Origin of the sequence: Collinsella sp. CLA-SR-H006 (assembly GCF_040097075.1) — a bacterium.
Classification (GTDB): domain Bacteria; phylum Actinomycetota; class Coriobacteriia; order Coriobacteriales; family Coriobacteriaceae; genus Collinsella.
In genome coordinates, this window is record NZ_JBBNPD010000010.1 from 1 (window position 1) to 105,378 (window position 105,378).

At 60.7% G+C, this 105,378-nt stretch carries 98 protein-coding genes, 2 tRNA genes and 1 pseudogene; 75 read left to right on the forward strand and 26 right to left on the reverse strand.

All coding sequences use genetic code 11. The annotated features are described in order from the left end of the window. The 11 genes and pseudogenes from AAA069_RS06625 to hisE all read left to right on the forward strand — a co-directional run. Positions 1–288, forward strand: a pseudogene (locus tag AAA069_RS06625) (SIS domain-containing protein); the annotation flags it as partial. 73 nt (positions 289–361) lie between these two features. Next, the gene (locus tag AAA069_RS06630) at positions 362–1,198 is read left to right on the forward strand and encodes a sugar phosphate isomerase/epimerase (RefSeq protein WP_349115311.1); all 837 of its coding nucleotides are present in this window, start codon (positions 362–364) and stop codon (positions 1,196–1,198) included. 170 nt (positions 1,199–1,368) lie between these two features. Continuing rightward, the gene (gene hisG / locus AAA069_RS06635; protein WP_349127892.1) at positions 1,369–3,084 is read left to right on the forward strand and encodes an ATP phosphoribosyltransferase; all 1,716 of its coding nucleotides are present in this window, start codon (positions 1,369–1,371) and stop codon (positions 3,082–3,084) included. A gap of 105 nt (positions 3,085–3,189) precedes the next feature. Further along, complete coding sequence (hisD, locus tag AAA069_RS06640; protein ID WP_349127893.1) at positions 3,190–4,626, forward strand: histidinol dehydrogenase; 1,437 nt, start codon at positions 3,190–3,192, stop codon at positions 4,624–4,626. A 1-nt stretch (position 4,627) separates the two neighbouring features. Further along, positions 4,628–5,743: a histidinol-phosphate transaminase gene (gene hisC / locus AAA069_RS06645; RefSeq protein WP_349127894.1), complete on the forward strand. Its 1,116-nt coding sequence runs from the start codon at positions 4,628–4,630 to the stop codon at positions 5,741–5,743. Further along, complete coding sequence (hisB, locus tag AAA069_RS06650) at positions 5,744–6,331, forward strand: imidazoleglycerol-phosphate dehydratase HisB (protein WP_349127895.1); 588 nt, start codon at positions 5,744–5,746, stop codon at positions 6,329–6,331. Positions 6,332–6,410: 79 nt separating this feature from the next. Next, positions 6,411–7,112, forward strand: coding sequence for an imidazole glycerol phosphate synthase subunit HisH (hisH, locus tag AAA069_RS06655; RefSeq protein WP_349127896.1), 702 nt, complete (start codon positions 6,411–6,413; stop codon positions 7,110–7,112). Then, on the forward strand, positions 7,109–7,852 hold the full coding sequence (locus AAA069_RS06660; RefSeq protein WP_349127897.1) for a HisA/HisF-related TIM barrel protein: 744 nt from the start codon (positions 7,109–7,111) through the stop codon (positions 7,850–7,852). Before hisH ends, AAA069_RS06660 begins: the two co-directional genes overlap by 4 nt. Before the next feature lie 3 nt (positions 7,853–7,855). Next, complete coding sequence (hisF, locus tag AAA069_RS06665) at positions 7,856–8,638, forward strand: imidazole glycerol phosphate synthase subunit HisF (protein ID WP_099432268.1); 783 nt, start codon at positions 7,856–7,858, stop codon at positions 8,636–8,638. 142 nt (positions 8,639–8,780) lie between these two features. Next, entirely contained in the window at positions 8,781–9,110 is a 330-nt protein-coding gene (gene hisI / locus AAA069_RS06670; RefSeq protein ID WP_195544821.1) for a phosphoribosyl-AMP cyclohydrolase, read from the forward strand. A gap of 46 nt (positions 9,111–9,156) precedes the next feature. After that, on the forward strand, positions 9,157–9,474 hold the full coding sequence (gene hisE / locus AAA069_RS06675) for a phosphoribosyl-ATP diphosphatase (RefSeq protein ID WP_343007406.1): 318 nt from the start codon (positions 9,157–9,159) through the stop codon (positions 9,472–9,474). Positions 9,475–9,594: 120 nt separating this feature from the next. On the opposite strand, the gene AAA069_RS06680 is transcribed toward hisE, so the two are convergent. Next, positions 9,595–10,506, reverse strand: coding sequence for a PHP domain-containing protein (locus tag AAA069_RS06680; protein ID WP_349110708.1), 912 nt, complete (start codon positions 10,504–10,506; stop codon positions 9,595–9,597). Between the two features lie 329 nt (positions 10,507–10,835). On the opposite strand from AAA069_RS06680, the gene larC reads away from it, so the two are divergent. From larC to AAA069_RS06710, 6 genes are all read left to right on the forward strand, one after another. Further along, positions 10,836–11,321 (forward strand): nickel insertion protein, encoded by a 486-nt coding sequence (larC, locus tag AAA069_RS06685; RefSeq protein WP_117769946.1) that lies wholly within the window; start codon positions 10,836–10,838, stop codon positions 11,319–11,321. A gap of 73 nt (positions 11,322–11,394) precedes the next feature. Then, entirely contained in the window at positions 11,395–11,943 is a 549-nt protein-coding gene (yfcE, locus tag AAA069_RS06690; protein ID WP_349127898.1) for a phosphodiesterase, read from the forward strand. Between the two features lie 2 nt (positions 11,944–11,945). Beyond that, complete coding sequence (gene mazG, locus AAA069_RS06695; protein ID WP_349127899.1) at positions 11,946–12,806, forward strand: nucleoside triphosphate pyrophosphohydrolase; 861 nt, start codon at positions 11,946–11,948, stop codon at positions 12,804–12,806. 189 nt (positions 12,807–12,995) lie between these two features. Further along, a complete protein-coding gene (eno, locus tag AAA069_RS06700) occupies positions 12,996–14,285 on the forward strand; it encodes a phosphopyruvate hydratase (RefSeq protein ID WP_349127900.1) in 1,290 nt (429 codons plus the stop codon). 196 nt (positions 14,286–14,481) lie between these two features. Next, positions 14,482–15,243: a hypothetical protein gene (locus AAA069_RS06705; RefSeq protein ID WP_349127901.1), complete on the forward strand. Its 762-nt coding sequence runs from the start codon at positions 14,482–14,484 to the stop codon at positions 15,241–15,243. Positions 15,244–15,263: 20 nt separating this feature from the next. Next, positions 15,264–16,265 (forward strand): hypothetical protein, encoded by a 1,002-nt coding sequence (locus tag AAA069_RS06710; RefSeq protein WP_349127902.1) that lies wholly within the window; start codon positions 15,264–15,266, stop codon positions 16,263–16,265. Between the two features lie 321 nt (positions 16,266–16,586). Here the strand turns inward: AAA069_RS06710 and AAA069_RS06715 are convergent. Further along, positions 16,587–16,671, reverse strand: a tRNA-Leu gene (locus tag AAA069_RS06715). 31 nt (positions 16,672–16,702) lie between these two features. Then, positions 16,703–17,326 (reverse strand): hypothetical protein, encoded by a 624-nt coding sequence (locus tag AAA069_RS06720; protein WP_349127903.1) that lies wholly within the window; start codon positions 17,324–17,326, stop codon positions 16,703–16,705. Positions 17,327–17,489: 163 nt separating this feature from the next. Here AAA069_RS06720 and AAA069_RS06725 point away from each other — a divergent pair, with 163 nt between their 5' ends. Continuing rightward, positions 17,490–17,777 carry a PTS sugar transporter subunit IIB gene (locus AAA069_RS06725; protein ID WP_006235903.1) on the forward strand — a complete coding sequence of 96 codons (288 nt, stop codon included), beginning with the start codon at positions 17,490–17,492 and terminating at the stop codon, positions 17,775–17,777. A gap of 11 nt (positions 17,778–17,788) precedes the next feature. After that, entirely contained in the window at positions 17,789–18,163 is a 375-nt protein-coding gene (locus AAA069_RS06730; RefSeq protein WP_055310391.1) for a VOC family protein, read from the forward strand. A gap of 75 nt (positions 18,164–18,238) precedes the next feature. On the opposite strand, the gene AAA069_RS06735 is transcribed toward AAA069_RS06730, so the two are convergent. Genes AAA069_RS06735 through AAA069_RS06745 form a run of 3 tightly spaced genes read right to left on the reverse strand, consistent with a single transcriptional unit; the run spans position 18,239 to position 20,858 of the window. Continuing rightward, positions 18,239–19,534 carry a HAMP domain-containing sensor histidine kinase gene (locus AAA069_RS06735; protein WP_349127904.1) on the reverse strand — a complete coding sequence of 432 codons (1,296 nt, stop codon included), beginning with the start codon at positions 19,532–19,534 and terminating at the stop codon, positions 18,239–18,241. Continuing rightward, complete coding sequence (locus AAA069_RS06740) at positions 19,518–20,297, reverse strand: response regulator transcription factor (RefSeq protein ID WP_227790558.1); 780 nt, start codon at positions 20,295–20,297, stop codon at positions 19,518–19,520. The genes AAA069_RS06735 and AAA069_RS06740 overlap by 17 nt, the downstream gene beginning before the upstream one ends. An 18-nt stretch (positions 20,298–20,315) precedes the next feature. Next, the gene (locus AAA069_RS06745) at positions 20,316–20,858 is read right to left on the reverse strand and encodes a DUF4342 domain-containing protein (RefSeq protein ID WP_349127905.1); all 543 of its coding nucleotides are present in this window, start codon (positions 20,856–20,858) and stop codon (positions 20,316–20,318) included. A gap of 334 nt (positions 20,859–21,192) precedes the next feature. Here AAA069_RS06745 and AAA069_RS06750 point away from each other — a divergent pair, with 334 nt between their 5' ends. Continuing rightward, positions 21,193–21,432, forward strand: a complete 240-nt coding sequence (locus tag AAA069_RS06750) for a hypothetical protein (RefSeq protein WP_349127906.1) — start codon at positions 21,193–21,195, stop codon at positions 21,430–21,432. 85 nt (positions 21,433–21,517) lie between these two features. Then, positions 21,518–22,243, forward strand: coding sequence for a metallophosphoesterase (locus tag AAA069_RS06755; protein ID WP_349127907.1), 726 nt, complete (start codon positions 21,518–21,520; stop codon positions 22,241–22,243). A gap of 15 nt (positions 22,244–22,258) precedes the next feature. Here the strand turns inward: AAA069_RS06755 and gluQRS are convergent, their stop codons facing one another. Beyond that, positions 22,259–23,269 carry a tRNA glutamyl-Q(34) synthetase GluQRS gene (gene gluQRS / locus AAA069_RS06760; RefSeq protein WP_349127908.1) on the reverse strand — a complete coding sequence of 337 codons (1,011 nt, stop codon included), beginning with the start codon at positions 23,267–23,269 and terminating at the stop codon, positions 22,259–22,261. Positions 23,270–23,777: 508 nt separating this feature from the next. Here gluQRS and AAA069_RS06765 point away from each other — a divergent pair. Next, positions 23,778–25,721 (forward strand): DUF2207 domain-containing protein, encoded by a 1,944-nt coding sequence (locus AAA069_RS06765; protein WP_349127909.1) that lies wholly within the window; start codon positions 23,778–23,780, stop codon positions 25,719–25,721. 138 nt (positions 25,722–25,859) lie between these two features. Here AAA069_RS06765 and AAA069_RS06770 read toward each other — a convergent pair whose 3' ends face one another. After that, positions 25,860–26,501 carry a GNAT family N-acetyltransferase gene (locus AAA069_RS06770; protein WP_349127910.1) on the reverse strand — a complete coding sequence of 214 codons (642 nt, stop codon included), beginning with the start codon at positions 26,499–26,501 and terminating at the stop codon, positions 25,860–25,862. Between the two features lie 277 nt (positions 26,502–26,778). On the opposite strand from AAA069_RS06770, the gene purH reads away from it, so the two are divergent. Both purH and AAA069_RS06780 read left to right on the forward strand, forming a co-directional pair. Beyond that, a complete protein-coding gene (purH, locus tag AAA069_RS06775) occupies positions 26,779–28,386 on the forward strand; it encodes a bifunctional phosphoribosylaminoimidazolecarboxamide formyltransferase/IMP cyclohydrolase (RefSeq protein ID WP_349127911.1) in 1,608 nt (535 codons plus the stop codon). A gap of 81 nt (positions 28,387–28,467) precedes the next feature. Next, complete coding sequence (locus tag AAA069_RS06780; protein WP_349127912.1) at positions 28,468–29,202, forward strand: hypothetical protein; 735 nt, start codon at positions 28,468–28,470, stop codon at positions 29,200–29,202. 18 nt (positions 29,203–29,220) lie between these two features. On the opposite strand, the gene AAA069_RS06785 is transcribed toward AAA069_RS06780, so the two are convergent. Further along, on the reverse strand, positions 29,221–30,402 hold the full coding sequence (locus tag AAA069_RS06785; RefSeq protein ID WP_349127913.1) for a PucR family transcriptional regulator: 1,182 nt from the start codon (positions 30,400–30,402) through the stop codon (positions 29,221–29,223). Positions 30,403–30,619: 217 nt separating this feature from the next. Between AAA069_RS06785 and AAA069_RS06790 the strand changes: the two genes are divergently transcribed. The 4 genes from AAA069_RS06790 (at position 30,620) to AAA069_RS06805 (ending at position 34,701) form a co-directional block, all read left to right on the forward strand. Continuing rightward, positions 30,620–31,651 (forward strand): ornithine cyclodeaminase family protein, encoded by a 1,032-nt coding sequence (locus AAA069_RS06790; protein ID WP_349127914.1) that lies wholly within the window; start codon positions 30,620–30,622, stop codon positions 31,649–31,651. A 24-nt stretch (positions 31,652–31,675) separates the two neighbouring features. Beyond that, positions 31,676–32,806, forward strand: a complete 1,131-nt coding sequence (locus AAA069_RS06795; RefSeq protein ID WP_349127915.1) for an aminotransferase — start codon at positions 31,676–31,678, stop codon at positions 32,804–32,806. Between the two features lie 170 nt (positions 32,807–32,976). After that, positions 32,977–33,648 (forward strand): response regulator transcription factor, encoded by a 672-nt coding sequence (locus AAA069_RS06800; protein ID WP_349127916.1) that lies wholly within the window; start codon positions 32,977–32,979, stop codon positions 33,646–33,648. Positions 33,649–33,657: 9 nt separating this feature from the next. Further along, positions 33,658–34,701 (forward strand): sensor histidine kinase, encoded by a 1,044-nt coding sequence (locus tag AAA069_RS06805; RefSeq protein ID WP_022094940.1) that lies wholly within the window; start codon positions 33,658–33,660, stop codon positions 34,699–34,701. A gap of 292 nt (positions 34,702–34,993) precedes the next feature. On the opposite strand, the gene AAA069_RS06810 is transcribed toward AAA069_RS06805, so the two are convergent. Further along, positions 34,994–35,431, reverse strand: coding sequence for a universal stress protein (locus AAA069_RS06810; protein WP_006235921.1), 438 nt, complete (start codon positions 35,429–35,431; stop codon positions 34,994–34,996). A 247-nt stretch (positions 35,432–35,678) separates the two neighbouring features. On the opposite strand from AAA069_RS06810, the gene AAA069_RS06815 reads away from it, so the two are divergent. Both AAA069_RS06815 and AAA069_RS06820 read left to right on the forward strand, forming a co-directional pair. Next, entirely contained in the window at positions 35,679–36,659 is a 981-nt protein-coding gene (locus AAA069_RS06815) for an undecaprenyl-diphosphate phosphatase (protein WP_117790819.1), read from the forward strand. 333 nt (positions 36,660–36,992) lie between these two features. Then, a complete protein-coding gene (locus AAA069_RS06820) occupies positions 36,993–39,893 on the forward strand; it encodes a UvrD-helicase domain-containing protein (RefSeq protein ID WP_349127917.1) in 2,901 nt (966 codons plus the stop codon). A gap of 278 nt (positions 39,894–40,171) precedes the next feature. Here AAA069_RS06820 and AAA069_RS06825 read toward each other — a convergent pair whose 3' ends face one another. Together AAA069_RS06825 and AAA069_RS06830 are read right to left on the reverse strand one after the other, a co-directional pair. Continuing rightward, positions 40,172–41,110 carry a type I phosphomannose isomerase catalytic subunit gene (locus AAA069_RS06825; RefSeq protein ID WP_349127918.1) on the reverse strand — a complete coding sequence of 313 codons (939 nt, stop codon included), beginning with the start codon at positions 41,108–41,110 and terminating at the stop codon, positions 40,172–40,174. Positions 41,111–41,178: 68 nt separating this feature from the next. Continuing rightward, positions 41,179–41,898 carry a GntR family transcriptional regulator gene (locus AAA069_RS06830; RefSeq protein WP_260700014.1) on the reverse strand — a complete coding sequence of 240 codons (720 nt, stop codon included), beginning with the start codon at positions 41,896–41,898 and terminating at the stop codon, positions 41,179–41,181. A gap of 336 nt (positions 41,899–42,234) precedes the next feature. On the opposite strand from AAA069_RS06830, the gene AAA069_RS06835 reads away from it, so the two are divergent. The 3 genes from AAA069_RS06835 to nhaA all read left to right on the forward strand — a co-directional run bounded on the left by AAA069_RS06835 (position 42,235) and on the right by nhaA (position 45,906). Then, entirely contained in the window at positions 42,235–43,188 is a 954-nt protein-coding gene (locus AAA069_RS06835) for an ROK family protein (protein ID WP_349127919.1), read from the forward strand. Positions 43,189–43,356: 168 nt separating this feature from the next. After that, positions 43,357–44,280 (forward strand): manganese-dependent inorganic pyrophosphatase, encoded by a 924-nt coding sequence (locus AAA069_RS06840; protein ID WP_118226883.1) that lies wholly within the window; start codon positions 43,357–43,359, stop codon positions 44,278–44,280. Positions 44,281–44,547: 267 nt separating this feature from the next. Then, positions 44,548–45,906 carry a Na+/H+ antiporter NhaA gene (nhaA, locus tag AAA069_RS06845; RefSeq protein WP_349127920.1) on the forward strand — a complete coding sequence of 453 codons (1,359 nt, stop codon included), beginning with the start codon at positions 44,548–44,550 and terminating at the stop codon, positions 45,904–45,906. A gap of 86 nt (positions 45,907–45,992) precedes the next feature. On the opposite strand, the gene AAA069_RS06850 is transcribed toward nhaA, so the two are convergent. Continuing rightward, entirely contained in the window at positions 45,993–46,247 is a 255-nt protein-coding gene (locus tag AAA069_RS06850) for a hypothetical protein (protein WP_040359778.1), read from the reverse strand. 149 nt (positions 46,248–46,396) lie between these two features. Between AAA069_RS06850 and AAA069_RS06855 the strand changes: the two genes are divergently transcribed. The 7 genes from AAA069_RS06855 (at position 46,397) to AAA069_RS06885 (ending at position 53,353) form a co-directional block, all read left to right on the forward strand. Next, positions 46,397–47,701: an aminotransferase class I/II-fold pyridoxal phosphate-dependent enzyme gene (locus AAA069_RS06855; RefSeq protein WP_349127921.1), complete on the forward strand. Its 1,305-nt coding sequence runs from the start codon at positions 46,397–46,399 to the stop codon at positions 47,699–47,701. Positions 47,702–47,752: 51 nt separating this feature from the next. Continuing rightward, positions 47,753–48,067 (forward strand): STAS domain-containing protein, encoded by a 315-nt coding sequence (locus AAA069_RS06860; protein WP_349127922.1) that lies wholly within the window; start codon positions 47,753–47,755, stop codon positions 48,065–48,067. Positions 48,068–48,220: 153 nt separating this feature from the next. Beyond that, positions 48,221–48,811: a twin-arginine translocase TatA/TatE family subunit gene (locus AAA069_RS06865; RefSeq protein WP_349127923.1), complete on the forward strand. Its 591-nt coding sequence runs from the start codon at positions 48,221–48,223 to the stop codon at positions 48,809–48,811. Beyond that, positions 48,811–49,602: a twin-arginine translocase subunit TatC gene (tatC, locus tag AAA069_RS06870; RefSeq protein ID WP_022093860.1), complete on the forward strand. Its 792-nt coding sequence runs from the start codon at positions 48,811–48,813 to the stop codon at positions 49,600–49,602. The genes AAA069_RS06865 and tatC overlap by 1 nt, the downstream gene beginning before the upstream one ends. 6 nt (positions 49,603–49,608) lie before the next feature. After that, positions 49,609–49,965, forward strand: coding sequence for a hydrogenase maturation nickel metallochaperone HypA (gene hypA, locus AAA069_RS06875; protein WP_349127924.1), 357 nt, complete (start codon positions 49,609–49,611; stop codon positions 49,963–49,965). A 55-nt stretch (positions 49,966–50,020) separates the two neighbouring features. Next, positions 50,021–50,704, forward strand: a complete 684-nt coding sequence (hypB, locus tag AAA069_RS06880; protein WP_349127925.1) for a hydrogenase nickel incorporation protein HypB — start codon at positions 50,021–50,023, stop codon at positions 50,702–50,704. 54 nt (positions 50,705–50,758) lie between these two features. Beyond that, a complete protein-coding gene (locus AAA069_RS06885) occupies positions 50,759–53,353 on the forward strand; it encodes a DNA topoisomerase I (RefSeq protein ID WP_349127926.1) in 2,595 nt (864 codons plus the stop codon). Positions 53,354–53,499: 146 nt separating this feature from the next. Here the strand turns inward: AAA069_RS06885 and AAA069_RS06890 are convergent, their stop codons facing one another. Beyond that, on the reverse strand, positions 53,500–54,483 hold the full coding sequence (locus AAA069_RS06890) for a zinc-ribbon domain-containing protein (protein ID WP_349127927.1): 984 nt from the start codon (positions 54,481–54,483) through the stop codon (positions 53,500–53,502). A 240-nt stretch (positions 54,484–54,723) separates the two neighbouring features. On the opposite strand from AAA069_RS06890, the gene tmk reads away from it, so the two are divergent. The 13 genes from tmk (at position 54,724) to AAA069_RS06955 (ending at position 68,579) form a co-directional block, all read left to right on the forward strand. Further along, the gene (tmk, locus tag AAA069_RS06895) at positions 54,724–55,407 is read left to right on the forward strand and encodes a dTMP kinase (protein WP_349127928.1); all 684 of its coding nucleotides are present in this window, start codon (positions 54,724–54,726) and stop codon (positions 55,405–55,407) included. A gap of 1 nt (position 55,408) precedes the next feature. Further along, on the forward strand, positions 55,409–56,536 hold the full coding sequence (locus AAA069_RS06900) for a DNA polymerase III subunit (RefSeq protein ID WP_349127929.1): 1,128 nt from the start codon (positions 55,409–55,411) through the stop codon (positions 56,534–56,536). Beyond that, a complete protein-coding gene (gene ricT, locus AAA069_RS06905; RefSeq protein WP_349127930.1) occupies positions 56,527–58,227 on the forward strand; it encodes a regulatory iron-sulfur-containing complex subunit RicT in 1,701 nt (566 codons plus the stop codon). Before AAA069_RS06900 ends, ricT begins: the two co-directional genes overlap by 10 nt. 102 nt (positions 58,228–58,329) lie before the next feature. Continuing rightward, positions 58,330–59,136: a double zinc ribbon domain-containing protein gene (locus tag AAA069_RS06910; protein WP_349127931.1), complete on the forward strand. Its 807-nt coding sequence runs from the start codon at positions 58,330–58,332 to the stop codon at positions 59,134–59,136. A gap of 10 nt (positions 59,137–59,146) precedes the next feature. After that, on the forward strand, positions 59,147–60,256 hold the full coding sequence (locus AAA069_RS06915; protein ID WP_349127932.1) for a hypothetical protein: 1,110 nt from the start codon (positions 59,147–59,149) through the stop codon (positions 60,254–60,256). Positions 60,257–60,988: 732 nt separating this feature from the next. Further along, positions 60,989–62,014 carry a transporter substrate-binding domain-containing protein gene (locus AAA069_RS06920; RefSeq protein ID WP_349127955.1) on the forward strand — a complete coding sequence of 342 codons (1,026 nt, stop codon included), beginning with the start codon at positions 60,989–60,991 and terminating at the stop codon, positions 62,012–62,014. A gap of 317 nt (positions 62,015–62,331) precedes the next feature. Next, a complete protein-coding gene (gene raiA, locus AAA069_RS06925) occupies positions 62,332–62,916 on the forward strand; it encodes a ribosome-associated translation inhibitor RaiA (RefSeq protein WP_349127933.1) in 585 nt (194 codons plus the stop codon). 79 nt (positions 62,917–62,995) lie between these two features. Beyond that, a complete protein-coding gene (locus tag AAA069_RS06930; RefSeq protein WP_349127934.1) occupies positions 62,996–63,949 on the forward strand; it encodes a DegV family protein in 954 nt (317 codons plus the stop codon). 98 nt (positions 63,950–64,047) lie between these two features. Further along, complete coding sequence (locus tag AAA069_RS06935; RefSeq protein WP_349127935.1) at positions 64,048–65,127, forward strand: NAD(P)-binding domain-containing protein; 1,080 nt, start codon at positions 64,048–64,050, stop codon at positions 65,125–65,127. A gap of 5 nt (positions 65,128–65,132) precedes the next feature. Further along, positions 65,133–65,561, forward strand: coding sequence for a hypothetical protein (locus tag AAA069_RS06940; RefSeq protein WP_161159269.1), 429 nt, complete (start codon positions 65,133–65,135; stop codon positions 65,559–65,561). A 15-nt stretch (positions 65,562–65,576) separates the two neighbouring features. Next, the gene (locus AAA069_RS06945; protein WP_117820896.1) at positions 65,577–66,275 is read left to right on the forward strand and encodes a hypothetical protein; all 699 of its coding nucleotides are present in this window, start codon (positions 65,577–65,579) and stop codon (positions 66,273–66,275) included. Positions 66,276–66,281: 6 nt separating this feature from the next. After that, entirely contained in the window at positions 66,282–67,367 is a 1,086-nt protein-coding gene (locus AAA069_RS06950; RefSeq protein ID WP_349127936.1) for an isocitrate/isopropylmalate family dehydrogenase, read from the forward strand. Between the two features lie 126 nt (positions 67,368–67,493). Further along, positions 67,494–68,579 carry a hypothetical protein gene (locus AAA069_RS06955; protein WP_349127937.1) on the forward strand — a complete coding sequence of 362 codons (1,086 nt, stop codon included), beginning with the start codon at positions 67,494–67,496 and terminating at the stop codon, positions 68,577–68,579. A 114-nt stretch (positions 68,580–68,693) separates the two neighbouring features. Here AAA069_RS06955 and AAA069_RS06960 read toward each other — a convergent pair whose 3' ends face one another. Together AAA069_RS06960 and AAA069_RS06965 are read right to left on the reverse strand one after the other, a co-directional pair. After that, a complete protein-coding gene (locus AAA069_RS06960) occupies positions 68,694–68,909 on the reverse strand; it encodes a helix-turn-helix transcriptional regulator (protein WP_254179377.1) in 216 nt (71 codons plus the stop codon). 33 nt (positions 68,910–68,942) lie between these two features. Then, positions 68,943–69,581: a DUF2975 domain-containing protein gene (locus AAA069_RS06965; RefSeq protein ID WP_217108222.1), complete on the reverse strand. Its 639-nt coding sequence runs from the start codon at positions 69,579–69,581 to the stop codon at positions 68,943–68,945. A gap of 702 nt (positions 69,582–70,283) precedes the next feature. Here AAA069_RS06965 and AAA069_RS06970 point away from each other — a divergent pair. The 8 genes from AAA069_RS06970 (at position 70,284) to nagA (ending at position 76,974) form a co-directional block, all read left to right on the forward strand. Next, positions 70,284–70,727 carry a PTS sugar transporter subunit IIA gene (locus tag AAA069_RS06970; protein ID WP_195621885.1) on the forward strand — a complete coding sequence of 148 codons (444 nt, stop codon included), beginning with the start codon at positions 70,284–70,286 and terminating at the stop codon, positions 70,725–70,727. Continuing rightward, complete coding sequence (yajC, locus tag AAA069_RS06975) at positions 70,727–71,008, forward strand: preprotein translocase subunit YajC (protein ID WP_022094612.1); 282 nt, start codon at positions 70,727–70,729, stop codon at positions 71,006–71,008. Before AAA069_RS06970 ends, yajC begins: the two co-directional genes overlap by 1 nt. Positions 71,009–71,044: 36 nt before the next feature. Next, positions 71,045–71,527, forward strand: a complete 483-nt coding sequence (gene agaV / locus AAA069_RS06980; RefSeq protein WP_022094611.1) for a PTS N-acetylgalactosamine transporter subunit IIB — start codon at positions 71,045–71,047, stop codon at positions 71,525–71,527. A gap of 90 nt (positions 71,528–71,617) precedes the next feature. Next, on the forward strand, positions 71,618–72,418 hold the full coding sequence (locus tag AAA069_RS06985) for a PTS sugar transporter subunit IIC (protein WP_022094610.1): 801 nt from the start codon (positions 71,618–71,620) through the stop codon (positions 72,416–72,418). After that, positions 72,408–73,490: a PTS system mannose/fructose/sorbose family transporter subunit IID gene (locus AAA069_RS06990; RefSeq protein WP_138374505.1), complete on the forward strand. Its 1,083-nt coding sequence runs from the start codon at positions 72,408–72,410 to the stop codon at positions 73,488–73,490. Before AAA069_RS06985 ends, AAA069_RS06990 begins: the two co-directional genes overlap by 11 nt. A 184-nt stretch (positions 73,491–73,674) precedes the next feature. Then, positions 73,675–74,406 (forward strand): GntR family transcriptional regulator, encoded by a 732-nt coding sequence (locus tag AAA069_RS06995; protein WP_117806791.1) that lies wholly within the window; start codon positions 73,675–73,677, stop codon positions 74,404–74,406. 114 nt (positions 74,407–74,520) lie between these two features. Further along, positions 74,521–75,687, forward strand: coding sequence for an SIS domain-containing protein (locus AAA069_RS07000; protein ID WP_316365479.1), 1,167 nt, complete (start codon positions 74,521–74,523; stop codon positions 75,685–75,687). A 117-nt stretch (positions 75,688–75,804) separates the two neighbouring features. Then, positions 75,805–76,974, forward strand: a complete 1,170-nt coding sequence (gene nagA / locus AAA069_RS07005) for an N-acetylglucosamine-6-phosphate deacetylase (RefSeq protein ID WP_022094606.1) — start codon at positions 75,805–75,807, stop codon at positions 76,972–76,974. A gap of 75 nt (positions 76,975–77,049) precedes the next feature. On the opposite strand, the gene AAA069_RS07010 is transcribed toward nagA, so the two are convergent. Continuing rightward, entirely contained in the window at positions 77,050–77,634 is a 585-nt protein-coding gene (locus AAA069_RS07010) for a flavodoxin domain-containing protein (RefSeq protein ID WP_233543636.1), read from the reverse strand. A gap of 157 nt (positions 77,635–77,791) precedes the next feature. Between AAA069_RS07010 and AAA069_RS07015 the strand changes: the two genes are divergently transcribed. From AAA069_RS07015 to AAA069_RS07025, 3 genes are all read left to right on the forward strand, one after another. Beyond that, the gene (locus AAA069_RS07015) at positions 77,792–78,673 is read left to right on the forward strand and encodes an aldose 1-epimerase family protein (protein ID WP_349127938.1); all 882 of its coding nucleotides are present in this window, start codon (positions 77,792–77,794) and stop codon (positions 78,671–78,673) included. 59 nt (positions 78,674–78,732) lie between these two features. Beyond that, positions 78,733–79,668: a hexose kinase gene (locus AAA069_RS07020; protein WP_035137670.1), complete on the forward strand. Its 936-nt coding sequence runs from the start codon at positions 78,733–78,735 to the stop codon at positions 79,666–79,668. A 197-nt stretch (positions 79,669–79,865) separates the two neighbouring features. After that, a complete protein-coding gene (locus AAA069_RS07025) occupies positions 79,866–80,339 on the forward strand; it encodes a YhcH/YjgK/YiaL family protein (RefSeq protein WP_349127939.1) in 474 nt (157 codons plus the stop codon). Positions 80,340–80,548: 209 nt separating this feature from the next. On the opposite strand, the gene AAA069_RS07030 is transcribed toward AAA069_RS07025, so the two are convergent. After that, positions 80,549–80,624 (reverse strand) — tRNA-Thr (locus AAA069_RS07030). A gap of 157 nt (positions 80,625–80,781) precedes the next feature. Between AAA069_RS07030 and AAA069_RS07035 the strand changes: the two genes are divergently transcribed. Beyond that, entirely contained in the window at positions 80,782–81,261 is a 480-nt protein-coding gene (locus AAA069_RS07035) for a PTS sugar transporter subunit IIB (RefSeq protein ID WP_349127940.1), read from the forward strand. Between the two features lie 84 nt (positions 81,262–81,345). Here the strand turns inward: AAA069_RS07035 and AAA069_RS07040 are convergent, their stop codons facing one another. After that, a complete protein-coding gene (locus AAA069_RS07040) occupies positions 81,346–82,398 on the reverse strand; it encodes an aldose epimerase family protein (RefSeq protein WP_349127941.1) in 1,053 nt (350 codons plus the stop codon). A gap of 205 nt (positions 82,399–82,603) precedes the next feature. Here AAA069_RS07040 and AAA069_RS07045 point away from each other — a divergent pair, with 205 nt between their 5' ends. After that, entirely contained in the window at positions 82,604–83,368 is a 765-nt protein-coding gene (locus tag AAA069_RS07045) for a DeoR/GlpR family DNA-binding transcription regulator (protein ID WP_349127942.1), read from the forward strand. A 107-nt stretch (positions 83,369–83,475) separates the two neighbouring features. Here AAA069_RS07045 and AAA069_RS07050 read toward each other — a convergent pair whose 3' ends face one another. The 3 genes from AAA069_RS07050 to AAA069_RS07060 form a co-directional block, all read right to left on the reverse strand. Then, positions 83,476–84,708, reverse strand: coding sequence for a Fic family protein (locus AAA069_RS07050; protein WP_349127943.1), 1,233 nt, complete (start codon positions 84,706–84,708; stop codon positions 83,476–83,478). A gap of 288 nt (positions 84,709–84,996) precedes the next feature. After that, positions 84,997–86,418: a 6-phospho-beta-galactosidase gene (gene lacG / locus AAA069_RS07055; protein ID WP_349127944.1), complete on the reverse strand. Its 1,422-nt coding sequence runs from the start codon at positions 86,416–86,418 to the stop codon at positions 84,997–84,999. A 75-nt stretch (positions 86,419–86,493) separates the two neighbouring features. Next, positions 86,494–88,272, reverse strand: coding sequence for a PTS lactose transporter subunit IIBC (locus tag AAA069_RS07060; RefSeq protein WP_349127945.1), 1,779 nt, complete (start codon positions 88,270–88,272; stop codon positions 86,494–86,496). Positions 88,273–88,557: 285 nt separating this feature from the next. Between AAA069_RS07060 and AAA069_RS07065 the strand changes: the two genes are divergently transcribed. Both AAA069_RS07065 and AAA069_RS07070 read left to right on the forward strand, forming a co-directional pair. Continuing rightward, a complete protein-coding gene (locus AAA069_RS07065; protein WP_349127946.1) occupies positions 88,558–89,559 on the forward strand; it encodes a LacI family DNA-binding transcriptional regulator in 1,002 nt (333 codons plus the stop codon). A 511-nt stretch (positions 89,560–90,070) separates the two neighbouring features. After that, on the forward strand, positions 90,071–91,189 hold the full coding sequence (locus tag AAA069_RS07070) for an IS1249 family transposase (protein ID WP_349127947.1): 1,119 nt from the start codon (positions 90,071–90,073) through the stop codon (positions 91,187–91,189). 144 nt (positions 91,190–91,333) lie between these two features. Here the strand turns inward: AAA069_RS07070 and AAA069_RS07075 are convergent, their stop codons facing one another. Together AAA069_RS07075 and lacG (AAA069_RS07080) are read right to left on the reverse strand one after the other, a co-directional pair. After that, positions 91,334–93,094: a PTS lactose transporter subunit IIBC gene (locus AAA069_RS07075; protein ID WP_022094682.1), complete on the reverse strand. Its 1,761-nt coding sequence runs from the start codon at positions 93,092–93,094 to the stop codon at positions 91,334–91,336. A gap of 176 nt (positions 93,095–93,270) precedes the next feature. After that, positions 93,271–94,713, reverse strand: a complete 1,443-nt coding sequence (lacG, locus tag AAA069_RS07080) for a 6-phospho-beta-galactosidase (RefSeq protein ID WP_022094683.1) — start codon at positions 94,711–94,713, stop codon at positions 93,271–93,273. A 350-nt stretch (positions 94,714–95,063) separates the two neighbouring features. Between lacG (AAA069_RS07080) and AAA069_RS07085 the strand changes: the two genes are divergently transcribed. Beyond that, positions 95,064–96,092 (forward strand): substrate-binding domain-containing protein, encoded by a 1,029-nt coding sequence (locus tag AAA069_RS07085; protein WP_055310566.1) that lies wholly within the window; start codon positions 95,064–95,066, stop codon positions 96,090–96,092. Between the two features lie 276 nt (positions 96,093–96,368). On the opposite strand, the gene lacG (AAA069_RS07090) is transcribed toward AAA069_RS07085, so the two are convergent. Both lacG (AAA069_RS07090) and AAA069_RS07095 read right to left on the reverse strand, forming a co-directional pair. Continuing rightward, entirely contained in the window at positions 96,369–97,808 is a 1,440-nt protein-coding gene (lacG, locus tag AAA069_RS07090; RefSeq protein WP_349127948.1) for a 6-phospho-beta-galactosidase, read from the reverse strand. Positions 97,809–97,878: 70 nt separating this feature from the next. Then, on the reverse strand, positions 97,879–99,654 hold the full coding sequence (locus AAA069_RS07095; protein ID WP_349127949.1) for a PTS transporter subunit EIIC: 1,776 nt from the start codon (positions 99,652–99,654) through the stop codon (positions 97,879–97,881). A 357-nt stretch (positions 99,655–100,011) separates the two neighbouring features. Between AAA069_RS07095 and AAA069_RS07100 the strand changes: the two genes are divergently transcribed. The 6 genes from AAA069_RS07100 (at position 100,012) to AAA069_RS07125 (ending at position 105,170) form a co-directional block, all read left to right on the forward strand. Then, positions 100,012–101,016, forward strand: a complete 1,005-nt coding sequence (locus AAA069_RS07100) for a LacI family DNA-binding transcriptional regulator (protein ID WP_349127950.1) — start codon at positions 100,012–100,014, stop codon at positions 101,014–101,016. Positions 101,017–101,230: 214 nt separating this feature from the next. Then, positions 101,231–101,569, forward strand: coding sequence for a PTS lactose/cellobiose transporter subunit IIA (locus AAA069_RS07105; protein WP_349127951.1), 339 nt, complete (start codon positions 101,231–101,233; stop codon positions 101,567–101,569). Positions 101,570–101,843: 274 nt separating this feature from the next. Next, positions 101,844–102,824: a hypothetical protein gene (locus tag AAA069_RS07110; protein WP_349127952.1), complete on the forward strand. Its 981-nt coding sequence runs from the start codon at positions 101,844–101,846 to the stop codon at positions 102,822–102,824. Positions 102,825–103,131: 307 nt separating this feature from the next. Then, the gene (gene lacA, locus AAA069_RS07115) at positions 103,132–103,560 is read left to right on the forward strand and encodes a galactose-6-phosphate isomerase subunit LacA (RefSeq protein ID WP_006234830.1); all 429 of its coding nucleotides are present in this window, start codon (positions 103,132–103,134) and stop codon (positions 103,558–103,560) included. Positions 103,561–103,623: 63 nt separating this feature from the next. Next, positions 103,624–104,148, forward strand: a complete 525-nt coding sequence (gene lacB, locus AAA069_RS07120; protein WP_349127953.1) for a galactose-6-phosphate isomerase subunit LacB — start codon at positions 103,624–103,626, stop codon at positions 104,146–104,148. A gap of 86 nt (positions 104,149–104,234) precedes the next feature. Next, the gene (locus tag AAA069_RS07125; protein ID WP_349127954.1) at positions 104,235–105,170 is read left to right on the forward strand and encodes a hexose kinase; all 936 of its coding nucleotides are present in this window, start codon (positions 104,235–104,237) and stop codon (positions 105,168–105,170) included. The last annotated feature ends 208 nt before the right edge of the window (positions 105,171–105,378 follow it).

Sequence of the window (105,378 nt, forward strand, 5' to 3'; positions counted from 1 at the left end):
CTCGTGGAGCCCGGCGTCCCCGTGTTCCTGTTCATGGGCGAGGACGAGAACCGCAAGCTCGACGAGCGCGTCCGCGCCTTCCTGACCCGCGGCGTGACCGGCGACACTGACATCAACATCATCGACACCGCCGAGTTCGCGATCCCCGGCCTTGACGACGAGTTCCGCGTCATCGTGTCTCCGTGGATCCTCTCCTCGCTGATTACCGATCGCCTTGCCGCTTACTACGAGACGGTCACCAAGCACAACCTCAACTACCGTCGTTACTATCACCAGTTCGACTACTAAGAGCAAATAACGTTTATGTAATTGGGCCCCGCTCCTATATGGAACGGGGCCTCGTTTAGGTTGGAGAGTAATTATGAGCTACCCCCTGCTTGCCGTCATGAATATCAGCCATCGTTATTTTGACCTTGAGGAATTCTTTTCTTCGGCAGCAGCCTCGGGCTACACGTGTTGCGAGCTTTGGACCGGGGCGATGCATCTGTATGTTGATTGCCATGGATACGATTCGCTCGAGCAGGTGCGGGAGCTGTCACAGCGGTATGGCGTTCGGATTGTGGGGCTTTGTCCCGAACAGAACAACCCCAAGCCGTGGAATATTGCGGCGCGTGGGAATGAGGCGCGCGCCCGCACGCTCGCGTACTTTAAGAACGTTGTGGATATCGCGGCGGAACTTGGAGCCGAGCAGGTCATGGTCTCGAGCGGCTGGGCATTTTTGAACGAGCCGATCGAGGACGCGTGGGGTCGCAGCGCCTCGATGCTGCGTGCGATTGCCGAGCATGCGGGAGAACGCGGCGTGCGACTGGTGCTCGAGGCCCTACAGCCGGTTGAGTCGATGATCGTGAACTCGGCGGCCGATACGAAGCGCATGATCGAGGCAGTTGATCATCCGGCACTTAAGGCGTGTCTGGATTTGGGCGCTATGGCGGTGGCGGGGGATACCATCGACGATTATTTCGATCTGCTTGGCGATGATGTCGCCCACGTGCATTTTGTCGATGTTGCGGCAGACGGCACGACGCATCTTGCCTGGGGTGACGGCGACCGCGATATGCGCGCCGACCTGGATAGGCTGGTGGCGCGCGGCTATCGCGGAGTTGTTTCGGCCGAGACCTATGACTGGCGCTATTTTGCTGACCCCGCAGCTGCCGATGCACAGGTAATGGCAGAGTATCGTCGTGCGATTGGCGCCTAGGTGGGGTTGGGTTGCGGCAACCTGCCCCTATGTTTCCAAATGAATACGGTGTGAGCTGCGGACAAGGATTTTCCCCGCAAGCACTCTAGTATGCTAAAGTACCCAAAAGACCGGCGGAGCTATGCCGGTCGTTTGTTCTGTATGCAACACAGCATGAGGAGGCTCACCAGATGACGGCCACACCGTGGGGATTCCGGGACATATTGCCCGAGGAGGCTCAGGCGCGCGAGGAGATCGCGCTGACGGTGAAGGGCTGCTTTAGGGAGCATCATTATCTGCCGGTTGAGACGCCGCTGCTCGAGGACAAGGGCTCACTCGAGGAAGGCGGCCGCATTGCGGACACGCCGTTTAAGCTCTTTGATGACGACGGCCGCCTGCTGGTGGTCCGTCCTGACAACACGTTGCCGATCGTGCGCCTGGTTTCGACCCGCATGCGTGCGGCCGACCTGCCCCTACGCCTTCGCTACGAGGCGCCGGTGGTTCGTGAGTGCCAGCGCAATGCCGGCGGCTCGCGTCAGTTTACGCAGCTGGGCTTTGAGCTTATCGGTGCGGGCGATACCGCGGGCGATGTCGAGATCGTCTCGCTCGTGGCGGAGGCCGTGCGCAAGCTGGCGCTGCCCGATGCGCGCATTATCGCAGGTAGCGTGCGTCCGTTTAAGGAGTTGCTCGCGGCCTGTGAGGACCGCGAACTGGCTGCCGAGGCATTGCGTTGCGTGCACGCCAACGACTTTGTGGGCCTCGATGCCCGTGTGGCGGCAAGCGCCGAACCCGAGGCCGTTAAGGCTGCCATTAGCGAGCTACCACGCCTGCACGGTGGTGCCGAGGTGCTCGACCGCGTCGATACGCTGCTGGCAGCGGCGGGCATTGTCGCGCCGCTCACGCGCGAGCTGCGTGCCCTGGTCGAGGGCCTGGCCCCCGAGGAGGCCCAGGTGCTGTCGTTCGACTTCTCCATCATGAACTCGTTTGATTACTACACGGGCCTGGTCTTTAAGGCCTATGCCGGCGGCCTGCCCGATCCAGTCGGTTCGGGCGGACGCTACGACTCCATCTTTACAGGCGCGTTTGGCGACGGCATCGAGGTGCCGGCGGCGGGCTTCGCCTTTTCGCTCGAGCGTCTGGAGGCCGCGCGCACCTCGGCCGAGGACGCCGCTTCCGATGGCGACCACGCCGTGGGCCGTGGCGCCGAGGGTCCGCTGCGTATCGCCGTGCCCAAGGGCTCGCTCAAGGCCGATACCCTCGACGTGCTTGAGGCTGCGGGCCTGGACGTCTCCGAGCTGCGTGACCCCGGCCGTCACCTGATTGTTCGCGGCTGCGACACGCGTGCCGGCGGGGGCGCGGTCGGCGATATCGAGTTTGTCATCGTGCGTCCCAGCGATGCGCCTGCCTTTGTGGGCTGCGGTGGTGCCGATTGCGGCATCTGCGGTTGGGACTCGCTCATTGAGGCAGACCTCAACCTGCTGCAGTTGGTCGACCTGGGCTATGGCCTGTGCACGTTTATCGAGGCGGAGCCCGCATGGCGCGCCGGTCAGGCCGAGCGCAACTATGCCCGTCGCGGGTCGCTTCGCGTGGCCACCAAGTACCCGCGCATCGCGAGTGCCTGGTATGCCGAGCGCGGCGTGAACGCCGATATCGTTTCGCTGCACGGTAACATCGAGCTGGGTCCCATTGTCGGCATGACCGATCGCATCGTGGATATTACCGCCACGGGCGCCACGCTGCGCGACAACGACCTGGTCATCACCGGTCGCATTATGGACTGTACGGCCCGCTTCTTCGTCAACCCGGGTGCTGCGCGCCTGGATCCGCGCGTGCGCAATCTGGCAGATCGCTTGGCCGCGGCCGTGAAGGACAAGCATTTTGAGCCCGTTGCGGGCTCGGCACAATAGCGCGAGCACGCACGGGCGTCCCAACGTCTGGGCTGCGGGCCGATTGGCGCCGCCGCCCGGCCTCTCGTTTTTCGAACACAACCTCGACCGATAGGGGATACCGATATGAAGATCATCAAGCTTGCTCCCGGTGAGCGCCTCGTTACCAACCAGCTCAACCGCAAGGGCGTGCTGCCGCAAAACATCGTCGACGCCGCCCGCGATATCGTGGCCAACGTGCGTGCCAACGGCGATGCCGCGGTGCGCGATTACTGTCAGCGTTTTGACGGTGTCGAGCTGCAGAGCTTCCGCTTGCCGCAGGAGCAGATCGATGCCGCGCTCGAAGGCCTCGATCCCGCTTTTGTCGCGGCGCTCGAGAAGGCTGCACGCCAGATTCGTGAGTTCCACCAGCGCGAGGTCGAGCAGAGCTGGTTTACCACGCGCCCGGACGGCACGATACTCGGCGTTAAGGTGACCCCGCTCGCGGCGGCTGGCATCTATGTGCCGGGCGGTCGCGCGCAGTATCCCTCCACGGTGCTCATGAATGCCATTCCCGCCAAGGTTGCCGGCGTCAAGCGCGTGGTCATGGTGACGCCGCCGCAAAAGGACGGCCTGATCAGCCCCTACACGCTCGCCGCGGCAAAGCTCGGCGGCGTGGACGAGATCTATATGGTGGGCGGCGCTCAGGCTGTGGCCGCGCTGGCGTACGGTACCGAGACCATTCCGCGCGTCGACAAGATCACCGGCCCGGGCAACGCCTTTGTCGCCGCTGCCAAGCAGATTGTCTCGGGCGACGTGGGTATCGACATGGTTGCCGGCCCCTCCGAGGTCTGTGTGCTGGCCGATGCCACGGCCAAGCCTATGGTGGTTGCGGCCGACCTGATGGCCCAGGCCGAGCACGATCCGCTGGCAGCTTGCTATCTGGTGACCTGCGACGAGCAGTTTGCGCGTGAGGTCGAGGCGGGTATCGACATCCTGGTGGCGCAGTCGCCGCGTGCCGAGATCACGCGCGCCTCGCTCGACAACGAAGGCACCATCGTGGTGGCCGCCGATATGGCTGCCGCCGTCGAGGCCGTGAACACCGTGGCGCCCGAGCACCTGGAGCTGCACTGCAAGGATGCGATGGGCCTGCTTGGCGGCATTCGCAACGCCGGCGCCATCTTTGTGGGCGCCTGGAGCTCCGAGCCGCTCGGCGATTACGTCGCCGGCCCCAACCACACGCTTCCGACCGGCGGCACGGCCATGTTCTCCAACCCGCTTTCGGTCGAAGAGTTCGTTAAGCGCTCGAGTGTCATTTGCTATACGCCCGAAGGCCTGCTCTCCGATGCTCCCGCTACGCAGCGCCTGGCCGAGGCCGAGGGCCTGTGGGCGCACGCGCTCTCTGCCGCCCTGCGTCGTCGCGTGCTGGAGCAGGGCGAGGATGCCGTGAGTGCCGAGTCGTTGGCTGCGGCCGACCTGACCAAGGTCGCCTGGCCGGGTGATACGACCGCGACGGTCACCGAGGGCGTGGACCTGGCGGCTGCAGGCTCGGATGGCGCTGGCGCGACCGGCGGGGAGGCCTAATATGGCCGAGCTGACGCCCCGCATGAAGGAGCTCGTCCAGCCCTACTTGGCCGGTATCGAGCCCTACGATCCCAACTTTACGCCCACGCGCATCAATCTTTCGGCCAACGAGAACACCTATCCCGTACCTGCTGGCGTGCGCGAGGCGGTTGATGCGGCCTTGGCTGCCACGCCGCTCAACCGCTATCCCGACCCCATGTCCAACGACCTACGCGATGAGCTTGCTGCCTGGCATGGCGTGGCGCGTGAGAACATCTGCGTGGGAAACGGCGGCGACGAGCTGCTCTATAACTACCTGCTGGCGTTTGGCGGCGCGGGACGGACCCTGCTCAACTGCCCGCCGTGCTTTAGTGAGTATGCGTTCTTTGCGTCGCTTTGTCAGACCGAGGTGCGCGATGTGTGGCGCGACCCGGCGACCTTTGAGCTCGACCAGGCGGCGGTGCTTGCGGCGGCGCCCGAGTGCAATCTGGCGATCGTGACCTCGCCCAATAACCCCACGGGCGATGTGACGCCGCTCGACTTTGTCGCGGCCCTGTGCGATGCGTGCCCCGGCATGGTCATGGTCGACGAGGCCTACGTTGAGTTTGCCGATGATTCGTTTGGCGCGGCTACCACGGCGCAGGGGCTTATCGCCGAGTATCCCAACCTGGTGATTCTGCATACGCTGTCCAAGGCGTTTGGCGCCGCCGGCGCGCGTCTGGGCTATGTGATTGCGGCGCCCGAGGTCATCGACGTGTTCGCGGCGATTCGCCAGATCTATTCGGTTAACGTGCTGAGCCAGGCCGCCGCGCTTGCCTGCGTACGTGCTCGCGATGCGTACGCACCCGTGGTGGCACAGGTTGCATCCGAGCGGGAGCGCGAACTGTGTGCCCTGCACGCAATGGCTGCCGAGGGTCTGCCCGTGGAGGCGTGGCCGAGCGCGGCGAACTTTGTGCTCGTGCGCACGCCGCATGCCACGCACGTGCGCGAGCGTCTGCGCGACGAGTATTCGATTTTGGTGCGCGACTTTAGCTACGCGCCGGGGCTCGCGGACTGCCTACGCATTACCGTGGGTACCCCGCAGGAAAACGACGAGGTGCTGGCTGCGTTTGCCGCGCTGGTGAAGGAGGAGATGTAGATGGACCGCTATGCCGAGGTGACCCGCAAGACGGGCGAGACCGACATTGTCGTAAAGCTCGACCTGGACGGAAGCGGCGTGTGCGATATCTCGACCGGCGTGCCGTTTTTCGACCACATGCTCAACGCTTTTGGCCGCCATGGTCTGTTCGATCTGACGGTGCACGCGGTGGGCGACGTGGAGGTCGATGCGCACCACACCGTCGAGGACACGGGTATCGTGTTGGGCGAGGCGTTTTGCCAGGCGCTGGGCGACAAGGCGGGCATTACGCGCTTTGCCGACGCGGCGATTGCCATGGACGAGACGCTTGTGATGGCTGCTGTTGATATTTCGGGCCGCGGACAGGCCTACTGCGAGCTGCCCGTGCCGACCGAGCGCGTGGGCAGCTTCGATACCGAGCTGGCCGTCGAGTTCTTCTACGCCTTTGCGCGCGGCGCCAAGCTCACGTTGCACGTGCGCGAGCTGGTGGGTGGTAACTCGCATCACATTATCGAGGCCGCCTTTAAGGCCGTGGGCCGCACGATGCGCCACGCCTGCGAGCTCGATCCCCGCGCGCAGGGTATCCCCAGCACCAAGGGATCGCTGTAACCGTCACAAGGGTAAAACCACCACGAAGGTGCCTGTGCCCTTTGTGGTGGTTTTGGATGATGAGAAGTGGAGGGGTCGCGTGGGCGAACCGAAGATCGTAGTGGTCGATTACCACAAGGGCAACTTGTCGAGCGTCGTGCGCGGGCTTGCGCGCGCCGGTGCCGCCGCCTGCACGTCGGACGATCCGGAGCAGATCCGCAATGCCGACGGCCTGGTCATCCCGGGCGTGGGCGCGTTCTATGACGCGATCGCCTTTATGTGCCAGAGCGGCGAGGCGGACGCGGCGCTCGATGCCGTCGCCGCCGGAACTCCGCTGCTCGGTATCTGCCTGGGCCTTCAGCTATTTTTTGAGCGCGGCAACGAGGGCGTGCCTGCGGACGAGGGCGCGGTTGCCGATGGCAACACCCCCGAGCAGGCTGGCGGTCTCTGGGTCGATGGCCTGGGTATTATGCGTGGCTCGTGCACGCGCTTGGAGTCGAGTCGCCTGAAGGTTCCACACGTGGGCTGGGACCAGGTGCACATGACGCCCGCCGGCGCGGCCGATCCGCTGCTTGCCGGTTTTGCCGAAGGTGCCAACATGTATTTCACCCACAGCTACGCGGTGGCCGACGATGCCGATGCCGCCGATGTGCTGGCGCGCACGCACTATACGCGGAGCTTTCCGTGCATCGTGCGCCGTGGCAACGTGTGGGGCTGCCAGTTCCATCCCGAGAAATCCTCCGCGCTGGGTCAGCGCATCCTTAAGAACTTCGTCAACATCGCCGAGGAGGCCGGCCGATGATCCTGTTTCCCGCAATCGATCTGATCGGCGGTAAGGTCGTGCGCCTGGAGCGCGGCGACCGCAGCCGCTGCAAGGTATATTCCGACGACCCCGTGGCCGTTGCCCGCTCCTTTGCCGAGCAGGGCATGAGCTGGGTGCACGTCGTCGACCTATCCGCTGCCTTTGGCGAGGACGAGGACGCGTGCGCTGCCAACTCGGCGGCGATAAAGGCTATCTGCGGCATCGACGGTCTGTCCGTGGACGTGGGCGGCGGCGTTCGCTCGCTTGCACGCATCGACGAGCTTGCCGGCTATGGCGCGCGTCGCATCGCGCTGGGCACGGTGATCGTGACCGAGCCAGGATTTGCCGAGGTGGCGGCTCGCGGCTTTGGCGAGCTGCTGGTGGCAGATATCGCCGCACGCGACGGCCAGGTCAAGGTGAATGGCTGGCGTGACGGCGCGGGCGTGGCGCTCGACGACGCCGTGGCGCAGCTTTCCGAGCTGGGTTTTAAGCATCTGGTGTATACCGACATTGCGCGCGATGGCATGCAGACGGGCATCGATGCGGCGGCGTATCGCCATGTGGCCGAGGTCGCGGGCTTTCCCGTCGTGGCATCGGGTGGCATCTCGACGCTCGACGACATTCGCGCGCTGGCCGCAGTGGGTGAGGGCGCGATTGAAGGTGCCATTACCGGTCGCGCGCTCTACGAGGGCAACTTTACGCTGGTACAGGCGCTGACCGCCGCCCGAGGGGAGGAGTAGCCCATGCTTACCAAGCGCGTGATTCCCTGCCTGGACGTCAAGGACGGCCGTGTGGTCAAGGGCGTCAACTTTGTGAGCTTGCGCGATGCGGGCGATCCGGTGGAGCTGGCGCGCGCCTACGACCGCGAGGGTGCGGACGAGGTCGTCTTCTTGGACATTACCGCCACGAGCGACAACCGTGCGACGACCATCGAGATGGCAGCGCATGCGGCCGAGGAGCTAGCCATTCCCTATACCGTGGGCGGCGGCTTTCGCGACCTGGCGGGCATGCGCACCATGGTTGCAGCCGGTGCCGACAAGGTGTCGCTCAACTCTGCCGCCGTGCGCGACCCGTCGCTGATTAGCCAGGCTGCCGCGGCGTTTGGTAGCCAGGCCGTGGTCGTGGCGATTGATGCCAAGCGCGTCGGTTTGCCCGGCGCATCTGGTGCCGACAAGTGGGAGGTCTTCACGGCGGGCGGCCGCAACGCCACGGGCATCGACGCGGTGGCGTGGGCCGAGGAGGCGGCTCGTCGCGGCGCCGGCGAGATCTTGCTCACCAGTATGGATCGCGACGGCACCAAGGCCGGCTTTGACCTGGCGCTCACCCGTGCTGTGGCGCGCGCGGTGCCGATTCCCGTCATCGCGAGCGGCGGCGTGGGCACGCTCGAGCATTTCGCCGAGGGCGTGATCGAGGGCGAAGCCGACGCCGTACTGGCGGCCAGCGTCTTTCACTTTGGGACGTTCAGCATTCGCGAAGTCAAAGAGTATATGGCCTCACAGGGCATTCCTGTGAGATTGGACTTCTAATGCTGCGGCTTGTCCAGGCACCCGACCTTCCGGCTCCAACCCTCCTCGCGTACTTAAGTACGCGTCGTCGGGCTTGTCGCTCGGAATCTCGGGCACCTGGACAACCCTCGCCGACCGGCGATGTTTAAATTGGGGAATTGAAATGAGAGAAATTACTACTCCAGCGGATCTTAAATACGACGCCAAAGGATTGATTCCTTGTGTGGTTCAGCAATATGACACCGGCGAGGTGCTTATGGTTGCTTGGATGAACGAGGAGTCGGTGGGGCTGACGCTCAAGACCGGTACCACGTGGTTTTGGAGCCGCAGTCGCCAGGAGCTCTGGAACAAGGGCGCGACGAGCGGCAATATGCAAGCGGTCAAGGAGCTCTGGGCCGACTGCGATAGCGATACGCTGCTGGTCAAGGTTGACTCTCCGGGCCCGGCCTGCCACACCGGCAACCGTACCTGCTTCTTTAAGAAACTCGCGTAGGACGGGCGCTCGACTAGGCGCTTGGCCAACCAGAAAGGATTGAACTATGGGTGTGCGCACCGCAAACGTTCAGGATGGAAATATCGGTGAGACGCTGACGGGGCTCGCCGAGGTGATTCACGGCCGTCGCGACGCATCGCCGCAGGAGAGCTACACCGCTCGTCTGTTGACCGACGTCGAGGACGAGCTGCTCAAGAAGCTTGCCGAGGAGGCGAGCGAGGTGATCATGGCCTGCAAGGATAACGATCACGATCACATCCGCTACGAGGCCGGCGACCTGCTCTACCACCTGCTCGTGACGCTCGAGCGCTACGGCATCACCCTCGACGAACTGGCCGGCGAGCTCAACGCCCGCCGCCACTAGTCGTTTGGGACAGTCTTTGTTGGTGTAACGGGGTCATGGAAGTTGCGGTGAAATAGGGACTGTTTAAGCGCTTCATCAAGCAAAACAATCCCTATTTCACCGCAACTTATGAAGGGATGGCTAGGCGAGGGGCGTGGATTCCCATTCGCCGGTGGCGTGGGGGATGTCGAAGGTTCGATAACCGCAGTCGTAGGCGTGCGCCTGGGCCTCGCGGATGTTCCAGCAGATATCGCAGGCGCGGTGCGCGTCCGAGCCAAAGGTGATCGGCACTTCGGCATGGGCAAAGCAGCGCAAAAGACCGGTTGCGGGGTAGTAGTCGCCCAAGCCCTTGCGCGGTGCGGCCGTCGAGACCTCAACGCGGCGGCCCGTATCGTGCGCGCACTCTGCCATCTGCTGCCAAAACGGTGCGGGATCAAAATCGGGCGCAAAGCCTTCCTTCGAAAAGCGCATGACCAGGTCGGGGTGAGCCATCACATCAAAGTTGAGCGGGCTCTCGCAGGCGCGGCACCAGTCATCGACATAGCGCTCCCACACGCCGCGTACCCCCAGGTTTTCCCAAACGTGCAGGTTGGTGTCATCGTCGATCCAGCCGCAGCGCGAATCGGGCGTATCGGGACGAGCGACGTCCTCCGTTCCCGCCGTACCCGCGGCACCGGCCATGATATCGCCTGGGTTGCCAATCCAGTGCACACTGCCCAGGCGCACGACGGCGCCCTGGGACCAGCGCTCAACCAAAGGCTCGCAGCCCTCGTACCAATCGCATTCGAAACCGTAGATAAAGGTGAGTTCTGGCGCAATCTGAGCGGCAAGATTGCGAGCGTCCTCAAAAGCCAGACGATGCGCCGGGAGGTCACCCTCAGTAACCTGCACCTCGCAGTTAGCATCCATGCTGGCGGGCAGGGTGAGATGGTCGGTCGAGACCATGACGCGGCAGCCGGCCGCAGCAGCGGCACGGACGTTGTCCTCAAACGAGGCATGCCCGTCCGAAAACGAGGTGTGGGTATGGCAATCGACCAGCGGGCACATGGGCATAGCGGCTCCTTTGCGTCAAGCGAATCCGCTTCATTGTAATGGCGCAGCTCTCAACACGCCGGGCACGCCGGGGATCGAAATCGATTGGAAAGGTTGCGCGGCGCGTGGTGCGGCCTCGCTTGCTCTCAAAACGTGTACGTCAGCCTCCAAAAGCTGCAAATAATGACATGTTTGGAGGCTGATGTACATGTTTGGCCGGGGCGGTGGAGTGTCGGTTTCTTGTCGACAAGGAAAATCGCGCTCATCACGCGCCGTCACACTCGCGCAGCCTGCGATGTGCTAGCGTTTGGGTGAACAAAACGAGCCCGCGCGGAAAGGATCCAGACCGTATGCAATGCGATAGCACATCCCCGCTGTCTCGCGAGACTGATGCGCCCGAAACTATCGTCAAACTGGAGTGCGACATCGATGATGCGTCGCCCGAGGTGCTTGCCTACGCTGCCGATTGCCTGCGCAAGGCCGGCGCCCGCGAGGTGCATTGGTTGCCGCTTTACTGCAAAAAGGGCCGCCCCGGCTGGCAGCTGCAGGTAATCTGCTCGCACGATGATATCGAGCGCTTGCAGACGATTATCTTTTTGGAGACCACGACCAACGCCATTCGTCGCCAGGTGATGGAACGCGTTTGCCTGCCACGCCGCTTTGAGCGCGTAACGACGCCATGGGGCGAGGTATCCGTTAAGGTGGCGACCCTGCCCGACGGCAGCGAGCGCGCGGCTCCCGAGTACGAGGATTGCGCCCGTCTTGCCCGCGAACATGGCGTGCCGCTCCAACGCGTGATGCAGGCGGCTCAGAGCGCGGCACTGCGATTCGAGTAACACGGTAGATGGGCTCCGCATCCGCCGGATCCCGTATTCAGCCCCCATCAACCCCATTCGAAAGGATCTCCCCATGAAATACCTCATCGCCTCCGACATCCACGGCTCGGCATATTGGACCGAACGCCTTTGCGCCGCCATCGAGTCCGAGCAGCCCGATCGCATTGTGCTGCTGGGCGACCTGCTCTACCACGGTCCGCGCAACGACCTGCCGCGCGATTACGCCCCCAAGCGCGTGATCCCGCTGCTCAACGCTCTGGCCGACCGCATCATCGCGGTGCGCGGCAACTGCGACGCCGAGGTCGACCAGATGGTGCTCGACTTCCCCGTCATGGCCGACTACGCCACGCTGTTCGACGAGACCGGCCGCGAGCTGTTCCTGACGCACGGCCATGTCTTTGGCGCCGGCATGCACAACAGCGTCGACCACGCGCCCGCGCTGCCCGAGGGCTCCGCGCTCGTCTACGGCCATACGCACATCAAGGTCAACGAGGAAAGCGCCGCACACCCGGGCCTGTGGCTCTTCAACCCCGGCAGCGTGAGCATCCCCAAGGACGGCACGCACGGCTACGGCATCTACGAGGGCGGAGCGTTCCGCCACGTGATCCTGGAGGAGGACTAACCATGGCGCAGCACATGGCTCAGCAAAATGCCGAGGGCTCGCGCGATTTGTCCACGCTGGTCGACGCGTCGGCCGAGCTACAACATCTGGTGCAGACCGTCTGGCGCTTGCGTCAGCCCGACGGCTGCCCGTGGGACCGCGAGCAGACGCACCGCAGCATTGGCAAGAACATGATCGAGGAAGCCTACGAGGCGCTCGACTGCATCGAGGCGGACGACGCGGTTCACCTGCGCGAGGAGCTGGGTGACGTGCTCATGCAGGTCGTGCTGCATGCGCAGATCGCGGCGGACGCCGGCGAGTTTACGCTGGCCGACGTGGCGCGCGATATCGACGCCAAGCTCATTCGCCGTCATCCGCACGTGTTTGGCGATGTGGATGCCGACAGCTCCGACGAGGTGCTCAAGATTTGGGACGAGGTCAAGCTTGCCGAGAGGGCTGCCAAGGACAAGGCCGTGGCGGCGGGCGAGGCCGCGCCCGAGGGTCTGCTCGACGGCGTGCCCACGCATCTGCCGGCGCTGATGCAGGCTCAGAAGGTGTCGCGCAAGGCGGCTGCCGTGGGCTTTGAGTGGGAGACGGTCCAGGACGTGTGGGACGAGGTCGCCGAGGAACGTGCCGAGTTTGAGGCCGAGGCCCCTGGCTCGCCCGAGCGCGAGATGGAGTTTGGCGACCTGCTCTTTGCCCTGGTCAACGTCGCGCGCAAGGAGGGGATTGACGCCGAGAGCGCCCTGCGTGCCAGCACAGCAAAGTTCCGCCGCCGCTGGGCTGCGATGGAGCAGATGGCGTCCGACGCCAACGTGGGTCTGGCCGAGCTTTCGACCCACGGCCTCAACGACCTGTGGGATGCCGCAAAGGCGGAGGAGTAAGACTGCGGGAACGACGGGCCGACACGCCTCATCGTTCCCGCTAAATTTTTCGAAAATCAAGTGTATCCCTCGGCTAACTTAGGGCATAATGCAAAAAGTGCGATATGGCTAACTTACGGAGGCGCACCGACGGTGCACGGTCAGCCGGTCGCTTGCATCCACTACGTTTTCAAGTGAGAGGGAGACAACATGAGCGATATTTTGGACGTCTACGGTCGCGAGGTGCTCGACAGCCGCGGCAATCCCACCGTCGAGGTCGAGGTCGTGCTCGAGGACGGCAGCTTTGGCCGCGCAATGGTGCCTTCGGGTGCTTCGACCGGCGCCTTTGAAGCCTGCGAGCTGCGCGATGGCGACAAGGACCGCTACCTGGGCAAGGGCGTTTCGCAGGCCGTCGAGCATGTCAACAACGAGTGCGCTAACGCCGTCGTGGGCCTCGATGCCTTCGATCAGCGCGCCGTCGATGCCGCGCTAATCGCCGCGGACGGTACCCCCAACAAGACCAAGCTCGGTGCCAACGCCATCCTGGGCGTGTCGCTGGCCGTTGCCCGCGCCGCCGCCGAGTCGGCGGGCCTGTCGCTGTACCAGTACCTGGGCGGCGTCAACGCTCATCTGCTGCCCACACCTATGATGAACATCCTCAACGGCGGCGTGCATGCCGACAATAACGTTGACTTCCAGGAGTTCATGATCATGCCGGTGGGCGCCCCGAGCTTTGCCGAGGGCCTGCGTTGGTGCGCCGAGGTCTACCACACCCTCAAGGGCGTGCTGCACGAGGCCGGCCTGGGCGGCGGCGTGGGCGACGAGGGCGGCTTTGCGCCCAACCTCAAGACCAATGCCGAGCCGTTCGAGTACATCACCAAGGCCGTGGAGAAGGCCGGCTTTAAGCCCGGCGTCGACTTCATGTACGCCATGGACCCCGCCTCGACCGAGTTCTACAACGCCGAGACCGGCATGTACGAGCTCAAGGGCGAGGGCGTGGAGTACACGAGCGCCCAGATGGTTGATTACTGGGAGAAGCTCGTCGACACCTATCCCATCATCTCCATCGAGGACGGCATGGCCGAGGAGGACTGGGACGGCTGGGTCGAGCTTACCCGCCGCATTGGCAACAAGGTGCAGCTGGTGGGCGACGACCTGTTCGTCACCAACACCGAGCGCCTCAAGAAGGGCATTGAGCTGGGCGCCGCCAACGCGATCCTGGTCAAGGTCAACCAGATCGGCACGCTCACCGAGTCGCTCGAGGCCATCGAGACCGCCAAGGAGGCCGGTTACGCTTGCATCGTGAGCCACCGCTCCGGCGAGACCGAGGACTCCACGATCGCCGACCTGGTCGTGGGCGTCAACGCCGGCCAGATCAAGTCGGGCGCCCCGTGCCGCAGCGACCGTATCGCCAAGTACAACCAGCTCATCCGCATCGAGGACGAGCTCGAGGGCAGCGCGCGCTACGCCGGCAAGGCCGCGTTCTACAACATTCGCTAGGCACGCGGAGCTCGCGGGGGCGGGGAAGACTCGGATTCGCCTTGCTTCAGCCGGGCGCTGTTGAGCACCATTGGGCGCTGGGCCATATGGCTCAGCGCCTTTTTTATGTCGAGCAAAGGCTGGCGAAGGCGGTGCGCGCGCTCGTGCTATAACTAGAATACTTAGCGCAAACAAACCTCAACCGCACAAGGCGCACATGGATCAGATTTACGACAACAGGTACTATTCCGCCGGTTCGCGTGAGCCGTCGCCTCGCCGTGCGCGCACGGTGCAGCTCGGTGGGTCCGTCTACGCCGGCGCCGACCGCTCCACGCAGCGCCCGACAAGTACCTCGCGCCCCAATGCTCATGTGAATACTTTGGCAGATGGACCAGTGCGCCCGGCACGTTCGTCGCATGCGTCGCGTCCCTCGGCCCAGACGCACGACAGGTCGAGCAGGCCCTCGAGCCGTCTTTCGGGCTCGGACTTTATGCACTACGCCAACGACAACGCGGTGGTCAAGGCGATCTACGACTTTACCCACGGTCCTCAGCGAGGGCTATTTATCGGCATCGTCGTTGCCCTGGTGCTCGTGAGCCTGTATTTCCCCGTGCGCGACCTGTACGTGGCAAAGCGTTCGAGCGATATCTTGGCCAAGCAGGTCGAGATTCGCCAGCAATACAATGATGAGCTGCAAAAAAGCGTCGACAAGCTGCTCTCGGAGGAGGGTATCAAGGACGCGGCATCCGAGGACCTGGGCCTGGTGATGCCCGGCGAGAAGAGGATTGAAGTGCAGGGCCTGGACGGCGATTCGGATGCCTCGTCGAGCCAGAAGTCGTCGAACGCCAAGAAGGCCAGCGAAGTTGCCAAGGAAATCGAAGAAGTCGGCAAGGACGCGCCGTGGTACATCCAAGCGCTCGACATGCTGTTTGGGTTTAACGGCGTCGAGGGCCAGACGGTCGTGTCCAACGGCAAATAGCGCCCGGAGGGGAGCCCGCAATGACAAATTGCAAACGCTATAAGGTGGCCGCGATCGACCTGGGAACGGTGTCGTCGCGACTGGTGTTGGCCCAGGTCGAGGGCGGGGCGATTGTGGAATCGTCCAAGCATACCGAGATTACCGACTTGGGTGAAGGCGTGGACGCGACGGGTCGCTTTTGCGAGGCGGCGGTCGAGCGCGTGCTCGCTGCATGCCGCATGTTTGTGGACGAGGCGCGTGCCTTTGGGGCCGCGTGCATTTGCACCACATGCACGAGCGCCGCGCGCGATGCATCCAATGCCGCACTGCTGCTGGACGGTCTGCGTGAGCTGGGGCTCGAACCGCAGGTGATTCCGGGCGAGGTCGAGGCGCGCCTGACGTTTTTTGGCGTGGCGCACGACTTTGCCGGCGAGCGCATCATTGTTGCCGATTCGGGCGGCGGATCCACGGAGCTCGCGACGGGCGTCTATGCGCCGGAGCGTGGGGTCTTTGCGCTGGAGGGCACGCGTTCGCTGGACATCGGTTGTCGCCGTGTGACGGAGCGATTTTTCTCGGCACTGCCGCCCGCACGCGGCGAGCTTACTGCCGCTGCCGCGTGGGCGGGCGAGCAGTTCGCTGCCTATTTTGAGGGCCTGCCGAGCAATTTTGAGCGCGCCGAACGCTTGGTCGCAGTGGGTGGCACCGTCACCACACTCGTGGCGCTCGTTCATGAGCTGGAACCGTACGATTCGAGCTTTGTGCACCTGCGCGAGCTTTCGCTGGATCAGGTTTCGGCCGCTATCGAGCGCATGTCTGCGTTGGATGCGGACGGCATCGCCGCTCTACCGGGTGTACAGCCCAAACGCGCGGGCGTGATCTTGGCTGGTGCCGTGGTAATCCGCGAGCTTATGCGAGCCGGCGGCTACAAGACGCTCACTGTAAGCGAGAACAGCTTACTCGCCGGCATGGCCGCCACCATCAACGAGGCTCTCGACGGTGCGACCCCCACCATCTCCTGGACCCCAGAGCTCAGCACCCTCTAAATAAGTTGCGGTGAAATAGTTCCTAAATAAGCTGGTAAACGGTATAAAGGATCTATTCCACCGCAACTTCTAAGGGACCGAAGCTGTCTTTTTAGCCCGTCCTAAATTAGTTGGCTTTCTGAAGCGCGGGGCGGTGGGACGTCTGCGTATTTGCTGCGCAAATCCGCACCGGCTTCGGACGCCTGCTGGCGCCCTCGCCGGCTCGCTGCGGACGCTGCGCGTCCGCTTGACGCTCGCCCCCCCCTCGCGGGTTCGAGTCCCACCGGCATCTAAAAGAAGTAAGCCCGCATCCCTTGGGGACACGGGCTCGAAAGCTCCATATGGTAGGGGCGGTGGGACTCGAACCCACAATCCTTGCGGCGAGAGATTTTAAGTCTCCTGCGTATGCCAATTCCGCCACGCCCCCGTGAGACTAGAAGTCTAGCACAAGCCGTCCGTTACGCGTTGACGGCCATCGAGTGTTGCCCCGACTTCTCCAGGAACTCCTGGAACTTGGCTTCGTCGCCCTTGTTCTTGTACTGCAGAGCCAACAGATACTCCAAGCGGCAGCTCTTGACCTTGTCGTCACCGGCCTCCTTGAGCATGCGCTCCAGCTCGGGAATGTCGTTGTGGCGCTTGAGGATCATCGTGTCGTACATCAGTTGGCATTCGTGTGCGACTGCCTCGGCCTGGCCGCCCTCAAAGCCCTTGATCTCGTGCAACAGCTCTTTGGACTTTTTGCGGTCCTCCTGGCCAACATAGTAGTTAAAGGCCTTAATCACCAGGTCGACGCGCTGCATCTTGGGCAGATTGAGGCTCAACAGCAGGTCGAACATCTCGCTGGCGTGCTCGTGGTCCTCGCGCAGCAGATAGGAGTTCAGACGCAGGTAGTCGCGGTTGTAGCGCGGGTACAGCATGCTGGTGAGTTTGCCGTCGAGCAAACGATCGAACTCGTCCCACTGCTTGGCAGCCATAAGCTGCTGCAGACGCTTGAACGTGGTGCGTTTTTTGACGCTAAAGAACACCGACACGGCGATGCAGATGATAACGACGGCGGTCCAGAGGGTGCGGGAATCGGGCATTTCAGAGTCCTTAGTCGCTCGTAAAGCGAGCGGTATGGCAACACGTACTAGATGTATTATACGCAGCGCGCAAGCAAACTGGCATAAAAGCTCATCGAGGCTGAGTGCCATCGCTCGCTGCGGTACACTTACCTAAAGTAAACCATGAAGGGAGACATTACCTATGAAGAAGATCGTTTTGGCTTGCGGTGCTGGCGCTGCTACTTCCACGCTCGTTGCCCAGAAGGTCGCTACCCTGCTCGACGCCAACGGTTATGCCGACAAGTACGAGATCGTGCAGTGCGCCATCTCCGAGGCCAAGGATTACTGCGACGAGGGCGCTGACCTGCTGATCGCCACCACCGTTGCCCCCGAGGGCCTCACCTGCCCGTACGTGAGTGGCGTGCCCTTCATGACCGGCATGAACCGCGTTGCCGCCGAGAAGGCCGTTCTCGACGTCATGGCTCAGTAGGCGCTGACTGCATGAGTGAGCAGAACGCCAACCCGGTAGAGCTCTTTGGTATGCGCGTTGCCCATGTGGGCATTAACGCCACCGACCCGGCAGACGCCCTGGAGATCGCGGAGCTGTTCTCGACGATGATGGGCCTGCCCGTCATCGAGACCCCGGTTTCGTACTTCAACGATTCGCTGGTCGAGATCATGAAGCAGAACGGTCGTGGCACCAAGGGCCACATCGGCTTTGCCGTTAACGACATCGATGCAGCTGAGAAGTGGTTTGCCGAGCGCGGGCTCGAGGTCAACGAAGAGTCGCGCGCGCTGCTGCCCGACGGTGGTACCAAGCTCGTGTATTTTAAGCGCGAGTTCGCCGGTTTCGCCGTGCACCTGTGCCGCGAGTAGCGCACAAGCTGCCATAGCTGGCAAAAAGGGATAGGGCCGCGTGGCCCTATCCCTTTATTTATGCCGAGGGGCTTCCTATCGTGGCAGGCGAATCGTAAAGCGGCTGCCGACCCCTTCGACCGAGGTCACACCGATGACGCCGCCGTGGCTGTCGACGATCCACTTGGCGATCGCAAGCCCCAGACCCGAACCCTGTGCGCCGGCATCGCGCGCGTTGTCGGCACGGTAGAACCGCTCGAACGCGTGAGCTGCGGATTCCTGGTTCATGCCGATGCCCTCGTCCTCAACACTTATGTCGATCGTGCCCGCGCCCGCATCTGGCGTTATGCCAAATGTGACGGTCGTTCCCGCATCCGAGTACTTGGCGGCGTTTTGCACGATCACGCGCAGAGCCTGCTTCACGAGCGCCACGTCGACGGGCGCGTCGCAGCGCGGGTCGCTGGCAAGCGCAGCGTCAGAAGCCAGCCGATACGTGTGCTCGGTATCGATCATCTGCGATTCTTCGCATACCTCGCTGACCAGTGCAGCCAAGTTGGTATGCGCGCGCCGCAGGACCGTGCGCCCGGCATCGCCGCGCGCCAAAAACAGCAGCTGCTCCACAAGCTCTTGCATGTGCTCGCTTTCGGCTTTAAGGGACGCGATGGATTCCGCCAGCACGTCCGGGTCGTCCTTACCCCAGCGGTCGAGCATGTTCACGTAGCCCTGAATCACCGCGATGGGCGTGCGCAGCTCGTGGCTCGCGTCGTTGACAAAGCGCATCTGCTGCAGCTTGGCCTCTTGCATCTGGCGCAGCAGGCGGTTGAGTGCGACCTCGATGCTTGCCAGGTCGGCGTCGCCGGTGGTGACGCTCGGCGAGTCGACGCTTGCGCGCTCGATGGCCTGCTCCAGTGTTTCCATTTTGCCGCCGGCGAGTTGCATGCGGCCGAGTTCGTCCACGCGCAGGGCCAGATCGTTGAGCGGCGCCATGGTGCGGCGCACGCGGCGGGCGCCGCCGAGCATGTTGAGCACGCTGATGACCTGCCAACCCACAACGACAAGGTAGAGAGGCCATAGCGTGACGAGGTCCTGCGCGAGGGGGAAAGTCTTGGTGGTACGCGCAAGCTCGACGGTATAGGCGAGCGTTGTCGGGTCCCAGCCGCGCGCGGGCGTCAGCGTCATGCCGCGAACGGTGGCGCTGGGGATCCATCCTGCGGTAAACGCGCCGTTGGGCAGCGTCTGGTTGTATCCATAGACAAGGATCGCCGCCACAATCATTACTAGCAGCAGGTCGAGCCAAACGTAGCTCATCAGGCGGCGCCACATATAGCTCCAGTTGATGGCGCGGGCGATGGAGGTGACGCGCTTGGCCTCGGCGTTACGCGCGGCAGACATAGCCCACCCCGCGCACGGTTTGGATGATGCGGGCGCCGCCGGCGTCCTCGATCTTGGCGCGTAGATGCGCGATGTGCACGTCGACGTTGTTGGTGTCGCCCATGTATTCGTAGCCCAGCGCTTCGTGCGCGATGCGTTCGCGCGTGAGCACGGTCTCGGCATGCGCCATAAGCAGGGCGAGGACATCGAACTCGCGGGCCGTGAGCGCAATGGGCGAGCCGCCGACCGTGACTTCGCGGCGGTCGGGGTCGAGCGCAACCGAGCCCACGGCGAGCGTGGCGGGGGAGAGCGAGGCGGAAACCTGGGTCGAGTCACTGACCGGGGGCATCGCAGTGGCGCCGACACCCGTGCCGCCTGCCGCGCCCGTCCCGATGCCGCCAACGCCCGAAGCCGCCCGCACGGCCTCCGAGCGCTTCAACGCCACGCGGATCCGTGCGAACAGCTCCTCAATCGCAAACGGCTTGGTCAGGTAATCGTCGGCGCCGGCATCGAGCCCGGCCACCTTGTCCATCACGGCATCGCGCGCGGTGACCATAATCACCGGCACATCCTTGTGCTTGCGGACGCGTCGCAGCACCTCCATGCCGCTGAGCTGAGGCAACAGCACATCGAGCAGAATCAGATCGTAGTCGCGCTCCAGCGCCAGGTCCACGGCGGTGCGGCCGTCGGCGGCGTGCTCCACCTGGTAGCCCTCGTGCTCCAGCTCGAGCGTCACAAAGCGGGCGATTTTCTCCTCGTCCTCTACGATCAGGATTCGTGCCATACGTGCCCCCGTCTGCGATTACTTGTCGTCGTTGAGATTTTGCTTGATGTCGTCCGCGGCGTCGGCGGCGTGATTCATAAGGTTGTTGATGCTGCCGGGCACGTCGCCGTTGCTGTCGATGCGGTAGCGCATGCCAAAGAACAGGCCAATCAGCATCAGCCATATCGTGGCGCCCCAGGCAAACAGCGCGACGATGGGGATCAGGATGGGAATGTTGAGGATGATCGCATCGCGGCGCGTGGCGATAAACTTGGTGTCCAAACTCAGGCGGAAGAGCTTTTTGAGGTACTCCCACACGCTGTCCATCTTCTTGGAGAAGTCGGTCTTTTCGCTCGACTTTTCGTAGGCGGCCTGCGCGGCGACCATCTCGGCCGAGGGCTCGTCGACCGGCGCGGACTCGGTGGCGGCGTGCGCCGATGTGGTCTGCGTCTTGCCCTGCGACTCGAGCCAAATGATGGCGTCCAAAACGTTGCCGTCGGCAGCGTCGAGCGCCGCCTTGGCGTCGGTGTAGCTCACATTGCACTTGGTGCGGATGGTTTCAACTTTTTCGAGGTCGTCCATGACCTGTCCTTTCGTTCGATGGGCGCGAGCGTTGCGTTCGGCGGCCTGCGTTGCGCGGCGCCGCCCCGCCCCTTGTTCGAACTCTATAGTGCAGGTTATAGATTAAGCGATTCTTGAGCCAAGATTAATGTTGGATGAGTTTTTGGGTAGCGGTGGGAAAAGTATTAGACCTCGATAGCGGGGGATGTGGTGCCGGTGCAAAACGGCGTCAAAGGTTGGTCGAGCAGGCGGTTTCTCCATTGATGTCCGCACGACATGTGACACTTACCCTGCCGCCCTGCTCTGCCGCGGTGGCATATACCCGAACAGCGACCCTCTAAGGAGTTCGATACCAATGAGCGACAACACCAAGCATCTCGCAAAGAAGTGCGTCAAGGACGCGGGGCCGTGCCTCGCGCTGTGCCTTGCCGGCGCAGCGGTCGCGCTGCTGGCTGTTCTGGGGCCGTTTGATGTGCTCCGAAGTGCCAGTTCTCTGCGCGTTTGCATGGCTCTTGCCGGCACCATGATGACCGGCGGCGTGCTCGATCTGATCTTTTGGGTGTTTGACCCGTTTGGATGGAAGAGCGAGGGGTAGGTCCCAAAGGATGGAAGGGCTGGAACGGTTGACTTAGTGATCGTGCAGAATGTGGGCTAGCGACTTACAGGGAAGTGGTGATCCGATGACGGTCTATGTGACGGGCGATATTCACGGCGGCCTCGACATGCAAAAGCTGCGCGACTGGGATCTTGGGGATGGTCTGACAAGTGACGACTATCTCATCATCGCGGGCGACTTTGGCTTTCCGTGGGATTTCTCTGCCGAGGAATGTGCCGACATCGCCTGGCTGGAGTCGCGCCCCTATACCGTGCTGTTTGTCGACGGCAACCACGAGCGTTTCGATCACTGGTCGGAGCGCCCCATGGAGTTGTGGCACGGCGGGCTGACGCAGCGCCTGTCGGATACCTCTCCCATACGGCGCCTGACGCGTGGCGAGACTTTCGAGCTCGATGACTCAATGATCTTTACCATGGGCGGCGCCACGAGCGTGGACAAGGAATATCGCATTCCGTATTCCAGCTGGTGGCCGCAAGAGCTTCCGGACGAGCGCAACTTTGAGGAGGCGCGGGCAAAGCTCGACAGCGTGGGCTGGAAGGTCGACTACGTGATCACCCACACCTGCTCCACGCGCATGCTTTCGCCCACGCTTTATCCGGCACCCGGCTGGAATTACCCCGCCGTTGATCGGCTTACGGCATTTTTCGATGAGCTGGAAGACCGCTTGGATTACAAGCGCTGGTACTACGGGCATTTTCATCGGGATGCCAACCCTGCCGAGCGCCATACCGTGCTCTACGACTGCATCGTTCGCCTGGGCGACGAACTCCAGCCCTGGGATGTCGCGTAGGGGCGGGGTGGCTGGCTACTCGACCGTTACAGTGATGTTTTCCCGATGCGTACGGATAACATCCCAGCTAAAGTGCTCAACCAGCTGCTCGGCAGAGCGCGGTGTGGCGTCCGGCGCGATGCCTGTTTGCCCGGTGAGCCAGCCCAGCAGTGCCTCGGGCGCGCCAAAGCGGGCGCGGAGCTCGCCCAGGTCCAGGTCGCGGTCGCGCTTGGAAAGGCGGCGGCCGTCCGGCGACATGAGCAGCGGAATGTGCGCGTAGTGCGGTGTGGGAAGTCCCAGCAGATGCTGCAGGTAGATTTGGCGGGGCGTGGAGCCCAGCAGATCGCATCCGCGCACGACCTCGGTGACGTCCATGGCAGCGTCGTCGACCACCACGGCTAGCTGGTAGGCAAAAACGCCGTCGCTGCGGCGCACCAAAAAGTCACCGCACTCGGTGGCGAGTGCTTCGCATTGGGCTCCGTACGTGCGGTCCACGAATTCGATCACGTCGCTGGCGAGGTCGTCGACGGTGGGCACGCGCAGGCGCGTGGCCGGAGCACGCAGGGCACTGCGGCGGGTGATTTCTTCAGCAGAAAGACCTCTGCAGGCGCCGCGGTAGATGGGCGTGCCGTCGCTGGCGTGCGGCGCGCTCGCGGCGTGGAGTTCGGCACGCGTGCAAAAACAGGGATAGGTGAGGCGGGCGTCTTGCAGCTGGCGCAGGGCGTCCTCGTACAGATCCAGGCGATCGTGCTGGTAGTAGGGGCCTTCGTCCCACTCGAGCCCCAGCCAGGTCAGATCGTCAATCAGTTGAGCGGCAAGTTCCGGGCGCTTGCAGCGATCGTCCAGGTCCTCGATGCGCAGCACGATGCTGCCGCCCTGGCTGCGGGCCGAAAGCCACGAGCACAGGCAGCTGAACACGTTGCCCAGGTGCATGCGGCCCGAGGGCGACGGGGCGAAACGGCCCACGACGGGCGCGGGGGCGGAGGCGGGTGGCGTCGCTGGCGCGTCCGCGGCGGGCGTTGCTATGTTGCGTGTTTTGATATCCATGCGGACGAGTATAGCGCGGGACGCGATGGGGAGGCGTCGCTGTGGTCCGTAAGTTGTCGGGGCCCCGCATTGCGTGTGACGGGCTGCAGACTCGGTGCTTTGATTCCCGTCCATCAACTTGGCACCTTAGACGACAGAAACCCCGGCAGCTCTTCGCAACTGCCGGGGTTTCCGCGGAAAAGGGGGACATGATCCTCGAGCGAACGGCAAAGGGGCAAACCGTTTTCGCTCAACTGCTTTATGCCCCTCGGCTGGCGGCTCAATCAGCGCGTGCCGCGCCCACACAAAGCCGCTACACCTGTGACGGAGCTATGAAGTGGTATCTATTGCTGGCGCAGGCCATGCCAAGGAGTGTCCCAGATTGCCGGCAGATAAGGAACGTCCCCAGGTGCCGGTCGCGGGCGTGACTTTCGTCCCGTTTGATACTCCGCTGGCCTAGATGTTCGTCATGTGCGCCCGTAAACGTGGGACAATGGCGTTACTGGTATCACAGACAAAGGACGTGCCCATGAACGACCCCGTTGCCAAAACCTGTCGGCAGCGCCGCCTGTTTGCGCGATTTGCTTCCGTCTGCGCACTCGTCGCGCTTGCATTGCTGCTACTGCCCGCCGCCGCGCACGCCGACGGTTATTCCATGACCCAAACCTATATCAGTGCCACGGTTGAGGCCGATGGATCGCTGACCGTTGTCGAGGGACGCCAGTTTGATTTCGACGACGACATCAACGGCGTGTTTTGGGAGATCAATACGGGCACCAACCAGCAGGGCGGCACGGCGGGCGTCGACGTGCTGAGTGTCGAGGAAGAGGACACCGCGTTTAACAAAGTCGATAGCGCGAACAAGGGCGATTCTGGCGTCTACACGGTCGAGCAGACCAGTGACGGCGTAAGGATTAAGGTGTTCAGCCCCCACGAGAGCGGCGACAGCGCGATCTATTTTGTGAGCTACACCATGACCGGTGCGGTTATGAACTGGGCCGATACCGCCGAGCTCTACTGGAAGTTCGTGGGCGACGGCTGGTCTGCGGATTCCGACGATGTCGAGATGGAAGTGCGCTTCGCAAATGCCGCTGCCGGGACGGCGGCCGTCAAGGGCGATAATTTCCGCGCATGGGGCCACGGCCCGCTGACGGGCGATGTATCGCTCGATGCGGACGAACCCATGGTCACCTATACCATTCCCTGTGTGCATCAGGGCGAATTCGCCGAGGCACGCATCGCCTTCCCTAGCGACTGGGTGCCGCAGCTTACCGCCTCGGGCGAAGAGCGCATGTCAACGATCATGAGCGAAGAGAAGGAATGGGCTGACGAGGCTAACGCCCGCCGCGCTCACGCTCGCATGATTGCCAATGCACTTGCCGTGCTAAGTGTTGTCGCGGCGTTGGCCTTTACCGGCACAATCGTTGTGCTTAAGCTGCGCCGCCGTAAGCCCAAGCCGCTTTTCCAGGACGAATATTTCCGCGATGTGCCTTCGGCCGACCATCCCGCCGTGCTTTCGGCTCTCATGAGCTGGAACGAGGTGCCCGATCAGGCATATATCGCCACGCTTATGAAGCTCACCGACGACCGTGTGATCAAGCTGGAGCAGGCGACCGTGACCAAGGCCAAGAAGGGCCTGTTGGGGCGTGAAAAAGAAGAGCAGACGTATCGCGTGACGGTGAGTGATGCGGGCTGGAAGTCGGCCAAGGGCATTGACCGCATGGTGCTCAAGGTCTTCTTTGCCGGTGCTAAGCCCGACGAGAACGGTGATCGCTCGCGCACGTTTGACGAGCTGCAGCACTACGTCAAGCAGCACGCTACGCCCGTGGGCGACAAGCTCGAGGACTATCAGAACACCGTTAAGGGCAAGTTGGCCGATAGCGAGTACGTTGCCTCGGACGGCATTGTCGCAATGGTGTTTTGCCTGGTTCTTGGTATTCTGATCGCCTTTATTCCCGTGGGATCCATCTTCTTTACCGATGGCGCACAGGCGAACATTACCGCCGCGGTTATCTCGGTGCCGATTGTGCTGGTGGGTATCGGCGTGGGCCTTACGTTCCGCCGCTTTACGCCGGAGGGCGCCGAGGTGGCGGCTCGCTGCAAGGCACTTAAGCATTGGCTCGAGGACTTCACTCGTCTAAAGGAAGCCGTCCCCGGCGATCTGGTGCTGTGGAACAAGCTGCTGGTGATGGGCGTGGCGCTGGGTGTTTCCAAGGAAGTGCTGCGTCAGCTTGCCGAGGCCGTGCCGCCCGAGGTGCGCGAGGCCGACGGCTTCTATGACAATTATCCCTGCTACTGGTGGTACTACCATCATTACGGTATCGAGTCTCCGCTCGATTCGTTCGACGACGTGTATCACGAGAGCATCCGTGAGCTGGCGTCGAGCTCCGACAGCTCGGGCGGCGGCGGAGGCGGCGGCTTCTCTGGCGGCGGAGGCGGCGGCGTCGGCGGAGGCGGCGGCGGAACGTTCTAGCGCGCTCTGATTTTTGGGATGGATCTTCTCCGGCGACTGCCGACGGATCCATCCCATTTTTATGCGCTACCTACGAAGACTGTCCCCAACGACTAGTCACTGGGAACGTTCCTAAATGACTAGGTATGGCTGCCGGGTTTAGGCTGTTAGGTCGAGTTCGTAGAGGAAGCTTTCGCGCGGCATGGCGTGGCGGCGCTCTTCGCGGTTGGCGCGGTGCGTGGCCGTGCGCTTAAAGCCGTGCAGTTCGTAGAACTGCCACGAGCAGTTGGAGTCGGTGTACAGGTGCGCCCTCGTCGCTCCAAGCGAGGACAGGTGCGAGACGGCGGCATCGAGCAGAACCGTGCCAACGCCTAGGCCATGGACATCGCGATCCACGGCAAGCAGCGTGACCTCGTTGTCGTGCGGCAACGGGCTGCTCTCGAGCAGGCGGTTGTTGGTTCGAATGGTTGCGCGCACAAACGAGAGGTACTCGGCGCAGGCATCGGGCTCTAGCTCACGCATCTGCGATAGCAGCGCGCGTTCGGTATCCATCCAATGTTCCTTAACGGTGGCGCCGGAGCTCTGTCCCGCACGCGCGAGCGAAATACCACGCGCCTGACCGTCGATTACGGCAACCTGTGAAAACGTCGACGACGAAAGGCAGTAGGCGAGGTCGCACGCGGCCTCAAGGCGGTTGTACTCATCGTTATCCGAATTGTTATGCCAAAGCTGCTGCAGAATCAGCGCGATGGCGTCGAAGTCTTCGGTATCAAACGGTCGGTAGAGAACCCGCGAGACCATGGTGCCTCTTTCTTTCGCGGATGCATATCGAGCACAGTTCTACCACGCCATTGGCATCTAATTATGGTGCCCCTGTGTTCCATGAACTCACCGTGCCCGGTGCCGTGCCCATCCCCTCTGCTCGCAAACTTTTTCTGCATATGCGCCCGTTGCGGGGTGCATCGATGCGCTCGATGCGCTACATTAAATCAGTATTTTCAATGCCGCTGCGCGAGCGCTGCAGATCGACGTATCACCGACTCACAGAGCACGGCGGCGTACCAGACAGGAGGACTGCATGGGATCTGATGTGAAGATCGCACGCGCGTTGATCTCGGTTACCGATAAGACGGGCGTCGTCGATTTCGCACGGACGCTGGTTGACGACTTTGGCGTCGAGATCATCTCTACGGGCGGCACGGCTCGTGCCATCGAGGACGCGGGCGTTCCCGTAACCCCCATCGAGGAGTTCACGGGCTATCCCGAGATGATGGACGGCCGCGTTAAGACCCTGCACCCCAAGGTTCATGGCGCGCTGCTGGCCCGCCGCGATTCCGAGCAGCACATGCAGGAGGCCGCTGAGCACGGCATTAAGCTGATCGACCTGGTCGTCGTCAACCTGTACGAGTTCGAGAAGACCGTTGCCAACCCCGAGGTCACCTTCGCGGACGCTATCGAGCACATCGACATCGGTGGCCCCTCTATGCTGCGCTCTGCTGCCAAGAACGCCGCGAGCGTTACCGTCATCTCCGACCCGGCCGACTATGATGCCGTCCTGGCCGAGATGCACGAGACCGGTGGCTGCACCACGCTTTCCACCCGTCGTCGCCTGCAGGTGAAGGTCTACCAGACCACCGCCGCCTACGACACGGCTATCTCCCGTTGGCTTGCCGCCCAGGCGAGCGACGTGGCGGACACCTCTGCCAAGCTCGAGATCTCGCTGGAGAAGGTCGACGACCTGCGCTATGGCGAGAACCCGCAGCAGAAGGCTACGGTCTACCGCTTTGCCGAGGGCTGCGAGAACACCGCGAGCTCGCAGTTCCCGCTCGTTGGCTCCGAGCAGATCCAGGGCAAGCCGCTCAGCTACAACAACTATCTGGATGCCGATGCCGCTTGGAACCTGGTCCGCGAGTTCGACGAGCCGGCCTGCGTGATTCTCAAGCACCAGAACCCCTGCGGCTCCGCCGTTGCCGAGGACATTACGTCTGCTTACGACCGCGCCTTCGCCTGCGATCCCAAGAGCGCCTTCGGCGGCATCATCGCCTGCAACCGCGAGGTTCCCTATGAGCTGGTCGAGCACTTTGCCGATCAGAACAAGCAGTTCGTCGAGGTTATCATCGCCCCGAGCTACACTGCCGAGGCGCTCGAGCGCATGGCCAAGCGCCCCAACCTGCGCGTGCTGGCCACCGGCGGCGTGGACCACGGCGCCCAGGTGGAGCTGCGCTCCATCGACGGCGGCATGCTGGTGCAGGAAGTCGACCACGTGACCGAGGATCCCGCGACCTTTACGTTCCCCACCGACCGCAAGCCCACCGACGCCGAGATGGCCGAGCTCGAGTTTGCCTGGAAGGTCTGCAAGGGCGTTAAGTCCAACGCCATCTTGGTTTCCAAGGGCAAGGCCGGCATTGGCATGGGCCCGGGTCAGCCTAACCGCGTTGACTCTGCGCTGCTTGCCTGCGAGCGTGCCGAGGACTTCTGCGAGCGCGAGGGCGTGGAGAAGGGCGGCTTTGCCTGCGCAAGCGACGCATTCTTCCCGTTCCGCGACAACGTCGACGTGCTTGCTGCACACGGCGTGACCTGCATCATTCAGCCCGGCGGCTCCAAGCGCGACGACGAGAGCATCCAGGCCTGCAATGAGCACAATATTGCTATGGTCTTTACCGGCGCTCGCCACTTCCGCCACTAAGTTCCGCCTTGGGACAAAATAATCTCCGCAAAAGACGGCTGCTCCGTTTGGAGGGCCGTCTTTTTGGTATAAGAGGACGGAATGACTAACACGAAAGGTATGACCATGCCCCAGATTGATGATGCCGAGCTGTTTGGCAATGCCGAGGATCAGCGTGCGTACGAGGACTTTTGCGCCAATCAGGAGGCGGTCGAGAAGTTTACGCTCGACAAGCCCGCGCTTGTCTGCCGTTGGCGCATGTCCAATAAAAAGGTGCCCATGCTCAACCGCCACATTCGCGCACTGTCCGAGCGCTTGGTGCAGGGCGAGCCGCTTACCCATAACATGCTCAGCTGGGCCAAGCAGCACGTTGAGTGGTCGCTTGCCGAGGGCGATTACACCGCACGCGACGGCGTGCTCATGCTGGTGATCGACGTCAACGGCAACGCCGCCATGACGGTGGGGGAGTACGAGCCGCTAGCCGATACGTCGGCCAAGGCGCTACGTGCCCGCTCCGCCGAGGCCCGCTCCGAGGCCGACGAAACCGGCGTGGCGCCCGAGCTGCTTGCTGCCGTCAACAACGGCGAGCTTGCCTTTGTGGCGCCGGCGGACGAGTGCCTGTGCGGCACGGCGACGCTCATCGAACAGCTGGCCCAGACCAAGGGCATCCCGGTCGCGCGCGTAGATATTCCCGCACAGCTCAAGGGCGCCTTGTTCCTGGTGAGCGACGAGCACGGCGTGGTCCCCGCAACCGAGACGGACGCCGCCGAGGCCGACGCCGCCACGGTCGCCTTCTTCGCTGAAGGCTACGAAAAGCTCCGTGCCCGCCGCTCCTAACCTCAAGGCGGGGTGAGCTTACTGAAGCGAGCGAGCGCGTTCGATGGCGTAGGCGAGCGACAGCTGCTCCATCTCCGGGGCACATTTGTAGCTCAGTCCGGTGAGAGCTGTCACCTTATCGAGGCGATATCGAATCGTGTTCGGGTGCTGGTTAGTCTGCTTGGCGGTTTGCTCGATACGTCGGTCGTTCTCGATGAATGCGGCGAGCGTGGATTCCAGTTCGCTGCCATGCTCACTGTCGTGCTCGCGTATCGGCGAGAGAATCGCCTCCGAGAACGATCGCATCTCCGGGGTTTCCGCAAAAGGCATCACGGTTCTCAGGATGCCGAGCTGCGTATAGCGGACGGGCCCCTCGGCTCGTTGACAAGATAGGCGCTGTGCGTAAATCGCCTGCGAGATCGCCTGCGCCACCGCCTCGTCTCCAAACAGAATATCGCTGATGCCGAGCCCTTCCGCTCCGCCATCGATACCGCTAGCCTCGATGAGCTCCGTGAGCGCCTGCACGATTCGCTCCACATCGAGCGCCTGCTCCGAGTCGCTTGTCGCTACGAATAGCAAACCTCCGTCATAGGGTGCCAGCATGTTGTGGCATCCGGCGAGGGTCGATTTTGCACAGAGACGTTCGATTTGCAAAAACGTACGCGGGTCGAGGGGCCCTGCAAACGATGCGAACAGGGCGACCGCTTCGTCCAGAAATGACGGGTTGAGACCTCGGATGCGTCGGCAGATGGACTCGGGCGATACGTCTGTCCTCAGGGCATCGATCTCGCGCTGCGCGAAGTCGATGGACGCGAGCTGCTCGATATGCCGTTTGACCTCATAGATGACGCTGTCAAAGAACAGTGAGTCGTCGGTCGTGAGAAAGACCGGGTAGTGCCGCGCGTTGGCGTAGCGGATGGCTTGGTCGGGAATCGGGATGTGCAGGACGTTTTTGATGATGAGACCGCTCGTTCCCTTGGCGACGAGGTATTTCACGGCTTCAGTGATGAGGTACGGGTCGTCCTTCGCATAGAGGAAAGTGCTGAGGATGATCTCGTCTGAGCTGAAGTTGACGCGCTGGTATTTGTTCTTGAGGCCGGGCATGAGTTCATAATCGAGGATCCCGACGCCAGAGACGGCACGCGAGACGCCATCGCTGCCGGCGATTAGACGGACCGACCCCTCATATTCCCGTGAGAAGTCCGAGATGGTGTATAGCATCAGCATCACCTTGTAAATTATTACAATAAGTACCTGTACAAATAGGATAATCGCACATCCGTATGCCTTTGATGCGATAAATAGTTCAAATACCTGCTGATAGAACGAAAAATCAGATCGAGAATCGTTGTAGATTCCAACAAGAAATGATCCTTGGCGGCATCGTTACTAAACCGTACAGTGAAGCAACGTAAAGCTTTCGCTGAGAGGAGCGATGATGGGGCAGATGGTGGTGCTTTCGGCCGAGGAAGTTTCCAAGGTGCTGACGATTGAGGATGCAATCGCTGCCGTGGAGGAGGCATATCGCCAGAAGGCAACGGGCAAGGGTGTAGCGTGGCCGATGGTATATGAGCAGTTCGAGCCCGGTGTGGCCGATATGGATATCCGCTCGGGCGAGTTGGCGGGAAGCGGCCTCTTCGGTCTCAAGCTCACTGCCTGGTTCTCTCAGAATCCCAAAAAGGGGTTGCCTGAGATCTTTGGCACCACGCTGCTGTGCGACAACGCGACGGGAGAGCCGTTGGCGCTGCTCAATGCCTCCGCCGTCACTGGACTTCGCACCGGTGCCGCCGCTGCGCTCGGTGCCAAGTGGCTGGCTCGGGCGGATGCGTCCAAACTGCTTGTTGCGGGTGCCGGCCACATGAGCACCTATATGGTGGCGGGCGTGCTCGCCGCCTGTCCCAAAGTGAGCGAGGTCAAGGTGTGGGAGCCGGTTTCCGATGCCGCGCCCGAGGCCCGCGTCGAGCGCATGCGAGACGAGGTCGCCCATATCTTGGGCGCCTGCGAGCATGCTCGCGAGGCATCCACCTATTCCATCGAGGCGACGGCTGACGGCCAAGGTGCCGCGGCGGAGGCCGACATCATCGTGACGATCACGCCGGCGACCAAGCCCATCATTCTCGATTCATGGGTGCGTCCTGGTACGCATATCTCCTGCGTCGGTGCCGACATGCCCGGCAAGCAGGAGCTCGCCTCGGCGCTTGTCGCCCGTGCCGCTGTTTACGTCGATGACCGCGAGCAATCGGTCGCGTCCGGTGAGCTGGAGATTCCGGTTGCCGAGGGCGCCATCACGCCCGAGGACATCAAAGCGGAGCTCGGCGAAGTCATCGCCGGCGCGGCTACGGGGCGCTCGGATGACGAGCAGGTGACGGTGTTCGATACGTCGGGCATCGCCGTTCAGGACCTTTCGGCATCGAAAATCGCCTACGACCGCGCCATCGAGGCGGGGCTGGGCACCGTGGTGGAACTGTAAGAAAGTCAAGGAAAGGAAACGACAATGCAGATCAAGGATTTCGCCGTCGAGCAGTGGATGAACGAGTGGGAGACCAAGTGCACCCACAACGTTGCGGAGACGTGCGTCTACTCCCTCACGCTCGACCAGCTGTTCGAGCTTACGAACACCGACAAGAAGGCGTGGCTCGATAGCCTGTGCTCGCGCCGATTCACCTACGGAGACATCGAGGGGCAGCCCGGCTTCCTCGAGGGGGTCGCGCGTCTCTATAAGACGGTCGAGCCCGGGCATATCGTGCCCACGCACGGCGCGACCGGTGCCAACTCCCTGGTTATTTCCACGCTCGTCGAACCGGGCGATCACGTAGTCTCCGTCAAGCCCACCTACCAGCAGCTTTACTCGATTCCCGAGATGTGCGGTGCGAAGGTCGATATTCTTCAGCTCGATCGCAAGAACGGCTACCACGTCGACGTCGACGCGCTCGATGCCCTGGTGACCGACGATACCAAGCTCATCTGCATCAATAACCCGGACAACCCCACGGGCGCCCTGCTCGACACCGATACGCTCAAGGCGATTGTCGAGGTCGCGCGCAAACACGACGCGTGGGTGCTCTGCGACGAGGTCTACCGCCTGCTTACTCAGACGGATGAGTACTCCGAATCCGTGATCGACCTGTACGACAAGGCCATCGTCACCGCATCCATGTCCAAGGTCTGGTCGTTCGCCGGCCTGCGTCTGGGCTGGGCGGTCACCAAGAGCCCGGAGCTCCGTCGCGCGCTGCTCTCGCATCGTGACTACAACCTGATTTCCGCCGGCATATTCAGCGAGACGGTGGCGGAGCTGATTCTGGGCAACGCTTCCGTGATCCTTGAGCGCAGCCGCCGCATCGTCCGTCAGAACCTTGCTGTTCTGGAGAAGTGGGTCGAGAGCGAGCCACACCTGTCGTTCGTTAAGCCCGAGGCGGGTACCACCGCGCTCGTGTATTACGACTACGACATCGACTCCAGGACGTTCTGCATCGACATGATTAAGAAGTCCGGCGCGCTCGTCACCCCGGGCGATTGCTTCGAGGAGCCCAAGAGCATGCGCATCGGCTATGCATACTCCGATAACACCGACGACCTGCAGAAGGGCCTGGATGTCATCTCCGCGTACATGCGTACGCTCGAGTAGAGACTCGAGGTCGAAGTGATGGGGCCGATCGGCTTAGGACCGGTCGGCCCCTATTTTCTCTCAAGGCTACCGAACACTATTGTCACATTAGATGCCCACGGGGTCGCATCGCTGCGACGCCGTGGGCATAATGGTGTGGAAAGTGCAAGTTACGAGAAACGGGAGGACACATGGCGCTGATCTATGTCGTTGAGGACGACGAGCCCATTCGTCGTGAACTTATCGACATCCTTGCCCGCGCCGGGTTTGAAATCGAGGCCTGCGAATCGTTTGAGCATGTCTCGCGCGATATTCTCGCCGCCGCGCCCGACCTGGTGCTGCTCGACCTCACGCTTCCCGTCAAGGACGGCCAGCATATCTGCCACGAGGTTCGCCGCGAATCCGAGGTTCCCATCATCGTCCTCACGTCGCGCACGACCGAGATCGACGAGGTCATGGCCATGACGCTCGGCGCGGACGACTTTGTTCCCAAGCCCTATAGCGCCCGTGTGCTCGTGGCGCGCATCAATGCCTTGCTGCGTCGCACCGCGGCGGCGGGCGAGCGCAGCACGCTTGTCCACAAGGGCCTGGAGCTCGATCTCGCTCGCTCCATGGTCACCAACATGCAGACCGGTACCAGTACCGAGCTCACCAAAAACGAGCTGCGTATTCTCTCGCTGCTTCTGAGCCGTGCGGGCAAGATCGTCTCGCGTCCGGCCATCATGCAGGACCTGTGGGACTCCGACGCCTTCGTGGACGACAATACGCTGACCGTCAACATCAACCGCCTGCGCACCACGCTCGAAAAAATCGGCATCAAGGGGTATTTGACGACGCACCGCGGCCAAGGCTATTCGGTCTAGGGGCCGGCTATGTCGTTCGCCAAATTCTTCAAAGATGCGCTGCTTCCCGTCGCCGTGTGGACGTGCGGCGTGCTGCTGAGCTGCTTTGTGCTGACGGTCGCCGGCGCACCCGTCTCTATCGTGGTCGTGGCGGTCGGCGTGTCCTATATCTTTGGTATGCTGGGCATCGTGATCGAGTACGCGCGCCGTCGTCGTTTTCTGCGCCAGCTGGAGCGCGCGGCAGAGGAGCTCGAGAGTCCCGCATGGGTGCAGGAGATGGTGCAATGCCCGACCTATGCCGAGGGCGAGCTCGAGTACGAGGTCTTGCGCCGGGTGGGCAAAGCCGCTTGCGACGAGGTTGCCGAAGGCCGCCGTCAGACCGATGACTATCGCGACTATATCGAGAGCTGGGTCCATGAGGCCAAGCTGCCCCTGGCGGCGGCCCATCTGATTTTGGAAAACCTGGACGGTAGCGAAGACGACCTGTCGCGCGTGGACGATCTGGCACGCGAGCTTGCCCGCGTGGAGCGCTATATCGACCAAGCTCTGTACTATGCGCGCTCGGAAGTCGTGGAGCGCGACTACCTGATTCGCCGCTGGGATCTCAAGACCTTGGTGACGGGCGCGATTAAAGCCAACGCGCGCGAGCTTATCGCGGCGCACGTGGCTCCGGTGTGCGAGAACCTCGACTTTGAGGTCTTTACCGACGAGAAATGGCTCGAGTTTATTCTGGGCCAGCTCATTCAGAACAGCATTAAATATGCGCGTGAGGACGGCGCAAAGATCGTGTTTTCGGGTGCGTTGCTGGACGAGGGTCTGGCAAGCGAGCGCATCGAGCTTACCGTCGCGGACAACGGCTGTGGCGTGTGTGCGGCAGACCTGCCGCGCGTGTTCGAGAAGGGCTTTACCGGCGACAACGGCCGCACCACCAAGCGCGCAACAGGCATCGGCCTCTACCTGGTGGCGCGCCTGTGCTCCAAGATGGGCATCGACGTCACCGCGGCATCGGAGCCGGGCGAAGGCTTCGTCGTAACATTCGCCTTCTCAACCAACAAGTTCCAATATTTCGAGTAGTCGGGCCGTCTTGCGGTGCGGACGGCAATGTTCCCGAACGTGAACATAGCTAAGGCAATTGGCGCTATGTTCCCGAACGTGAATATAGCCGCAAGGATTTAAATGAATCGCCCCATAAAAAACGTGCCGCCCCAAACGGGGCGGCACGCCATCTTTTATCAGCCAACTCGTTGAAGTACGGTGACGAAGGCGCAAGGCCGGGAGGGGTTATCTAAGCCGACATCCCGCAGCCGCGAAGCGGCGAGGACGTCGGCGTGATAACCCCGCAGGCCCTGCGCCGGCGGGAAGGAACCTACTTCACGACCAAGATGTCGCAGTCCGTATTGCGTAGCAGGAACGTCGAAATCGAACCCAGCAGCGCATACTTGATCGAGGACAGGCCGCGTGCGCCGCAGAGCACCAGGTCGGGCTTGACTACGTCGAGCATCTCGTCCTTGAGCGTCTCGCGAATACGGCCAGCACGAATCATGACCTCGACCTCGGGAATGTCAGGATTGGCCTTGGCCTCCTCGAGCTGCTTGGCAATGGAGTTCTTAAATGCCTCCTCTAGGCCGTTGACCAGATCGACCGGATAGGAACCGGCGCTCTCGAGCGCCGTGGAATCGATAACGTGGCCGATGATTAGCTTGGCGCCGTTGTTCGCGGCGACCTTGATGGCGCGTGCGAGCACAAAATCCTGCTGCTCAGTACCGTCGAGTGAAACAAATACCTTGGTGTAGCCCTCGTTCATGGTTTCCTCCTTGGTCTATCGCACGGGCGCGGGGCTCGTGCGTCGGGCGGGCGCGGGCGCGTTGGCCGCCGGACACTTTATCTTGTTGCAGTTATACCCAAGGATTTCGGTTTGACCGCTCGCAATTCTGTGAACGGACGAGTTTTTTGGTAAGGGTAGGCGCAGACGCGCACGAACGGTTGATAATGGGACATCGCCCGCACCGTCCGCAGAACAATATCGGCGGGTGTCTAACGAGGGGGTCCCTTTGGATATCATCGAGCTTCTAAAATCTGCCTTCATGGGCCTGGTCGAGGGCATCACCGAATGGCTGCCTGTTTCGTCGACCGGTCACATGATCTTGGTGGACGAGTTCGTCAAGATGAACGTGAGCGAGACGTTCTGGAATATGTTCCTGGTCGTGATTCAGCTCGGCGCCATTCTGGCCGTCTGTGTGCTGTTCTTCCATGAGCTCAATCCGTTCTCGCCCAGCAAGGGCAAGGAGGGCCGTCGCGACACCTGGGTGCTGTGGGGCAAGATTGTGCTCGGTTGCATTCCTGCGGCGGCGATCGGCCTGCCGCTCAACGACTGGATGGAGGAGCATTTCTACAATGCTCCCGTCGTGGCGCTGGCGCTCATTGTGTACGGCGTGCTGTTTATCGTGATCGAGAACTGGCGCGCGAGCAAGCGCGAGGAAATGGCCGTTGCCGGTTCGTTTGGTTCGCGTGCTGTGGTGTCGGGTGGACGTCCCGCCGGTGCGCACTTTGCGGCGCCCGCCGCGGCTACCGCTGAGGATGAGGATGATGACGAGGATCTGGACTTTGGCTCCATCGCCACGCTCGAGGACCTGAGCTGGAAGACTGCGCTGGGTATCGGCTGCTTCCAGGTGCTTTCGCTGGTGCCTGGTACGTCTCGCTCCGGTTCTACCATCATCGGCGGCCTGCTTTTGGGCTGCACGCGTTCGGTGGCGTCCAAGTTTACGTTCTTCCTGGCCATCCCTGTTATGTTTGGCGCGAGTGCGCTCAAGCTGGTCAAGTACTTCATCAAGGGCGGCACGTTCGGCGCCAACGAGGTCGCTATCTTGGGCGTGGGCTGCGTTGTGGCCTTTGTGGTTTCGCTCATCGCCATCAAGTGGCTCATGGGCTTCGTCCGCCGTCACGACTTCAAGTGCTTCGGTGTTTACCGCATCATCCTGGGCATCGTAGTGCTCGCATATTTCTTCGTTCTGGAGCCGATGCTCGGCCTCTAACTTAGTCGACGCTGTGCGGCGGCCGGGGCGACAACTTGTCATTCAAAGGGGGTGGCATGACTAAAAGGTCTATGCCGCCCCCTTTTCATGCCAATTTGTTCGCCCCGGCCGCCGCTCGCTGCTGCTGCCATGACATCGGCGGTTTCGTGATTGCCAATAGATTGGTGCAAAGTAACCTGACCCCATTGCACAAAATCCGCTGGGGCGAGCCTGACGGTGACGCACGGAGTCGTGGTGTGATTTGCGTCGGTGTCCGCGCGGCTCGGTATACTGGTACGGCTCAAACTATGGCGCTGCCCGCAGGCGCGCCGTCCGTCAGATGAGGAGTCGCCCATGACCCAGCCCTTGCCCTGGGAAAAGAATGTCGCGGTACCTGTGCCGCCCGCGCCGGAACCCGTGCCGCTCGATGCATACACCGCCCCTGCTGCGCCGGAGCCCGAGCTCGTTCCGCTCGACATCTACGACGCTCCCGCGCCGGCGCCCAAGCCCGCCAAGCCGCTCGTCGACATCGACAGCCTTAATCCCGCTCAGCGCGAGGCGGTCCTGACCACCGAGGGCCCGCTGCTGGTCCTTGCCGGCGCCGGCTCGGGCAAGACCCGCGTCTTGACCTTCCGTATCGCACATATGCTCGGCGACCTGGGCGTTAAGCCCTGGCAGATCCTTGCCATCACGTTTACCAACAAGGCCGCGGCCGAGATGCGTGAGCGTCTGGCGGCACTCATTCCCAGCGGCACCCGTGGCATGTGGGTATGCACCTTCCATGCCATGTGCGTGCGTATGCTGCGCGAGGACGCCGACCTGCTGGGATACACCGGTCAGTTCACCATCTACGATGACGATGACTCAAAGCGCATGGTGCGCGACATTATGCAGGCGCTCGGTATCGAGCAAAAGCAGTTCCCCATCAACATGATCCGCAGCAAGATCAGCTCGGCCAAAAACGCCATGATCGGCCCCGAGGACATGCTCAAATCCGCCGACAGCCCCAATGACAAAAAGGCCGCGCAGGTCTACCTGGAGCTGGAACGCCGCCTGCGCGCCGCCAACGCGATGGACTTCGACGACCTGCTCGTGCGCACGCTCGAGCTGCTGCGCACCCGCCCCGAGGTGCTCGACAAGTACCAGGAGCGCTTCCGCTACATTAGCGTCGACGAGTATCAGGACACCAACCACGTCCAGTACGAGATCGCCAACCTGCTGGCCGCCAAGTACCAAAACCTCATGGTCGTGGGCGACGACGACCAGTCCATTTATAGCTGGCGTGGCGCCGACATCACCAATATCCTGGACTTTGAGAAGGACTTTAAAAACTGCAAGACCGTCAAGCTAGAGCAGAACTACCGCTCCACGGGTCATATCCTGAGCGCCGCCAACGCCGTGGTGCGTCACAACTCGCAGCGCAAGGACAAGCGTCTGTTTACGGCCGAGGGCGATGGCGAGAAGATCCAGGCCTTCCAGGCAAGCGACGAGCGCGACGAGGGCCGCTGGATTGCCGGCGAGATCGAAAAACTGCATGCCAAAGGCACGAGCTACGACGATATCGCCGTGTTCTACCGCACCAACGCCCAGTCGCGTATCCTCGAAGATATGTTCCTGCGCGCAGGCGTGCCCTACAAGATCGTGGGCGGCACGCGATTCTTCGATCGCGCCGAGATCCGCGACGTCATGGCCTACCTCAAGATGATCGTGAACCCGGCCGACGAGATGAGCGTCAAGCGCGTCATCAACACGCCGCGTCGCGGCATCGGCTCCACCTCGATCCAAAAGATCGAGCAGCTGGCGCGCGACAACCGTTGCTCGTTCTTCCAGGCCTGCGAGATCGCAACAGCCGAGACGGGCATGTTTAGCGCCAAGGTGCGTAACGGCCTGTCGAGCTTTGTGTCGCTGGTGCGCGAGGGCCGTCGCATGGACGGCGAGCTCAAGGACGTCGTCGAGATGATTGTCGATAAGACGGGTCTGCTGCAGGCGTTTCGCGCCGAGGGCACCATGGAGTCCGAGAGCCGCGCCGAGAACATCCAGGAATTCCTGGGCGTCGCTGCCGAATTTGAGGAGACGCACGAGGATATCGAGGGTACGCTCGAGAGCTTGGAAGAGCTGCGCGCAGCCGGTGTTGCCGACGTGCCTGCCGGCGCCGAGCCCGAGCCTGTCGTGGTGAGCGCGCCCGCGCCCGAACCGGGGCCATCTGCCCCGGCATCCTCGTTTGAGGCGCTCGTCGGCGCGCGCGATGCCGCAGGTTCCAATCCGCTCGATAGCCTAGCCGCCCCGGCGCTCTCGCCGCAGGATGCCCTGGCCGCCGCCATCGCGGGCAACGTGTATGCCGCGCCGACGGAGATGCCGGCGGGTGCCGTGCATGCCGACGAGATTGAGCGCACCTACGGTCCGCTCACCTGTAAGGCGCTGCCGGCACTCATGGAGTGGCTGGCCCTGCGCTCCGACTTGGATTCCCTGGCCGGCGAGACGCATGCCATTACCATGATGACCATCCACTCCGCCAAGGGCCTGGAGTTCCCGGCGGTGTTCGTGGCCGGCATGGAGGAGGGTATCTTCCCGCACGTGCACGACTTTGGCGGCAGCGATGACCCGGGCAAGCTCGAGGAAGAGCGTCGCCTGGCCTACGTCGCCATCACGCGTGCCCGTAAGCGCCTGTTCCTGACCTATGCGGCCACGCGTCGCACCTACGGCTCGACCTCTGCCAACCCGCGCTCGCGCTTCCTCAATGAGATTCCGTTTGAGGATATCGAGTTTAGCGGTATCGGTTCTGCCGGTTTTGAGGGCACGGGCTGGGAGAAGCGCGGCGACCGTCACGGCACCTTTGGCTCGGGCATGGGTTCGGATATGTATGGCGGCAAGGTGTTCGGTTCGCATACGCGCTCGACCGGCGGTTCCGGTTCGCGCGGCGGATCGAGCTTTGACGATTTCTTTGGCGGCAGCAGCTACGGGACCGAGCGCCATCGTGGGGTCTCGCCCGACGCCGGCCGTGTTGCCTCGACCTTTGGTTCGGGTGCGCCGCGAGCCAAAAAGCCGTCATCTAAGGTGTCGCCGACGGTGGAGCGCAAGGTCGATCGCGCCAGCGCATCGCAGGACTTTGCTGCGGGCGATACCGTGAGCCACAAGACCTTTGGCACGGGTACCGTGATCTCGGTCGCCGGAGACATGATCGAGGTTCAATTCGAAAAGACCGGCCAGACCAAAAAGCTTATGAAGGGCTTTGCTCCGATCGTCAAGCTGTCGTGATCCCGGCGGACCTGGGCGGGCGTATGGGGCAACATCGCCTGCTCGGGCAGTCCTGCTCGCACGGAGAGCACATTAAGTGCTCTCCGGCTCGTGCGGAACTCGCGATCGATGTTGCCCCATACGCCCGTCCAGGTCCTTAGATAACGTTGCTTGCGAACGTCGCTCTGCTCGTCCGCTTTTTTGATCTGGAGAGCCGGGTGGGCTGATATATATGGACAAGGGGCTCCCCCGTTGGTGGACGGGGGAGCCCCTTGTTGCGTTTGGGTTGTTGGTGCGATCTACAGATGCGAGACGATCAGTTCCATCTTGCCTTCGAGGTCAATGGAGCTGACGGTGCTCGGGGCCAGCAGGTGGCTTCCCTTGTGGACGGGGTCGCCGCAGATGGTGCCTTCGCCGTCGATGACCGACAGGCACATGAAGGGCCAGCGCTGGTCGAGGGTCTTGCTGCCGTTGGCGCGCACGCGATCGACGGTGTAGCAGGGGTTGGACTCGAGCTCGGTCACGCCGTCCACCTCGGGCGCGGTCACCGTGCCGTCGGTCGGAGCCTGAGCATCAAAGTCGATGCAGTCGAGGCTCTGCTTAATGTGCAGCGGGCGCAGCTTTCCGTCGGTGCCGGGGCGGTCGTAGTCGTACAGGCGATATGTCACGTCGCTCGACTGCTGCGTCTCCAGAATCAGCGTGCCGGTCTTGATGGCGTGAACGGTGCCGGAGTCGATCTGGAAAAAGTCTCCCTTGTGAATCGGCAGCACGTTGAGCATCTCGTCCCAACGGCCCTCCTCGATCATCTGTGCAGCCTCGGCGCGGTCGTGCGCGCGCTGGCCGACGATAATCGTGGCGTCGGGCTCGCAGTCCAGTACATACCAGCACTCGGTTTTGCCCAGGCTGCCGTTCTCGTGCTCGGCGGCGTACTCGTCGTTGGGATGAATCTGGATCGAAAGGTCGTCCTTGGCGTCCAGAATCTTAATGAGCAGCGGGAACTCCTTGCCCTCGCAGTTGCCAAAGAGCTCGCGGTGCTCGGCCCACAGCCACGACAGCGTGTGGCCTGCATACGGGCCCTCCGCAATCTGGCAGTCGCCGTTGGGATGGGCCGAGATGGCCCAGCACTCACCGATGGGCCCCTCGGGAATGTCGTAACCAAATACGGTTTCGAGCTGGCGGCCGCCCCAGATCTTCTCGTGGAAGATCGGCGTCAGTTTAATCAAATCGGACATATTCATACCCCCATTGTGTTGCGCGGGCGCCGCGTAAAACTGCTCAAAACGAGCGCCCGCGTGACTACAAAAACCTATGCCAACGTTACGTTGTGCAACTCAAAGCGGTCGCCAACGTTGCGCGAGATCGAATACTCAAAGGCGGCGCCGCTGTCCAAAAAGCCAATTTGGGTGAGCTCGAGCAGGGGAGAGCCAAGTTTGGTGTCCAGACGCTCGGCTTCTTCCTCGGTTGCTGCCACGGCGCGAATGGTACGGTGGAAGCTCGAAATCTTCAGCCCACATTGCTCGCGGATGAAGCGGTAGACCGATCCGTACAGATCCTTCTTTTTCAGCCCTGGAATTAGCTCGAGGGGCATGTAAGTGTACTCGATAACGATGGGCTTCTCATCGGCCTGACGCACGCGCACGACGTGATAGGCAAAGTCATCCTCGGCAATTCCCAGCTGGGCTGCGATGTCCGCCGGTGGATTAACGATCGAGAAATCGTAGACCACCGAGGTCACCTTCTCCCCGCGATGCTCATACGAAAAACCCTGGGTACGGTCGTTTTTGCCCTGGAAAAACGCCTGGCCGGGAAGCCCCGCCGTGTCCTTAACGTAGGTACCCGATCCACGCCGGCTGGTAATAAGACCTTCTTCGGTGATTTGTTCAATAGCTCGTTTGACGGTGATTTTGGAAACGTTATAGAGCTTGCAGAACTCAACGACGGTAGGAAGCTTGTCGCCCGGTTTAAGAGCGCCATCCTCGATAGTGCGACGAATATCTGCAGCTATCGCTTCGTATTTGGGAATCATGGAACCTCCTTTCCAACTTGGTTGAGTATAAAAGAAAGTATAGTTAACACCTAAGCATCCCTATTATATATTTAAAAAGTTCGAGAAAGATATAATTAAAAGTCGCTTTGCATATAAATTAGAGCGCTCTAAATAGATAAACATCTGAGTAGTGTCGTGTTGAGAAATGATCGGTCCGAGGACGGGGCCGAACCGATATAACACCCAGCGAACCGAATCTCGTACTCTGCGCTGCCCCAGATAAAACCTGCCAAAACAAACCTGTCCTTTTTGGTAGGTTTTTGCCTTGGGAGCGGTACCATACAGGCAATGTTTAAACGAGAAAGGCGGGCTCCCATGGAACCTAAGCAGTATTACATCGGCATCGACGTCGGCGGCACCTCGGTCAAGGAGGGTCTGTTCGATGAGGACGGAAACCTGCTTGCCAAGGCCAGCGTGCCCACGCCTCCCATCGTTGACGCTGCGGGCTTTGCTGCGGTGACCGAGGCTATCGACCAGGTGGTCGCCAAGGCCAAGATTCCGCGCGCCTTTGTGGCAGGCATTGGCCTGGCCGTTCCGTGCCCCATCCCGGCATCGGGCGATGCCAAGGTCAAGGCGAACATCGCCATCAACCTGCCCGAGCTCAAGATCGCCATCCAGGAGCACTGCCCCGACGCGGTCGTTAAGTACGAGAACGACGCCAACGCTGCTGCTATGGGCGAGGCCTGGCTCGGCTCTGCCAAGGGCGTACAGAACGTGGTGATGGTCACCATTGGTACCGGCGTGGGCGGCGGCGTTATCGTTAACGGCGACGTGGTATCGGGCGTTGTGGGTGCCGGCGGCGAGATTGGCCACATGTGCCTGAACCCGGCTGAGGATCGCACCTGCGGCTGCGGCGGCCATGGCCACCTGGAGCAGTATTCCAGCGCCACCGGCGTGGTGAGCAACTACCTTGCCGAGTGCAAGAAGGCGGGCGTCGACCCCATCGAGCTCACCGGCCCCTCCGATTCCAAGGACGTGTTCCAGGCCTGCCGCGAGGGCGACAAGCTCGCGCTTGCCGCGGCCGATACCATGGCCGACTATCTCGGCCGTGCCCTGGCGCTCATTGCCAACGTGGTTGATCCCGAGATGTTCCTCATCGGCGGCGGCGCCTCCGCCTCGGCCGATGTCTACCTCGACAAGGTTCGCGAGCACTTTAAGCAGTACGCGCTTTCCGCCTCGCGCGAGACGCCCATTAAGGTCGCTTCGCTCGGAAACGACGCCGGCATCATCGGTGCTGCCTACGTAGCCCTGCGCGCTGCCGGTAAATAGCTGGTGCAAGGGGGACAGGTTACATTGCACCAACATGGTGCAAAAGGGACAGCCTTGGCCCCCGTGCCTGCGCCCCAAAATATGCCGTGGCCCTTCCGTCTGCGAAGGCTCGGCATCGGCGTGCTACCATAGCTACGTCCAAGTACACATATCAAGTGGAGGATATCCATGGCAAACGTTCTTGTCTTTGGTCACCAGAACCCCGATAACGACGCCATCATGAGCGCCGTCGTCCTGTCCCAGCTGCTCAACCAGGTTGAGTATGCCGGCAACACCTACGAGGCCTGCGCCCTTGGTCAGCTTCCGGCCGAGTCCGCCAAGCTGCTCGCCGACGCCGGCATCGCCGAGCCCCGCGTGATCGAGTCCGTCGAGGCTGGTCAGCTCGTCGTCCTCACCGACCACAACGAGTCTGCCCAGTCCGTCGCCGGCCTTAAGGACGCCACGGTCTTTGGCGTTGTCGATCATCACCGCATCGGCGACTTCGAGACCGCCGGCCCGCTGCACTACATCTGCCTGCCCTGGGGCTCCAGCTGCACCATCGTCACCAAGCTCGCCGGCGTGCTCGGCGTTGAGCTTTCCGACGTCCAGGCCAAGCTGCTGCTCTCGGCCATGATGACCGACACGCTCATGCTCAAGAGCCCCACCACCACCGATGTCGACCGCGCCGTCGCCGCCAAGCTCGGCGAGCAGGTGGGCGTCGACCCGGTCAAGTTTGGCATGGAGGTCTTCCTTACCCGCCCGTCCGGCTCCTTCACCGCTGCCGAGATGGTCGGCAACGACATCAAGATGTTCGAGCCCGCCGGCAAGAAGCTGCTCATCGGCCAGTACGAGACTGTCGACAAGACCCGCGCACTCGGCATGATCGACGAGATTCGCGAGGCCATGCGCGCCTACGCCGCCGAGAAGGGTGCCGACGGCATTGTCCTGTGCATCACCGACATCATGGAGGAGGGCTCGCAGGTCCTGCTCGAGGGCGAGACCGAGGCTGCTCAGAAGGGCCTGGGCATTGCCGACGAGCACGACGGCGTCTGGATGCCGGGCGTCCTCTCCCGTAAGAAGCAGGTCGCTGCCCCCATCATGGCCGCCTGCTAGGTTTAGTTGACCAAACGCCACGACCGGATCGCGGACGCCCCGCGCTCCGGTCGTTTTTTGTGCACGGCGCCGCGTCGTCTCTTGGACAGGCGTGCCCGTGCCGTTGAGCAAATAATGTTCAACCTGTGGTTCCGCTTTTCGGCCACGCCTGCGTGCTTGTCGTGCAGGGTAGGCTAGATGCAAGCGTAATACGTTAGAGCGCGGCGCCGCCACTTGGGCGGGCCGTGCTTTTTTAAGACGGGAGCTTTCCCGTGAAAGGAGCCGCCCATGGCAGCAACTGAGCAGCTGTTCAACGTTCGTGAGCGCAAGCGCTTTGAACGTCACGACATTTGGGAACGCATCACCGAGAACGGCACGATTTCCGCCGCCGTCATGGTCTTCGCCGCCATCGCCGCCGTCATTTGCGCCAATACCGATGCCTACGAGGCAATCCATCACTTTTTGGAGACCCCGCTGTATGTGGGTCTGGGCAACCTTACGGCCGGTCTCACCGTTGAGCTTTTCGTCAACGACTTCCTCATGGCGATTTTCTTTTTGTTGGTGGGCATTGAGCTTAAGTACGAGATGACGGTCGGCGAGCTCAAGAATCCGCGTCAGGCCATGCTTCCCATGCTGGCGGCCGTGGGCGGCGTCGTCGTTCCCGCCTGTATCTACCTGATCTTCAACCATGCCGGCGCCCGCAACGGTTGGGCCATCCCCATGGCAACCGATATTGCCTTTGCGCTGGGCGTGCTATCGCTTTTGGGCAATCGCGTTCCCAACGGCGTGCGCGTGTTCTTCTCGACGCTCGCCATCGCCGACGACCTCATCTCCATCGCCGCCATCGCCATCTTCTACGGTCAGAGCCCCAATCCGTTTTGGTTGGGCGCCGCCGCGCTTGTGACCTGCGCGCTCGTGTGGCTCAACAAGACGCAGCATTACCGCCTTGCCCCGTATTCGGTACTGGGTCTGCTGTTGTGGTTCTGTATGTTCAAGAGCGGCGTGCACGCCACGCTTGCTGGCGTTATCTTGGCCTTTACCATCCCGGCTAAGTGCGGCGTCAAGCTCGATAGCCTCACCGATTGGTTGGGCGAGTGCCTGCCGCTGCTCGATGACCGCTACGACGACGAGGCACACATCCTGGGCCAGCATGACTTTACCGTCTCGACCACCAAGGTCGAGCGCGTCATGCACCGCGTAACCCCGCCGCTCATCCGCATGGAGCGTCTGATCTCCACGCCGGTCAACTTTGTGATTCTGCCGATCTTTGCGTTCGTGAACGCACAGGTTCGCCTGGTGGGCGTGGACATGAGCACACTGCTCACCGACCCGGTGACGCTCGGCGTGTACTTTGGCATGCTGCTGGGCAAGCCGATTGGTATTTTTGGCATGACATTTACCCTGGTCAAGCTCAAGGCTTGCCAGTTGCCGCGCAACGTCAACTGGCACATGATTGCCGGTGTGGGCATTCTGGGCGGCATCGGCTTTACGATGTCGATCCTCATCAGCGGCCTCGCTTTCCCGACGGCCCAGTTCGAGGTCCTGGCTGCCAAGGCCGCTATTCTCGCCGGTTCGGTCACCGCTGCCGTGCTCGGTATGATCTACATGAGCGTGGTCTGCAAACACCCCGCGCCCAAAGACAAGTAAAAGCATATACAAGTTTGAAAACGCCGCCTGTGGACACCATCACAAGCGGCGTTTTAGTCAATGGGGACGTTCTTAAATGACTAGGTTTATTCCACCGTTCCGTAGACGGCGCCCCAGCCGTGGGCGGCCAAGGCGGAGTTGAGCTGGTCGCAAAGTGACTGGCGGTCGTAGTAGCCGGGCGGCAAAAGGTTCACGATTTCCATGAGGTCGGGCGCCAGGTCCAAGATCTCGGCCTGCACGATGAGATCCAGGCGGTCGATGGCGCGGCGGTCGTAAAACAGCCCGTCGACCAGGCGCTGCAGGTCGCCGAATTCCTCGGCCTGAAACGATCCGTACTCCATAGTGCCTCCTTGGGCGCCCCACGCCGGCATGCGCGGCGATTCGTAAATCATTGCGATGAACTTAATCTATCACGGCTTCATGCCGTTGCGGCGGTGGCGGTCTATACTTAGACGAACTGCAACGTCCCGCTTCGCGAAAGGTCGCACCCATGCAGACGATCTACCAGAAGATGGAAACCACCGAACTCGATGCCGCCATCGAGGCGCTCAAAGCCGAGGTCGCCGAGGTCAAGGCCAAGGGCCTGGCGCTCGACATGGCCCGCGGCAAGCCGTCGCCCTCCCAGGTGGACATCTCTCGACCCATGCTCGATATCCTCAATGCCGATGCCGATCTGCACGACGGCAACGTCGACTGCTCCAACTACGGTTGCTTTGAGGGCATTCCCTCGGCACGCAAGCTGGCGGGGGAGTTCCTGGGTTGCCCCGCCGAGCAGACGCTCGTACTGGGTTCGTCGAGCCTGCTGATCGAGCACGATATCGCCGGCATGTTCTGGCGCTGCGGCTCGTGCGGCAGCGAGCCTTGGGAGGCTTATGAGACCGCGCATGACGGCAAGAAGGTCAAGTTCCTGTGCCCTGTTCCCGGCTACGACCGCCACTTTGGCATCACTGCCGACTTGGGTATCGAGAATGTCCCCGTCGCGATGACCGACAACGGCCCCGACATGGACGAGGTCGAGCGCCTGGTTGCCGCCGACGACTCCATCAAGGGTATCTGGTGCGTGCCCAAGTATTCCAACCCCACGGGCATCACCTTTAGCGAGGACACCGTGCGTCGCCTGGTCGAGATGCCCACGGCCGCGCCCGATTTCCGCATCTTCTGGGACAACGCCTACTGCGTGCACGACCTGTACGACGAGACCGACGAGCTCGCCAACATCTTTGACCTCGCTCGCGCGGCGGGCACCGAGGACCGCGTGGTGGCCTTTGCCTCGACGTCCAAGATCACCTTCCCGGGCGCCGGCATCGGCTTTATCGGTGCGAGCCCCGCGGTTATCGCGGAGTTCTCCAAGCGCCTGAAGGCCGGCCTTATCAGCGCCGACAAGCTCAACCAGCTGCGCCACGTACGCTTCCTTCCCACCATCGAGGCGGTCAAGGAGCACATGAAAAAGCATGCCGAGTTCCTGCGTCCGCGCTTTGAGGCCGTCGAGCGCAAGCTCACCGAGGGCTTGGGCGACACAGACTGTGCCACCTGGACGCACCCCCGCGGCGGCTACTTTGTAAGCTTCGATGGTCCCGAGGGCTCGGCCCAGAAGGTCGCCGCGCTTTGCGCCGACCTGGGCGTCAAGCTCACGCCGGCCGGTGCTACCTGGCCCTATGGCAAGGACCCGCGCGACACCAACATCCGCATCGCGCCGAGCTATCCCACGGTCGAGGACCTGGAGGCGGCGCTCGATGTGCTGGTGCTGGCCGTTAAGCTTGTCGCTGCCGAGCTTGCGCGTGCCGAGCGCGTCTAACGCGCGGCTTCCCGTACTATCCGCACCTTCGATACGTAAAGGAGCATATACATGGATTTGGGTATTTTCACCAACCCCACGCCAGAGCTCTACACCATTAAGGTGGCCGGCGAGATCGATATCTCTAACGCCGATAGCCTGCGCAATGCCATCGACCTGGCGCTCGAGCAGCCCACTGAGGCCGTTGAGCTCGACTTTGCCCAGGTGAGCTACATCGACTCGACGGGTATTGGTGTTTTGGTGGGCGCCGCGCACCACGCAGCCGATCACGACAAGCGTTTTGGCTGCGTTAACGTGCAGCCCCCGGTGATGCGCGTGGTTCAGCTGCTGGGCGTCGACCAGGAGATCTCGATCACGGCGGCATAAGCCCTGCCCCAAAAGGGGCGTGCCGTTTGGCATATGTTTGTGATGCGCTCGGACGTTTTGGCGTCCGGGCGCTATACTTGACCGAATGAATAGACGAGTTCCGGCCGAATGGCGCGGTGCGGGCTCGACTCACATCGAGCCTTGGAGGTATGTGTGTTTGGTATTGGAGAGGGTGAGCTCGCGATCATCGTGGTCTTCGGCTTTTTGCTGTTTGGCCCGGATAAGCTCCCGCAGATGGGCCGCACGATCGGCCGTGCCATCCGTCAGTTCCGCGAGACGCAGGAAAAGATGACGGCTGTTGTTCAGTCCGAGATCATCGATCCGGTAAGCGAGGCCGCGTCGGCTCCGGTCAAGCCCAAGAAGGCTGCCGTCGATGACGATTCCGATGCGGACGAGGATGCCGTCGAGACGGCCGCGCCCGCAAAGAAGGAGACCTTTGCCGAGCGCCGTGCCCGCCTTGCCGCCGAGAAGGCTGCGAGCGAGGGTGCCACCGAGGGCGAAGGCGCTGCTGATGAGGCCGAGAGCGCCGAGCCTGCCAAGGCCGAGCCCGCTGCTGCTGCCGCAGCCGAGCCCGAGCCTGCTGCAGAGCCGGAGCCCGAGCCCGAGCCGGCAGAGCCCACGACGGCTGACCTCTACGCCCGTCGTCCCCGCAAGCGCAAGGCCGTCGTCGACCAGCTCGCTCGCGAGCTCGAGGCCGAGGACGACGCCGCTGCCGCCGACGCCCCGAAGGGAGGCGATGAGTAATGCCTATCGGACCTGCGCGTATGCCGCTCTTCGATCACCTGGGAGAGCTCCGTCGCCGCCTGACCATCGTGGTCGTGTCGGTGTTTGCCGCCGCTATCGTGCTGTATTTCGCCACGCCTGTGGTGCTCGACATCCTGGAAGATCCCATCCGCTCCTTTGTGCCGGACGGTAAGTTCTACATCACTACCACGCTCGGCGGCTTTGGCTTGCGCTTCTCGCTGGCCATCAAGATGGCCGTGGTCATGTGCACGCCCATGATCATCTGGCAGATTCTGGCGTTTTTCCTGCCGGCGCTTCGACCCAACGAGCGCAAGTGGGTCGTGCCCACGGTGCTCGCCTCGACGGTGCTGTTCTTCCTGGGCGCAATCTTTTGCTACTTCATCATCATCCCTGCAGGCTTTGAGTGGCTCATCGGCGAGACCTCGGCCGTCGCTACGGCGCTGCCCGATCTGGAGAACTACGTCAACATGGAGCTGCTCTTTATGATCGGCTTTGGCGTGGCGTTTGAGCTGCCGCTCATCATCTTCTACCTGTCCGTCTTCCACATCGTGTCCTACGCTGCTTTCCGCGGTGCCTGGCGTTACGTATACGTTGGCCTGCTTGTGGGCTCGGCTGTGATTACGCCTGACGGCTCGCCCGTTACGCTCGGCCTCATGTATGGCGCCCTGCTCTCGCTTTACGAGATTTCGCTTGCCATCGCCCGTGTGGTCATTACCGCGCGCGAGGGCAAGGAGGGCTTGTTCGTGAGTCGTCTGGACCTGTTCTCGGACGACGAGGACGACGAGGAGTAAATCGGTATGCACGAGGTTGGCATTGTCAACGGCATACTCGATACAGTGATTCGCGCGGCGCGTGGGGCGGGGGCCTCGCGCGCCGTTTTGGTAACGCTGCGTATCGGGGATATGACCGAGGTCGTGCGCGAGGCACTCGACTTTGCATGGGAGACATTTCGCGACGGGGACCCGCTCACGCGCGGCTGCGAGCTTGCCGTAGAGGAAGTCCATCCACAAAGCGAGTGTCTGGACTGCGGCGAGGTCTTTGAGCACGACCGCTTCCATTGCCGTTGTCCCCAGTGCGGTGGCGCCAATGTGCGCCTACTGCACGGCCGCGAGCTCGACATCGCCAGTATAGAAATCGAAACCCCCGACGATTAGCCCGCCAGCCACCTGGGGACGGGGTATAAATGTTGGAAATTAAGGAGTGCCGAATATGGCCGAGAAAACGATTGATATCGCGTCGCCGATTCTGTCGCGCAATGAGCGCCTGGCAGATCAGCTGCGACAGCGATTTGAAGAGACAAACACCTATGTGATCAATGTGTTGTCGAGCCCCGGCTCGGGCAAGACTACCACGATCCTGGGCACCAACGAGCGTCTACGTGACAAGGCCGGCCTGCGCTGTGCCGTCATCGAGGGCGATATTGCCTCGGATGTCGACGCCATCACCATGAAGGAAGCCGGCATGCCCGCCATCCAGATCAACACGGGCGGCCTGTGCCATCTCGAGGGCAACATGATCATGGAGGCAGTTGACGCCTTCGACCAGGCTGTGGGTCTTCAAAACATCGACGTCATCTTTATCGAAAACGTGGGTAACCTGGTCTGCCCAGTCGACTTTGACCTGGGCGAAAACCTGTCCATCATGATTCTCTCGGTGCCCGAGGGCGACGACAAGCCCATCAAGTACCCGGGCATCTTCCAGCACGCCGGCGCGCAGCTGCTCAACAAGGTCGATGTGGCCCCGGCTTTCGATTTTGACATGGATAGGTATACTAAGACACTCGATGACCTCAATCCGCAGGCGCCGCGGTTTGCCGTGAGCGCGCGCAAGGGCGAGGGCATGGATGCCTGGTGCGATTGGCTCATCGGGCAGATCGAGCAAGCAAGGGCGTAAATCGGCCGCCATACGGGCGGGCGTAGCCGCAGAGATACGAGATAGGAGCCTCTTTTGAAGCTCATCATCGCCGAGAAAAACGACGCCGCGCGTCAGATTGCCGAGCGTCTGTCCACGGGCAAGCCCAAAAAGGACAAGGTGTACAACACCGCCATCTACCGTTTTGAGTGGAAGGGCGAGGAGTGCGTGACGATCGGCCTTGCCGGTCACATCCTTGCGCCCGATTTTTGCGACAGCGTGCTGTTCGATAAAAAGCTGGGCTGGTATTCGGTCACCGAGGACGGTGAGATACTGCCGGCCGACACGCCCGATGGCCTGGCTCGTCCGCCTTACGACACCAAGCGTAAGCCGTTCCTTGCCGATGGCATTTCCATCAAGGGCTGGAAGCTCGAGAGCCTGCCTTACCTCACCTGGGCGCCTGTCATTAAGCTGCCGGCCGAGAAGGAGCTCATTCGTTCGCTCAAGAACCTCGCTAAAAAGTGCGACAGCGTCATTATCGCCACGGACTTCGATCGCGAGGGCGAGCTGATCGGTTCGGACGCCCTCAACAAGGTGCGCGAGGTTGCGCCCGACTTGCCGGTCGCCCGCGCCCAGTATTCTTCGTTTACCAAGGCCGAGATTACGCAGGCCTTTGATAATCTCGTCTCGCTCGACCAGAACTTGGCCGACGCCGGCGAGAGCCGTCAGCACATCGACCTCATTTGGGGCGCGGTGCTCACGCGCTACCTGACGCTCGCCAAGTTTGGCGGCTTTGGCAACGTGCGTTCCGCCGGCCGTGTGCAGACGCCGACGCTCGCCCTGGTGGTTGAGCGCGAGCGCGAGCGCATGGCGTTTGTGCCCGAGGACTATTGGCAGATCCGCGGCATGGGCGCCGCGCAGGGTGCTGCCGAGGACGACCGCTTTAAGATTGCGCACAAGACGGCGCGCTTTACCGACAAGGATGCTGCCGAGACGGCGTACGGCCATGTTGACGGCGTTGCGACGGCAACCGTCGCCGCGGTGACCAAGCGTTCGCGCAAGCAGCAGCCGCCCACGCCGTTTGCGACCACTTCGCTGCAGGCTGCCGCCGCAGCCGAGGGCATCTCGCCTGCGCGTACCATGCGCATCGCCGAGTCCCTCTACATGGCGGGCCTCATCAGCTACCCGCGTGTCGACAACACCGTGTACCCCGCGACGCTCGACCTGGGCGCCGTGGTGAGCGACCTGGCAAAGATCAATCCGGCGCTGGCACCTGTATGCAAAAAGGTGCTCGCCGGCCCCATGAAGCCCACGCGGGGCAAAGTCGAGACCACCGACCACCCGCCTATCTATCCCACGGGCGAGGGCGATCCGTCCACGCTCGATGGCGGCCAGCGCAAGCTCTACGACCTCATCGCCCGCCGCTTCCTGGCAACGCTCATGGGACCCGCGACCATCGAGAACACCAAGCTCGAGCTCGATGTGAACGGCGAGCCGTTCGTGGCTTCGGGCGACGTGCTCGTGACTCCGGGCTTCCGCGAGGCGTATCCGTACGGACTCAAGCGCGACGAACAGATGCCGCCGCTTGAGCAGGGCGACACGGTCGACGTGTTCGACATTAAGCTCGAGGCCAAGCAGACCGAGCCACCCGCGCGCTACAGCCAGGGCAAGCTCGTGCAGGAGATGGAAAAGCGTGGCCTGGGCACCAAGTCCACGCGCGCGAGCATCATTGAGCGCCTGTACGCCGTGCGCTACCTCAAAAACGATCCCGTGGAGCCGAGCCAGCTGGGTATCGCCATCATCGATGCACTGTCGCAGTTTGCCCCGCGCATCACGAGCCCCGATATGACCAGCGAGCTCGATGGCGATATGACCCGCGTGGAGCGCGGCGAGGACACCGAAGAGCATGTCGTGACGCACTCGCGCGCGCTGCTGGCCGGTGTGCTCGACGAGCTGCTCAAGCATACGCAGGAACTGGGCGACGCTATCAGCGACGCCGTCACGGCCGATGCGCGCGTGGGCACCTGCCCCAAGTGCGGCAAGGACTTGGTTATGAAGACGAGCGCCAAGACCCGCGGCAGCTTTATCGGCTGCATGGGATGGCCCGACTGCGATGTGACCTATCCGGTGCCGAGCGGCGTCAAGGTGAGCCCGCTCGAGGGCGAGGCTGCCGTGTGCCCCGAATGCGGTGCACCGCGCATTAAGTGCCAGCCGTTCCGCCAGAAGGCTTTCGAGATTTGCGTGAATCCGACGTGCCCCACCAACTACGAGCCCGACCTTAAGGTGGGCGAGTGCAAGGTGTGTGCCGAGGCTGGGCGTCACGGCGACCTGATCGCACACAAGAGCGAAAAGAGCGGCAAGCGCTTTATCCGCTGCACCAACTATGACGATTGCGGCGTGAGCTATCCGCTGCCGGCGCGTGGCAAACTCGAGGCGACGGGTGAGACCTGTCCCGAGTGCGGCGCCCCCATCGTGGTGGTCAACACAGCGCGCGGTCCGTGGCGTATCTGCGTCAACATGGACTGCCCGACCAAGGAGAAGAAGCCCGCCCGCGGCCGCAAGACTGCGACCAAGGCGAGCACGGCGAAGAAAACCACGGCAGCAAAGAAGACTTCGACCGCCAAGAAGTCGACTGCCAAGAAGGCTGCCGCGAAAAAGACGACCACCAAGAAGGCGGCCGCCGACAAGTAGCGGCGCAGCCGAAACATTGCCCAAAACAAAAAACGAGCGAGGGTCCCATGATCCTCGCTCGTTTTTTGACCGGCAGTTAGGGACATTCCTTTTTCTGCCGGCAGTTTAGGAACGTCCCTAACTGCCGGCTCGGAAACGACAAGGCGTTAGTTCACTTCGACGGGTTTGGCGCCGGGATAGCGCTCCTCAAAGTCTAGGCGGTACTTATTGTCATTGGTGCCCGCCACGTTGTCGCGCGACAGCGGCGCCACGATCTCGTTCTTATGGTCCGCGGGCTTTGCGTACTTTAAGCTGATCTCCCAGGCATCGCAGATCGCATCGATGCGGTGATCCAGGTCGTCGTACAGAGCAATGATGTCCTTCCACGAGCTGTAGTTCTTAGAGCTTGTGGGGACGTCCAGGTCCTCGACAATGTCGTAATACTGCTCGATGGTGTCCTCCGTGCGCTCGGCGACGTCAGCGAGATTTTGACGGGTGGTACGATCCTCTTCCAGATAGCTGCCATTAAACGTCTCTGCGCAGGCACGGACCTGGCTATCGAGATCTTCCAGCAGGTCGTAGTATTCACTCAGGCGACGGTAGAGGTTCTGTTCGGAGAGGCTTGCTTCGCCGCCATCCTCGTCGTCATCGTCATCATCGTCGTACAGGCTGTTGGGATTGCCGAGAGGCTTTAGATCATCGTCGTCGACGTCATGGTGCAGCTTAGCTACCTCGGCAGTCGTCTGCGTAGCGGAGTTGTCGAACGGCTTGATCACAAAAAAGATGACCAAGGCGATGATGATTGCCAACAGCACAACGATAACGGCGACAAGCGCCCTGGTAGCGCTCTTTTTTGCGGCGGGGGCCTGCGGTGAACCAGACGCGTATGTAGACGCCGGTTGCTGTTGGGGCGGGGTGTCCGCGACGGGTATGCGCTGCGTCGTTTCGACCGCTGCAGGGCCGGCGGCGGGGTCGGGGCGATAGGCGAGGGGGTCGTCCGGCTTAGCTTGCGGCGTATCGAGGAAGCCGGTCTGCTCAAACGCGGGTTGGCCATTGCTTGCGGTTGTCTGCTCAACGGGTGCACCGCATGAGGTGCAGAACTTGGCATCATCTGCAAGAAGTTTGCCGCACGAGGCGCAATACCGAGACATTGCCACTCCTTTCGCCACATTTCAAATCAATACGACGATTATACCCAGCGTCCAAAAGTCCCCATCATAAGTTGCGGTGAAATAGGGACTGTTTGGCGGTCTCAGAGCTTCAATCAGTCCCTATTTCACCGCAACTTTGGAAAGACACCTTTAGCCATTGGGGACGCGCCGAGCGCTGGGGTATCATGGCTTGGTTGATATAACTTGCATTTACGCGCCTTGTAGGAAGGGGCTGCGCCCATGGCTTTTGAGCCCGCTCAACATAGCTTTATCACGCTCGAGGGCGTCGACGGTGCCGGCAAGTCCACGCAGGCGCGCCTGCTTGCCCGCGCGCTCGAGCTCGCTGGCCGCCAGGTTGTGAGCTTGCGCGAACCGGGCGGCACCGCCATCAGCGAAAAGATCCGTGCTCTGCTGCTCGACCCCGCCAATACGGCGATGGGCGACACCTGCGAGTTGCTGCTCTACGAGGCAGCGCGCGCCCAGTTGGTGCACGAGGTCATCGCGCCCGCCCTCGCGGCCGGCAAGGTGGTTCTGTGCGACCGCTTCTACGATTCCACGACCTGCTACCAGGCATTTGCCGACGGCCTCGACCGCCAGATGGTGCGCGACGCCAACAACCTGGCTGTCGCCGGTACGCATCCGGCGCTCACGCTCGTCTACCACATCACACCCGAGCAGGCGGCGCTACGCATGGCAGCCCGTGGCGCGGCAGATCGCATGGAGGCAAAGGGCATGGCATTCCAGGAGCGTGTCTACCAGGGCTTTTGCGCAATTGCCGCCGAGGAACCAAATCGCGTAAAGCTCATCGACGCTACCGCGACCATCGAGGAAGTCTTTGCGAAGACGGTCGAGCAGGTTCGCGCGTACGGTCTCGACATTCCACAGGAAGCCGTTGCCGCCGCGCTTGCCCAGGAGGCCGAGTAACATGGCCCCCGCTCAGGCAAGCCTGCTGGCCAAGCTCGACACCCAACAGCGCGTGCGCGATTTTTTGACCAACGCCGTCGCCAGCGGCCGCGCGTCGCACGCCTACCTGTTTTTGGGCGCTCCCGGCGCCGGCAAGCTCGATGCCGCATGGGCGCTCGCTCAGGCCTTCCTGTGCGAGCAGGACGGCTGCGGCGCATGCGACAGCTGCGTGCGCGTTGCGCGGCACACGCATCCCGACGTGCACTATTACACGCCCGAGAGCGCCACGGGCTACCTCATCGCGCAGACCCGCGAGCTGCTCGACGACGTGCCCCTGGCGCCCATCCGCGCCAAGGCTAAGGTCTACATCATCGACCGTGCCGAGCAACTGCGCGCCAACACCGCCAACGCACTGCTCAAAACACTCGAGGAGCCGCCCGAGGGCGTCATGTTCATCCTGTTGGGCACCTCGGCCGACGTGATGCTGCCTACCATCGTGAGCCGCTGCCAGTGCGTGCCGTTTCGGCTGGTGTCGCCCGCCGTGGCCGCGCAGGCCGTGAGCCGCGCGACGGGCCAGGATATCGCGCGTTGTCGCATGGCCGTTGCCGTGGCGGGCAGCCCCACGCGCGGCATCGAGTTCCTTAAGAGCGCCGAGCGCCAGGATGCTCGCCGCCAGATGGTCCGCGCCATCGACTCGCTCATCGCTGCCGATGAGGCCGATGTACTCAGTCGCGCCAAGTCGCTCATCGTCGCCGTTAAAGCGCCGCTCGCCGAGGTCAAGTCCACGCAGGAAAAGGTGCTCGAGCAAAACGCCGACTACCTGTCGCGTGGAGCATTGAAGCAGCTTGAGGACCGCAACAAGCGCGAACTCAACGCGCGCGAGCGTTCGGGTATCATGGAAGCGCTGGCGAGCGCGCGGACGCTCATGCGCGACGTGCTGCTGACACTTCAGGACGAGGCGGCCGACGTCGTGAACGAAGACGTGCGCGACACGATCGGGCGGCTTGCCGCCACGACGAATGTTGCGGGTGCCACCCGGGCGCTCGAGGCGGTCGCGACCGCCGAGCGCAACATCGCCAGAAACGTTACTCCCCAGCTGGTCATCGAGGTCATGCTGTTCGATATCAGGAAGGCACTGAAATGCCGTTAGTCGTACCCGTTAAGTTTACCTACGCCTCGCGCGACCTGTGGTTTGACCCGCAGGATCTGGATATCCTCGAGGCCGATTATGCCATTTGCTCCACCGAGCGCGGAACCGAGATCGGACTGGTCACGGCCGATCCCTTCGAGGTGCCGCAAGATGAGATCGGCCAGCCGCTCAAGCCCGTGCTGCGCGTGGCGAGCGACATCGACCTGCAGCTTGCCGACGACCTGGCCATCCAGGGCGACGAAGCGATGGTCGATTTCCGCCGTCTGGTCAAAGAGCTCGACCTCGAGATGAAACCGGTCGGCGTCGAGTACCTGTTTGGCGGCGAGAAGGCCGTGTTCTATTTTGCGGCCGAGGAGCGCGTCGATTTTCGTCAGCTCGTCAAAGACCTGTCCTCGACGCTGCACATTCGCGTCGACATGCGCCAGATCGGCGTGCGCGACGAGACCCGCCTGGTGGGCGGCTATGCCCAGTGCGGACAGGAGCTCTGCTGCACGCGCTTTGGCGGACAGTTCGAGCCCGTCTCGATTCGTATGGCAAAAGAGCAGGACCTGCCGCTCAATTCGTCCAAGATCAGCGGCGTTTGCGGCCGTCTGATGTGCTGTCTGCGCTATGAGTTCGAGGCGTACAAGGACTTTAAGAGCCGTGCGCCCAAAAAGAAGACGCTCATCGATACGCCGCTTGGCAAGGCGCGTATTCAGGAATATGACACGCCGCGTGAGCAGCTGGTGCTGCGCCTGGAGAACGGCAAAGTCTTTAAGGTCAATCTGGCCGATATGACGTGCTCGGAGGGATGCAAAAAGAAGGCCGCCGAGCAGGGCTGCAACTGCCGCCCCGACTGCGTGACGCGCGATGTGCTCGAGCGCATCGAGTCGCCCGAGATGCGCTTGGCGCTTATGGAACTCGATCGCGAGAACGGCGTCGACGTGGGCGATGGCCTGTCGAGTGCTGACCGTCTGGCCGGCACGTCGATGCCCAAGCGCCGTCGTCGCGATGCCGAATCCGATGCCCGCGCTGCTCAGGGCCAGGGCGAGGGCCGTGGCCGCGGAAAGGGCCGTGGTAAGGTCGAGGCACCCGAGGCCGAGGAGGCCGCCGGTGGCCGTCGTCGTCGCAAGCGCTCGGGTTCGGGCGATGCCGGCGAGGCCGCTCCCGCAGGCAAGAACGCTTCCCGCGAGCGCGAGGCTCAGCAGCCTCAGCAGCAAAATCGCGGCGGTGGCATGAATCCCACACGTCGCCGCCGCCGTCATCTGTCGAGCGAGGAGCGCGAGGACGCCTTCCGCGCCGCAGCTGCTCGCGAGGCTGGTGCTGCTTCCAAGGGCCCCTCGGGTTCCGATGCGCCTGCCGACAAGGGCGGCAAGTCGCGTGGCGAGGAGGAGCGCGCGCCGCGTCCGCGCCGTCGCCATTCCTCGGGCGCGCAACAGAAGCCCTCAGTGCCCTCCGTGGCCGATCAGGTCTCGGATGGTGAGGTCAAGGTCACGCGCCGTCGTCCCGGAGATGGCGGGGGAGCGGCTGCCAAGGCTTCGCGTGGCGCGGCTCGCAACGAGCGCGAGCCGCGCGAGGATCGCGGTGGCGAGGGCTCGGCCGACCAGGGCCAAAAGCGCCGTCGCCGTCGCCGTTCCCGCAAGCCGCGCCAGGATGGTGGCGAGGGCTCGACCCCGTCTTCGCCCGCACCACAACCGCCCGCCGGCGAATAACGCCCGCGAGCGGATTTAGCCCGCCTTGCCCCGAGCGCATCGGGGTATCATAGCGCCGAATCAACAACCCTCCCTGCGACCGAACGTAGGGAGGGCTGTGTCTTGAAGAGCCATCTGAACATATTGAGCCGTCTGCAGGGTGCCGGTGCCCTACCGTTTGCGGACGAATTGCTACCGTTTGCCGAGTGGGCGGCACGCGAGGCGCTCGAGGCATTGTCGCCAACACGATGTGCCGGCTGCGAGCGCGCCGGTGCGCTTATTTGCCAAGACTGCCTGGCCGCGCTCACGCTCATCGACCCACGTCATAGCTGCACCCGATGCGGCGCCCCGTTTGGGGATTTGCTGTGCACTGAGTGTTCGGTCGAGGGCACGTCCTCGGCAATGGCAGAGGCGCTCGACCGCTGCCTGGCGTGCGCCGTCTATGCGCATCCGCTGCCGCGCATCATTAAAGCGTACAAGGATGCGGGTGAGCGACGCCTGGCGCCGTATCTGGCAGAGCTGCTATACGACACCGCCTTACATGCCCAGGTCGCGGCACCCGAACGCTTAGGCGGTGTGTTGTCCGGCGCCGATGCAGTGGTGTTTGTGCCCGCGACGGCGGCGGCGTTTCGGCGACGCGGCTTCGATCATATGGAGGCCATTGCGCGCCCATTTTGCGAGCTGTCGGGTGTTCCCCTGCTCGATGCTCTCGTCAAGTACGGGCATGGCGACCAGCGAGAACTCGGTCGTAAGGAGCGCCGCGAGCGTGCCCAAGGCATGTACGAGACGGTTGAGGACGTGCACGGCCGCCGCCTGCTGCTTATCGATGACGTTATCACCACGGGCGCGACGATGGCCGCGGCTTCGGCGGAACTCAAGCGCGCCGGCGCCGCAGCGGTCGATGGCCTCGCTATCGCACGCGTTTGGTAGGGGTGGTTTTGTGTCAGTAAAGATTGAGCGGCGCAACGAGCCGACAGGCGAACAGCTAGCGGCTTCCGTAATCCTAACAGGCGCCTCGGCGCTACGCATGATGCGCGCCGAGCGCCGACAAATGGGCTATATCAGCTGGAGGGACCTCAGTCCCGATGAAGAGCGCCGTGTGCTGCGCACGTCGTCGCCCTCGACCGAGGACATCTATCTTCCCGACTTGGTGCGGATTGGGGCCGCAAGCAGCGAGGTGCAAGAGGATCTGTGCTTGCTGGTAGGGTCTGCAGCGCAGCGCCGCCGCATTCTTGGCGTGAGCTGGTCCGTATGCTCCGGGTTGCCCGCCGGCTCGATTCTAGAGGTGGAACCGGGGGTGTACAGTCTATCTCCCGAGGCCCTTTGTGTTGCCATCGCCCGCGAGGTCGGCTGTATCCAGGCATTTGCCCTGGCCCAGGAGCTGTGCTCTAAGATTTCGCTGAGTGATCGCGGGAAGTATCTGCCTCCTTACACCTCGCCTGTTGCGAATAGACTTGCAAAGGACAAGGACCAACCGGTAGACGTGGGCTACTTTGAAGTCGAGCCGGTGCTGACGCCCGATCGCCTGGCAGATTACCTTGCGGCATGCAAGGGGAATGTGGCCAAACAGCTGCGGCGGCTGTGTCCCTACCTGTCAGAAAACCTGCGCTCGCCCATGGAATGCATCATGCTCGCCATGTTTTCGCTTCCGTTTTCCTGTGGCGGATTTGCCTGCGGTCCCTTTAAGACCGACTACAAGATTGAGTTCGATGACCGCGCGCAGGCAATCTCGGGGATGCCGCATGCAGTTTGCGATGCGTATCAGGAAGCAGCCCGGTTTGACCTGGAATACAACGGTGAGCTGGGTCATTCCTCCCGGAGGGGACGTATCCATGATGAAAAACGCAACACGGGTTTTATTGCCATGGGAATCGAGGTCGCGACGGTCAACAACGAGATGCTCTGTGACATGGAAGCGATGGAAGCGCTCGCATGGCGCATCCACCAGCGCATGAGTAAGCGATATCGCAACCGTGTTGACGCTCGCAGAAAGAAACAAGAGGCGCTATTTAACACGCTGCGGGCGTGTTTTGGGCTTAAACCCGCCTAACAATGCTCTGAAACAGGGGGTTGGATATATGCTCTGGCCAAAATATAGCAAATATGAGTACTGCTACAAATTCAGTAACAGCAAAATCAGGGATTTTGGGACTGGAAGATGGCGTAAATTAGAAAGTTATTAAACAAATGTGGAATATCCTGGCATCAATCTGACGTTATAGAGCGTGAAAACAGCTTGCAGAGCCAAAAACTCCTGCTACTAAATTGGTAACGGTACTCATATTTGCTATTTTTTGGCCACGGCGCCCTAAGACGGGTGTGTTGAGGCTTTCCATAGGGGAGTGACGGGCTCAATCAGAGCGTGTGCGGTCCGTCCTGACCTGCGAAATCTGTACTCGCGATGCGAATGACGTCCCTAACCTTAAACTTTAGCTTGAACTTAGCTATAATGCGCTACGTTCCTACCAGGCTGTGGTTGCGGACGGACGAAATGCCCGTTCTAGTCCAAGACAGACGCGGTCAAAGGGATCCACGTAAGCGACCGCGTGCGCGCGGCGCGATCATGGCGCGTCCTAGATGTAAGCCGCACCGTCCGTTCTACTTTCTTTGGGGCAATACCGCCTCGCGGGCGAGCGGGCCAGTCGTGAAGGTGGCTGCGGCCTCCCGAGCAAACACCCCGGTGCGCAAGTGTGGGGTCAAATACCAGGTCAGCTGGTGGGAACAACCTGATATTTCGCGCAACGCACGGATCGTATACGACACAGAAGGCAGGGTAGTGGACATGGTGAGGGGCAGCTTGATGCACGCGGCTCGGTTAGGTGCTGGGGCCGCAGCGGTCCTCGCCGTTTTGGGCCTGAGCGGATGCGCGTTCAACCCGCTGTCTACGTTCACGACTCCCACGATCGACCAGATCGAGTACGAGACCGTCACGCCGGCGGTGTCGGACGATGCCCTGGTCACTCCCGGAACCCTGACGGTCGCCCTCGATACTTCCGATGCGCCGCAGGCCATGCAGGGCGCCGACGGCGAGCTCACGGGATATGCGGTTGACGCCGCCCGCGCCCTCGCAAGCCGCATGGGCCTTAAGGTCGCCTTTGTCGATGCGTCCTCGGCAGGTTCCGCGCTCGGCGACAAAAAGGCTGATATCTTTATCGGCGAGATCAACTCCACAGACGGGGACGTTAGCTCGCTCGGCACCTGCCTGTACGATGCCGCTTCTGTGTTCGGTAAAACCAGCGATGGTGGGTCGCTAAGCGTTTCCACCGATACCCTTAACACGTCTACCCTGGGTGTCCAGATGTCCTCGGCCTCGCAGGAGGCGCTTGCTAAGCAGAGCATTACCGCCAACCAAAAGACCTACTCCAACATCAACGAGTGCTTTGAGGCGCTCGAGTCCGGCGAGGTCGACTATGTGATCTGCGATTCCACTGCCGGCGGTTACCTTGCACGTCTGATGAGCCAGATCTCCTACGTTGGCGCTCTTGAGACGCCCTCGACGCTCGGCGTTGCGGGCCTTGCTGCCAACGACGAGCTGTGCCGTGCCGTGAGCGATGCCCTCGACGGTATTACGGCCGACGGCACGCTCGAGGCGGTCCACTCTGTCTGGTATGGCACGATGCCCTACGACCTCACCACTAAGACGGTTTCGGGCGTTAACGTGCAGTCGGGCGACTCTGAGTCCAGAGAGACCATGTCCTCCGACGATGAATCCTCCGATTCCAGCAGCGATGATTTGTCCTCCGAAAGCAAACCGTCCAGCCAGGAGGGCACTATCACCGACGACGACATTAACAAGCTCAATAGCTAGTTATTGCTAGGGGTGGCGTCTCCTATGCGCTAGGAGAGACGCGTCTTCACGGTTTCAACACGCATTGCCGGGCTTTCCCAACAGGGGAGCCCGGCTTTTTCGTTTCCGTAAAACCAGCAGGTCAAAGATATTTTTTAGGTGCAAAACCAAAGTTGCCGTCGCCCTCCTATAGCGCACTTTGCCACAGAAAAGTGCGAGACTTCGGTATGCGGTATCAAGCAATCGTTATTCGGGTCTTTGGGAATCCGCGTGATTAAATGCACAGCAATGGGTACATAGCCAGTACAGTAAGTCCCCGAGGCAGATTGGAGCCACGTATGGATATCAAGGTTTCTGGACGCAAGACGACGGTAACCGATGCTCTGCGTGCGCATGTGGATGAGAAGATCGGCGAGGCGATCAAGGTTTTCGATATCGAGCCCATGACGGTCGACGTTGTACTTCGCTATGAGAAGAACCCCTCGAACCCCAACCCGGCAATCGTCGAGGTCACGGTTCGTGCCCGCGGCTCTGTGATTCGCGTTGCCGAGCACGGCGCAGATATGTATGCTGCCATCGACCTCTCCGCCGATAAGGTTACCCGCCAGCTGCGCAAGTTCAAGACCAAGGTCGTGGACAACCGCCAGGGTGGTGCCAGCGCCGCGGATGTCGCACCGGTCGAGCGCGTCGAGGATCTGGCCGACCTGCTGCTGCCCGAGGAGGAGGACGACCTGCTCGTCCGCGAGAAGGTCATCGATGTCACTCCGATGACTGAGGAGCAGGCGCTGGTGCAGACCGATCTGCTCGGCCACGACTTCTACGTGTTCGAGAACGCGACGACTGGCCTCATCAATGTGGTGTATCACCGTAAGAATGGTGGATATGGCATCATCAAGCCCCGCATCGAAACACTTGACGAGTAAAATACGTTAACTTGCATGAGTTAACGGTTGGCGGCCATCCCATGCGGGTGGCCGCCTTTTTACGTAAGGAGTCGCTTTGATGGACAAGGCTGCATCTACCGGCCATTCGGACCGTTGCCGCATCGTCGTCGATACCTGCTGCGACTTTAGTCCCGAGGTCGCCGCGAACCTTGATGTCGATATCCTGGGTTTCCCCTTCATTATCGATGGCGAGGAGCGCACGGACGACATCTGGTCGAGCATGAGCCCTAAGGAGTTCTACGACCGCATGCGCGCCGGCGCCCGCGTGTCCACCTCGGCTGTGTCGCTCGGTCGCTATATCGAGTTCTTTACCGAGTGCGCCAAAGAGGGCACGCCCACGGTCTACCTGTGCTTTACCTCGGCACTGTCGTCGAGCTACAACTCCGCGTGCCAGGCGGCAGATGCCGTGCGTGCCGAGTATCCCAACTTTGAGCTCTACGTGGTCGACAACGCTCTGCCCTGCGCGGCCGGCGCGCTCTTGGCGCTCGAGGCCGTGCGCCAGCGTTCGGCGGGACTGACCGCCAAGCAGCTGGTCGATTGGGCAAACGAAGCAAAGACCTACGTCCACGGCTACTTTACGCTCGAGAGCTTCGACGCACTGGCTGCCGGCGGCCGCATTCCGCCCGCGGCGGCGCAGCTCACGGCAAAGCTCGACGTCAAGCCCGAGCTCTCCTACGACCTGGCCGGCTCGCTGTCGCTGATCGGCGTCAACCGCGGCCGCAAGAAGGCGCTCAAGTCCATCCTCAAGTCGTTCCGCGAGAACTACGTGCCCGATCGCACCATGCCCATCGCCATCATGACGGCCGATGCCGAAAAGGATGGTGACTGGCTCGAAGCCGCCATCCGCAAGGAGGAGGGTTGCGCCGACGTCACGATCATTCGCGGCTCCGTGGGTCCCACCATCGGCTCGCACGTGGGCCCCGGCATGGTGGGCTGCGCGTTTTGGGGTAAGAACCGCGCCGACAAGGCGTCGCTTTCCGACCGTATCGCCCGCCGCGTGCGCGGTCAGTAGGCAAGCGCTGCGTCCGTAATCGCCCTCGACTCACAGCCCAAACGCTGGCACCGAGTATTCAACCTGGTAACAACACCCAACCCAAAAGGAAAGGTTTCATGGCAAACAAGCTCTCCGTCGCATTCATTGGCACCGGAATCATGGGTGCCCCCATCGCCGGCCACATTCTGGACGCCGGCTATCCCGTCACGGTCAACAACCGCACCAAGTCCAAGGCGGCGGCGCTTATCGAGCGCGGCGCCGTCTGGGCAGATACGCCGGCCGATGCCGCGGCGAACGCCGATGTCGTCTTTACCATGGTGGGCTATCCCTCCGAGGTCGAGGAACTCTACCTGGCGGGCGACGGCCTGCTCGCGTGCACCAAGCCGGGTGCGGTCTTGATCGACCTCACCACGAGCTCGCCCGAGCTTGCCCGTGACATTGCCGAGGCCGCCCAGGTTTCTGGTCGCATGGCGTTTGACTGCCCCGTCACCGGCGGCGAGTCGGGCGCTATCGCCGGTACGCTCACGGCTATCGTGGGCGCTACCGAGAACGACATCGCGCCGGTCCGCGACATCCTTGCCACCTTTGCGGCCAACATCTGCTGCTTCGACGGCGCCGGCAAGGGCCAGGCTGCCAAGCTCGCCAACCAGGTGTCGCTGGGCGCCTGCATGGTCGGCATGGCAGACGCCATGGCATTTGCCGAGTTGAGCGGCCTTGACCTGGAGAAGACCCGCCAGATGATCCTGGGCGGCACCGGCAAGTCCGGCGCCATGGAGAGCCTGGCTCCCAAGGCGCTCGACGGCGACTACAAGCCCGGCTTTATGGTCGAGCACTTTATCAAGGACCTGCGCTTGGCGCTCGCCTATGCCGACGACCGCGAGCTTGCGCTGCCCGGTGCCGACGTGGCCTTTACGCTCTACGACATGCTCGACGCCATCGGTGGTGCCAAGCTGGGCACCCAGGCCATCACGGTACTCTACAAGGAGGAGGCCGACGCCATTGCCGCCGGCCTGGACTGGTCGCAGTATCGTCCCGAGGAGCACGGTGCCCACGAGGAAGGCTGCGGTTGCGGTGAGCATGGCGACGACCACGAGTGCGGTTGTGGCCACCACCATGGCGAGGACCACGAGTGCTGCGGCGGCCACGGCCATGACGACGGCCACGAGTGCTGCTGCGGCCACCATCACGGGGAGTAGCGCCCATGAGCTGGACGTTCGTGGTGCTTGCGCTGGTGCTCTTTCTCTTTGCGATCTACATCGGCTTTTTGTGCGGCCAGTGGGCGTGCGAAAAGCGCGTCATCACCAAGCGCGACTACTGGATTGCCAACTTTGCAGGCGCGGTGGCAGTTGTCCTGCTGACCTGGGTGTTCTCGCTGTTCCCGCTGGTGCAGTTTGCGCCGATCGGCTGGCTCGGCGGCTTTATCGCCGGTCTTAAGATGAGCTTTGGCGAGTCCGTTGGTCCATGGCGCAAGCACGACGAGGTTTTTAACGTCAACAAGGCTCATCGCGCCGCCGCCGACGCGGGCGACGCCGAGGAGCGTCGCCGTGCGCGTCGCAATGGCGCGGCCGACCGACAGCTCATCTCGGTCACCGATGACAGCAAGGGTGCTGGCAAGCACGCTAAGAAATAGTAAGAAGAGGTAACTATGGCAGAAAACAAAGACGAACAGCTCACCGACGAGGAGCTGGCACAGCTTCAGCTGGCAGAGGAGAACGAGAACGCCGTCGACCGTCTGGTCAAGGAGCTCGGCTGCCCCACGCGCCGCATCCGCCAGTTTGCCGCCCGCGTGCTTCACCTGCTTGCCGAGCGCGATCCGCAGCGCGTCGTGCCCTGCGTGCCCGCGCTGATCGAGGCGCTCGACCGCCCCGAGGCGCAGACCCGCTGGGAGGCCCTCGATGCCCTGACGGCGCTCGCTACCACCTGCCCCGAGCAGCTGGGCGATGCCTTTGAGGGCGCCGAGACTGCACTGTTCGACGAGATCTCCTCCACGCTGCGCTATGCCGCCTTCCGCCTGCTGTGCGTGTGGGGTGCCACGAGCGTCGAGCGTTCGCGCGAGGCTTGGCCCATCCTGGACGAGGCCATCCAGTGCTACCACGGCGACCTCGAGTATCGCGACATGCTCGGTTGCCTGTACGAGTTTTGCCAGGGCGAGATCGACGCCGAGGTTGCCGAGAAGCTTGCGCTGCGCCTTAAGTTCGATGCCGAGAACGGTAAGGGCAGCTATCTCAAGGCCCGTTCGAGCGAGATTTGCGAAATGCTTGTTAAACGTTTTGGCCTGGATCTCTCCAAAAAGAAGAAGCGTGCTAGCGTTAAAAAATCTGACGACGCCGAAGACGAGGAGTAACAGATTATGGCGCACGATGTAGTCCTGATTCCCGGTGACGGTATCGGTCCCGAGATTACGCAGGCCATGCGCCGCGTGGTCGAGGCTGCCGGTGTCCAGATCAATTGGAACGTCCAGGAGGCCGGTGCCGGCGTCATGGACGAGTTTGGCACGCCGCTGCCCCAGCACGTGCTCGATGCGGTCGCCGAGACCAAGGTTGCCATCAAGGGCCCCATCACCACGCCGGTCGGCACGGGTTTCCGCAGCGTCAACGTGGCCCTGCGCAAGCACTTCGACCTGTACGCCTGCGTGCGACCCTGCCTGTCGCAGCCGGGCGACGGCTCGCGCTTCCGCGACGTCGACCTGGTTATCGTGCGCGAGAACACCGAGGACCTCTATGCCGGCATCGAGTTCGATGAGGGCGCTGCCGAGGTCGAGGAGCTCTCGCAGCTTGTCGAGCGTTCGGGCCAAAAGACCTTCGCCGCAGATTCCGCCATCTCAATTAAGCCGATCTCCATCGCCAAGAGCCGCCGCATTGTGGAGTATGCCTTTGAGTATGCCCGCCGCTGCGGCCGCAAAAAGGTGACGGCCGTGCATAAGGCCAACATCATGAAGGCGACCGATGGCCTGTTCCTGCACGTTGCGCGCGAGGTGGCCGCCAACTATCCCGATATCGAGTTCAACGACAAGATTGTCGACGCCACCTGCATGGGCCTGGTCCAGAACCCCAACGACTTCGATGTCCTGGTGCTGCCCAACCTGTACGGCGACATCGTGAGCGACCTGTGCGCCGGCCTCGTGGGCGGCTTAGGGATGGCCCCCGGCTCCAACATCGGTGCCGACTGCGCAATCTTTGAGGCTACGCACGGCTCCGCGCCCGATATCGCTGGCCAGGATATCGCTAACCCCACGGCCGAGATTCTGTCTGCGGCTATGATGCTCGATCACCTGGGCGAGAACGACGTGGCCAATCGCATTCGTGCCGCCGTTTCTGCCACGCTCGACGAGGGTGAGCAGGTTACCGGCGACGTTCGTCGTGCCCAGACCGGCTCCGTTGAGGGCGCTGTGGGCACGCAGGCCTTTGCCGATGCCGTTATCGCGCACCTGGCCTAAGGCATGCAGACTGCAAACGCCTAAATAGTACTTAAGTGTTTGCGTATAACCTGAGAATCAATACGCCCGGCGCTCTGTCGGGCGTATTCTATTGCGGACTATGTTTTCTAACAAGGAGTAACTGATATGGGTTTGATTCAAAAGAAGGACGAGAAGGACGAGATCGACGGCATCCAGATCATCGAGCGCGGCGAAGGCCCCGACGGTGATGAGGACGAGAAGATCGACCTGGTCGCCGGCGCGTCTGCCGAACATATTGCCGCCGGCACGTCCGCCGAGGAGGAGGACGCTCGCCTGGAGGCAAAGATCGCCGCGGATGCAGCTGACGAGAACCTCATGCCCGAGGAACAGGACGAGGACAACGACTCCGACGTGGACGACCACGCTTGCAAGCACAAGAAGACGATGATTGCCGCCTTTGTGGTCGCCGTCGTGATTGCTGCCGTGGTCGGCTTCTTTATCGGCAACGGTGGTTTTGGCGGCAAAGGCGTCGGCTCGGCGACCCTCACCGAGGACCAGCTCGATTCGACCGTGGCAAGCTATAGCTACAACGGCAAGAAGAGCGACATCACCGCGCGTGAGGCCATCGAGAGCCAGTACAGCCTCGACACCGTCAAGGACGATGACGGCAACTACACCGCTCCGTCTGCCGACGTTATCCTGTCCTACGTGCGCAACCAGATTCTGCTGGACGCTGCCGAGGACGAGGGCATTACCGTCTCTTCCAAGGAAATGAAGCAGTACGCCGAGGATTCCATCGGCACCTCCGACTACAAGACCATGGCCACGCAGTATGGCGTGTCCAAGGATCAGGCCAAGCAGATCGTCCGCCAGTCCGCGACGCTGCAGAAGCTCTACAAGAAGAAGGTTGGCGATAGCTCCGCAAGCATGCCGACCGCCCCGACCGAGCCTGCTGACGGCAACGAGGAGACCGCGAGCAAGGACTACGCCGACTACATCATCAACCTTGCCGGCGACGAGTGGGATAGCGAGAAGGGCACTTGGAAGGACGCCGATAGCACCTATGCCAAGGCCTTCGCTGACGATGCCTTTACGGCCGATAGCGCTACCTACAAGCAGGCCATGACCGCCTACTACACTGCTTATCAGCAGTACTCCTCGCAGGCTTCGAGCGCCAGCTCCAAGTGGACCGAGTATGCTAACGGCCTCTACGCCAAGGCCAACATCAGCATCTACGGCCTGTTTGCGTAAAGAGTTGCACGGCTCATCGAGCATCTAGCCGATAGACAGCAAGTAGCCCGCCAGTACGGAAGTCGTTCTGGCGGGCTATTTGCGTTGAGAGCGTGATCGGCAGTTTAATTATGGCTATTCATCTTTAAGCCCAAAAAGGCTATCGGCTTCATCGTCGGATATATATTCCAGTACATCGCCCGGTTGGCAGTCGAGTGCCCGGCATATCGCGTCAAGAGTTGAAAAACGTATGGCAGAAACCTTGCCCGTCTTAATGCGTGACATATTGACCTGGGAGATGCCCACACGTTCCGCAAGCTCTTTGGATGAAATCTTGCGTTCGGCGAGCATGCGGTCAAGCCGCAGAATAATCATGGATTCCCCCTAGAGCAACTCGTCATCTTGTTTTTGCAGGATATACCCGTAGCGGAAGATGCTGGCAATCAGGCAAATAATCAGGCCTGCAAAGAGCATGGAGGGCTCGAATAACTGGCCGACGAACGCATCCGTAAAGCTGCCGCCAAATCCTGAGAGTATCATTCCCGTGATTACGGCGCCAAGAAGCCTCACGGCAACGCCGCCGATAAGGAATAAATGTCCTACTCGACGAAGTGTCTGGTTACATTCAAGGTCAAAGGGCCTGCCTTCCTTTTCAATGTTGAGGAAAAGCCTGCGCACGCTTATCGCGATGGTAAGCGCGAGACATGTCATCAAGAGACTCCCTATGGCAGTGTGACCATCGTGTGCGACGAGCATAAGTGGGGCCTGCGCATCGGTGCCGACGATGGCAAGGCACGGCCCTTCGCCGGCTTGAAGTTCTACGGATTGGAGACACGACCCTTGGGAGAGGCCAGGCAATATGAGTAGAAGGTCAATCGCAATGACTGCGAGGAGTCCCAGAGCGAGCGCGGTGGTAATGCAGATCGTGGCCCATTTGCAGATGCGAGCGAGCTTCCTCAGTTTGGCTATCGTCTGTTCGCGGCTGATGGTTTCATTCGATATAGATGCGTTTCGATGGACCATAACCCCTCCAATCGGCGTTTGGGATGATACTTGTATCATATCAGAATTAACGATAAACGATAAATAATTACGGATATTGAGTATGTAATGATTGAAAACGATTAGCGTGAGCTATTAGCTCATTTTGGATGCCGGAGTTTGGCGCGTGGGGGATAAGGACAAATGCCAAAATTTCCTGTGATCGCACAAGCGCTCCATCGCGTTTCCCTAATTCATCTGGGAAAACAACTGCAAACGATTGCAAGTGACCGGTGAACGGTCGAAAACTACCGTTCACCGATAATCTCAAAACTGGTTCTAACTGGTATTAAGTCAAAAAGACCAATTCACATATCTTCACAATGACCTGCAATTTTTCTACACGCTATTTTTAGCCGCCCTGCGTTGTTTAGACACAGGAAAAGATCCGATTTTTTGCCAAAGCATTTCGAAATGGTTTCAAAACCGCAGGTAAAAGTGTTAACGACCGGTAAACGGTCGATTTATCACCGTGAGCGGTGCAAAAACGTTTTACCGTATGAATCAACGAAAGCGACCTCTTCTGGGGTGATATAGTGACAACAACACGTCACGTGGTTACTACCAGTTTAGAAACCACTGGTCTTCAAAGAACGCTTTCTAAGAAGCTTTAAGGGCGAGTGCCCGCTGGCTTCCGAAAATCATCGGACTCAGATCGTACACACCTTCGGAAGGGAAATTTGAATGGTTGGCTTTATTCTTACCGGTCATGGACAGTTCGCACCCGGCCTTGCAAGCGCTATCGCTATGGTTGCGGGCGACCAGCCTGCTTTTACCGTCGTTCCTTTTGAGGGCGACCAGGCCGCATCCTACGGTGAGGATCTCCGCGCCGCTATTACCGCCATGCGCGAGGAGTGCGATGGCGTGCTTGTCTTTACCGACCTGCTTGGCGGCACCCCGTTCAACCAGTCGATGATGATTGCCCAGGATGTCGACAACGTCGAGGTTCTGACTGGCACCAACCTTCCCATGGTTATTGAGCTTCTGTTCCTCCGCGGCAATGCCACGCTCGCCGAGCTTGGCGAGCAGGCCGTGACCGTTGGCCAGACGGGCGTCACCGCCCAGACGGTCGCATCCGTTGCCGACTCCGAGGAAGAGGATATCTTCGGCGACGAGGACGGCATCTAATGGCCGATTTCGGAGCCAACGTCCTGAGCTCCTCGGTCGCCCTTTTAGGCCTGCTTGTCATCATGGGCTTGATTTACACCATCTGGTCGCAAATCAACATGAAGAAGAAGCAGAAGTACTTCAAGGAGCTGCACACCGAGCTCAAGCCGGGTCAGGAGGTTCTTTTCGCCGGCGGTATCTACGGAACCGTCAAAGGCATCGAAGGCGAGAAGGTCCAGATCAAAGTCCGATCCGGAGCCGTCGTAGATGTTTCGCGTTACGCGATTCAGGAGATCAAGTAACTGTCGTCAGCAAATATCGAAAGGAAGCTGATCAACATGGCAGAACCCAACATTCTTCTTACCCGCATCGATAACCGACTGGTTCATGGTCAGGTTGCCACCCAGTGGAACTCCACTCTGGGCTCCAACCTCATTCTCGTCGCCAACGACGACGTGGCGTCCAACACCATGCGCCAGAACCTCATGAAGATGGCCGCTCCCGCCGGCGTCGCTACGCGTTTCTTCTCCCTGCAGAAGACCATCGACGTCATTGGCAAGGCGAGCCCGCGCCAGAAGATCTTCATCGTGGCCGAAACACCGGAAGACGTGCTTACGCTCGTCAAGGGCGGTGTGCCTATAAAGAAGGTAAACATCGGCAACATGCACATGTCGGAAGGAAAGCGCCAAGTCGCCACCTCCGTCGCAGTTAACGACGAGGATGTCGCTGCGTTTAAAGAGCTGCAGGAATTGGGGGTGGAGTTGGAGATCAGGCGCGTTCCGAGCACGCCTGTTGAGGACACGAGCAAGCTCTTCTCGTAATCCTCGTGATCCACGTTGTCAGGAGTGAAACCCTGACGTTCTGTACGTGATATCCAAAGTGCGTACATTCATTTTGAAAGGAGGAGCAAGATGGAATACTCGATCATCCAGATCGCTCTGGTCTTCGTTGTTACGTTCATCGCGGCAATCGACCAGTTTGATTTCCTCGAGTCTCTCTATCAGCCCATCGTCACCGGCGCCGTCATCGGTCTTATCCTTGGCGACCTCAACACCGGTCTTCTCGTGGGTGGTACCTATCAGCTCATGACGATCGGCAACATGCCGATCGGAGGCGCTCAGCCGCCTAACGCCGTCATCGGCGGCATCATGGCAGCCATTCTCGCTATCGCCACGGGCCTCGAGCCCAACGCGGCAGTCGGCCTCGCCATTCCGTTCGCTCTGCTTGGCCAGCTTGGCGTTACCCTGGTCTTCACGCTTATGTCCCCGCTTATGTCCACGGCCGATAACATGGCTCACAACGCGGACACCAAGGGCATCGAGCGCCTGAACTACTTCGCCATGGCTCTGCTCGGCCTGATCTTCGCTGTCGTCGTCACCCTGTTCTTCATCGCTGGCGCTACCATCGGTCAGACCATCGCTTCCGCCATCCCGACTTGGCTGCAGACCGGTCTGTCCGCTGCAGGCGGCATGATGCGCTTCGTCGGCTTCGCCGTCCTGCTCAAGGTTATGATGAACCGCGATATGTGGGGCTTCTTCCTCATGGGCTTTGGCCTCGCGCTCATCACCGTTGCCAACGATTCGCTGGCAACCCCTGCTCTGCTCATCCTCGCTCTCATCGGCTTCGGCATCGCTTTCTGGGACTTCCAGCAGCAGACCGAGCTGAAGGGTGCAGCTGTTTCTGACGGAGGTGACTTCGAAGATGGCATCTAATGAGTATGTGATCCCGGAGCACTACGAGGATCTCACTCCTGCTCCGCAGCTCGACCAGAAGACCCTCAACAAGATGGCTTGGCGCTCCTGCTTCCTGCAGGCCTCGTTCAACTACGAGCGTATGCAGGCCGCTGGCTGGCTCTACTCCATCATCCCCGGTCTGGAGAAGATCCACACCAACAAGAACGACCTCGCGGCTTCCATGAGCCACAACCTGGAGTTCTTCAACACCCACCCGTTCCTCGTCACCTTTGTTATGGGCATCGTGCTTTCGCTCGAGCAGAACAAGGTTGACATCCCCACGATCCGCGCCGTCCGCGTCGCCGCAATGGGCCCGCTCGGTGGTATCGGTGACGCCCTGTTCTGGCTGACGCTCGTGCCTATCACGGCCGGCATCACCTCCAACATGGCCATCAACGGCAACGCCGCTGCGCCGATCATCTTCCTGGTGATCTTCAACGCCGTCCAGTTCGCTCTGCGCTTCTGGCTCATGAACTGGTCCTACAAGCTTGGCACCAGCGCTATTGACGCTCTGACCGCCAACATGCAGGCCTTCACGCGTGCCGCTTCCATCATGGGCGTCTTCGTCGTCGGTTGCCTGGTCGTCACCATGGGTGGCACCCAGATCAACCTCCAGATCCCCAACGGCACCACCCGTGGCCTCTCCGCTACTACCGTGATCGTCTCCGAGAAGGAGGCCGAGAACTTCACCGGTATGGAGGGCATCGATACCGAGACCGCTGAGGCCGGTACCATCGCCATGACCGATAAGGACGGCAACGCCCTTACCGCTTCCGATGCCGACGGCAACGCTGTCGAGTGCGGCGTCACCGATCTGGGCAACGGCATGGAGTCCGTGACCTACGGCACCGTTACCGAGGATCCGGTCAACTTCTCTGTTGCCGACACCCTCAACACCATCGTCCCGAAGCTCGTCCCGCTTATGCTTACGCTGCTGCTTTACTACATGTTCGCTAAGCACAGCTGGACCCCGACCAAGGGCATTCTCCTGCTCTTCGTCCTTGGCATCCTGGGCGCTGGCCCGCTTGGTCTCTGGCCGAGCATCTGGTAAGGCTCTAGCTTGAGGGGTGTGTCCCTACGCGGCTCACACCCCGACCCCTTAAGCCATGTGTATGTTAAAAGCCGCGCGCTCTTTCGAGCACGCGGCTTTTGTTTTCTTGATGATTCGGTGTTGCAGACTGATAATGCTTAACACCCTAGGTAGTTAGCCGAATTCGAGCAAAAGGGAGGATAGGATGGCGATCGGAGCGCGTAAGCAACCGCTGTACGATCAGCTGGTCGATATTCTGACCGAAAAGATCGACCATGAATATCGCGCCGGTGACATGATTCCTTCCGAGCGCGAACTTTCGGAGCGCTATGGTCTCTCGCGCACTACGGTACGCCTGGCTCTGCAGGAACTGGAGCGTTTAGGACTGGTGGTTCGGCAGCACGGTCGCGGTACCTTTGTGACCGACCGTTCGGCAAAAGCAACCAATCTTATGCAGTCCTACAGCTTTACCGAGCAGATGCGCGCGATGGGTCGCGACCCCGAGACCACGATTCTCGAGTTTTGCGAGATGGAGGCCGATAAGAATCTGGCCGAGCATATGGGATTGCGTATCGGTGATCGCATTTTTAAGCTTAAGCGCCTTCGTTCTGCCGATAACATGCCCATGATGGTCGAACGCAGCTATCTACCGGTTCGTCAATTTCTGTCCCTAAAGCGACCACTGCTGGAGCGTAAGCCGCTTTACGATGTGATTGAGCAAGACTTTCAGCAAAAGATTCGCGTGGCCGAAGAGGAGTTCTATGCGAGCATAGCCCGTCCCACCGACGCCCACCTTTTGGGAATTGTCGAGGGCTCGCCTGTGCTCGATTTGGTCAGGACTACGTATAACGAGTCAAACGAGGTTGTGGAGTATACACTCTCGGTTGCTCGTGCCGATCAGTTTAAATACAAGGTTTACCACCAGCGTAGCAACTAGTGTCCGCATCGTTTCCATATGATGATTCTTTGCATTTAACTGGTTACTACCAGATAACCAACCGAAGTGTATAATTGCACGTCAGAGGATTACTTCTAGAAAGAGGTATTAGAAATGTTCGAGAAGAGTGTCGAGGAGCTCACCGAGCTCGGCGCCCAGATCACCACGGCCGAGATTGCTCAGCAGCCCGAGCTTTGGCGTGATACGCTCAACATCTATCGCGAGAACAAGGAGGCCATCGAGGCCTTCCTGGCCGAGGCTCGCGCTATGGGCGAGGGTCGTCTGTCCGTTGTCTTCACCGGTGCCGGTACGTCCGACTACGTTGGCGATACCTGCGCCCCGTACCTGCGTCACGCTGGCAACACTGATCTCTACGACTTTAAGCCCATCGCCACGACCGACATCGTGAGCGCTCCGCGCGACTTCCTGCGCGCCGAGGATCCCACGCTCGTGGTTTCCTTTGCCCGCTCTGGCAACAGCCCCGAGAGCCTTGCCGCCGTTGCCGTTGCTAAGGAGCTCGTCCACAACGTCAAGTTCCTCAACATCACCTGCGCTCCCGAGGGCAAGCTCGCCGTCGAGTCTGCCGATGATCCCAATGCGCTGACGCTGCTCATTCCGCGCGCCAACGACAAGGGCTTCGCCATGACCGGTTCTTATTCCTGCATGACCCTGCTCTCCACCCTTATTTTCGACACTGCCTCTGACGAGCAGAAGGCCGAGTGGGTCGAGACCATCGCCAAGATGGGCGAGGAGGTTATCGCTCGCGAGTCCGAGGTCGCCGATTACCTCGCTGGCGACTTCAACCGCGTGACCTACCTGGGCTCCGGCTCCTTTGGCGGCCTTGCTCAGGAGAGCCAGCTTAAGATTCTCGAGCTTGCTCACGGCCTGGTTGCCACTTCTTACGACACTTCCATGGGCTATCGTCACGGACCCAAGTCCTTCGTCGACGATAAGACGCTCGTCTTCGTGTTCGTCAACAACGACGCCTACACCCGTCAGTACGACATCGACATCCTCAACGAGATCGGTGGCGACAAGATCGCTCAGCACACCGTCGCCGTTCAGCAGGAAGGTGCCACCGTCTATGAGGGTGAGTCCTTCACCTTTAAGGGCTACGAGGCACTTCCCGAGGGTTACCTTGCTCTGCCGTTCGTGATGTTTGCCCAGGCTATCAGCCTGCTCAACTCCGTGCGCGTGGGCAACACGCCCGATACGCCGAGCCCCACCGGCACGGTCAACCGCGTTGTTAAGGGCGTGACGATTCACCCCTTCACCGCTTAATCGCGTCCCCCTGTAAGGGCGCCCGTCCGCTCATAACGGCGGGCGGGCGCTTTTTGTTTTACGTGTGCTGGGTATAAGCATCACCACAGTCAACTGCTTTAGAAGCAAGGAGTGCATATGAGCACGTACGCAATTAAGGCTGACAAGTTCTTCTTGCCGGCAGGCCCGCAACTGGGCGGCTATCTTATGGTCGAGGATGGCGTCTTTGGCGCCTGGCAGGCCGACGAGCCCTCTTGCGAGATTAAGGACTACACGGGATCGTGGATCGCGCCGGGTATGGTCGATACTCACATCCATGGCTTCTACAACCACTCAACTACCGATAACGATCCCGAGGGCATCGATATTAGCTCGACCGAGCTCGCCCGTCGCGGTACCACCAGCTGGCTGCCCACGACGTTCACCGATGGCGTCGAGCAGATCAAGGACGCCTGCGCCGCCATCGCCCAGGCGGACGAGGGTCGTGGTCCCGACTTCTGCGGTGCTCGCATTCAGGGCATCTACCTGGAGGGCCCCTTCTTTACCATGAAGCACGTGGGCGCGCAGAACCCCGCTTACCTGATCGATCCCTCCGAGGAGGTCTTCGATCAGTGGCAGGAGGCTGCGGGTGGTCGCATCGTTAAGAGCGCCATGGCGGCCGAGCGCGACGGTGCCGCTGCTTATGCGGCTGCTCTGAATGCCAAGGGAGTGGTGACCAGCATCGGTCACTCCGACGCCACCTACGATGAGTGCATCGCCGCCATCAACGCCGGCGCCAGCTGCTTTACGCATACCTATAACGGCCAGCGCGGGCTGCATCACCGTGAGCCCGGTGTCGTGGGTGCTGCCATGTCCACGCCCGAGACCTACGCCGAGATCATCTGTGACGGCAAGCACGTAAACCCTGCCGCCATCAAGGCGCTGCTGCAGGCAAAGGGCTGGCAGCACACGGTGCTCATCACCGACTGTCTGGGTTGCGGCGGCATGCCCGAGGGCAGCTACACCAGTGGCGGCATGGACGTCATCATGAAGGACAACCTGTGCTGGCTCGCCGACGGCAAGAGCATTGCCGGCTCGGTGCTCACGCTTGCCCAGGGCGTCAAGAACATCGTCGACTGGGGCATCGCCAGCGCCGATATCGCCATTCGCATGGCAACCGAGGTGCCGGCACGCTCCGCGCACATCGAGGATAAGTGCGGCAGCATCATGCCTGGTCGCGACGCCGACTTTGTCGTGTTCGACCATGAGCTCACCCTCGTCGAGACGTATGTTGGCGGCCAGAGCGTCGGCAACGCCTTTACTGAGTAACGATAGAAAAAGACGGCGGGCCCGAATCTGCTCGGACCCGCCGTATGGGTTAAACGCTCAAAAGCACCTTCACAGTTACAGCTTGTTAGCAATCTTCTTTGCCGTGCGCTTAACGCCGGCCACCAGGCCTCCTGCAGGATGCTCCTTCTCGTATGCTAGGCGCTTCTCGCGCTTGGCGTACTCTTCGACGATGATGTCGCCATACTCGTCTTCGATCTTGTCGAAGAAGTCGACGGCGCCCTTAATTTCCTCAGCGGTTGGGTGCCCCTTTTGGACACCGCCGGCGAGTTTGAACGGCCCCCACGTATCAAAGCCGGGGCAGCCGTAGACACCCATAAAGATGGCCTGCCTCATGCGGCAGATGCCATCGATATCCTTGCCGTACCACTTGTTTTTGCCACCGTAGGTCATAAGGCCAAACACCTTGTCCTGCGGCTGCAGCACGTTCGTGAGCACTCGTGCCATGTCCTTGTCGATCTCGGAGTAATAGATGCCCGTGGCGACACCAATCAGATGATATTCGTGCAGGTTGGGATACTCGTTTTTACCGAGTGCCTTGACGTCGAGGGTATCGATCTCGGGGTGTGCCTCGACGATGGCGTCCACGAGCTTTTTCGTATTGCCGTGATGGCGCGAGGCGTAGAGGATGATGGTTCGCATAAGAAGGCCTTTCAGCTGTAATTGAATCAATGTCTGTATGGTACCCCCGTTACATGGCTGGGATACCGTACGCATCGATGAACGTGCGGGTTTGTCCTTTGGTCAGGGCCGAGACGGGTACATGCGAGCAAAAAGCAGTTGTTCGAAAGGATGGGCAATGGAATACGCTCTCTCCAACGATTCGATTTCTATTAAGGTGTCCACGGCTGGTGGTTCGTTTACCTCGATCGAGGCCGGAGGTCGCGAGTATTTGTGGCAGGGCGATCCCGCCGTGTGGTCCGGCCAGGCACCGATTTGCTTCCCGATTTGCGGAGGCTTGCGCGATAACAACGCCATGACGTTTGCCGGGCATCATGTAAAGCTCGCTCGCCATGGGTTTGCGCGCAAACAGGAGTGGAAGCTGCTGAGCCAGAGCGAGAATGAGCTGGCGATGTGCCTGGCTTCGGAGGATAACGCCGCGCTGCTGAGCGATTATCCGTATCCGTTTAAGCTTGTCGCCCGCTATACGCTCGAGGACGCTGCCGTGCGCGTTTCCTACGAGGTCACCAACGAGGGCACCGAGGACATGCCGTTCTTTATTGGCGGTCATCCCGGCTTTAGGTGTCCGCTCGATGAGGGCGAGGCCTATACGGACTACGAGCTGTGCTTTGAGAAGGACGAGGCTGCTGAGCTTTGCACTGCCGTCCCCTCGACTGGCTTGATTGACGTGACCAATCGCTCCAAGAACCCCATGGTGGGAAAGACGCTGCCTCTGTCACATGAGCTCTTCGATTTTGCGGAGACCATCTTTGACGTGCTCGAGAGCCGCCAGGTCACGCTTTCCAAAAAGGGGGAGGACAAGGGCGTCCGCCTGAGCTTTGAGGGCTTCCCGTATCTCATTGTGTGGAGTAAGCCCGAGGGCGATTTTGTGGCAGTTGAACCCTGGGGCGGCCTTTCGACCTGCTCCGATGAGGACGACGTGCTTGAGCACAAGCGCGGCTGCCTTATCGCCAAGCCCAAAGAAACCATCGTGCGCTCGTTCACGATCGAGATTCTGTAGTCGCATGTAGCCAATTCGTTTTGCAAGGCATAAGGAGCCTGCGAGATAAGGAGCTAGAAATGATCCTCACCGTTACGATGAACCCGTCCGTCGATACGCGCTATCAGCTCGATGAGCTCGTCATCGACGACGTCAACCGTGTGACGCCCGAAAAGACCGCCGGCGGCAAGGGCCTTAACGTAGCCCGCGTCCTTGGTCAGCTGGGCGACGACGTTGTGGCAACCGGCCTGCTTGGTGGTCATATGGGTGCCTATATGGCCGAGCTCATGGATGCCAATGGCATTAAGAATGATTTTGTGCCCATCAAGGGCGAGACTCGTATTTGCCTCAACATCCTCCACGCCGGCAACCAGACCGAGCTGCTCGAGAGCGGCCCGACGATTGCCCCCGAGGAGCTCGATGCCTTTACCGCCAAGTTTACCGAGCTTGCGGGCAAGGCCGACGTCGTCACCATTTCGGGTTCTCTGCCCCGCGGTGTCGAGGCAGACTACTATGCCAAGATCACGGGCATTGCCGAGAACGCCGGCGCCAAGGTGCTGCTCGATACCTCGGGTGCTTCGCTCGAGGCCGCCCTTAAGTCCGAAATTAAGCCCGAGCTGGTCAAGCCTAACCTGACCGAGATCAACGGCCTTCTGGGCACGAGCTTTACCACCGACGATGTGGACGAGCTCCGCGCCGCGCTCGCCTCTGATGCCCGCTTCTCCGATATCCCCTGGGTCGTCGTGTCCATGGGCGCTGCCGGCTCCGTTGGCTTCCACAATGGCCGTGCGTTTCGCGCAAAGACGCCCGATATCCCTGCCGTTAACGCAACGGGCTCTGGTGACTCCACTATCGCAGGCTTCGCGCATGCCATCGCTGCTGGCGCAGACGACGAGACGGTGCTGCGTACCGCCAACACTTGCGGCAAGCTCAACGCCATGGATCCTATGACCGGCCATCTGGTCATGGACCGTTGGGACGAGGTCTACAACGGCGTTGTCGTGACCGAGCTGTAAGAGCTTGGGCATCGGCCTCGGCATCGCTTGCTAGCTCATGTCAACGACAAGTACGGTAGCATTATGCCGGGGCGCGACGCCGATTTTGTCGTGTTCAATCCCGACCTTACCCTGGTCGAGACGTATGCGGGCGGCAACAGCGTCGGTAACGCGTTTGCCGAGTAGCCGCCAAAGAAGCGATCCGAGAGGGGATTTAGATGATTTACGGTGCACTGGGCGATATCGAGGAGTACCGCGGAATGCTCAAGGGCCTCGACGTGCTGATCGACTGGCTCGAGGAGAACGACCCGGCGGAGCTCGAGGTCGGCGGCCATCCGATTCTGGGCGACAAGGTCTATGCGAACGTCATGGCTCCCACGACGCGTCCCGAGGCCGAGGCCCACTACGAGACGCATCAGCGCTATCACGACCTGCAGATCGACATTGAGGGTCGCGAGGCCTTTAAGGTTGCCACGGGCAGCCTGACGCTGGTCCAGGAGTTTGACGAGAAGGACGACTACGATCTGGTCGATTCCGACGCTTCGATCGCCGGCGATCTTGCTGACGATAAGTTTGCGCTGTTCGTTGCCGGCGAGCCTCATATGCCCACGCTCGAGTTCCCGGGCGATGGCGCGCAGCCGGTCAAGAAGATCTGCTTTAAGCTGCTTGCAGATGCTTACTGGGAGGAGTAGCACGCTGCTCGGCTGAGCTGCTCGTCTGATGGCGTGATTCCCCTAGGGATATCACGCTAGGACCCCGCCAAACGTGTTTCCCTAGGGGAATCACGTTTGGCGGGGTTTTCTGTTTTTGAGTAGGAAGCGATCGACGTGGCGATGCGTGGATTGGCGCGCGCCCATAATCGACAACAAAAAAGCCGCCCAAAGGCGGCTATCTTGTGCAATGGAGCCAGCGACCGGGCTCGAACCGGTGACCCCCGCTTTACGAGAGCGGTGCTCTACCAACTGAGCTACGCTGGCGGCCATATGATGACGCAACTGAGGCGTCAACGGCTGTCTATGATACGGGACATCGCACATCCGCGCAAGTGATCTGACGGCTTTTCTCACTTTAAATGCACTAATATTGGAGACGCGATGTCTTGCTCTTACGGGTCTCAAACAGAATGGGGTGGCGATGGCTCAACCCAAGATTCTTCTCACACGCATCGACGACCGGTTTATTTGCGGGCAAGACATTGAGCTGTGGAACGAGGCGACTGGTTCCAACCTTGTCCTAATCGTCAACGATGAGATCGCGGCGGATTCGCGCCAATGGGCACCCATGAGGGTGGCGGCGCCAGAAGGCGTTTGGACACGGTTTTTCTCGGTGCAAAGGACCATCGATATCGTTCATACCGCAACGCCGCGTCAATGGATTCTGGTCATGGTGGCCTCACCCGCAGATGCGCTCGCGCTGGTTAAGGGTGGTGTGCCAATAACCAAGATCAGCATTGGCCATATGCAGACAGGGGAGGGCAAGCACCCCATAACGCCCGCAGTCGCCGTAGACGGCGCAGATGTCGCCTCCCTCAAAGAGCTGCAAAAGCTCGGCATAGAACTAGAAATTCGCTACCTCCCCAGCTCCAATCCCGACCCCATCCAACTAGTCATTTAAGAACGTCCCCAATGACTAGGTAGCAAAGCGCCCGTCGGCGGTGGTGCCGGCGGGCGTTGCTGTGCAATATGTCGCGTTGTGGGCCTAGTGCCTCATAAAGTGGTATTCGATCACATTGCTGTATGGGTGACCCGGGCCCACAATGCCCTGCGGGAACAGCGGCTGGTGCGGCGTGTCGGGGTACATCTCTGCCTCGAGGGCAAAGCCGGCGCCCCAGCTATAGTTGGCATCGTCCTTGGCGTGCTCGTCGCCCAGCCAATTGCCAGTGTAGAGCTGCACGCCCGGGGCGGTGGTGTAGTAGTCCAGCTCGCGGCCGGTCCACATCTCCTCGACATGCAGGGCGCGGCGCAGGTTGCGACCGTATTGATAGTCATCGATGCACAGGCAGTGGTCGTAGCCGCGTGCCTGCTTAATCTGCGGATCGTCGGCCCCCATGCCAGGCGCGACGGGGCGCAGCTCACGGAAGTCAAACGGCGTGCCCTCGACCGGAGCAATCTCGCCGGTGGGGATGTCCTGCTCGTTGATGGGCAGGTAGTGGGCAGCGTTAGCAACAAAGAAGTGCTCACAGTCCATTCCGGCGTTATGGCCGGCAAGGTTAAAGTACGTGTGGTTGGTCATGGACACGTACGTGGCGCGGTCGCTCTCGCAGCCGTATTCGATACGGAAGTGGCCGGTGCGCGTCACGGTAAACACAGCCGTAAAGGTGCGGTTGCCGGGAAGGCCCAGCTCACCGTCCTCAAGCGAGGTGGTCATGCGCACGGCATTGTGGACCTCGTCGAGCTTAACGTCCCATACGCGCTTGTGCAGACCATGCTCAAGATCGCTGTGCAGGTTGTTGGTGCCCTCGTTGGCGGGCATATGCCAGTCCGTGCCGGCGATGGTGATCGTGGCACCTGCAGTGCGGTTGGCCACAGGTCCGATGGTCGCACCAAAGCAGGCGGGGTTGTCAAAGTAATCCTCGAGCTTATCGAAGCCCAGCACCACATCGCGCACGTTGCCGGGGATGTCGGGCACGTCGATGCCCAACACGGTGGCGCCATAGTCCATAATGCGAACGCAGATCTCGGGCCCGTTGAGGGTGTAACGATGAACGGGGGTACCGCACGGCGCGGTGCCGAAAAGCTCGGAAGTGATCATTTGGTTCCTAACATCGAGGTATTTCCGACAAACTCTAGCGCGAACAGGCGAGATTATCACTACACCCCACTAAAGCAGGGGGTATTTTTCTCAAAAAAGTGATGATTGAGCTGTACGGGCGTTCATTTTTGACACGCACGGGTCTGATACAATTTGTTCGTTACTGTTTGAATGATATGCACGCATAGAACGGCGAGGATTCATCGTGATTAAGGCAGAGCGACAGGATAGGGTTCGTCAGCTGCTCGAGGAGCAGGGCACGGTCTCGGTCAAGGAGATTTCGGATGCACTGGGTGTCTCGGATATGACGATCCGCCGCGATCTCGAGGAGCTTGCGAGCCTGGGCGAGATCGAGCGCGTGCACGGTGGAGCCCGCAGTGCGCAGGGCCGTCCACATGCTATGTTGCGCCATGAGTATTCGCACAGCGAAAAGCGCACCAAGCATGCCGAGGAAAAGTTGCAGATCGCGCGCCGCGCCGTGGAGCTCATCGAGGAGGGCTCGACCATTTTTTTGGGTACGGGCACCACGGTTGAGCAGATGGCCTCGATGCTGCCGGCATTTCGTCTGCGCATCGTGACCAATTCGCTTTCGGTGTTTAACCTGCTCGAGGCGCGCGAGGACTGCGACCTGTGCCTAGTGGGCGGCATGTACCGTCGCCGTACCGCCGCTTTTGTGGGACCAACGGCCGAGGATACCCTGCGTGCGCTGGGTATCGACGCGGCGTTTATCGGCGCCAACGGCATTCTGGATGGCGACGTGTCTACGTCTAATATGGATGAGGGTCGTATCCAGCAGCTCGCCTTTAGCAAGGCCGACTCGCGCTATCTGATCGCCGACTCCAGTAAGATCGGCAAGCGCGACTTCTACACCTTCTGCCGCCTGGACAGTTTGGACGCCGTGGTGTGCGAGCCGGGTATTGCCGCCGAGGATCGCGCCGCCATCGAGGAGCACACGCGGGTCATCTGCTAGCTATCGCTGCAGGTGATACTTCTGCCCCCTGCCGGCGCGGGGGTTCCGCTTTACAATGACGCGTAAATAACTTTGGGCAACAAGGATGAGGCTATTCTGGGATATGACTAGACTCCGTATTTCGTCTTTATGTCCCTTGAGAATGAATCGTAGTCTTCATAGAGCCCCTCTCTGCTTTCATCCTCGGCGTGGTTTACACGTTCAAGGAGCTTATCCTTTGGAGCCTCTTTTGTTATTGCGGCCTCGCTATCGGGTAATGTGGATTGCAAGAATAGTTCTAGAGCATGGACGTCTTTGAGTATGTAGCCCGTCGAACGACCCGCTCCTGTTTTTTCGATTGCGCTGCAACTAACAAGCTGACCGAGGGTTCGTTTAACGGTAACCTCGCTGATATCGGGGCAGTTGGATCGGATGTCGGATTTCTTAATGACGCCGGGTCTCTGTTGAAATAGAACAGCGATGCGCGCTTGCTTCGACATGGGACGAGTGCTTGATTCAATTAAGGTACGCTGCTCGAGCTGTCGGTAGGCGGCCAGGGTTGTTCCGAGCATGAAACGGATAAAGGGTACTTCGGTGTTTTGATTTTCATTCCATCCAGTGGAGCTTGCAGCGAGGGCGTTGTAGTAGAGCGCCTTGTTGTCTTCAATAAGTCGTTCGATGCTGATGTAACGCGCAACGTCGTATCCAGTCTTTTCGAGTAGCAGCGTTGTAAGGAGCCGGCTCATCCTGCCATTGCCATCGTTGAAGGGATGAATGCTGACAAAATCGAAGATGAAGCGGAATGATATAAGGAGGGGGTCGCAAACTTGACGAGATAAGGCGTCGTTGAGGGACCGACAGGCTTCTTCGATAAGTCCGGGGGTTGCTAGGGCCGAAGGCGGCCTAAAGCGCACAAATCGATTGCCTTGATTGTCGATGGAGATGATTTCGTTATCGCTATCTTTCCAATGGCCCCCATACGAGATTGCCGTGTGCGCCATGAGGTCACGATGCAACTGCAAAATGACCGATGGCGTTACGGGAATGGAATCGTGTTGCTCGTGAATAAGCGACAGCACATCTCGGTATCCAGCGATTTCTTCCTCTGCGCGGGAGCTTGGCTTGGCGGAATACGCCATGATTGCTTTGAGTCTTTTTTGGGTGGTAACAATTCCTTCAAGTCCGTTGGAGGATTGGGTGCTTTGGATCTTAGCTTCCTCCATAAGTGACGATAGAAGTTCGGGTTTAACTTGACTCAGAGCAAGCTGTCGGCCTTTATGCTCGCGTATCGAGAGGAGGAGGTTGGTGATTGGAGTTGCCTCGAGTTCCGCTGGGACTGTGGTGTAATCGAACTGGCGCATGCGGCTCCTTTCGATATCACGAACATACTTTCGATATCATAATACCATTAAATGACACCGAAAGTATGTTCGTGATACCGAAAACTAGAAACCATGCTTCATAACTGCTTGGAAAGTTTGGATTTGACTATCTTATTGTCTTGATCTGTAACAGCTAGGGCCGAAATACTTGGCTAGATGTTACAGATCGAGACAAACGGCCCGCACGGGCTCACCAAAAACAAAAAAGGCCGCATACGAACCCGTGGAGGGATTCGTATGCGGCCGACAGGGGGTATGCGGCAAAAGTTAGGCCATGAGCAGGCCGGTCTCCGCGACGTTCTTGTACCAGTACGCGCTCGCCTTGGGATAGCGCTTCTGGGTCTCAAAGTCGATGTAGAACAGGCCGTAGCGCTTGTTATAGCCGTTGGTCCAGGAGAACTGATCCTGCAACGACCACACAAAGTAACCGTCGACGTTCACGCCGCCGTCGATTGCCTTGAGGATCCATGCGAGATGCTGACGCATGTAGTCGATGCGAGGGGCGTCGTCGATAAAGCCATCCTCGAAGTCGTCCTTATAGCCCATGCCGTTCTCGGTGATGTAGATCTTCTTGTAGTTGGGGTAATCGTTCTTAATGCGCAGCAGCAGGTCGTAGAGGCCCTCGGGATAGATGATCCAGTCCCAATCGGTGGTGGGTACGCCTTCGCGCACGCATGACTCGCCCACGCCCTTGAGGAACCAGCGCGAGGAGCCCTTGTCGCCGGTGCCATTGTGGTTGATGTCGTTTTCGCCCTCGGCGGCACGCAGGAACTGGCACTTGTAGGTGTTGACGCCCAAGCAATCGTTGTAGGGGAGCGCGGCGGTCAGCGCGGCGATGTCCTCGTCGCGGACGTCGAGCTCGCCGCCGGCGATATGGGCCAGCTTGGTCGCAGCCTCCATGGTGTCGGCTGCATAGTGGCCGCGGAAGGTGGCGTCGAGTACCCAGCGGTTGTTGATGACGTCGGCCATGCGAGCTGCCTCGCAGTCGGCGGCGTTGTTGGGATCGAGGGGATACTTGGGCTCCAGGTTCTGGACAATGCCGATCTCGCCCTCAAAGCCGCCCTCATGGAAGGTAACGACAGCCTTGGCGTGGGCCACCATCATGTTGTGCATGAGCTGGAAGGCCTTGTCCAGGCGATACTTCTCGCCGTGCGGCCAGTTGCCGACGATAAAGCTGCCCTCGGCGGTCGCGGGAATCTCATTAAAGGTGAACCAGTGCTTGACCTCGGTGAACTCGGCAAAGCAGAACTTGGCGTACTCGACAAAGGCGTCGATCGTTGTGCGCGTCAGGAAGCCCTCGCCGCCGTTCTGGTAAAAGGCCTCGGGCGTATCAAAGTGATCGAGCGTGACATAGGGGATAACGCCGGCTTTATTGCAGGTGGCAAAAAGCTCGTGATAGAAGGCGACACCCTCGGGGTTAATCTCGCCGGTGCCACTGGGGAAGATACGGCTCCAAGCGATGGAGACACGGATACCGTTGATGCCGAAGCGCTGGCACAGGTCGATATCGACCGGGTACTTGTTGTAGAAATCGCTTGCGGGGTCGGGGGAGAAGCGACCCTGAGCAGCCAGGAAATCGTCCCAGGGCACTTTGCCCTTGCCGTGCGTACGGGTCTCGCCCTCAACCTGGTAAGCAGCGGTGGCGCCGCCAAACACAAAGCCGTCGGGGAACTGCATGGGGTTGGTCATGAGTCATCCTTTCTGTGGGATACGAATAGGGAGAGGTGCCCGAACTGGGGATCCGGGCACCAACAGAGGGAGGAACTAGTCGAGGTTCTCGCGGAGCCACTTGATGGCGCCAGCGGGGTCGCGGGTGAGGTCGATATATTCCTTACCGCGGGGAGCGAGCAGCTTAATGCCCAGACGATCGGTGTCGGCCTTCATGTCGTTGTAGTAGCTACGAACCTGCGGGGCGAGCACGATGACGTCGTACTGATCCATGATGGCAGTGTGCTGGCCATAGGCGCCTGCGGAGGAAGCGATGTTCTCTCCGGTCTGCGCAGCACCTTCCTTGATGGCGTTGGCAAGCATGGCAGAGGTGCCGGCGCCGGCGCACAGGACGAGGACCTTCAGACCGTCGACATCCTTCTTAGCGGATGCGTCGGCTGCGGGCTCGGGCTGATCGGCGACAGGCTCGCTGTCGGCGGCGGCGACGGTCGGCTCGACGGAAGCGGTGGCCTGCTCGACAGTGGGCGCAGAGGCGTTGGCGGCGATGGTGGCAGCACCATCGGACTCGAGACCCAGCTCGGCGGCGCGCTCGGCCTCCTGGTCGCAGAGCAGCTTATCGTATGCCTTCAAGAACGGTAGGTAGATGATGGCGTCCAGCAAGATGATGATCGCGACAAATACCAGGGCGATAAGCTGGAAGTTTGTAGTGATGAAGATGCCGATGGGGGCAGGGGTAGCCCAAGGCACCACGAAGGAGAAGCCGTTCATGCCCACATTGTCGATAAAGAACTTGGCAACACTTACGTTGACGCAGCCGGCGGCAACAAAGGGGATGAGCATGTAGGGGTTGAGGATCATGGGCGCGCCAAAGAGCAGCGGTTCGTTGACGGCGAAGGCGACAGGAACAATCGAGGCCTTACCGACGGCTTTGAGCTGCTTGGACTTCATAAAGAGAATCAGCAGAAGCGGCACGATGAAGGTGGCGCCGGTGCCGCCGAACTCACCCACGAGCGACATGTTAAAGGTGAGGGAGTGGGCGGGGTGACCACCGGCCAGCAGAACCTGCAGGTTCTCGGCCTGGTTGGCAAGACGGATGGGGTCTATGCCCGGCTGGACGATCGAGGGACCGTGGACGCCGATGAACCAGAAGAACGCGGTGGCTGCCTGAATAAGGATGAGTCCGGGGTAGGTCTCTGCTGCAGTGAAGAGCGGGGAGAGCAGCTTGATGAGCAGCTCGGAGAACGGAACGCCCATGAGGTTGCGCACGACAACATCGATGATGCCGCAAATGATGACAGCGCCACCGAAGGGGATGATGTCGCGGAAGTTCTGAGCGATGGCGCCCGGGACCTCCTTGGGCAGCTTAATGGTCAGATCGCGCGAGACGCAGAATTTGTAGACCCACACGGTAATGAACGCGGCGATATAGGCGGAGAACAGACCGCGCGTGCCCATGCTGGTGCAATCGAAGACCGAAAGCTCGGAGCCGTTGAACTTGGTGGTGAACTGCGTAACAGCGAGCAGCAGCATGCTGCACTGGGCGGCAACCATGGTGGAGCCGTCGTTGAGCACCTTGCCGGCGGGCATGCGACGGTTCATGGATGCCGTGAAGTTCTTGGCAGTGGTACCGGCGACCATGATGCCCATGACGCCCATGGTGAAGTTGTACAACTTGTTGCACCAGTCGATGAGCGGCTGGGGCAGCGTGATGCCAACTACGCCAGGAAGGGTGGCGATCAACAGAAAGATCGAAGAGGTGAGGACGATGGGCATGCACCCAAGGAATCCGTCCTTAATAGCCTGGAGGTAGATGTTCCTCGAGATCTTCTCAAAGAACGGCTGATGCTTTTCGAGCATCTTTACGATGGCGTCCATAAAGCTCCTTTGCTACTTGATGCGCGATGCATGTGGATGGAACTGGTCGTCGATGGATGGTCAGGACTGCCCGGAAACCTTCCTGCTTAAGGAAGGCATTGCGAAATGACAACGTTGTCATTTCGTTAATGACAACGTAAGACATTTTTGGAAGAGCAACAAGGATATACGGGTGAGCGGTCGATATTGTCCGGTAAACGGTTGATTTGTCAGTCAGGCAGGTAGTGTATGCTAGAACGCAAAAAAACAAGCGATGCAAGACCGACTGGAGAAGTAGTGGCAACGATGGACAAGAAAAATGTCTCAATGAATGATGTGGCAGTTGCCGCGGGTGTTTCTCTCAAGACGGTTTCGCGTGTGATCAACGAGCCCGGTAGCGTGCGAGAGTCGACACGCGATAAGGTCCATTCCGCAATGGAAGCGCTCGGGTTTCGAACCAACTTTGCCGCGCGTTCGCTCAAGTTGGGCCGTTACGGGTGCATCGGCGTGGTGCTGTTCCACTTGTCGGGCGGTGCCGTGGACATGATTGACGGTATCGCAGATGCCGCCGAAGAACGCGGCTTTGCGCTCACGATGATCAAAAAGCGGGCGGGGGAGAAGATGACCCTTGCCGAAGCGGCGCGTAGGATGTCGCAGCTGCCTGTTGATGGCATGATCTTCAACCTGCGTCAGATGGTCGATGACTTTGATACTTTTGAGGCACCGAAAGACCTCAAGACGGTGATTATCACGCCGATGGAGCATCCTGCCTGCTCTACCGTTAGTGACGATCAAGAGGGTGGTGCGCGCATGGCGTGCGAGTACTTCTTAAATCGTGGGCACAAGAACGTATACTTCGTCTCTGGTAAGAAAGAGGCGCTGTCGAGCCAGTGTCGTATGAAAGGTTGGCGTGCGGCACTCGAGGCGCGTGGCATTGAGCCGCCCGAGCCTCTGCAAGGCGATTGGAATGCGGATAGTGGCTATGCCGCGGGCCTTGTGCTTGCCGATAAGCCCGATTGCACGGCGGTCCTCGCTGCTAACGACTGCATGGCAAACGGCGTGATGATGGCTCTACGTGACAAGGGTCTGAGTGTGCCCGATGATGTGTCCGTGATCGGCTTCGACGATGAGCTCTATAAGACGATTCCCAACTCGATTCTGACGTCGGTGAAGTTTCGCCACCGCGAGCTGGGTGTCCGTGCGCTTAACGAGGTCGTCGCAGGTCTGGAAGCCCCGAGCTCCAGAAGCCGTACGCTTGTCTCGGGTGTGCTGGTCGAGCGTTCCAGCGTGAGGGATCTGCGGGCGTAGACGTGCTCGGCCTGCTCGTCTAAATCTGTAACAGGTGGGACCCGAAAACTCGACTAGGTGTTATAGATTGAGATTTTGTCTACCCAGCCATCATCTTTGTCTCGATCTGTAACAGTTAGGAGTGAAATGACCAGCCAGGTGTTACAGATCTAGATTGATTGGATTGACCCATCTGTTTGTCTCGATCTGTAACATCTAAGCGGTCAAAAGCGGTCTACATGTTACAGATTGAGATTTTTGGCTTGGCCTGTGCGTTCACCTCGATCTGTAACAGCTGGGACCCAAAAACTCGGCTAGATGTTACAGATTAAGATGAACAGGAGGAGGCTTATAGGACAAAATGTGTGTCCACGTTGGGGGCATCGGCGCAGGTCGATGCCCCTTTTTCAGCCGTTTAAATTCCGTGCCCGCTTTTAACCGCTCGGACAGAATGTGTGTCCGGTTGCCTATCGTTCCCGCAGGTAGATAACCTTTTCCGGAACCGTTAAATACCCTTTCGGAAGAGGTGCCCATGAAGGCCGTTTATTGCCCCTACTGCGGCGGTCGGACCAAGCGCAACGGCAGGACTTCATCGGGGTCCCAGCGGTGGAGGTGCACGGCCTGCGGCGCGTCGACGACGGTGAGGTACGACGACACGGCGGCAAGGCTGGACGGGTTCCTCGGGTGGCTCCTCTCCAAGGACTCCCAGGCGGCGATGCCGGGCGGCGGACGGTCCTTCAGGCGCAGGACGGCCGAGTTCTGGGAGGTCTGGCCGATGCCCGTCCCCGACGGCGAGCTGCACCGCGTGCTCTACGTCGACGGGATCTGGGTCGCGCGCGACCTCGTGGTGCTCATATGCTGCAGCGGCGAGAGGGTGGTCTCCTGGTACATGGCGAGGTCGGAGAACTCGAGGGCGTGGTCGGCCCTCATGGCGCCGATCCCGGCGCCCGAGGTGGTCGTCACCGACGGCGGGAGCGGGTTCGCCAAGGCCGTGCGCGAGACCTGGCCGCGCACCAGGGTCCAGAGGTGCACCTTCCACGCCTTCTCGCAGGTCAAGCGCTACACGACGACGCGGCCGAAGCTCCAGGCGGGGCGCGAGCCCTACCTCATCGCGCGCGACCTCATGGGCATCGAGACGCTGCACCAGGCCGAGCTCTGGGTCGAGCGCTACCTCGACTGGTGCGGGTTCTGGGCCGACTTCCTGGAGGACAGGACCGTGGTGGACGGCAGGAGGGTCTACACCCATGAGAGGCTGAGGCGGGCGCGCTCGTCGCTGTCGTCGCTGGTGTCGGCGGGGACGCTGTTCACCTACCTCGACCCCGCCCTGGCCAAGGCCGGCCCGCTGCCGTCGACCGACAACATGATCGAGGGAGGGGTGAACTCGCAGCTGAGGGCCGTCCTGCGCAACCACCGGGGGCTGACGTCGGTCAAGCGCGTGAAGGCGGTGTTCTGGTGGTGCCACGCGCACTCGGGGGACGCGAGGACTGCGCGCGAGAAGCTCGCCGCGATGCCGACCGACGCGGACATCGACTTCCTGTTCAGCGTCTACTCCGCCTCGCCGTCGCGCGAGGACGGAGGGCCGGAGTGGGGCGACAGGGCCGTGTGGGAGGACCTCCACCACAGGGACCCGTACCCGTTCTGGCTGGATTAATGGATGGAAACGGATGTTCTATCGGGACACACATTTTGTCCTATAAGCCCAGGAGGACGGGTGCGGTCTAAACAAAATGGCCCGCGCATCACGCATCGATGCACGGGCCATTTTTTTCTGCGAGCGGCAGGTGGCGTCAGCGTCTTATGCCTCGAGGTTTTCCTCGATCCAGGCGACGGCACCCTTGGGATCCTTAGTGAGGTCGATGTACTGTTTGCCCTTGGGCGACAGCAGCGTGATGCCCAGGCGGTCGGTGTCGGCCTTCATCTCGTTGTAATAGGTGCGAACCTGCGGAGCCAGGACGATGACGTTGTACTGGTCCATGATGGCGTAGTGGCTGCCGTAGGCACCGGCGTTGGCGGTAATGTCGATGCCCAGCTCGTCGGCGCCTTCCTTAAGCGCGTTGGCGAGCAGTGCAGAGGTGCCGGCGCCAGCGCACAGAACCAGAACCCTCAGATCCTTGCCCTTAAGGGCGGACGGAGCTGCGGAGGCCTCAGTGGCAGAAGCGGTCTCGACAACAGGAGCCTCAACGGCGGGGGCGGCAGCGGTCTTGACGGCCTTGGTCTCCTCGGCCTCTTCTTCGGCCAGGGTCTCGGCCTCCTGCTTGCACAGGACGTTGTCGTAGGCCTTGCAGAACGGGTAGTAGATTAAGAAGTCAACGACCAGCAGGACGACAACCAGGACCAGAGAGATCGGTTGGAAGTTGGTGTCGATGAAGGTGCCGATCGGTCCGGGGAGTGCCCACGGCATGGCATAGATAAAGCCGTTCATGCCCAAAAAGTCGATGAAGAACTTACCAATGAGGACGTTGGCCACGGGGGCAAACAGGAACGGGATCAGGAAGTACGGGTTGAGGATGATGGGCGCGGCGAACAGCAGCGGCTCGTTGACGGCGAACATCACGGGTACGACAGAGGCTTTGCCGACGGCCTTGAGCTGCTTGGAGCGCATAAAGAGCAGGAAGATGATCGGGACAATGAACGTGGCGCCGGTGCCGCCGAGTTCGCCGATGTAGTTACCGAAGTTCTCGGTCAGGGCGAGGGCGGGGTGACCGCCGGCCTGCAGCGTGGCGAGGTTGGTAGTGATGTTGCCAAACAGCGCGGCGTTGAGGGCAGGCTTAACGACCGAGGGGCCGTGGATGCCCATGAACCAGAACAGCGGGATCATGAACCAGATGAGGGCGAGGCCGGCGTAGGAATCGGCAGCGGCGAACAGCGGGCTCACCAGCGTGGAGATGACGTTGGCAAACGGGACGGCCAAGCAGGTGCGGCAGATAACGTCGATGACGGCGACAAACAGGATGGAGAAGCTGAAGGCGAAGATGTCGCGGAAGTTCTGGGCGATGGCGCCGGGGACTTCTTTGGGCAGCTTGATGGTGATGTCTCGCTTAATGCAGAAGGCATAGATGTTGACCGTGGCAAATGCGGCGACAAAGGAGCTCAGCAGGCCCTTGGTGCCCATGTTGTCGGTAAAGAACACCGAGACATCGGCGCCGTCGATCTTGGCACTCGTCTGGGTAACGGCCAAGATGAGCATAGCGCACATGGCGGCGACCATGGTGCTCGTGGCGTTGATGGCCTTGCCGGCAGGCATGCGGCGGTTCTTGGAGCCGGTCAGCGCGCTTGCGGTGGTGCCGGCGACCATGATGCCCACGACGCCCATCGTGAAGTTGTAAACCTTGTTGCAGAAGTTCACGACGTCGACGTTCCACCAGTCGGGCAGCGTAAAGCCGCCGACCGTGGCGACAACGCCCGGCAGGGTTGAAATAAGCAGGAAGACAGAAGAAGACAGGATGATGGGCATTGCTGCCAAAAAGCCGTCTTTAATGGCCTGAAGGTAGATGTTCTTAGAGACCTTGTCGAAGTACGGCTGACCTTTCTCCAAGAACTTAACGATCGATTCCATAGTTCACGCTCCTCTTTGCATGAAATCTTAATGGCATGGACGTTGAAAACCTATATGGTCTCCCGCTTGCTAAAAGCCCGGGTGCAGGCGGGGTCGGTCCCAGGGGGAGAGAGGGGAGCGGCTGGGTTTGTATCGCATAGGGCCGCTCCCCTCTCGGGGGAAAGCGAGGCGATGCGCTACTGCGCGTCCGCCATAGTGTCGGCGAGCTCCTTGTACCAGAGTGCCGACTGCTTGATGTAGCGTTTTTGCGTGTCGAAGTCGATGTAGAACAGGCCGTAGCGCTTGTTATAGCCGTTGGCCCACGAGAACTGGTCCTGCAGGCTCCAGATAAAGTAGCCCTGGACGTCGACGCCCTCGGCGCGCGCCTGGAGCACCTTCTCCATGTGCTGGTCGACAAAGTCGATGCGCTCGGGATCGGCGACGATGCCGTTTGCGTCGGGCTCGGGGTCCTTGTGGCCCAGGCCGTTTTCGGTGATATAGATGACGGGGAGGTTGGGATAGGTGGCGCTGATGTGCTTGAGCGTGTCGTAGAGGCCTTGCGGGTAGATGAGCCAATCCCAGTCGGTGGTGGGGATACCCGGCATATCGACCTGCTGCCCGACGCCCTTAAACTTAAAGCACGAGGTGCCCTTGTCTCCGGTGCCGTTAAAGCTGTTGGTGGACTCGCCATCGTAGGCGGCGATAAACGCCGACTGATAGTAGTTGAGGCCGAACATATCGTTGCGGGGCGCCGCCTTGGCGAGCTCCTCCATGTCGCTGTCCTCAACCGTAAGCGTGGCGTTGTTGGCACGCAGAATCTCGTTGATGAGTGAGAGGGTGCGCGCGGAGTAGTGACCCAGGAAGGCGCCGTCCATGATGAAGTCGGTGTAGAAGGCGTTGTACAGGTCGGCGGCGTGCTGGTCGGCGGGCGAGTCTGTGGCAGGATATGCCGGCGTCAGGACGTTGACCATGCCAATGCGTCCGCCCAGGTGCTCGGTCTCGTCAAGATCCTTATACAGGTTGACGGCGCGGGCGTGGGCAACGAGCTCGTTGTGCTGGCTCTGGATGCCGCTCGTCACATCAAAGTGATGGTTGGGCGGGAAGTTGCCTTGGATGTATTGGGAGTGCGAGAGGCTGATGAGCTCGTTGATGGTGAACCAATTCTTGACCTCGCGGAACTCGCGGAAGCAGAACTCGGCATAGCGCACATAGGCGTCGACGGTCTTGCGGTTGAGCCAGTCGCCCTGGTTGAACAGGGCGGCGGGGGAGTCAAAGTGATGCAGGGACACATAGGGCTCGACGCCATACTTTTTGCAGCAGGCGAACAGCTCGTGGTAGTGCTTAACGCCCTCGGCGAGGGGCTCGGCATCGTCGCCGTTGGGGAAGATGCGGGTCCAGGCGATGGACACACGGATGGCGTTGAGTCCATGCTCGGCAGAAAGGCGGATATCCTCCTCGTAGCGGTTGTAGAAATCACTGGCCGGGTCGGGCAAAAAGCGACCCTGGGCGACAAGGTAATCGTCCCACATGGTCTTACCCTTGCCTGCCACCTTCGTGGAACCTTCCGTTTGGTACGCGGCGGTTGCGGCGCCCCAAACAAAGCCCTTCGGCAGCTGCTGTACGCGGTTTAGCAAAGACATATGCATACACCCTCTCGTCTCGCTGTTCGATATTGTGCGTTTGCGCTCAGGAGGCTCCCTGGTTAGCGTTCAGCGGTGAAAAAGCCCGATAAACACTATCTTAAAATGATTAGAACCAAAATGAGCACGTGAACATTTGACAATGAGCACGTTAACATCCGGTTGGGATGTATAGAAACAAAACAACTTCAAACAGCCGCGAACGGTTGTATTTGTTCGGTAAGCGGTTTTGATTGACAGAAGTTTTCATGTTGTGGTATATGGCTCGGGTATCATGAGCACGTTATCAATGTATGTACGATGCGCCATGGGCGCGGGGAATAGTTGGGAAGCAGGTTAGCGTGGAAGGCATGGCTCAGCAGACAAGGAATGGTCATTCGGCGAGCGCGGCAGAGGTTGCGGCGCTCGCTGGCGTGAGCCGCCAGACTGTGTCTCGCGTGGTCAACGGTATGCCCAACGTGACGGAAAAGACGCGCAAGCGTGTGCTGGCCGCCATGGAAGAGCTGGGCTTTCGTCCCAATTTTGCTGGAGCGGCGTTGCGCGGCGGGTCGTATCGTTCTATTGGCCTGTGCATGTACAACATCACACGTGTCGGTAACCTGGCGACGCTCGAGGGTATCATGCAAGCGGCGCGCGAGCACGATTTTGCCGTCACTATGATCGAGATGGGCGGCGACAAGCCCTATACACTTGCCGATGCCTCGCGCCGCATGGTCGAGCGACCCGTCGACGGCATGATTCTCAACATGAACCGCATGGCTCCCGATTTTGAGGAGTTTGTTCCCCAGCCGGGAGTGCGAACGGTCATCCTGTCCATGTATGCGCATCCGCGCTGCACGACGATCGACTCCGACCAGTATGGTTCGTGCGAGCTGTTGACCAATTATCTGCTGGAACATGGTCACTCGAATATGCGGTTTGTGGCGGGTCCGGAAAACTCGATTTCCTCGCGTTTTCGTGAGGCCGGTTGGCGCGATACGCTGGGTCGTGCTCATGTCGATGCCGCTCCGATGCTGCGTGGCGATTGGAGTGCGGACAGTGGGTACGCCATGGGCGAGCGGATTGCGGCCGAGGTGCTTGCCGGCGGGTCGCAGGCGCCGACTGCCGTGCTTGCGGCAAATGACCAGATGGCGCTGGGCGTTATCGCCGCGCTCGAGAACGCGGGCCTGTCCGTGCCCGACGACGTGAGTGTGGTTGGTATCGACGACGCACTCGAGGGACTTGTTCCTCACAATCGGCTGACGACGCTGCGATTTGATTTGCGCGGTGTCGGTAAGCTTGCGTTTGAGGCGGCGATTGGAGAGAGCTCGTCTATCGAGGCGATTCATGTGCCGAGTACGCTGGTCGAACGCTCGACTGTTAGGGACATACGGGGTTAGGTCCTACTCCGTTTGTCTCGATTTGTAACAGGTAGACGGTCAAAAGCGGGCTACGTGTTACAGATTTAGATTCTTCGGAAAGAGCAATCCTGTTCGTCTCAATCTGTAACAGCTAGGACCAAAAAACTCGGCTAGATGTTACAGATTGAGACAAACGGACCCCGAACCGCCCAAAAAGGCCGGGGGCGGCGCGCCGTGTGACGTGCCGCCCCCGGCTGAGAAATGGGGACAGGTTATGTGAGCGGGGCAATTCCGCCAACCGCTCGTCGCAAGCCGCTAGTCCAGACGACGGGTCTGCGCCACGTGCTTATACCAGTATGCGCTTGCCTTGGGCGTGCGCTTCTGGGTTTCAAAGTCAACGTAGAAGAAGCCATAGCGCTTGTTGTAGCCATTGGTCCAGGAGAACTGGTCCTGCAGGCTCCACAGGAAGTAGCCGCCCACGTTAACGCCCACCTCCATGGCCTTTAGCAACCAGCGCAGGTGCTGCTCGATGTAGTCGATGCGTGGCTGGTCGTCCACAAAACCGTCCTTGTAGGGGTCCTTGTAGCCCATGCCGTTCTCTGTGATGAAGATCTGCTTGTAGTTGGGGTAGCGCTGCTTAATGTAGACGAGCAGATCGAACAGGCCCTCGGGATAGATGATCCAGTCCCAGTCGGTGGTGGGGATGCCGGGCTTGTTCACATGCTCGCCAATACCCTTAACGCGCCAGCGGCCGGTGCCCTTCTCGCCCGTACCGTTGTGGTGCAGGTCGTTCTCGCCATCGTAAGCCTTCAAGAAACGGCACTGATAGTTGTTAACGCCCAGGTAGTCGTTGTAGAGCGCGGCTTCGCGCATAATCTCGAGGTCCTCGTCCAAGATTTCGATGGTGCCGCCCGAGATGGCAGCCAGACGGTTGGCGCACTCGAGGGTGTCGGGCGCGTAGTCGCCGCGGAAGGTGGCGTCGAGCAAAAACTGGTTTTGCAGCACGTGCTCGTTGTTGGCGGCTTTGATGTCGGCGGGGTCGTTCTCGTTGAGCGGGTACTTGAACTCCAACGACTGAATGACGCCGATCTTGCCCTTAAAGCCGCCGTTGCGGAAGGCCAGCACTGCCTTGGCGTGGGCGAGCATCATGTTGTGCTCGCACTGGAAGGCCTCGGCAAGATGCGCCTTGACGCCACCGGGGAAGGTGCCCTCGATGTAGGTGTTGGAGGCATCGGCCCAAATCTCGTTAAAGGTGAACCAGTAGGTCACCTGGTCGGCATACTCCTTAAAGCAGAAGGTGGCAAAGTCCACAAAGGCATCGATGGTCTTGCGGTTGAGGAAGTCGCCCTTCTCAAAGAGGGGCAGCGGCGTATCGAAGTGATGCAGCGTGACAAACGGCTCAACGTGGTGCTTGTGGCACTCGGCGAAGAGATCGTGATAGAACTGCACGCCCTCGGGGTTGATTTCGCCGGTACCATTGGGGAAGATGCGGCTCCAAGCGATGGAGAGTCGAATGCCGTTGATGCCAAACTCCTCGCACAGTTCCAGATCGACGGGGTATTGGTTGTAGAAGTCCGAAGCGGGATCGGGGGAGAAGCGCCCCTGGGCCTCCAGGAAGTCGTCCCAGGCGACCTTGCCTTTACCGTGGGTACGGGTCTCGCCCTCTACCTGGTAGGCAGCAGTGGCGCCGCCAAAGACAAAGTCCTCGGGAAACTGCGCGGGCGGGTTGGTGACGCTAGCAGAGTTAACGGACATGATGAAATATCCAATCGTCTAAATCGAAGGGCCAGCCGGCTTTGGATGGTCGGCTGGCCCTGAGCGTTAGTTACTTCGAGAGTTGCTCGGAGACGAAGGCGAGAGACTTATCGCCGTTCTGGGAGAGCTCGATGTATTGCTTGCCACGGCAGGCGACGCACTTGTTGCCCACGCGCTCGCAGTCTTTCTGAAGGTCGGCCAGGTAGCTTGCGGCCTGCGGGGCCAGGACGACCAGGTCAAAGTCGGGGAGCATGTCGACGTGATTGCCATATGCCTCGGCAGCGGTTTCAAGATTGATGCCGCGCTCCTTGGCGGCCTTGGCCAGCGCGTTGGCCAGCAGACCCGAGGTACCGCCACCCTGGCAGAGCACGAGTACGCGCTTGCCGTTGAGGTCGCTGGCGGTCGTTGCCTCGGCAGCGGGTGCTGCGGAAGCGGCAGGGTCGTCGGACTTCACGGCCTCGGCAGCAGCGCCGGCGGCAACGCTCTTGGCGTCAGCCTTGCCCTGGAAGGCGTCGTTGAGCTTGGCGGCCTTCTCGGCGTTCTTGGCGGCGAGCTCCTCCTCGGAAATCTCGGCCTCCTCGGCGCACTTCTGGGCGTCATAGGCACGGAAGAACGGATAGTACAGGACAAAGTCGACGACCAGGATAAGGGCGAGCATCACAAAGGCGAGCGGCTGGAAGCCCAGGCCCATGATGGTGCCGATGGGGCCGGGGACAGTCCAAGGCAGGGTGTACATAAAGCCGTTCATGCCCAAGAAGTCGATAAAGATCTTGAGGATCCAGATGTTGGCGATCGGGGCAAAGACAAACGGGACAAAGAAGACGGGGTTGAGCACGATGGGTGCGGCGAACAGCAGCGGCTCGTTGACGGCAAAGCACACGGGAACGATAGCGGCCTTACCGACGGCGCGCATCTCCTGAGACTTGGCCAGGAAGCAGAACATAAAGACCAGGACGAGCGTGGCGCCGGTGCCGCCCATGCAGACGACGAAGTACTGGGCACCCTGGGTCAGGACAGCGGAAGCGTGCTGGCCAGCCTGGAACGCAGCCAGGTTGTCGGTCATGTTGGCAACGAGGGCGGCGGCGATGGCGGGCTCGACGATCGAGGGGCCGTGGACGCCCACGAACCAGAACAGGCTCATGGCGCCGTAGATCACAGCGAGGCCGATGTAGCCATCGGCAGCGGTGAACAGGGGCTGGAACACCTGGATGACGCCCTGGGCAAAGCAGAAGCCAAAAGCAGCGCGGAAGACGATGTCAAAAACCCAAAAGACGGTGATGCAGACGGAGAAGGGGATGATGTCCTTAAAGGTCTGCGAGATGTTGGGCGGAACCTGCTCGGGCATCTTGACGGTGATGTTGCGCTTGATAAAGAACTTGTAGATGATGCCGGTCACAAACGCAGCGATGAAGGCGGTCAGCAGGCCCTTGGAACCAAGGTAGGTGGTGTTAAAGCCGCTGGCGGCGTCCGTGGCGATGGTGTCGCTCGAAAGGAGCAGAAAGCCGATGATGGCCGCGCACATGCACGAGATAAAGTTGATCTGGTTGTTCTTGGGCAGGTCGCGATTCTGAGCGTCGGCGAAGTGCTTGGCCGTGGTGGCGGCACAGGCGATGGCCAGGATGCCCATGGAGTAGTTGTAGCACTTCCACAGGGCGTTGTTGATGTCATCGGGCCAGTAGAAACCCCAGATGTTGGGGACCGAGGCTACCAGGCAGAAGATGGACGAGAAGATGATGATGGGGATGACGGAGATAAAGCCGTCGCGGATCGCCTTGAGGTACTTGTTGCGGGCGATCGCGTTGAAAAAGGGCTGGCCCTTTTCGATGATGGCGATGAGTTGCTCCATGCAATGCTCCTAAGAGTCGGTGGGTTAGCAACGATGGTAGCTTTTGGCGTTCGGTTGCCAAAATGTTGACGTTGCCATTTTGCGACACAAAAAAAGACGCGAACCGGTGGTTCCTGTGCCTGCGAACCGTCGATTCCTTACGCGTAAACGTTTGAGCCGCCCGGTGGCTCTGTGTTTGCACAATGGCAACGTTAACATTTGGGCGACAAAAGCCGTTCGGGGAAGCAAAAATGTCGGTGAACGGTAGGTTTTGGGTGGTGAGCGTATGGTGGGGGAGGCGTTAGATATACTTGAAGACGTTTCATTTGACTGCGTAGGGTGCCACCAATGGCATCGTTGACATAGAAAGATCGACCTATGGCCGCTGTTAAAAAATCGGTATCCGTCAAAGACGTGGCGCGCCTCGCGGGCGTCTCGGAGCAGACGGTCTCGCGCACCGTGCACGATTCGCCCAGTGTGCGCCCCGAGACCAAGGAACGCGTGCGTGCCGCCATGCGCGAGCTGGGGTATCGCCCCAATTTTGCCGGTCGATCGCTGCGCCGTGGCAAGTTTAAGACCGTCGGCGTCGCCATGTTCAACATTACCGGTACCGGCAACCTCGACCGTATGGAGGGCTTTGCCGCCGCGGCCGACAAACATGGCTATGCCATCACCCTCACTAAAGTAGATGGGCATCCGTATACCCTCGAGAGCGCATCGTCGCGCATGAGCGCGCTGCCGGTAGACGGCATGGTCGTGATCATGAATCGCATGCCGGCGGACTTTGGCACCTTCGAGCCGCTGCCCGGCATGCAGACGGTGCTCGTTACGATGCTGGAGCACCCGCTCTGTTCAACGGTCGATAACGACCAGTTCGATTGCTCGCGCCAGGTGGTCGAGTACTTGCTGGGGCGGGGGCACAAAACCGTGCACTTTATCTCGTGTCCCGAGCGCTCGCTTTCGGGCATGCGGCGCGAGGAAGGCTGGCGCGAGACATTGCGCGCGCATGGAATTGAGCCGCCGCGACTCGTCCGTGGGGATTGGACGGCACAGAGCGGATATGCCGCAGGCCAGGCTCTGGCGGAAGATCCGACCTGTACGGCCATTTATGCTTCCAACGATGCCATGGCATACGGCTGCATTCGCGGGCTCGAGTCGTGCGGAAAGCGTGTGCCCGAGGACGTGAGCGTGGTGGGTGTTGATGACAGCCTGGGCGATATCGTGCCCGACCGTCGCCTGACCACGGTGCGCTTTGACAACAAGCGCGTCGGCATGTGGGCGGTCGACAAGATTGCCGGCGCCGATGGGGGTGCGTCTGGCGTGGAGCACATGCTGATCCCCGGTGTGCTTGTAGAGGGCGATACGGTGCGCGATTTGTGTTAGGGTGCGGTCCTGTTTGGGTTGCCGATAATTGTGTTTGATATTGTTCAGATTGGTTTAAAAACCGTTCACGGGCGAAAAGTGACCGTTCATAGCTCGAAATTACGTTTTGAGCTGTTCTTTTTTGTTTGAATGTTATTGTTTCTGTCATACACAACGCAGCGCGTATGCCCGGACGCGATGCTCTCCATTGGTTCATATGTGAAAGGAACGCAATATGGCAACCAAAGAAGAAATCTCGATGATTGGATTCGAGATCGTCGCATACGCAGGTGACGCCCAGACCGATCTGCTTGCAGCGCTCGATGCTGCTCGCGAGGGTGACTTTGAGAAGGCCGAACAGCTGCACAAGGATGCCAGCGATGCGCTCATCGGTGCCCACGACACGCAGACCAAACTGCTTTCGCAGGAGGCCGGCGGTGGCGAGATGGAGATGACCTTCATCATGGCTCACGCTCAGGACACCCTCATGACCACTATGATCCTGGAGAAGCAGACCCGCTTTACCATCGATGCCTACAAGCGCATCGCTGCGCTCGAGGCCAAGCTCGCCTAACGAGCCCGCACAACCAAGTCCCCTTCCAAAAGCTCTGCCGCTACCCGCGGCAGGGCTTTTTCTGTTCTCCTTCAAGTTGCGGTGAAATAGGGACTGAATAGTCATTGGGGACGTTCTTAAACGACTGGTCATTGGGGACAGTCTTGGTGCGCTCCGTTCGTCCTCCCGTTCGATTTTTGCTCGGTGGGTATACTTCCTTTCGCATTAAACGCCGGACTGAGGAGGTATCCAAATGCCGGATAACGGGTCAATACAAAAAAGAGACGCGCACGAGATGGCTCATGGGCGTCCTGTCCAGATAACCGAGCACACGACGGTAACCGAGCTGCAGCCCAGTCTGTCCGATGTCGTGTGCGCAAACAAAAAGCTGCAGATTGGCTTTATCGTTGCGCTCGTGGTCCTGGCGCTGCTGTCGGGCTTTGTAGCTCGTCCGCATTTCGCCGATACCAAAACTTGGGACTCCACCATCGAGGTCATCGACCAAAAGAAGGGTAACGTACTGGCGCTCACGACCTCGTGCGTGGCGCTGTCTGCGGGCATTACCGCGCTGCCGGGTGATACGGGAACGCCGGTTGCCGAGCAGCTCGCGCAGCTTTCAGGCAACCTTGGTATCGTGCTTGCCGTGCTCTACCTAGAGAAATACCTGCTAACCATTTTGTGGTCGGTTGGCCTGGGCATCTTAATCCCGTTTGCGTTGGTGCTCTTTGCGGTGTCGCTCGGCATTCACGGGCGCTGGAGCACGAGCGCTGTTCTGCGCCGTGTGGCGACGCGCGTGCTGGTGGTTGCCGTGATCGGCATGGCGCTCGTGCCCGCGAGCGTATGGGTGTCGCAGAAGGTCGATGAAACGTATCGCGTAAGTATTGAGCAAGCTGAGCAAAAGGCTGCGGACGCGGCCGACGTCACGGACAAGTCAGCTGAGACCAGCTCAAAATCGAACAAGAAAAAATCCGAGGCCACGGAGTCCAAAAACGTGCTCGAGCAGTTGACTGATGGGGCGTCGAGCCTTGTTACGTCGGTGACCAGCGGCGCCAAGCAGATGACCGACGAGATCGTGCAGCAGGTGACCGATCTGATTGAAGGCGTCATCGTGATGATCGTGACTTCGTGCGTTATCCCGCTGCTGGTGCTCGTGGCGTTCCTATGGCTAGGACACGTGCTACTGGGGATCGATATCTCCGGTCCCGCGAACTATCTGACGGGTCGTTTCTTGAGCGCTCCGTCCAGACATGCCAAGAAGAGCGGGCAGTCTGAGTAGGCAGCAAAGCGATCTTTGGAAGATCAACCGTAAGAAGGGCGGCCGAGACGAGTTCTCGGCCGCCCTTTTGTTTGTCGAACACATGGTCGCTACGTCCGCGCCCGGTCCAAACGGTCAGCAATCATCTGTGAACGGTATTTGTTCAAAAAAGAACAAAGATAAACAAATAGTTGTTGCAGTTACTGTTCGAATGTGTTCAAATAAACATGAACAGTGAAGAACCGCACATTCAGATGCCCGGACCTGAACGCGATTCAACACTTCCAAACAGAAACTACGCACCTGCGTATCTCTCAAGGAGGATGTCATGAGGGTTGTAATCGCTTCCGATGCCGACGGTATGTCGATGAAGGAGTCCATCAAGGAGATGCTCATCGCCGACGGTCACGAAGTCGTCGACTATTCCGAGACCCCTGCCGCGGACTTTGTCGATTCCGCGACCGCCGTTGCCAAGGACCTGCTGGAGCACAAGGATTCCCAGGGCTTCGCATTCGATAAGTACGGCGTCGGCTCCTATATGGCCGCCGTCAAGATCAAGGGCATGGTCGTCGCCAACATTTCCGATGAGCGTTCCGCTTACATGACCCGCGAACACAACGGCTCGCGTATGGTCACCATGGGCCCGGGCGTTGTGGGCACCGAGGTCGCCAAGAAGATCGCCCGCGAGTTCCTGCGCGCCCAGTACGCCGGCGGCCGTCACCAGATCCGTGTCGACATGCTCAACAAGATGGCCTAACGAGAGCCACCGAGAACTCGAACTTCTACCTCAACTTGTGAATTCAGACGAAAGGACGTTCTGATGAAGAAGACCATCGCAATCGGTTGCGACCATATCGTTACGGACGAGAAGATCTATCTGGCCGACCGCCTGGAGCAGGCTGGCTACAAGGTGCTCGACTGCGGCACCTACAGCCACACCCGTACGCACTATCCCATCTACGGTAAGGCCGTGGGCGAGGCTGTTGCCAGCGGCAAGGCCGACTTTGGCGTGGCCCTGTGCGGCACCGGCATCGGCATCACCAACGCCGTCAACAAGGTTCCCGGCGCCCGCTGCGCCCTGGTTCGCGACATGACCTCTGCCCTGTATGCCCGTCGCGAGCTCAACGCCAACATCGTGGGCTTTGGCGGTAAGATCACCGGCGAGTTCCTGATGGCCGATATCATGCTTGCCTTCCTGGAGGAGCCCTACGAGAAGACCACCGAGCACGATGCCCTGATTGCCAAGATCGATGCCTGCAATAAGGCCGACGCCGAGGCTCAGGCTGACCCGCACTTCTTTGACGAGTTCCTCGAGAAGTGGGACCGCGGCGAATACCATGATTAGCGGGTATCCGGCGTAATTAACTAGTCCGTTGACGGCTCGCGTTTCTGTGAGGGGGCGCGGGCCGGTTTTCTAAACAGGAGTCCAACATGATTCTGACCGTTACCATGAACCCGTCGATTGATACGCGCTATCAGCTCGACAAGCTGATCATCGACGATGTTAACCGTGTGACGCCCGAAAAGACCGCTGGCGGCAAGGGCCTCAACGTGAGCCGTGTGCTGCTGCAGTTGGGCGACGATGTGCTCGCGACCGGTCTGCTCGGCGGCCACATGGGTGCCTATATGGCCGAGCTTATGGATGCCGACGGCGTCAAGAACGACTTTGTGCCCATCGCCGGTGAGACGCGCATTTGCCTGAATATTCTGCACGAGGGTAATCAGACCGAGCTTTTGGAGAGCGGCCCGCAGATCGCCCCGGCCGAGCTCGATGCCTTTACGGCCAAGTTCGCCGAGCTTGCAGCGAAGGCGGACGTTGTGACGCTTTCGGGCTCGCTGCCGCGTGGCGTCGATGCCGGCTACTATGCCGAGCTCGTCAAGATCGCCGAGGAGGCGGGCGCCAAGGTGCTGCTCGACACCTCGGGTGCATCGCTGGAGGCCGCGCTGGAGTCCGACGCTAAGCCTGAGCTCGTAAAGCCCAACCTGACCGAGATTAACGGCCTGCTGGGTACGTCCTTTACGACCGATGATGTCGATGCCCTGCGCGAGGCGCTTGCCGCCGATGACCGCTTTGCCGGTATTCCCTGGGTTGTCGTTTCGATGGGCGCTGCCGGTTCGGTGGGCTTCCATGAGGGCCGCGCGTTCCGCGCCAAGACGCCCGCGATTGCGGCTGTGAACGCGACGGGTTCCGGTGACTCGACCATCGCCGGCTTTGCGCATGCCATTGCTGCTGGTGCCGACGATGTCACGGTGCTCAAGACCGCCAATACCTGCGGCAAGCTCAACGCCATGGATCCCAAGACCGGCCACCTGGTCATGGACCGCTGGGACGAGGTCTACAACAGCGTTGTCGTGACTGAACTGTAGGGTTACGCGGTTTTATCAAACCGCGTAACCAGCCGACGCTGCAAGCCCGCCAGAGCGGCAATCTGCCTTTCAGCTTCGGCGGCATGACCAGAAGGTCAATGCCGCCTCGCTTCAAGGCACCTTGCTCGCTTTGGCGGGCTTTCGCTCATATGACCCAATCCGCTGTCAAGAGCCACAATGGCCCCGCCGACCGCTTGCAATCGGTCGG

What these genes read in the sequence shown, in the direction of transcription:
- AAA069_RS06630 (WP_349115311.1), top strand. Translation starts at nt 362, where the DNA reads ATGAGCTACCCCCTGCTTGCCGTCATGAATATCAGCCATCGTTATTTT.
- hisG (WP_349127892.1), top strand. Translation starts at nt 1,369, where the DNA reads ATGACGGCCACACCGTGGGGATTCCGGGACATATTGCCCGAGGAGGCT.
- hisD (WP_349127893.1), top strand. Translation starts at nt 3,190, where the DNA reads ATGAAGATCATCAAGCTTGCTCCCGGTGAGCGCCTCGTTACCAACCAG.
- hisC (WP_349127894.1), top strand. Translation starts at nt 4,628, where the DNA reads ATGGCCGAGCTGACGCCCCGCATGAAGGAGCTCGTCCAGCCCTACTTG.
- hisB (WP_349127895.1), top strand. Translation starts at nt 5,744, where the DNA reads ATGGACCGCTATGCCGAGGTGACCCGCAAGACGGGCGAGACCGACATT.
- AAA069_RS06660 (WP_349127897.1), top strand. Translation starts at nt 7,109, where the DNA reads ATGATCCTGTTTCCCGCAATCGATCTGATCGGCGGTAAGGTCGTGCGC.
- hisF (WP_099432268.1), top strand. Translation starts at nt 7,856, where the DNA reads ATGCTTACCAAGCGCGTGATTCCCTGCCTGGACGTCAAGGACGGCCGT.
- hisI (WP_195544821.1), top strand. Translation starts at nt 8,781, where the DNA reads ATGAGAGAAATTACTACTCCAGCGGATCTTAAATACGACGCCAAAGGA.
- hisE (WP_343007406.1), top strand. Translation starts at nt 9,157, where the DNA reads ATGGGTGTGCGCACCGCAAACGTTCAGGATGGAAATATCGGTGAGACG.
- AAA069_RS06680 (WP_349110708.1), bottom strand. Translation starts at nt 10,506, where the DNA reads ATGCCCATGTGCCCGCTGGTCGATTGCCATACCCACACCTCGTTTTCG.
- larC (WP_117769946.1), top strand. Translation starts at nt 10,836, where the DNA reads ATGCAATGCGATAGCACATCCCCGCTGTCTCGCGAGACTGATGCGCCC.
- yfcE (WP_349127898.1), top strand. Translation starts at nt 11,395, where the DNA reads ATGAAATACCTCATCGCCTCCGACATCCACGGCTCGGCATATTGGACC.
- mazG (WP_349127899.1), top strand. Translation starts at nt 11,946, where the DNA reads ATGGCGCAGCACATGGCTCAGCAAAATGCCGAGGGCTCGCGCGATTTG.
- eno (WP_349127900.1), top strand. Translation starts at nt 12,996, where the DNA reads ATGAGCGATATTTTGGACGTCTACGGTCGCGAGGTGCTCGACAGCCGC.
- AAA069_RS06705 (WP_349127901.1), top strand. Translation starts at nt 14,482, where the DNA reads ATGGATCAGATTTACGACAACAGGTACTATTCCGCCGGTTCGCGTGAG.
- AAA069_RS06710 (WP_349127902.1), top strand. Translation starts at nt 15,264, where the DNA reads ATGACAAATTGCAAACGCTATAAGGTGGCCGCGATCGACCTGGGAACG.
- AAA069_RS06720 (WP_349127903.1), bottom strand. Translation starts at nt 17,326, where the DNA reads ATGCCCGATTCCCGCACCCTCTGGACCGCCGTCGTTATCATCTGCATC.
- AAA069_RS06725 (WP_006235903.1), top strand. Translation starts at nt 17,490, where the DNA reads ATGAAGAAGATCGTTTTGGCTTGCGGTGCTGGCGCTGCTACTTCCACG.
- AAA069_RS06730 (WP_055310391.1), top strand. Translation starts at nt 17,789, where the DNA reads ATGAGTGAGCAGAACGCCAACCCGGTAGAGCTCTTTGGTATGCGCGTT.
- AAA069_RS06735 (WP_349127904.1), bottom strand. Translation starts at nt 19,534, where the DNA reads ATGTCTGCCGCGCGTAACGCCGAGGCCAAGCGCGTCACCTCCATCGCC.
- AAA069_RS06740 (WP_227790558.1), bottom strand. Translation starts at nt 20,297, where the DNA reads ATGGCACGAATCCTGATCGTAGAGGACGAGGAGAAAATCGCCCGCTTT.
- AAA069_RS06745 (WP_349127905.1), bottom strand. Translation starts at nt 20,858, where the DNA reads ATGGACGACCTCGAAAAAGTTGAAACCATCCGCACCAAGTGCAATGTG.
- AAA069_RS06750 (WP_349127906.1), top strand. Translation starts at nt 21,193, where the DNA reads ATGAGCGACAACACCAAGCATCTCGCAAAGAAGTGCGTCAAGGACGCG.
- AAA069_RS06755 (WP_349127907.1), top strand. Translation starts at nt 21,518, where the DNA reads ATGACGGTCTATGTGACGGGCGATATTCACGGCGGCCTCGACATGCAA.
- gluQRS (WP_349127908.1), bottom strand. Translation starts at nt 23,269, where the DNA reads ATGGATATCAAAACACGCAACATAGCAACGCCCGCCGCGGACGCGCCA.
- AAA069_RS06765 (WP_349127909.1), top strand. Translation starts at nt 23,778, where the DNA reads ATGAACGACCCCGTTGCCAAAACCTGTCGGCAGCGCCGCCTGTTTGCG.
- AAA069_RS06770 (WP_349127910.1), bottom strand. Translation starts at nt 26,501, where the DNA reads ATGGTCTCGCGGGTTCTCTACCGACCGTTTGATACCGAAGACTTCGAC.
- purH (WP_349127911.1), top strand. Translation starts at nt 26,779, where the DNA reads ATGGGATCTGATGTGAAGATCGCACGCGCGTTGATCTCGGTTACCGAT.
- AAA069_RS06780 (WP_349127912.1), top strand. Translation starts at nt 28,468, where the DNA reads ATGACTAACACGAAAGGTATGACCATGCCCCAGATTGATGATGCCGAG.
- AAA069_RS06785 (WP_349127913.1), bottom strand. Translation starts at nt 30,402, where the DNA reads ATGCTATACACCATCTCGGACTTCTCACGGGAATATGAGGGGTCGGTC.
- AAA069_RS06790 (WP_349127914.1), top strand. Translation starts at nt 30,620, where the DNA reads ATGGGGCAGATGGTGGTGCTTTCGGCCGAGGAAGTTTCCAAGGTGCTG.
- AAA069_RS06795 (WP_349127915.1), top strand. Translation starts at nt 31,676, where the DNA reads ATGCAGATCAAGGATTTCGCCGTCGAGCAGTGGATGAACGAGTGGGAG.
- AAA069_RS06800 (WP_349127916.1), top strand. Translation starts at nt 32,977, where the DNA reads ATGGCGCTGATCTATGTCGTTGAGGACGACGAGCCCATTCGTCGTGAA.
- AAA069_RS06805 (WP_022094940.1), top strand. Translation starts at nt 33,658, where the DNA reads ATGTCGTTCGCCAAATTCTTCAAAGATGCGCTGCTTCCCGTCGCCGTG.
- AAA069_RS06810 (WP_006235921.1), bottom strand. Translation starts at nt 35,431, where the DNA reads ATGAACGAGGGCTACACCAAGGTATTTGTTTCACTCGACGGTACTGAG.
- AAA069_RS06820 (WP_349127917.1), top strand. Translation starts at nt 36,993, where the DNA reads ATGACCCAGCCCTTGCCCTGGGAAAAGAATGTCGCGGTACCTGTGCCG.
- AAA069_RS06825 (WP_349127918.1), bottom strand. Translation starts at nt 41,110, where the DNA reads ATGAATATGTCCGATTTGATTAAACTGACGCCGATCTTCCACGAGAAG.
- AAA069_RS06830 (WP_260700014.1), bottom strand. Translation starts at nt 41,898, where the DNA reads ATGATTCCCAAATACGAAGCGATAGCTGCAGATATTCGTCGCACTATC.
- AAA069_RS06835 (WP_349127919.1), top strand. Translation starts at nt 42,235, where the DNA reads ATGGAACCTAAGCAGTATTACATCGGCATCGACGTCGGCGGCACCTCG.
- AAA069_RS06840 (WP_118226883.1), top strand. Translation starts at nt 43,357, where the DNA reads ATGGCAAACGTTCTTGTCTTTGGTCACCAGAACCCCGATAACGACGCC.
- nhaA (WP_349127920.1), top strand. Translation starts at nt 44,548, where the DNA reads ATGGCAGCAACTGAGCAGCTGTTCAACGTTCGTGAGCGCAAGCGCTTT.
- AAA069_RS06850 (WP_040359778.1), bottom strand. Translation starts at nt 46,247, where the DNA reads ATGGAGTACGGATCGTTTCAGGCCGAGGAATTCGGCGACCTGCAGCGC.
- AAA069_RS06855 (WP_349127921.1), top strand. Translation starts at nt 46,397, where the DNA reads ATGCAGACGATCTACCAGAAGATGGAAACCACCGAACTCGATGCCGCC.
- AAA069_RS06860 (WP_349127922.1), top strand. Translation starts at nt 47,753, where the DNA reads ATGGATTTGGGTATTTTCACCAACCCCACGCCAGAGCTCTACACCATT.
- tatC (WP_022093860.1), top strand. Translation starts at nt 48,811, where the DNA reads ATGCCTATCGGACCTGCGCGTATGCCGCTCTTCGATCACCTGGGAGAG.
- hypA (WP_349127924.1), top strand. Translation starts at nt 49,609, where the DNA reads ATGCACGAGGTTGGCATTGTCAACGGCATACTCGATACAGTGATTCGC.
- hypB (WP_349127925.1), top strand. Translation starts at nt 50,021, where the DNA reads ATGGCCGAGAAAACGATTGATATCGCGTCGCCGATTCTGTCGCGCAAT.
- AAA069_RS06890 (WP_349127927.1), bottom strand. Translation starts at nt 54,483, where the DNA reads ATGTCTCGGTATTGCGCCTCGTGCGGCAAACTTCTTGCAGATGATGCC.
- tmk (WP_349127928.1), top strand. Translation starts at nt 54,724, where the DNA reads ATGGCTTTTGAGCCCGCTCAACATAGCTTTATCACGCTCGAGGGCGTC.
- AAA069_RS06900 (WP_349127929.1), top strand. Translation starts at nt 55,409, where the DNA reads ATGGCCCCCGCTCAGGCAAGCCTGCTGGCCAAGCTCGACACCCAACAG.
- ricT (WP_349127930.1), top strand. Translation starts at nt 56,527, where the DNA reads ATGCCGTTAGTCGTACCCGTTAAGTTTACCTACGCCTCGCGCGACCTG.
- AAA069_RS06920 (WP_349127955.1), top strand. Translation starts at nt 60,989, where the DNA reads ATGGTGAGGGGCAGCTTGATGCACGCGGCTCGGTTAGGTGCTGGGGCC.
- raiA (WP_349127933.1), top strand. Translation starts at nt 62,332, where the DNA reads ATGGATATCAAGGTTTCTGGACGCAAGACGACGGTAACCGATGCTCTG.
- AAA069_RS06930 (WP_349127934.1), top strand. Translation starts at nt 62,996, where the DNA reads ATGGACAAGGCTGCATCTACCGGCCATTCGGACCGTTGCCGCATCGTC.
- AAA069_RS06935 (WP_349127935.1), top strand. Translation starts at nt 64,048, where the DNA reads ATGGCAAACAAGCTCTCCGTCGCATTCATTGGCACCGGAATCATGGGT.
- AAA069_RS06940 (WP_161159269.1), top strand. Translation starts at nt 65,133, where the DNA reads ATGAGCTGGACGTTCGTGGTGCTTGCGCTGGTGCTCTTTCTCTTTGCG.
- AAA069_RS06945 (WP_117820896.1), top strand. Translation starts at nt 65,577, where the DNA reads ATGGCAGAAAACAAAGACGAACAGCTCACCGACGAGGAGCTGGCACAG.
- AAA069_RS06950 (WP_349127936.1), top strand. Translation starts at nt 66,282, where the DNA reads ATGGCGCACGATGTAGTCCTGATTCCCGGTGACGGTATCGGTCCCGAG.
- AAA069_RS06955 (WP_349127937.1), top strand. Translation starts at nt 67,494, where the DNA reads ATGGGTTTGATTCAAAAGAAGGACGAGAAGGACGAGATCGACGGCATC.
- AAA069_RS06960 (WP_254179377.1), bottom strand. Translation starts at nt 68,909, where the DNA reads ATGCTCGCCGAACGCAAGATTTCATCCAAAGAGCTTGCGGAACGTGTG.
- AAA069_RS06965 (WP_217108222.1), bottom strand. Translation starts at nt 69,581, where the DNA reads ATGGTCCATCGAAACGCATCTATATCGAATGAAACCATCAGCCGCGAA.
- AAA069_RS06970 (WP_195621885.1), top strand. Translation starts at nt 70,284, where the DNA reads ATGGTTGGCTTTATTCTTACCGGTCATGGACAGTTCGCACCCGGCCTT.
- yajC (WP_022094612.1), top strand. Translation starts at nt 70,727, where the DNA reads ATGGCCGATTTCGGAGCCAACGTCCTGAGCTCCTCGGTCGCCCTTTTA.
- agaV (WP_022094611.1), top strand. Translation starts at nt 71,045, where the DNA reads ATGGCAGAACCCAACATTCTTCTTACCCGCATCGATAACCGACTGGTT.
- AAA069_RS06985 (WP_022094610.1), top strand. Translation starts at nt 71,618, where the DNA reads ATGGAATACTCGATCATCCAGATCGCTCTGGTCTTCGTTGTTACGTTC.
- AAA069_RS06990 (WP_138374505.1), top strand. Translation starts at nt 72,408, where the DNA reads ATGGCATCTAATGAGTATGTGATCCCGGAGCACTACGAGGATCTCACT.
- AAA069_RS06995 (WP_117806791.1), top strand. Translation starts at nt 73,675, where the DNA reads ATGGCGATCGGAGCGCGTAAGCAACCGCTGTACGATCAGCTGGTCGAT.
- AAA069_RS07000 (WP_316365479.1), top strand. Translation starts at nt 74,521, where the DNA reads ATGTTCGAGAAGAGTGTCGAGGAGCTCACCGAGCTCGGCGCCCAGATC.
- nagA (WP_022094606.1), top strand. Translation starts at nt 75,805, where the DNA reads ATGAGCACGTACGCAATTAAGGCTGACAAGTTCTTCTTGCCGGCAGGC.
- AAA069_RS07010 (WP_233543636.1), bottom strand. Translation starts at nt 77,634, where the DNA reads ATGCGAACCATCATCCTCTACGCCTCGCGCCATCACGGCAATACGAAA.
- AAA069_RS07015 (WP_349127938.1), top strand. Translation starts at nt 77,792, where the DNA reads ATGGAATACGCTCTCTCCAACGATTCGATTTCTATTAAGGTGTCCACG.
- AAA069_RS07020 (WP_035137670.1), top strand. Translation starts at nt 78,733, where the DNA reads ATGATCCTCACCGTTACGATGAACCCGTCCGTCGATACGCGCTATCAG.
- AAA069_RS07025 (WP_349127939.1), top strand. Translation starts at nt 79,866, where the DNA reads ATGATTTACGGTGCACTGGGCGATATCGAGGAGTACCGCGGAATGCTC.
- AAA069_RS07035 (WP_349127940.1), top strand. Translation starts at nt 80,782, where the DNA reads ATGGCTCAACCCAAGATTCTTCTCACACGCATCGACGACCGGTTTATT.
- AAA069_RS07040 (WP_349127941.1), bottom strand. Translation starts at nt 82,398, where the DNA reads ATGATCACTTCCGAGCTTTTCGGCACCGCGCCGTGCGGTACCCCCGTT.
- AAA069_RS07050 (WP_349127943.1), bottom strand. Translation starts at nt 84,708, where the DNA reads ATGCGCCAGTTCGATTACACCACAGTCCCAGCGGAACTCGAGGCAACT.
- lacG (WP_349127944.1), bottom strand. Translation starts at nt 86,418, where the DNA reads ATGACCAACCCCATGCAGTTCCCCGACGGCTTTGTGTTTGGCGGCGCC.
- AAA069_RS07060 (WP_349127945.1), bottom strand. Translation starts at nt 88,272, where the DNA reads ATGGACGCCATCGTAAAGATGCTCGAAAAGCATCAGCCGTTCTTTGAG.
- AAA069_RS07065 (WP_349127946.1), top strand. Translation starts at nt 88,558, where the DNA reads ATGGACAAGAAAAATGTCTCAATGAATGATGTGGCAGTTGCCGCGGGT.
- AAA069_RS07070 (WP_349127947.1), top strand. Translation starts at nt 90,071, where the DNA reads ATGAAGGCCGTTTATTGCCCCTACTGCGGCGGTCGGACCAAGCGCAAC.
- AAA069_RS07075 (WP_022094682.1), bottom strand. Translation starts at nt 93,094, where the DNA reads ATGGAATCGATCGTTAAGTTCTTGGAGAAAGGTCAGCCGTACTTCGAC.
- lacG (WP_022094683.1), bottom strand. Translation starts at nt 94,713, where the DNA reads ATGTCTTTGCTAAACCGCGTACAGCAGCTGCCGAAGGGCTTTGTTTGG.
- AAA069_RS07085 (WP_055310566.1), top strand. Translation starts at nt 95,064, where the DNA reads ATGGCTCAGCAGACAAGGAATGGTCATTCGGCGAGCGCGGCAGAGGTT.
- lacG (WP_349127948.1), bottom strand. Translation starts at nt 97,808, where the DNA reads ATGTCCGTTAACTCTGCTAGCGTCACCAACCCGCCCGCGCAGTTTCCC.
- AAA069_RS07095 (WP_349127949.1), bottom strand. Translation starts at nt 99,654, where the DNA reads ATGGAGCAACTCATCGCCATCATCGAAAAGGGCCAGCCCTTTTTCAAC.
- AAA069_RS07100 (WP_349127950.1), top strand. Translation starts at nt 100,012, where the DNA reads ATGGCCGCTGTTAAAAAATCGGTATCCGTCAAAGACGTGGCGCGCCTC.
- AAA069_RS07105 (WP_349127951.1), top strand. Translation starts at nt 101,231, where the DNA reads ATGGCAACCAAAGAAGAAATCTCGATGATTGGATTCGAGATCGTCGCA.
- AAA069_RS07110 (WP_349127952.1), top strand. Translation starts at nt 101,844, where the DNA reads ATGGCTCATGGGCGTCCTGTCCAGATAACCGAGCACACGACGGTAACC.
- lacA (WP_006234830.1), top strand. Translation starts at nt 103,132, where the DNA reads ATGAGGGTTGTAATCGCTTCCGATGCCGACGGTATGTCGATGAAGGAG.
- lacB (WP_349127953.1), top strand. Translation starts at nt 103,624, where the DNA reads ATGAAGAAGACCATCGCAATCGGTTGCGACCATATCGTTACGGACGAG.
- AAA069_RS07125 (WP_349127954.1), top strand. Translation starts at nt 104,235, where the DNA reads ATGATTCTGACCGTTACCATGAACCCGTCGATTGATACGCGCTATCAG.